At 71.9% G+C, this 96734-nt stretch carries 80 protein-coding genes (1 of these 80 cut by a window edge); 41 read left to right on the top strand and 39 right to left on the bottom strand.

What is annotated here, in order from left to right; genetic code table 11:
- The 6 genes from ACZ63E_RS35370 to ACZ63E_RS35395 form a co-directional block, all read right to left on the bottom strand.
- A protein-coding gene (locus tag ACZ63E_RS35370; protein ID WP_465340583.1) for a glycoside hydrolase family 2 TIM barrel-domain containing protein crosses the window boundary here: on the bottom strand, positions 1-536 show its start. 2302 nt of this gene lie to the left of the window's left edge; only the first 536 of its 2838 coding nucleotides appear in the window; its start codon is at positions 534-536; its stop codon lies off the left edge, out of view.
- Positions 537-545: 9 nt separating this feature from the next.
- On the bottom strand, positions 546-1370 hold the full coding sequence (locus ACZ63E_RS35375; RefSeq protein WP_465340584.1) for a carbohydrate ABC transporter permease: 825 nt from the start codon (positions 1368-1370) through the stop codon (positions 546-548).
- Positions 1367-2305: a carbohydrate ABC transporter permease gene (locus tag ACZ63E_RS35380; protein WP_465340585.1), complete on the bottom strand. Its 939-nt coding sequence runs from the start codon at positions 2303-2305 to the stop codon at positions 1367-1369. Before ACZ63E_RS35380 ends, ACZ63E_RS35375 begins: the two co-directional genes overlap by 4 nt.
- Entirely contained in the window at positions 2305-3582 is a 1278-nt protein-coding gene (locus tag ACZ63E_RS35385; protein WP_465340586.1) for an ABC transporter substrate-binding protein, read from the bottom strand. The genes ACZ63E_RS35380 and ACZ63E_RS35385 overlap by 1 nt, the downstream gene beginning before the upstream one ends.
- 92 nt (positions 3583-3674) lie before the next feature.
- Positions 3675-4679 carry a LacI family DNA-binding transcriptional regulator gene (locus ACZ63E_RS35390; RefSeq protein ID WP_465340587.1) on the bottom strand — a complete coding sequence of 335 codons (1005 nt, stop codon included), beginning with the start codon at positions 4677-4679 and terminating at the stop codon, positions 3675-3677.
- 202 nt (positions 4680-4881) lie between these two features.
- Complete coding sequence (locus ACZ63E_RS35395) at positions 4882-6273, bottom strand: amino acid permease (protein ID WP_465340589.1); 1392 nt, start codon at positions 6271-6273, stop codon at positions 4882-4884.
- A 160-nt stretch (positions 6274-6433) separates the two neighbouring features.
- Here ACZ63E_RS35395 and ACZ63E_RS35400 point away from each other — a divergent pair, with 160 nt between their 5' ends.
- The gene (locus ACZ63E_RS35400) at positions 6434-7339 is read left to right on the top strand and encodes a glutaminase (RefSeq protein ID WP_465340590.1); all 906 of its coding nucleotides are present in this window, start codon (positions 6434-6436) and stop codon (positions 7337-7339) included.
- 1 nt (position 7340) lies between these two features.
- Here ACZ63E_RS35400 and ACZ63E_RS35405 read toward each other — a convergent pair whose 3' ends face one another.
- Together ACZ63E_RS35405 and ACZ63E_RS35410 are read right to left on the bottom strand one after the other, a co-directional pair.
- Positions 7341-7958 (bottom strand): helix-turn-helix transcriptional regulator, encoded by a 618-nt coding sequence (locus ACZ63E_RS35405; RefSeq protein ID WP_465340591.1) that lies wholly within the window; start codon positions 7956-7958, stop codon positions 7341-7343.
- Complete coding sequence (locus tag ACZ63E_RS35410; protein ID WP_465340593.1) at positions 7955-9064, bottom strand: threonine synthase; 1110 nt, start codon at positions 9062-9064, stop codon at positions 7955-7957. Before ACZ63E_RS35410 ends, ACZ63E_RS35405 begins: the two co-directional genes overlap by 4 nt.
- An 806-nt stretch (positions 9065-9870) precedes the next feature.
- On the opposite strand from ACZ63E_RS35410, the gene ACZ63E_RS35415 reads away from it, so the two are divergent.
- From ACZ63E_RS35415 to ACZ63E_RS35445, 7 genes are read left to right on the top strand one after another with little or no spacing between them, the layout of a single operon-like run.
- A complete protein-coding gene (locus ACZ63E_RS35415; RefSeq protein ID WP_465340594.1) occupies positions 9871-16602 on the top strand; it encodes an SDR family NAD(P)-dependent oxidoreductase in 6732 nt (2243 codons plus the stop codon).
- A 31-nt stretch (positions 16603-16633) separates the two neighbouring features.
- Entirely contained in the window at positions 16634-20926 is a 4293-nt protein-coding gene (locus tag ACZ63E_RS35420) for a beta-ketoacyl synthase N-terminal-like domain-containing protein (RefSeq protein ID WP_465340672.1), read from the top strand.
- The gene (locus ACZ63E_RS35425) at positions 20923-21240 is read left to right on the top strand and encodes an acyl carrier protein (protein ID WP_465340595.1); all 318 of its coding nucleotides are present in this window, start codon (positions 20923-20925) and stop codon (positions 21238-21240) included. The genes ACZ63E_RS35420 and ACZ63E_RS35425 overlap by 4 nt, the downstream gene beginning before the upstream one ends.
- Entirely contained in the window at positions 21237-22043 is an 807-nt protein-coding gene (locus tag ACZ63E_RS35430) for an alpha/beta fold hydrolase (protein WP_465340596.1), read from the top strand. Before ACZ63E_RS35425 ends, ACZ63E_RS35430 begins: the two co-directional genes overlap by 4 nt.
- A complete protein-coding gene (locus ACZ63E_RS35435; RefSeq protein ID WP_465340597.1) occupies positions 22043-23218 on the top strand; it encodes a glycosyltransferase in 1176 nt (391 codons plus the stop codon). Before ACZ63E_RS35430 ends, ACZ63E_RS35435 begins: the two co-directional genes overlap by 1 nt.
- Positions 23219-23254: 36 nt before the next feature.
- Complete coding sequence (locus tag ACZ63E_RS35440; RefSeq protein WP_465340598.1) at positions 23255-23734, top strand: GNAT family N-acetyltransferase; 480 nt, start codon at positions 23255-23257, stop codon at positions 23732-23734.
- 21 nt (positions 23735-23755) lie between these two features.
- Complete coding sequence (locus ACZ63E_RS35445; RefSeq protein WP_465340599.1) at positions 23756-25801, top strand: DHA2 family efflux MFS transporter permease subunit; 2046 nt, start codon at positions 23756-23758, stop codon at positions 25799-25801.
- A gap of 99 nt (positions 25802-25900) precedes the next feature.
- On the opposite strand, the gene ACZ63E_RS35450 is transcribed toward ACZ63E_RS35445, so the two are convergent.
- Positions 25901-26737 carry a PHP domain-containing protein gene (locus tag ACZ63E_RS35450; RefSeq protein WP_465340601.1) on the bottom strand — a complete coding sequence of 279 codons (837 nt, stop codon included), beginning with the start codon at positions 26735-26737 and terminating at the stop codon, positions 25901-25903.
- A 40-nt stretch (positions 26738-26777) separates the two neighbouring features.
- On the opposite strand from ACZ63E_RS35450, the gene ligD reads away from it, so the two are divergent.
- Positions 26778-27728, top strand: coding sequence for a non-homologous end-joining DNA ligase (gene ligD / locus ACZ63E_RS35455; protein ID WP_465340602.1), 951 nt, complete (start codon positions 26778-26780; stop codon positions 27726-27728).
- A 169-nt stretch (positions 27729-27897) separates the two neighbouring features.
- Here ligD and ACZ63E_RS35460 read toward each other — a convergent pair whose 3' ends face one another.
- On the bottom strand, positions 27898-29094 hold the full coding sequence (locus ACZ63E_RS35460; RefSeq protein WP_465340603.1) for a thiolase family protein: 1197 nt from the start codon (positions 29092-29094) through the stop codon (positions 27898-27900).
- 132 nt (positions 29095-29226) lie between these two features.
- Between ACZ63E_RS35460 and ACZ63E_RS35465 the strand changes: the two genes are divergently transcribed.
- The 3 genes from ACZ63E_RS35465 (at position 29227) to ACZ63E_RS35475 (ending at position 34427) form a co-directional block, all read left to right on the top strand.
- Positions 29227-29667 carry a winged helix-turn-helix transcriptional regulator gene (locus ACZ63E_RS35465; RefSeq protein ID WP_465340604.1) on the top strand — a complete coding sequence of 147 codons (441 nt, stop codon included), beginning with the start codon at positions 29227-29229 and terminating at the stop codon, positions 29665-29667.
- 318 nt (positions 29668-29985) lie between these two features.
- Complete coding sequence (locus ACZ63E_RS35470; protein WP_465340605.1) at positions 29986-33579, top strand: CARDB domain-containing protein; 3594 nt, start codon at positions 29986-29988, stop codon at positions 33577-33579.
- Positions 33580-33665: 86 nt separating this feature from the next.
- Positions 33666-34427, top strand: a complete 762-nt coding sequence (locus ACZ63E_RS35475) for an SDR family oxidoreductase (RefSeq protein WP_465340606.1) — start codon at positions 33666-33668, stop codon at positions 34425-34427.
- On the opposite strand, the gene ACZ63E_RS35480 is transcribed toward ACZ63E_RS35475, so the two are convergent.
- The gene (locus tag ACZ63E_RS35480; RefSeq protein ID WP_465340607.1) at positions 34424-35857 is read right to left on the bottom strand and encodes a carotenoid oxygenase family protein; all 1434 of its coding nucleotides are present in this window, start codon (positions 35855-35857) and stop codon (positions 34424-34426) included. The genes ACZ63E_RS35475 and ACZ63E_RS35480 overlap by 4 nt on opposite strands.
- A gap of 404 nt (positions 35858-36261) precedes the next feature.
- On the opposite strand from ACZ63E_RS35480, the gene ACZ63E_RS35485 reads away from it, so the two are divergent.
- Genes ACZ63E_RS35485 through ACZ63E_RS35505 form a run of 5 tightly spaced genes read left to right on the top strand, consistent with a single transcriptional unit; the run spans position 36262 to position 41377 of the window.
- Entirely contained in the window at positions 36262-38604 is a 2343-nt protein-coding gene (locus ACZ63E_RS35485) for a glycosyl hydrolase family 95 catalytic domain-containing protein (protein ID WP_465340608.1), read from the top strand.
- A 59-nt stretch (positions 38605-38663) separates the two neighbouring features.
- Positions 38664-39032, top strand: a complete 369-nt coding sequence (locus ACZ63E_RS35490; RefSeq protein ID WP_465340609.1) for a DoxX family protein — start codon at positions 38664-38666, stop codon at positions 39030-39032.
- A 19-nt stretch (positions 39033-39051) separates the two neighbouring features.
- Positions 39052-39807 carry an alpha/beta fold hydrolase gene (locus ACZ63E_RS35495; protein WP_465340611.1) on the top strand — a complete coding sequence of 252 codons (756 nt, stop codon included), beginning with the start codon at positions 39052-39054 and terminating at the stop codon, positions 39805-39807.
- A 27-nt stretch (positions 39808-39834) separates the two neighbouring features.
- Positions 39835-40710 (top strand): LysR family transcriptional regulator, encoded by an 876-nt coding sequence (locus tag ACZ63E_RS35500; protein WP_465340612.1) that lies wholly within the window; start codon positions 39835-39837, stop codon positions 40708-40710.
- 4 nt (positions 40711-40714) lie between these two features.
- The gene (locus ACZ63E_RS35505) at positions 40715-41377 is read left to right on the top strand and encodes an HAD family hydrolase (RefSeq protein ID WP_465340613.1); all 663 of its coding nucleotides are present in this window, start codon (positions 40715-40717) and stop codon (positions 41375-41377) included.
- Positions 41378-41386: 9 nt separating this feature from the next.
- Here ACZ63E_RS35505 and ACZ63E_RS35510 read toward each other — a convergent pair whose 3' ends face one another.
- Positions 41387-41563 carry a hypothetical protein gene (locus tag ACZ63E_RS35510; RefSeq protein ID WP_465340614.1) on the bottom strand — a complete coding sequence of 59 codons (177 nt, stop codon included), beginning with the start codon at positions 41561-41563 and terminating at the stop codon, positions 41387-41389.
- A gap of 95 nt (positions 41564-41658) precedes the next feature.
- Positions 41659-42498: an NAD-dependent epimerase/dehydratase family protein gene (locus tag ACZ63E_RS35515; RefSeq protein WP_465340615.1), complete on the bottom strand. Its 840-nt coding sequence runs from the start codon at positions 42496-42498 to the stop codon at positions 41659-41661.
- 113 nt (positions 42499-42611) lie between these two features.
- Here ACZ63E_RS35515 and ACZ63E_RS35520 point away from each other — a divergent pair, with 113 nt between their 5' ends.
- On the top strand, positions 42612-43370 hold the full coding sequence (locus tag ACZ63E_RS35520) for an HpcH/HpaI aldolase/citrate lyase family protein (protein ID WP_465340616.1): 759 nt from the start codon (positions 42612-42614) through the stop codon (positions 43368-43370).
- A gap of 94 nt (positions 43371-43464) precedes the next feature.
- On the opposite strand, the gene ACZ63E_RS35525 is transcribed toward ACZ63E_RS35520, so the two are convergent.
- On the bottom strand, positions 43465-44445 hold the full coding sequence (locus tag ACZ63E_RS35525) for a hypothetical protein (protein WP_465340617.1): 981 nt from the start codon (positions 44443-44445) through the stop codon (positions 43465-43467).
- Positions 44446-44636: 191 nt separating this feature from the next.
- Between ACZ63E_RS35525 and ACZ63E_RS35530 the strand changes: the two genes are divergently transcribed.
- The gene (locus ACZ63E_RS35530) at positions 44637-45653 is read left to right on the top strand and encodes a LacI family DNA-binding transcriptional regulator (protein WP_465340619.1); all 1017 of its coding nucleotides are present in this window, start codon (positions 44637-44639) and stop codon (positions 45651-45653) included.
- Here the strand turns inward: ACZ63E_RS35530 and ACZ63E_RS35535 are convergent.
- From ACZ63E_RS35535 to ACZ63E_RS35575, 9 genes are read right to left on the bottom strand one after another with little or no spacing between them, the layout of a single operon-like run.
- A complete protein-coding gene (locus tag ACZ63E_RS35535; RefSeq protein WP_465340620.1) occupies positions 45650-46708 on the bottom strand; it encodes a serine hydrolase domain-containing protein in 1059 nt (352 codons plus the stop codon). The two genes, ACZ63E_RS35530 and ACZ63E_RS35535, sit on opposite strands and share 4 nt — an antisense overlap.
- A complete protein-coding gene (locus ACZ63E_RS35540; protein ID WP_465340621.1) occupies positions 46705-48267 on the bottom strand; it encodes an ATP-binding cassette domain-containing protein in 1563 nt (520 codons plus the stop codon). Before ACZ63E_RS35540 ends, ACZ63E_RS35535 begins: the two co-directional genes overlap by 4 nt.
- The gene (locus tag ACZ63E_RS35545) at positions 48264-49157 is read right to left on the bottom strand and encodes an ABC transporter permease (protein WP_465340623.1); all 894 of its coding nucleotides are present in this window, start codon (positions 49155-49157) and stop codon (positions 48264-48266) included. Before ACZ63E_RS35545 ends, ACZ63E_RS35540 begins: the two co-directional genes overlap by 4 nt.
- Positions 49154-50110, bottom strand: a complete 957-nt coding sequence (locus ACZ63E_RS35550) for an ABC transporter permease (RefSeq protein WP_465340624.1) — start codon at positions 50108-50110, stop codon at positions 49154-49156. The genes ACZ63E_RS35545 and ACZ63E_RS35550 overlap by 4 nt, the downstream gene beginning before the upstream one ends.
- A 1-nt stretch (position 50111) precedes the next feature.
- Positions 50112-51671 carry an ABC transporter substrate-binding protein gene (locus ACZ63E_RS35555; RefSeq protein WP_465340625.1) on the bottom strand — a complete coding sequence of 520 codons (1560 nt, stop codon included), beginning with the start codon at positions 51669-51671 and terminating at the stop codon, positions 50112-50114.
- Between the two features lie 34 nt (positions 51672-51705).
- Positions 51706-52128, bottom strand: coding sequence for a thioesterase family protein (locus ACZ63E_RS35560; RefSeq protein WP_465340626.1), 423 nt, complete (start codon positions 52126-52128; stop codon positions 51706-51708).
- Entirely contained in the window at positions 52121-53050 is a 930-nt protein-coding gene (locus ACZ63E_RS35565) for a 3-hydroxyacyl-CoA dehydrogenase NAD-binding domain-containing protein (protein WP_465340627.1), read from the bottom strand. The genes ACZ63E_RS35560 and ACZ63E_RS35565 overlap by 8 nt, the downstream gene beginning before the upstream one ends.
- The gene (locus ACZ63E_RS35570; protein WP_465340628.1) at positions 53043-53936 is read right to left on the bottom strand and encodes a beta-keto acid cleavage family enzyme; all 894 of its coding nucleotides are present in this window, start codon (positions 53934-53936) and stop codon (positions 53043-53045) included. The genes ACZ63E_RS35565 and ACZ63E_RS35570 overlap by 8 nt, the downstream gene beginning before the upstream one ends.
- Positions 53936-54799: a TetR/AcrR family transcriptional regulator gene (locus ACZ63E_RS35575; RefSeq protein ID WP_465340629.1), complete on the bottom strand. Its 864-nt coding sequence runs from the start codon at positions 54797-54799 to the stop codon at positions 53936-53938. The genes ACZ63E_RS35570 and ACZ63E_RS35575 overlap by 1 nt, the downstream gene beginning before the upstream one ends.
- Positions 54800-54893: 94 nt before the next feature.
- Here ACZ63E_RS35575 and ACZ63E_RS35580 point away from each other — a divergent pair, with 94 nt between their 5' ends.
- Entirely contained in the window at positions 54894-55367 is a 474-nt protein-coding gene (locus ACZ63E_RS35580; RefSeq protein ID WP_465340630.1) for a thioesterase family protein, read from the top strand.
- Positions 55364-56131, top strand: coding sequence for an enoyl-CoA hydratase-related protein (locus ACZ63E_RS35585; protein ID WP_465340631.1), 768 nt, complete (start codon positions 55364-55366; stop codon positions 56129-56131). The genes ACZ63E_RS35580 and ACZ63E_RS35585 overlap by 4 nt, the downstream gene beginning before the upstream one ends.
- Here ACZ63E_RS35585 and ACZ63E_RS35590 read toward each other — a convergent pair.
- Genes ACZ63E_RS35590 through ACZ63E_RS35600 form a run of 3 tightly spaced genes read right to left on the bottom strand, consistent with a single transcriptional unit; the run spans position 56128 to position 58993 of the window.
- On the bottom strand, positions 56128-56922 hold the full coding sequence (locus ACZ63E_RS35590) for a carbon-nitrogen hydrolase family protein (RefSeq protein ID WP_465340632.1): 795 nt from the start codon (positions 56920-56922) through the stop codon (positions 56128-56130). The two genes, ACZ63E_RS35585 and ACZ63E_RS35590, sit on opposite strands and share 4 nt — an antisense overlap.
- On the bottom strand, positions 56919-58241 hold the full coding sequence (locus ACZ63E_RS35595; RefSeq protein ID WP_465340633.1) for an MFS transporter: 1323 nt from the start codon (positions 58239-58241) through the stop codon (positions 56919-56921). The genes ACZ63E_RS35590 and ACZ63E_RS35595 overlap by 4 nt, the downstream gene beginning before the upstream one ends.
- Complete coding sequence (locus ACZ63E_RS35600; RefSeq protein ID WP_465340634.1) at positions 58238-58993, bottom strand: HpcH/HpaI aldolase family protein; 756 nt, start codon at positions 58991-58993, stop codon at positions 58238-58240. The genes ACZ63E_RS35595 and ACZ63E_RS35600 overlap by 4 nt, the downstream gene beginning before the upstream one ends.
- A gap of 113 nt (positions 58994-59106) precedes the next feature.
- Here ACZ63E_RS35600 and ACZ63E_RS35605 point away from each other — a divergent pair, with 113 nt between their 5' ends.
- Genes ACZ63E_RS35605 through ACZ63E_RS35630 form a run of 6 tightly spaced genes read left to right on the top strand, consistent with a single transcriptional unit; the run spans position 59107 to position 63919 of the window.
- Complete coding sequence (locus tag ACZ63E_RS35605; RefSeq protein WP_465340635.1) at positions 59107-59760, top strand: GntR family transcriptional regulator; 654 nt, start codon at positions 59107-59109, stop codon at positions 59758-59760.
- Between the two features lie 45 nt (positions 59761-59805).
- The gene (locus ACZ63E_RS35610) at positions 59806-61128 is read left to right on the top strand and encodes a M20/M25/M40 family metallo-hydrolase (RefSeq protein ID WP_465340636.1); all 1323 of its coding nucleotides are present in this window, start codon (positions 59806-59808) and stop codon (positions 61126-61128) included.
- Entirely contained in the window at positions 61128-62012 is an 885-nt protein-coding gene (locus tag ACZ63E_RS35615; RefSeq protein WP_465304812.1) for an alpha/beta fold hydrolase, read from the top strand. Before ACZ63E_RS35610 ends, ACZ63E_RS35615 begins: the two co-directional genes overlap by 1 nt.
- Positions 62013-62035: 23 nt before the next feature.
- Positions 62036-62551, top strand: coding sequence for a GNAT family N-acetyltransferase (locus tag ACZ63E_RS35620; protein WP_465340637.1), 516 nt, complete (start codon positions 62036-62038; stop codon positions 62549-62551).
- Between the two features lie 32 nt (positions 62552-62583).
- Complete coding sequence (locus tag ACZ63E_RS35625) at positions 62584-63171, top strand: ArsR/SmtB family transcription factor (protein ID WP_465340638.1); 588 nt, start codon at positions 62584-62586, stop codon at positions 63169-63171.
- A gap of 1 nt (position 63172) precedes the next feature.
- Positions 63173-63919 (top strand): SRPBCC family protein, encoded by a 747-nt coding sequence (locus tag ACZ63E_RS35630; protein ID WP_465340639.1) that lies wholly within the window; start codon positions 63173-63175, stop codon positions 63917-63919.
- Positions 63920-63923: 4 nt separating this feature from the next.
- On the opposite strand, the gene ACZ63E_RS35635 is transcribed toward ACZ63E_RS35630, so the two are convergent.
- From ACZ63E_RS35635 to ACZ63E_RS35645, 3 genes are all read right to left on the bottom strand, one after another.
- A complete protein-coding gene (locus ACZ63E_RS35635) occupies positions 63924-64148 on the bottom strand; it encodes a DUF5703 family protein (RefSeq protein WP_465340640.1) in 225 nt (74 codons plus the stop codon).
- Complete coding sequence (locus tag ACZ63E_RS35640) at positions 64145-65158, bottom strand: YncE family protein (protein ID WP_465340641.1); 1014 nt, start codon at positions 65156-65158, stop codon at positions 64145-64147. The genes ACZ63E_RS35635 and ACZ63E_RS35640 overlap by 4 nt, the downstream gene beginning before the upstream one ends.
- A 91-nt stretch (positions 65159-65249) precedes the next feature.
- Entirely contained in the window at positions 65250-66221 is a 972-nt protein-coding gene (locus tag ACZ63E_RS35645; protein WP_465340642.1) for an aldo/keto reductase, read from the bottom strand.
- 87 nt (positions 66222-66308) lie between these two features.
- Here ACZ63E_RS35645 and ACZ63E_RS35650 point away from each other — a divergent pair, with 87 nt between their 5' ends.
- The 5 genes from ACZ63E_RS35650 to ACZ63E_RS35670 all read left to right on the top strand — a co-directional run bounded on the left by ACZ63E_RS35650 (position 66309) and on the right by ACZ63E_RS35670 (position 71636).
- Positions 66309-67346, top strand: coding sequence for an LLM class F420-dependent oxidoreductase (locus ACZ63E_RS35650; RefSeq protein ID WP_465340643.1), 1038 nt, complete (start codon positions 66309-66311; stop codon positions 67344-67346).
- A gap of 1 nt (position 67347) precedes the next feature.
- A complete protein-coding gene (locus ACZ63E_RS35655) occupies positions 67348-68190 on the top strand; it encodes an undecaprenyl-diphosphate phosphatase (protein WP_465340644.1) in 843 nt (280 codons plus the stop codon).
- A gap of 58 nt (positions 68191-68248) precedes the next feature.
- Entirely contained in the window at positions 68249-68968 is a 720-nt protein-coding gene (locus ACZ63E_RS35660; protein ID WP_465340645.1) for a histidine phosphatase family protein, read from the top strand.
- Positions 68969-69066: 98 nt separating this feature from the next.
- Positions 69067-71121 (top strand): M3 family metallopeptidase, encoded by a 2055-nt coding sequence (locus ACZ63E_RS35665; RefSeq protein ID WP_465340646.1) that lies wholly within the window; start codon positions 69067-69069, stop codon positions 71119-71121.
- 179 nt (positions 71122-71300) lie between these two features.
- The gene (locus ACZ63E_RS35670; RefSeq protein ID WP_465340647.1) at positions 71301-71636 is read left to right on the top strand and encodes a DUF6294 family protein; all 336 of its coding nucleotides are present in this window, start codon (positions 71301-71303) and stop codon (positions 71634-71636) included.
- Positions 71637-71678: 42 nt separating this feature from the next.
- On the opposite strand, the gene ACZ63E_RS35675 is transcribed toward ACZ63E_RS35670, so the two are convergent.
- Positions 71679-72275: a ClpP family protease gene (locus tag ACZ63E_RS35675; RefSeq protein WP_465304836.1), complete on the bottom strand. Its 597-nt coding sequence runs from the start codon at positions 72273-72275 to the stop codon at positions 71679-71681.
- Between the two features lie 96 nt (positions 72276-72371).
- Between ACZ63E_RS35675 and ACZ63E_RS35680 the strand changes: the two genes are divergently transcribed.
- Complete coding sequence (locus ACZ63E_RS35680; protein ID WP_465340648.1) at positions 72372-73232, top strand: Vgb family protein; 861 nt, start codon at positions 72372-72374, stop codon at positions 73230-73232.
- 63 nt (positions 73233-73295) lie between these two features.
- Here the strand turns inward: ACZ63E_RS35680 and ACZ63E_RS35685 are convergent, their stop codons facing one another.
- Together ACZ63E_RS35685 and ACZ63E_RS35690 are read right to left on the bottom strand one after the other, a co-directional pair.
- Complete coding sequence (locus tag ACZ63E_RS35685) at positions 73296-74276, bottom strand: malate dehydrogenase (protein WP_465340649.1); 981 nt, start codon at positions 74274-74276, stop codon at positions 73296-73298.
- Between the two features lie 99 nt (positions 74277-74375).
- Positions 74376-74819 carry a MarR family winged helix-turn-helix transcriptional regulator gene (locus ACZ63E_RS35690; protein WP_465340650.1) on the bottom strand — a complete coding sequence of 148 codons (444 nt, stop codon included), beginning with the start codon at positions 74817-74819 and terminating at the stop codon, positions 74376-74378.
- Between the two features lie 96 nt (positions 74820-74915).
- Between ACZ63E_RS35690 and ACZ63E_RS35695 the strand changes: the two genes are divergently transcribed.
- The 4 genes from ACZ63E_RS35695 to ACZ63E_RS35710 all read left to right on the top strand — a co-directional run bounded on the left by ACZ63E_RS35695 (position 74916) and on the right by ACZ63E_RS35710 (position 77409).
- The gene (locus tag ACZ63E_RS35695) at positions 74916-75329 is read left to right on the top strand and encodes a nuclear transport factor 2 family protein (RefSeq protein WP_465340651.1); all 414 of its coding nucleotides are present in this window, start codon (positions 74916-74918) and stop codon (positions 75327-75329) included.
- The gene (locus ACZ63E_RS35700) at positions 75319-75684 is read left to right on the top strand and encodes a VOC family protein (protein WP_465340652.1); all 366 of its coding nucleotides are present in this window, start codon (positions 75319-75321) and stop codon (positions 75682-75684) included. Before ACZ63E_RS35695 ends, ACZ63E_RS35700 begins: the two co-directional genes overlap by 11 nt.
- A gap of 2 nt (positions 75685-75686) precedes the next feature.
- Positions 75687-76538 carry a TIGR03560 family F420-dependent LLM class oxidoreductase gene (locus ACZ63E_RS35705; protein WP_465340653.1) on the top strand — a complete coding sequence of 284 codons (852 nt, stop codon included), beginning with the start codon at positions 75687-75689 and terminating at the stop codon, positions 76536-76538.
- Between the two features lie 241 nt (positions 76539-76779).
- The gene (locus ACZ63E_RS35710) at positions 76780-77409 is read left to right on the top strand and encodes a DUF4360 domain-containing protein (RefSeq protein WP_465340654.1); all 630 of its coding nucleotides are present in this window, start codon (positions 76780-76782) and stop codon (positions 77407-77409) included.
- A gap of 54 nt (positions 77410-77463) precedes the next feature.
- On the opposite strand, the gene ACZ63E_RS35715 is transcribed toward ACZ63E_RS35710, so the two are convergent.
- The 4 genes from ACZ63E_RS35715 to ACZ63E_RS35730 all read right to left on the bottom strand — a co-directional run bounded on the left by ACZ63E_RS35715 (position 77464) and on the right by ACZ63E_RS35730 (position 88246).
- On the bottom strand, positions 77464-79560 hold the full coding sequence (locus tag ACZ63E_RS35715) for an FUSC family protein (protein ID WP_465340655.1): 2097 nt from the start codon (positions 79558-79560) through the stop codon (positions 77464-77466).
- Positions 79557-82688: a GH92 family glycosyl hydrolase gene (locus ACZ63E_RS35720; RefSeq protein ID WP_465340656.1), complete on the bottom strand. Its 3132-nt coding sequence runs from the start codon at positions 82686-82688 to the stop codon at positions 79557-79559. Before ACZ63E_RS35720 ends, ACZ63E_RS35715 begins: the two co-directional genes overlap by 4 nt.
- A 43-nt stretch (positions 82689-82731) precedes the next feature.
- On the bottom strand, positions 82732-83772 hold the full coding sequence (locus ACZ63E_RS35725) for a terpene synthase family protein (protein ID WP_465340657.1): 1041 nt from the start codon (positions 83770-83772) through the stop codon (positions 82732-82734).
- A gap of 166 nt (positions 83773-83938) precedes the next feature.
- Positions 83939-88246, bottom strand: coding sequence for a GH92 family glycosyl hydrolase (locus ACZ63E_RS35730; RefSeq protein WP_465340658.1), 4308 nt, complete (start codon positions 88244-88246; stop codon positions 83939-83941).
- Between the two features lie 145 nt (positions 88247-88391).
- Here ACZ63E_RS35730 and ACZ63E_RS35735 point away from each other — a divergent pair, with 145 nt between their 5' ends.
- Positions 88392-90017 carry a tannase/feruloyl esterase family alpha/beta hydrolase gene (locus ACZ63E_RS35735; protein WP_465340659.1) on the top strand — a complete coding sequence of 542 codons (1626 nt, stop codon included), beginning with the start codon at positions 88392-88394 and terminating at the stop codon, positions 90015-90017.
- A 41-nt stretch (positions 90018-90058) separates the two neighbouring features.
- Entirely contained in the window at positions 90059-90691 is a 633-nt protein-coding gene (locus tag ACZ63E_RS35740) for a class I SAM-dependent methyltransferase (RefSeq protein WP_465340660.1), read from the top strand.
- On the opposite strand, the gene ACZ63E_RS35745 is transcribed toward ACZ63E_RS35740, so the two are convergent.
- Positions 90681-91448, bottom strand: coding sequence for an AraC family transcriptional regulator (locus tag ACZ63E_RS35745; protein ID WP_465340661.1), 768 nt, complete (start codon positions 91446-91448; stop codon positions 90681-90683). The genes ACZ63E_RS35740 and ACZ63E_RS35745 overlap by 11 nt on opposite strands.
- Before the next feature lie 54 nt (positions 91449-91502).
- Here ACZ63E_RS35745 and ACZ63E_RS35750 point away from each other — a divergent pair, with 54 nt between their 5' ends.
- Positions 91503-92486 carry a zinc-binding dehydrogenase gene (locus ACZ63E_RS35750; RefSeq protein WP_465340662.1) on the top strand — a complete coding sequence of 328 codons (984 nt, stop codon included), beginning with the start codon at positions 91503-91505 and terminating at the stop codon, positions 92484-92486.
- Here ACZ63E_RS35750 and ACZ63E_RS35755 read toward each other — a convergent pair.
- Both ACZ63E_RS35755 and ACZ63E_RS35760 read right to left on the bottom strand, forming a co-directional pair.
- Entirely contained in the window at positions 92483-93778 is a 1296-nt protein-coding gene (locus ACZ63E_RS35755) for a M20/M25/M40 family metallo-hydrolase (protein ID WP_465340663.1), read from the bottom strand. The genes ACZ63E_RS35750 and ACZ63E_RS35755 overlap by 4 nt on opposite strands.
- Positions 93771-94598, bottom strand: coding sequence for a M55 family metallopeptidase (locus ACZ63E_RS35760; protein ID WP_465340664.1), 828 nt, complete (start codon positions 94596-94598; stop codon positions 93771-93773). Before ACZ63E_RS35760 ends, ACZ63E_RS35755 begins: the two co-directional genes overlap by 8 nt.
- A 170-nt stretch (positions 94599-94768) precedes the next feature.
- On the opposite strand from ACZ63E_RS35760, the gene ACZ63E_RS35765 reads away from it, so the two are divergent.
- Positions 94769-96601 carry an ABC transporter substrate-binding protein gene (locus ACZ63E_RS35765; protein WP_465340665.1) on the top strand — a complete coding sequence of 611 codons (1833 nt, stop codon included), beginning with the start codon at positions 94769-94771 and terminating at the stop codon, positions 96599-96601.
- Positions 96602-96734: the final 133 nt, after the last annotated feature.

Raw genomic sequence — 96734 nt, forward strand, 5'->3', positions numbered from 1 at the left:
GACAGCCACCACATGTCCTGGTCCTCGAGGTAGCTCCCGGCCGACCACTGGTGGACGCGCACCACCAGCACGTTCCCGGTCGGCCGCAGCAGGGCGCCCACCTCGAACTCCGACGGCAGCCGGCTGCCCTTCGTGACGCCGAGCTCGGCGCCGTTGAGCCAGATCCGGCCGCACGAGTCGATCCCGTCGAAGCGCAGCAGCGCGGACCCCGCGGGCCAGGAGGCGGGCAGGTCGAACCGCAGCCGGTGGTCCCCGGTCGGGTTCTCCGACGGCACGTGCGGCGGATCGACCGGGAACGGGTAGTGCACGTTCGTGTAGGCGGGCTTGCCGTGCCCGTGCAGCTGCCACAGCGACGGCACCGGCAGCTCGTCCCAAGTGGAGTCGTCCGCTTCGACCGGGTCGGGGGCGGCCGCGAGGCTGGGTGAAAGCCGGAACCGCCAAACGCCGTTCAGCACCAGCGAAGGGGCGTCGGAGGTGAAGGCCGCGCGCGGGGGCACCGAACCGTGGCCGGGGCCCGGGTCTTCGACGTACGACATGGAGTCCTTTCAGCCCTTGAGGGCGCCGGCGGCGATGTTGCGGACGAAGTGGCGGGCCCCGAAGGCGAACACGACCAGCAGCGGCACGATCGCCACCAGCGTGCCCGCCATGACGACGCTGTAGTCCTTGACGTACAGGCTGTTCAGCTGGGAGAGCGCGACCTGCAGCGTCACGTGGTTCGCGTCGATCAGCACGACCAGCGGCCACAGGTAGTCGTTCCAGGCGTTCACGAAGGTGAAGATGCCGAGGAACGCCAACGCCGGGCGGAGCACGGGCAGCGCGACCGTCAGGTACGTCCGGAAGAAGCCGCAGCCGTCGATCCGCGCCGCTTCCAGCAGCTCGTCCGGGATGGCGCTCTGCGCGTACTGCCGCATCCAGAAGATGCCGAACGCGTTGGCCGCGGCCGGGATGATCAGCGCCTTGAGGTCGCCGACCCAGCCGAGGTGCGCCATGACCGTGAACTGCGGGATCGCCGACAGCTGGGTCGGCACGACGAACGTCGCGAGCACCACGCCGAACAGCACCGAGCTGCCGGGGAAGCGGTACTTGGCGAAGGTGAACGCGGCCAGCGAGTCGAAGAACAGCACCAGCAGGGTCGTCACGACCGCGACGACCAGGGTGTTGAGCAGCGAGCCGAAGAAGTCGATCTTCGCGAAGACCTGCCCGATGTTGTGGAAGAACTCGCCGCCGAACGTCCACGTCGGCGGGGACGAGTAGATGTCGGCCGTGGTGTTGGACGCCATCACCACGAGCCAGTAGTAGGGGAACAGCGTGACGAGCGCGCCCACCGTCAGCGCGACGTAAGTGACGATCCGGCCGGTCCTGCCGCTCATCGGCCCGCCTTCAGGAAGCCGGGGCGCTGGACCAGCCGCCAGTTGAGGATCGCGAACAGCACCACGACGACGAAGATGCCCCACGCGATCGCCGCGCCGTAGCCGAAGTCGTTGTTCACGAAGGCGTTGTCGTAGAAGTACAGCACCATGGTCATGCCCGCCTCGTCCGGTCCGCCGCGGTTTCCCAGCAGGATCTGCGACTCGGTGAAGATCTGCAGCCCGCTGATCGCCGACATCACCACGGAGAACAGCAGCACCGGACGCAGCAGCGGCAGCGTGATGCGGAAGAACGTCCGCACCGGCCCGGCGCCGTCGACCCGCGCGGCCTCGTAGACGTCGGCGGGCAGCGCCTGCAGCCCGGCCAGGAAGATGATCGCGTTGTACCCCACCCACCGCCAGACGATCATGACCGAGATCGCGACGCGGATCGCCCACGGGTCGGTCAGCCACGCCACCGGGTCGACCCCGACCAGGCCCAGGAACCAGTTGAGGATCCCGAACTCGCTGCTGAAGATCGAGCCGAACACCAGCGACATCGCCACGATCGAGGTCACGTTCGGCAGGAAGTAGGCGATCCGGAACACGCCCTTGAACCGGATCGACGAGTGCAGCCCGACCGCGACGAGCAGGGCCAGCGCGGTCATCGGAATCGTCGACATCACCCAGATGACCAGCGTGTTCCCGATCGAGTCCCAGAACGTCGGGTCGCTGACCAGGAACTCGAAGTTGCCCAGGCCGACGAACTTCATCGGGCCGACGCCGTCCCACCGCTGCAGCGCGAGGTAGAGCGAGTACAGCACCGGGTAGAGGCCGAACACGGCGAAGAGCACGAAGAACGGCGCGATCGCCAGGTACTGCGGGAGGTGGCGCCAGCGCTTCGAACGCGGGGGAGTCGTGACGCGCGCCGGTGCGGCGGGACGCGTGAGCGTGGCCATCAGAGCACCCCCTGCCGGGTCAGCAGCCGCTCGACGCTGCGGCGGGCGTCGTCCCAGGCGCGGCCGGGGTCCTTGCCGGCGAGCTCGACGTTGGTGAGCTCGTCGGTGTAGGTGTCGCTGATCGAAATGTCCCACGGGCTGAAGTAGGCGGGCCGCACCTCGCGTGCGGCCTGGCCGAGTACGGCCATGGTCGCCTGGCCGCCGAAGAACGGCTCCGGCGCGAGCAGCCGCGGGTCGGCGAAGGCGTCGGGGCTGGTCGGGAAGAGGCCGGCCTCCAGGTAGGACCGCGGCTGGTTCTCCGGGGACAGCATCCAGCGGATGACCTCGAACGCCTGGTCCGGGCGCGGGCAGTACTTCGTGACGGCGAGGAAGGAGCCGCCCTGGTTGCCCGCGCCGCCGGGCGCGCGGCAGACCCGCCACTTCCCGGCCGTGCCCGGCGCCGACTTCTTGAGCTCGCCGACGATCCACGACGCGTTGACGAAGCTCAGCTCCTTGCCGGAGTTCCAGGCGGCGTGCCGTTCGACGGAGGTGCCGGGGTCCTGCGAGCCGGCGTACCCCGCGGTCAGCCCGAAGCGGAACGCGGTGAGCGCGCGGTCCCAGGCACGGCGGACCTGCGGCGCGTCACCGAGGTAGGTGTTGTCGCGCGTGAAGTACTTCTCCGGCTCCTGCGCCATCGAGTACGTGTAGACGGTCTTCGTGTCGGTGATCAGGTGCCGGCCGGGCAGCTTCTCCTGCAGGCGGCGGCCGAAGTCGAAGTACGCGTCCCACGTCGGCACGGCGGCGGCGACGTCGTCGGGCTCGCTCGGGAAACCGGCCTGGGTGAACAGGTCGTGCCGGTAGTAGAGGGCGGCCGGGCCGATGTCGATCGGGAAGCCGAGCTGGAAGCCGTCCGGGGCGGTGCCGGCCTGCCACTTCCACGGCAGGTACCGGTCCTTGACGGCGTCCGCGCCGAGGCCGCGCAGGTCGGCGAAGTGGGCGCTGTCGGCGAAGTACGTCGCGATGTCGTCGCCGAGCATCGTGATGTCGGGCAGGTACGCCTCGCCCGACAGGGCGGCCAGCAGCCGCTGCTTGAGCTGGCCGCTCACCTGGGACGGGTAGAGGTCGGCGAATCGCTTGCCCGCGTCGGCGACGACGGAGTCGGCCAGCCCGCCGCTGGTGTACCAGAGCGTGAGCTTGCCGGGGTTGGCGGTGGTCGGGCTCGTGCAGGCGGCGGCGGAGCCGAGCGCCGCCACGCCCAGTCCCGCCGCGGTCAGGAAGCTTCGTCGAGTCAGCGTCATCGAGGACCCTCCGGGCAGTGCCCGTGAACGCTCCCGTGAACGTTCACGGATTGCTCGGGAGTGTGCTGCGCGGTGGCACCGGTGTCAAGGGATCAGGCGGATTCGCGCAGGTGGAGCCCGGCGCGGACGATCAGCTCGGCGGGTGCGAGCGGCTCGGCCCCGGTCACGAGCCGGGCCGCCTGGTCGACGGCCAGCGCGCCGAGCGCGCGCGTGTCGATCGCGACGCTGGAGAGCTCGGGGTCGACGAGCGTGCCCAGCGCGAGGCCGTCGAACCCGATCACCGCGAGGTCGGCGGGCACCCGCAGGCCGTAGCGGCGGGCTTCGCGCAGCGCGCCGATGGCGATCACGTCGTTGAAGGCGAAGACGGCGGTGACGTCGGGGTGCGCGGCCAGCAGCGTGGCGAGGGCCGCGCCCCCGCCGTCGACGGTCTGCGCGGCGCGCGCGATCCACCCGGGCGCGACGGTGATGCCTTCCGCGGCGGCGGCCCGCAGGAACCAGGTCTGCCGGATGCTCGGTTCGGGACGGCCGTCGTGATCGAGCATCCCGATCCGCCGGTGCCCGCGGGAGACGAGGTGGGCGACGGCCTCGCGGATGCCCTCCTCGCCGTCGATCGTGATGCCGCTGAACCGCGGGGTGTGCGGCTCGCGGCCGATGAGCACGACGGGGACGCCGGGGGTGAACCGGTCGAGGTCCTCGTCGGACCGGCTGAAGTAGCCGACGACCGCGTCGACCTGGGCGCCGATCACGCGGAGCGTGGCGAGCTCCTGCTCGGCGTCGTCGGCGGTGTCGTAGACGACGACGTGCCAGCCGCGGGACCGGGCCGCCTCCAGCGCGCCGGAGGCGACCTCGGTGAAGAACGGGTTGAGCAGGTCGGGCACCACCAGCCCGATCGTGGTGGTGTCCGGCCGGACCAGGCCGCGGGCGAAGCGGCTCGGCCGGTATCCGAGCTCCCGGGCGGCGTCGAGCACCCGCTGTTTGGTCGAGCCGTCGATCTCGGCCTTGTCGTTCAGCGCCCGCGACACCGTCTGCCGCGAGACCCCGGCCGAGCGGGCGACGTCGTGGATCGTCACCCGCCGGGGTTCCGTGCTCGAAGACACCGCCCACCTCCTGTCCGGAGGTCGAGTATGCCCGTCCGCGGCCGGCCCGGCCGTGATCGAAGCGCCAACACACGTGATTGAAGCGTCAACTCGCGTGATTGGCGGGTCGACACGGCTTTCGCGCGCCGTGTCGACCCGCCAGACACGCGTGTCGACCCCCTGATCACGCGAGTCGACCCTTCCGTCTCGGGTGGCCGGGCCGCTACCCGAGCGGGGTGCGTTCGCGGCGCTTCGAGATCACCCGCCAGCCGACCGCGAGCACCACGGCCAGCACCGGGATCGAGTAGAACGCGATCTTTTCCGCGCCGTCGGAGAAGCCCATCAGGACCACCACCAGGGCCAGGAACCCGAGGGTCGCCCAGCCGGAGTACGGGGCCCACGGCATGCGGTACGACGGCCGCTCGAGCTCGCCGCGCAGGGCGGCCTGGCGCAGCCGCATCTGGCAGAAGATCAGCGTCGCCCAGGTCGTGATCACGCCGAGCGACGCGACCGCGATGGCGATGTCGAACGCCTCCTTCGGCACCAGGTAGTTCAGCACCACGCCGAGCAGGTAGGCGATCGAGGTGAACAGGATGCCGCCGTAGGGCACCTGACGGCTGCTCATCCGGCCCACGAACGACGGCGCCTCGCCCTTGTCGGCCAGCGAGCGCAGGATCCGGCCGGTCGAGTAGAGCCCGGAGTTGACACTCGAGAGCGCCGCGGTGAGCACCACCGCGTTCATCACGTCGCCGATGCCCGGGATCCCCAGGCGCGAGAACACCGTGACGAACGGGCTCTCGTCGCCGTTGTAGAACGGCCAGGGCAGCAGCATCGCCAGCAGCAGCACGGACCCGACGTAGAACACGCCGATCCGCCACACCACACCGTTGATCGCCTTCGGCAGCACCTTGCGGGCGTCCTTGGTCTCGCCGGCCGCGATGCCGACGACCTCGATCGCCGAGTAGGCGAAGATGACCGCCTGCAGCGTCATCAGCGCGATCCCGATGCCGGCCGGGAAGAATCCACTGTGGTCGGTCAGGTTGTGCACGCCGGCCGGTGTGCCACCGATGTTCGCGCTCGTGAACACCAGGCCGAGCGCGGTGACCAGGAAGACGACGATGGCCAGCACCTTGACCACCGAGAACCAGAACTCCAGCTCGCCGAACAGCTTCACCGAAAGCAGGTTCACGGCGATCAGCACCCCGAGGGCGACCAGCGCGGTGATCCACTGCGGCACGTCCGGCAGCCACTTGTGGACGTAGATCGCGACCGCGGTGATCTCCGCGATCCCGGTCATCGCCCAGTTCACCCAGTACATCCACCCGGAGGCGAAGCCGGCCCACGGCCCGATGAACTTCCGGGCGTAGGTGACGAAGCTGCCCGAGCTGGGCTCGTGCAGGACGAGCTCACCGAGCGCCCGCATCACGAAGTAGGCGGCCACCCCGCAGATCGCGTAGGAGAGGACCAGCGACGGGCCGACCTGGTGGAGCTTGCCGCCGGCGCCGAGGAAGAGCCCGACGCCGATCGCGCCGCCGATGGCGATCATCTGCACTTGGCGGTTGCCCAGCGCTTTCGAGTAGCTTTCACCTTTTTCGGTGAGCAGCGAGGAATCCATGGTTCACGGACGCTAGAGGTTGTGCGGCAAGTCACCAAGCGCGCTAAGGAAGACTTAAGGTGTGCGGGAGATCACTTGGGGAGTTCTCCCAGTATTTCCCGGTTTCGAGTTGACAAGGGCCGCCGCTCATCCGGGATGGACGGCCTTCTACGCTACGGCCGTGGACCTCGCGGCGCTGCTGGACCGGATCGCCGACGACGTCGCGCCCGAGATCGGCCGCGGCGCCGTCGCGGACTACATCCCCGCCCTGGCGCGGGTCGAGCCGCGGCGGTTCGGTATGGCCGTGGCCGAAGTGGACGGTGGCCTGCACGGCGTCGGCGACTGGGAGCATCCGTTCTCGGTGCAGAGCATGTCGAAGGTGTTCACCTTGGCGCTGGTGCTCGCCCGCGGTGACGGCGTGTGGACGCGGGTCGGCCGCGAGCCCTCCGGTGACCCGTTCAACTCGCTGGTGCAGCTGGAACACGAGGACGGCATCCCGCGCAACCCGTTCATCAACGCGGGCGCGCTGGTGGTCACCGACGAGCTGGCGCGCCAAGGTGACGCCGTCGAGGCGCTGCTCGCGTTCCTGCGCGAAGAGTCCGGCCGGCCGGACATCGGCGTCGACCCCGAGGTCGCCGAGTCGGAGGCCGGCCACGCCGACCGCAACCGCGCGCTCGCCTACTTCATGGCCTCCTACGGCAACATGCGCCACCCGGTGCCCAAGGTTCTCGACCAGTACGTCCGCCAGTGCTCGATCGCGATGAGCTGCGCGGACGTCGCCCGCTCGGCGCTGTTCCTGGCCCGCCACGGCATCCGCAACGACGGCACCCGGCTGCTCGGACTCAGCGCGGCGAAGCGGATCAACGCCGTGATGCTGACCTGCGGCACCTACGACGCGGCGGGCGAGTTCGCCTACCGGGTCGGCCTGCCCGGCAAGAGCGGCGTCGGCGGCGGCATCCTCGCGGTGGTGCCGGGCCGGTGCGCGGTCTGCGTCTGGAGCCCCGGCCTGGACGCGCGCGGCAACTCGGTCGCCGGAGTGTCCGCATTGGACCGGTTCACGACGTTGACCGGCTGGTCGGTCTTCTGAGTCAGCGCAGGTAGTTGTAGACGCTCGCCCGGGAGATCCCGAGCAGGTCGGTCAGGGCCGGGACGGCGTTCTTCAGCTCCAGGAACCCCCGCTCCTTCAACAACCGGACCAGGTCCTTCTTGCCCGACGCCGGCAGGCTGCGCGGGGTGTGGCCGCGCTCGGTCGCGTAGTCCTCGACCAGGGCGCGCAGCTCGTCGCCGGTGCGGGCCTGCAGGGACTCGGCCAGGGGGGCCGGCGCGTCGGTGCGGGTGAGACGGGTCAGCGCGTGCGCGGCCGAGCCCAGCAGGGAGACGTCGAGGTTGAGGCACAGCGCCGCGACGTACTCGCCGCCGGAGTTGCGGATGCCGATCGACGTGCTCTTCGCCGGCCGGCCGTCGGGGAAGCGGTTCGGGTAGTTCTGCAGCACGTCCGGGAACCCCGGGTCGGCGATCCGGGCCAGGCCGAGCTCGGTCGCCGGGTCGCCGACGGCGCGTCCGGACAGCCCGCCTTCGATCGCGCGCACGGCGTGGGCGGGGTCGCGCAGGTCGTGCAGCACGACCTCGCACAACCCGGGGAACATCCGGCCGACCGCCTGGGCGATCTTCTCCGCTTCCCGCAGCAGCAGCTCGTCCTCGGTCATCCGATCAGCTCCCGCAGCCGGTCGCGCGCCTTCAGCCCGGACCCGGTGAGCACGACGACGGTGGTCTCGCCGGGCCGGATCGCCCCGCGCTCCCGGAAGACGTCGATCGCCGCGGCGGCGGTCGCGCTGGTCGGCTCCGCGTAGAGACCGAGGGACGCGAGCCGGCGCGCGGCCGCGGCGATGGCGTCCTCGGGGATCGCCGCGGTGTCCCCCGCCGACCGCCGGATCGCGGCGACCACCTCGGGCAGCCGGACCGGGTGACGGATGGCGGTGCCTTCGGCGACGGTCGGGGCGAACGGCGGCGGCTGCCGGTCGTGGAAGGCGGCGTCGACCGGGGAGCAGTTCCGCGGCTGCGCGACGAGCAGGCGTGGCCGCCGGGTGATCGAGCCCGCGGCCAGCAGCTCGCCGAAGCCGAGGTCGCAGCCCAGGACGATGCTGCCCGCGCCGGCGACCGTGACGACGGCGTCCGGCGCGCGGAACCCGAGGTCCTCCCACAGCTCGTAGGCGAGGGTCTTGGTGCCCTGCAGGAAGAAGGGGTGCCAGTTGTGGCTGGCGTAGGTCGAGCGGGCCGACCGGCGGACGGCTTCGGCGGCGGTGTCGTCGCGCGTGCCGGGCACCAGCTCGACCGTCGCGCCGTACGCGCGGGTCTGGAGCACCTTCGCGGGTGACGTCCCTTCCGGTGCCAGCACGGTCGCCGCGATCCCGGCCGCGGCGCTGTAGGCGGCGACCGACGAGCCGCCGTTGCCGGAGCTGTCCTCCAGCAGCTCCCGCACACCGGCGCCGGCCAGCGCCGACACCATGACGCTCGACCCGCGGTCCTTGAAGCTGCCGGTCGGGCCGAACCACTCGAGCTTGAACCGGACCTCGGTGCCGCCCCAGACCTGGGGGACCAGCGGGGTGCAACCCTCGCCGAGCGAGACCGGGCGCAGGTCGCCGGGCAGCGCCGCGCGGTAGCGCCAGAGGGAGCGGACGCCGGTCTCGACGTCACCCGGGCCCAGGCCGGTCAGCGGGGCGACGGTCAGCGGCGCGCCGTCGTCACCGCGCCAGCGCAGCGGGTCGCCCGGGTAACGCGTCCCCGAACGCTCGTCGGTGTACCAGTACTCCACGACCACCTCCACGACTTGGACAACGTGTCCAAGTGTAGACGACGCGTCTAATGTTACCGACAGGTACGCGAAACAGTTTCAGCTTCCCGGCCGGAAAATTTGTCACATCCGGCGGAGATTTCGACGGCGAAGGACTCATCGCCGCGGCCGGAGATACCGGTGGTGCCCGGGTGAATACGCGCCGTCGTTCGCGCCGGTCCGGCGGGGGGTGTGCAGTTGGCAGGCAGGGGCGTCGCGGCGTGGTGGATCGTGTGAGCACGTGAAACCCGGCCGCGCGGGGAATCCACAGTGGACTCGCCGGGATGGCGGGCTCGGCCGGGCCGATTCCGGCACCCTGCTTTCGGCTGTGGGTAAAAGTGCCGCGCGAATCGTCTCCGCGCAATAGGGAAAACTGTTCCGGCGCGTGTCGGCAGAAGAACCGGATAACGTCGTCAATTTTACCTGCACGATACTTTCCGGCGGCCTCGGGGAAACAGCGGACCCGACGGACGGTGTGGTCCGGTGTGGCCAGCCGGACTGCGTCCACCGGGTGAGAAGGCTTGCCCCCATCTGGTGGTGTGTGCCAGGCGGATCGCAGGTACCGCACGGCCCGGCGGCCGCTTGACCAGTGTCCAAGAGTTGTCGCGGGGCTGCGCCATGCCGGGGTACATGACGTACACGTTAAATTCTTGCGTCTCTGCGCTGGTCCGTCGCGCATTTTCTGAACAACTCCGACGAAATCGTGGTGGGTTGTTGACGGAACCGGGTGAACCCGCTTAAGTACACCCCGTTACTCCGTCACCCTTTCGTGCATAGCGGGAGTTCCCATGCGTGTCTCGAAAGACGACTGCGCAGCGGTCGTCGCAGTGTCACCACTGCGGTGGCCGTCGGCGCGCGGGGTCGCGGCCGCCGTGCGCGGGGGCGGGCTCGGTGTGCTCGACCTGACCGGTCCGGCCGCCGCGGCCGCGGACGAGCTCGAGCTGCTGGGGGAGTGGGGAATCCCGGCCTTCGGCGTCCGGCTCACGCACCCGCCCGCGGACCTGCCCGACGCCGTGAGCACCGTGGTGCTGACCGAAGACTCGCCGTGCACGGCGCACGACTTTCCCGGCCGGCAGGTGCTCGCCGAAGTCTCCAGCCGTGCCGCGGCCACCCGGGCACTCGACGGCGGCGCGCACGGGCTGATCGCGCGCGGTCACGAATGCGGCGGCCGGACGGGTGAGCTGAGCACGTTCGTGTTGCTGCAAGCCCTGCTCGACACCGCGCCGGGCGTTCCCGTCTGGGCGGCGGGCGGCATCGGGCCCCACACCGCCGCGGCCGCGGTCGCCGGCGGGGCCGCCGGGGTCGTCGTCGACACCCAGCTCGCCCTGCTGCCGGAAGCCGAACTCCCATCGGCGCTCACCAGCGGGCTTTCCGGTCTCGACGGATCCGAAACGACCGTCGTCGACGGCGTCCGCGTCCTCGCTCGGCGAGGCAGTAAACCGGTCGAAGCCGGCCAGGACGTCTTCCTGGCCAACCGGTTCCGCGACCGCTGGGGCACGGTGACCGCGGCGGTCCGCGCCCTGGCCGACGCCATCGGCGACGCGCTGCGCGCCGAGACCCCGGTGCTCGGCCCGGGCAGCGCGGGCAGCCGCGCGCTCGGCACCGCGCTGCCGGTCGCGCAGGGGCCGATGACCCGGGTCAGCGACCAGCCCGCGTTCGCGGCCGCGGTCGCCGAGGGCGGCGCCCTGCCGTTCATCGCGCTGGCCCTGTCCGGGCCGGCCCAGACCCGCGACGTGCTGGAGAAGACTCGCGACGCCCTGGGTGGCGCGCCCTGGGGTGTCGGTGTCCTCGGTTTCGCCGCCGAAGACGTCAAGGCCGCGCAGCTCGAGGTGATCCGCGAGCTGCGGCCGTCCCACGCGATCATCGCCGGCGGCCGCCCGGCCCAGGCCGCGGCGCTCGAGGACGCGGGGATCTCGACCTTCCTCCACGTGCCCTCACCCGGACTGCTGAAGCAGTTCCTCCAAGCCGGGGCGCGCAAGTTCGTCTTCGAAGGTTCGGAATGCGGCGGTCACGTCGGCCCGCGCACGAGCTTCCCGTTGTGGGAGGCCCAGCTCGGAGTCCTGAGTGACTTCCTCGCGGTGACGCCGGGCGCGGCCGCGGACCTGCAGCTGCTGTTCGCGGGCGGCGTCCACGACGAGCGCTCGGCGGCGATGGTGGCCGCCCTTGCCGCCCCGGTCGCCGCGCGGGGCGCCGCCGTCGGGGTGCTGATGGGCACGGCGTACCTGTTCACCCGCGAGGCCGTCGACGCGGGCGCCGTGCTCCCGCGGTTCCAGCGCGAGCTGCTCGGCGCCGAGCACACCGACCTGCTCGAAACCGCGCCCGGGCACGCCACCCGGTGCGTGCGCAGCCCGTTCACCGAGGAGTACGCGGTGATCAAGGCGGACCTCGCCGAGCGGGGCGTGCCGAGCCGCGAAGCCTGGGAGCAGCTGGAAACCCTCAACGTCGGCCGGCTCCGCCTGGCCAGTAAGGGCATCGAGCGGGTCGGCGCCGAGCTGCACGACGTCGGCGAGGACCGGCAGTTCGCCGAAGGCATGTTCATGGCGGGCGAAGTCGCCGTGCTGCGCGACGCGGTCACGACGATCGCCGACCTGCACCACGCCGTCGGCGAAGGCGCGAACGCGTTCCTGCGCGCCCGGGCCGCCGAATTCGGCGTGACCACCCCGGAACCGCCCGCCCCCGCCCCGCTCGACGTCGCGATCGTCGGCATGGCCTGCATGTTCCCGCAGGCACCGGACCTGGCCACGTTCTGGGCGAACGTCCTGGCCGGCGCCGACGCCGTCACCGAGGTCCCGCCGGAGCGCTGGGACACCGAGCTGTACTACGACGCGGCCGGCCAGGGTGAGAAGACACCGTCGCGCTGGGGCGGGTTCCTCCCGGAGGTCGGCTTCGACCCGCTGAAGTACGGCATCCCGCCGTCCTCGCTGGCCAGCATCGAACCCGTGCAGCTGCTGGCGCTGGAAGCGGCGCACCGCGCGCTGGCCGACGCGGGGTACGCCGACCGCGCGTTCGACCGCGCCCGGACGTCGGTGGTGTTCGGCGCCGAGGCGGGCAGCGACCTGTCCAACGCGATGACCCTGCGCTCGGTGCTGCCGTCCTATGTGGGCGAACTGCCGTCCGAACTGGACGACCGGCTGCCGCGGATCACCGAGGACTCCTTCCCCGGCGTGCTCGCGAACGTCATCGCCGGGCGCATCGCCAACCGCCTCGACCTGGGCGGCGCGAACTACACGGTGGACGCCGCGTGCGCGTCGTCGCTGACCGCCGTCGACGTCGCCTGCAAGGAGCTGACCGCCGGCACCAGCGACCTCGTCCTCTGCGGCGGCGCGGACCTGCACAACGGCATCAACGACTACCTCCTGTTCGCCTCGGCGCACGCCCTTTCCCCGACCGGGCGCTCGGCGACGTTCGACAGCGCCGCGGACGGCATCGCCCTCGGCGAAGGGGTCGCGTGTGTCGCGCTGAAGCGCCTCGCCGACGCCGAACGGGACGGCGACCGCGTGTACGCGGTGATCAAGGGGGTCGGCGCGGCCTCCGACGGCCGCGCGCTCGGCCTCACCGCGCCGCGGCCGGAGGGCCAGCACACCGCGCTCAGTCGCGCCTACCGCAACGCGGGCATCTCGCCCGCGCGCGTCGGGCTGGTCGAGGCGCACGGCACCGGCACCGTGGTCGGCGACCGGACCGAGCTGGGCACCCTGACGAAGGTGTTCACCGAGGCCGGCGCCGCGCCCGGCGGGTGCACGATCGGGTCGGTGAAGTCCCAGATCGGGCACACCAAGTGTGCCGCGGGCCTCGCCGGGCTGATCAAGACGGCGCTGGCCTTGCACACCGCCGTCAAGCCGCCGACACTGCACCTCTCCGCGCCGAACGCGGCCTGGGACGCGTCGAGCAGCCCGTTCGTGTTCCAGACGGCGGCACAGCCGTGGGCCGCGCCGGCCGCGGAGCGGATCGCCGGGGTGAGCGCGTTCGGCTTCGGTGGCACCAACTTCCACGTGGTGCTCGCCGCTCACGGCAGTGTGCCCCCGGCGCAGACGGCCGACGAGTGGCCCGCCGAGCTGTTCCCCTTCGCGACCGACGCGGCGGCCCGGGACCTGCTGTCCCTGGTGGACGACGTGCCCGGCGGGAAGCAGCCGTGGCGGCTGCGGGACCTGGCGCTGAGCGCGTCACGGCGGGCCGACGCCGCCGGGAAGGTGCAGCTCGCCGTCGTCGCGTCCACTGTGGACGAGCTGGCCGGGCTGCTGCGGCAGGCCCTGGCCGGGCAGGACGTGTCCGGGGTGTACCGCGCCGGGGACGAAGAACCCGGTGAGGTCGCGGTGCTGTTCCCCGGCCAGGGCAGCCAGCGGCCCGGCATGTTCGCCGAGCTCTTCGTCGCCTTTCCCGAGCTGCAGCGGTACCTGCGCCTGGACCCGGTGACCGCCGACGTCGTCTTCGGCCCGGCGGTGTTCGGCGAGGCCGCGCGGCAGACTGCTGCCGAGCGCGTCACCGACACCCGCGTCGCCCAGCCCGCGCTCGGCCTCGCCGGGCTGGCCGCGTTCCGCCTGCTGACCCGCGCCGGCGTGCGGCCCACGATGGTCGGCGGGCACAGCTACGGCGAGCTGACGGCGCTGGCCGCGGCGGGCGCCTTCACCCCCGAAGCGTTGATGCTGGCCAGCCACGCGCGGGCCGGGGCGATCTTCGACGCGGTGCCCGCCGGGGACCCGGGGGCGATGGCGGCGGTCTCGGCGTCCGCCGCGGATGTGAGCGCGGTCCTCACCGCCACCACGGTTGTCCTCGCCAACCACAACTCACCCCGGCAGACGGTGATCTCCGGGCCCACCGCCGACGTCGAAGCGGCGATCGCGCAGCTCCGCGCGGCCGGGCTCGGCGCAAAACGGATTTCGGTCGCGTGTGCGTTCCACAGTCCGCTGGTCGCTCCGGCGGGCGCCGCTTTCGGGAAGACCCTGGAGGCGATCGGCGTCGTGCGGCCCGCCGTCCCGGTGTACGGCAACCGGTCCGCCGGGCCCTACCCGGCGGACCCGGACGAGATCCGCGGTGAGCTGGCCGCGCAGGTGGGCTCGCCGGTGCGGTTCGTCGAGCAGATCGAGGCGATGTACGCGGCCGGCGCGCGGGTGTTCGTCGAAGCCGGACCGGGCGCGGTGCTCGCCCGGCAGGTCGACGCGATTCTCGGGGACCGTCCGCATCGGACGGTCGGGTTCGAACAGCCGGGCCGCCGCGGTGTGCCGGGCTTCCTCGGCGCGCTCGCGCAGCTGGCCGTCGCCGGGGTGCGCGTCGAGACGGGATGGCTGTTCCGCGGCCGCGACGCGGTCGACGCAGGCACGGCCCCGCGGCCGAACCGTCCCGGCTGGACGGTCGACGGCCACCTCCTGCGCACGGCGGACGGCACGATCCCGGCGGGAGCGCTGCGCCCGGCCGAGCGACTGTCGGCGGTGCTGGCCACGACGTCGGCCGAGCCGGTTTCGTCGGAGGCGATGGTCGCCGACTTCCTCCGCACCAGCCGGGAGATGATCGCCGCGCAGCGGGACGTCTTGCTCGGGTTCTTCGGCAGTGATGTGCCGGTTCAGCTGCCCACGCCGGTGGCCGAGGTGCTTCCGGCGGTCGTCCCGGCGGCGCCGGTCGAGCGGCCGGTGCTGGAGACGATCGTCGCGGTGATCGGGGAGCGGACCGGCTACCCGGTGGACATGATCGAGCCCGACCTGGACCTCGAAGCCGACTTGAGTATCGACTCGATCAAGCGCGCCGAGATCGCCGGTGAGCTGGCCACGGTCCTGGGGCTGGCCGGGGGAGACGTCGAAGAGTTCGCCAAGGCCCGCACGGCGGCGGCGATCGCGGACCTGATCGGGGACCAGCGCCCGACAGAGGCCGTGGTTGTCCCTGACGCACCGAAACCCACGTCGGTGCTGGAGACGATCATCGAGGTGATCGGGGAGCGGACCGGCTATCCGGCGGACATGATCGAGCCCGACCTCGATCTGGAAGCCGACCTGAGCATCGACTCCATCAAGCGCGCCGAGATCGCGGGCGAGCTGACGGTTCGCCTGGGTGCCGGAGAGGTCGAGGAGCTGGCGAAGGCCCGGACGGCGGCCGGCATCGCCGAACTGCTGGACGCCGGACCCGCACAAACGCCCGTGAAGCAGTCCGGGCCGGAGCCGGTGATCATCGCACCCCGGCGGTACGTGATGACCGAGTTCGACCTCGCTCCGGCTGGAGAGCTGGACATCGCCGGCCGCCGTTTTCTCGTGCTCGGCGCCGGTCCGTTCGCCGACGCCGTCCACAGTGCACTGACCGCCCGCGGGGCCGAAGCCGAGATCGGCGACGACGTCCGGCCCGGCTTCGACGGCTACCTTCACGTTCCCGACGGTGACGCCGTCCTACCCGGCGCCTTCCCGCTTTACCAGGCCGTGCTGGCCTACGGCCCGAAGTGGCTGCTGACCGCCGGACCGGCTGAGGGCCTCCGCGGCTTCTACCGCAGCGTCGCCCGCGAATACCCGCACACGCTCGCGCGGGTCGTCGAAGGCGCGGACGCCGCCGCGTTCGTCGCCGAGCTGTCCACTGTGGACCGCGAACCCGTGGTGATCAGGGACGGCGTCAACCGGCGCGGGCTGAAACCCGGCGAGGAAGGGCTCGGCCTGCTGGGCAGCAGCGGCGCCGGACCAGCGGGTGACGGCGTGGCCGAAGCGGCCGCGATCGGCCTCGACCGCGACTCCGTCGTCCTGCTCGTCGGCGGCGCCAAGGGCATCACCGCCCGGTTCGCCGCGACGCTGGCCGCCGCCACCCGCTGCCGCGTCGAACTGCTCGGCCGGACCCCGGTGCCGCCGCCGGAAGACGAGTACCCGCAGGCGAAAGAGCCCAAGGAGCTGCGCTCGGCCCTGATCGCGAGCGGTCTGAAGAGCCCCGCCGAGATCGAACGGACCGTCCGCCGGATCACCTCCGAACGCGAGGTCCGCCAGACCCTGGACAAGCTGGAAAGCCTCGGCAGCCCGGCGCGCTACCAGTCCGTCGACATGCTCGACGCCGAAGCCGTGCACCGCGCGGTCAAGGAGATCCACGCCGAGCACGGCCGCCTCGACGGCATCGTCTACGCGGCCGGGGTCATCGAGGACAAGCTCGTCGCCGAGAAGACACCGGAGTCGTTCGCCCGGGTCTACGGCACGAAGGTCGACGGCGCCCGGACCCTGCTCGAAGCGACCGCCGACCTGCCGGAGGAGCCGAAGTTCGTGGTCCTGTTCGGCAGCATCGCCGCGACGCTCGGCAACCGCGGCCAGTCGGACTACGCCGCCGCCAACGACGCGCTCGAAACGCTCGGCCACCGCTGGCCCGCCGGGCGCGCGGTGACCGTCCACTGGGGACCGTGGGCGCCCACCGGCGACCACGACGGCATGGTGACACCCGAGCTGATGCGTGAGTACGCCCGCCGCGGCATCGCGCTGATCGACCCGGAGGAAGGCACCCTCGGCCTGCTGCGCGAGCTGGCGTGGGGCCGCCCCGAGACCGCCGCCGTCGTCCACACCGCGTCGGGCTGGTGAGCCGATGCCGGACCCCGTGGCGATCGTCGGGATGTCGGTGCTGCTGCCCGGCGCCCCGGACCTGGCGGCCTACTGGCGCAACCTCGTCGGCGGCGTCGACGCGATCACCGAGGTGCCGGCGGGCAAGTGGGACGGCGCGCACTACGCGCCGGACGCCGACCCGCGGGCCGACCGGCTCTACTGCCGCCGCGGCGGGTTCGTGGACGAACTGGCCGAAGTGGACGTCACCGGGTTCGGGATCATGCCGAACTCCGTGCCCGCCACCGAACCCGACCAGCTGATCGCGCTGCGCGTCGCCGCCCAGGCCGTCGCGGACGCGGGCGGTCCCGACCGGCTGCCCGCGGACCGTGCGAAGGTCGGGGTCGTGCTCGGCCGCGGCGGGTACCTGACCCCCGGGCTGGTGCGCCTCGACCAGCGCGTCCGCACCGCGAGCCAGCTCGTCCGCACGCTCGGCGAGCTGCTGCCCGACCTCGACCCGGCCCGGCTCGACGCGGTCCGCGAGGCCTTCACCGACCAGCTCGGGCCCGAGGCGCCGGAGTCGGCGATCGGGCTGGTGCCCAACCTGGCCGCGTCGCGGCTGGCCAACCGGCTCGACCTGCGCGGCCCGGCGTACACAGTGGACGCCGCCTGCGCGTCCTCGCTGATCGCCGTCGACCACGCCGTGCGGGAGCTGGCCACCGGTCGCTGCGACGTGGTGCTCGCGGGCGGGGTGCACCACTGCCACGACATCACGTTCTGGAGCGTGTTCACCCAGCTCGGCGCGCTCTCGCCGTCCGAGCGCATCCGGCCTTTCCACCGCGACGCCGACGGCGTGCTGATCGGGGAAGGCACCGGCGTGGTCGTCCTCAAGCGGCTGGCCGACGCCGAACGGGACGGCGACCGCGTCTACGCCGTGATCACCGGCACCGGCGTCGCCTCCGACGGCCGGACCGCGAGCCTGGCCAACCCGGACTCCGGCGGCCAGGTCCGCGCGGTGCGCCAGGCGTGGGCGTCGGCGAACCTCGACCCGGCCGCGCCGGACTCGCTGGGCCTGCTGGAGGCGCACGGCACGGCGACCCCGGCGGGCGACGCGGCCGAGCTCGCGACCCTGGCGGAGGTCTTCGGCACCGCCGGCACCGCCGTCCTCGGCTCGGTGAAGTCGATGATCGGCCACACGATGCCCGCGGCCGGGATCGCCGGGCTGGTCAAGGCGGCGCTGGCCGTGCACCACGGTGTCCTGCTGCCCACGTTGCACTGCGACGACCCGCACCCCGCGCTCGCGAAGACCCGGTTCTCCCCAGTGGACGAAGCCCAGCCGTGGGACGCGGCGGTGCGCCGCGCCGGGGTCAACGCGTTCGGCTTCGGCGGGATCAACGCCCACGTCGTGCTGGAGCAGGCGCCGGACCGCCCGGCCCCGGCCGTGGTCGTCCAGGAGCCGGAACGGGTGCTGCGGCTCGCCGCGCGCTCGGTCGAGGGCCTGCGTGACCTGCTCGACCGGCCCGCCCCGCGCACGACCGGCGACGGCCCGGTCCGCCTCGGGGTGGTCGACCCGACCGAGAAACGGCTCGCGCTCGCCCGCAAGGCCGTCGCCCGCGGCCGGGCCTGGCGCGGCCGCAACGACGTCTGGTTCGCCGACCGCCCGCTGCTCGGGCCGGGCGGCGGGAAGCTCGCCTTTGTGTTCCCCGGCCTGGAGTCCGAGCTGACGCTCAACTGCGGAGACATCGCGAGCCACTTCGGGCTTCCCTGGCAGCACGCCGACGTCGAGGTCGGGGACGTCGGCCGACAGGGCGCCGCGGTGTTCGAGCTGGGCCGGCTGCTGCACACCGCGCTCGGCCGGCTGGGTGTCGAACCGGACGCCGTCGCCGGGCACAGCCTGGGCGAGTGGACGGCGATGGCCGCCGCCGGCGTGTATGCCGGTGCGGAGGTCGACACGTTCCTCGCCGGGTTCGACCCCGACAGCCTCGTGGTCCCCGGTCTCGCCTTCGCCGCGGTCGGCGCCCCCGCGCCCCGGGTCCTCGAAGAGCTGGCCGGACGCGCGGATGTGGTGCTCTCGCACGACAACTCGCCCCACCAGGCCATGGTCTGCGGTCCGGCGGCGGCGGTCGAGGAGCTTGTCACGCGCTTCCGGGACGCGGGGATCGTCGCGCAGGTGCTGCCGTTCCGGTCCGGGTTCCACACCCCGATGCTGCGGCCGTACCTGGACCCGATCCGCGAGGCGGCCGCCCGCTTCACCCTGCACCCGTCGGTCCGGCCGCTCTGGTCGGCGACCACGGTGTCGGAGTACCCGGCCGCCGAGGCCGACGTCCGCGAGCTGTTCGTGCGGCACCTGCTGGAGCCGGTGCGGTTCCGGCCGCTGGTCCGGGCGTTGCACACCGCCGGGTTCCGGGCGTTCGTCCAGGTCGGCGCCGGGCAGCTCGGCTCCCTGGTCGGCGACACGCTCCACGGCGAGGACCACCTCGTCGTCGCGGCCCACTCGGCGCAGCGCCCCGGCCTCGCGCAGCTGCGTCGGGTCGCGACCGCGTTGTGGGCCGACGGCCTCGACATCGACTTCACCCGCCTGCCCGGGGAAGGCCGCGCGACCGCGCACAAGGCTGTCAAGCTCGACCTGGGCGGCCGGCTGATCTCCCTGGACGGCACCGTGCGCGCGCGGCTGGCCCTGCCGGCCGCCGGAAAGTCCACAGTGGACGACCTGGCCGGGCGAGGCCCGCTGGCCCGGGAGCTCGCCGCGCTGCTGAACGACACCGCCGAGCTGGCCTCGACGGTGCTCGCCGGCCGGCCCGGGCTTTCCCGTGAAAGCTCGGGCCGGAGCTTTCACGTGAAAGCTCCGGTCAGGCTCGACGCGACCCTCGACGTTTCGGTCGAGAGCATGCCGTACCTGCTCGACCACTGCTTCTTCAAGCAGCCGCCGCAGGCCGACCCGGGTGACCGCTGGCCGGTGGTGCCGGCCACCACCGTGATCGACCACCTCATGGGCTTCGCCGAACAGGCCGCGCCTGGCCGGCGCGCGGTCGCCGTGCACGACGTCCGGCTGACCCAGTGGATCACCGCGGTTCCCGCCGTCAGCGTGCCGGTACGGGTCGAGCCGCAGGGCGCCGACCGGGTGCTCGCCGCACTCGACGGCTACTCGCAGGCCGTCGTGGAGCTGGCCCCGGCGTATCCGGCCGACGCGCCCGCGCCGTGGCGGTTCCCGGCGTCGGCGGAGCAGGTCCCGGAGACGACCGCGGCCGAGCTGTACGCCGACCGCTGGATGTTCCACGGCCCGCGCTTCCGGGGGGTCACCGAGCTGACCGCCGTCGGCGAACACCATGTGCGCGCGGTCCTGACGACCCCCGCCGCGCCCGGCGCGTTGCTCGACAACGTCGGCCAGGTGCTCGGCTTCTGGATCATGTCCCGGCTGCCGGAGCGCACGACCGTCTTCCCGGTCGGCATGCGCGAGATCCGCTTCCACGGCCCGCACCCGGCGCCGGGGGAGCGGCTGGAATGCCTGGTCAAGATCACCGGCCTGACCGAGGAGTTCCTCGACGCCGACATGCAGCTCGTCCACCAGGGACAGGTCTGGGCCACCTTCACCGGCTGGCGCGACCGGCGCTTCGACAGCACCCGCGAGATCCGCCAGGCCGACCGGACCCCCGAGCGCTCGACGCTGTCGAAGCAGCAGCCGGGCGGCTGGGCGCTGGTGCACGAGGGCTGGCCGGACCTGGCCACCCGCGAGCTGATCATGCGCAACTACCTGGCCGGCGCCGAGCGCGACGCCTACACCGCGCGCCCGCCCCGGGGCCGCCGGCAGTGGCTGCTCGGCCGGATCGCGGCCAAGGACGCCGTCCGACAGTTCCTCTGGGCCCGCGGTGAGCCCGAGATGTTCCCGGCCGAGCTGCGCATCGGCAACGACGACGCGGGCCGTCCACACGCGACCGGCGCCTACGGCCGCGAGCTGCCCGAGCTGACGATTTCGGTGGCGCACAAGGCGGAAACCGGGGTGGCGATCGCCCGGTTCGGCCCGTGCGGCATCGACGTCGAAGAGGTCGTGCCGCGCACCGGGTCCACTGTGGACGCCGCGCTCGGCGCGGGGGAGCAGGAGCTGTTCGCGAGCCTGCCCGGGGACCCGGAACGCTGGTTCGCCCGGTTCTGGACCGCCAAGGAAGCCGTCGCGAAGCTGCTCGGCACCGGCCTGCGCGGTGAGCCCCGCGACTTCGAGGTCGTCGCGGCCACGGTGGACGAGCTCACCGTCCGCGCCGCCGGGCGCACCCACCGGGTCTGCTGTGCCGACCTCGAGAACCCGCCCGGCGCGCCGCCGCGCCAGTACGTCGTCGCCTGGACCGAAGAGCCGAAGGAGACCGGGGAATGAGCGTCGAGACCACCACCGGCCACGAAACGACCGCCGAGGCGTCCGTGCTGGCCCAGCTGAGCGGGATGCTGCGCGAGCTGCTCGAGGAGTACGGCCTCGACGACACGGAGATCACGATGGACACCACCTTCCACGACGACCTCGAGCTGGAGAGCGTCGACCTGGTGGCGCTGTCCGGGCAGCTGCGCGAGCACTACGGCGACCGGGTCAACTTCGCGACGTTCATCGCCGAACGCGACCTCGACGAGATCATCGCCCTGACCGTCGGCGAGCTCGTCCGGTACACCGTCGCCTCGCTGCGGGCGACGGCGTGAGCCGGATCCGCGCGGGCGAGCTGGACGTCCACGTCCAGCGGCTGACCCCGGACGTGCCGCTCGACGGCGACGCGCCGGTCGTCGTGTGTGTGCACGGCCTGCTCACCGACAGCCTGGCCAGCTACTACTTCACCCTCGGCCCGGCCTTCGCCGAGCGTGGGCTCGACGTGCTGATGTACGACCTGCGCGGGCACGGCCGCACGACGCGGCCGGAGTCCGGTTACCACCTCGAGCGGTTCGTCGACGACCTCGTCGCGGTCCTCGACGCCTGCGAGGTCACCCGGCCGGTGCACGTCGTCGGCAACTCGTTCGGCGCGTCGGTGGCCTTCGGGCTGGCCGCGGCCCGCCCCGACCGGGTCGCGAGCGTCGTCGTGATCGAAGGCGAGCCGCCGACGGCGGAGTGGACGGGCCACATGGCCGACGGCCTCGCCGACGCGAAGACCCGGCTGGCCATCGACGAGGTGATCGGCTGGATCGCGGACAACCACGGCGCGCACACCGCCCGGCTGTCGAAGGCGGCGAACCGGATCCTGCAGACCACGACGATCGCCGAGGACGTCCCGCGCAGCGCGACCATCGCCGCGGACCTCTCGGCGGTCCGCTGCCCGGTGTTCGCGATCTTCGGCGGTGACTCCGGCCTCGCCGCGCAGGTGCCGCACTTCGAGACGCACCTGGACCGCTGCCGCTGCGTCGTGCTGCCCGACCAGGGGCACTCGGTGCTGGTCGAACGGACCGCCGAGACGATCGAGCTGATCTTCGAGTGGGTCCGGGACACCTCGCGCGCGCCGGCCCGGGTGCGGTAGTGGCCCGGTTCCTATTCGTCGTCCCGCCGCTGGTCGGGCACGTGAACCCGGCCGTCGGCGTGGCGGGCGAGCTCACCGCGCGCGGGCACGAGGTCGCCTGGGCCGGGCACGACGAGCTGCTGTGGCAGCTGGCCGGTCCCGACGCGCTCGTCTTTTCCTGCGCTCTGCCCGGGGACGCGCCTTCGCGCCCGGCGGAGCTCAAGGGTCCGGCCGCGCTCCGGTTCCTCTGGGAGGACTTCCTCGTCCCCCTGGCCGACTCGATGGCGCCCGGCGTGGCCGCGGCGATCGACGCGTTCGCCCCGCACGTGGTGGTCGCCGACCAGCAGGCGCTGGCCGGCGGGCTGCTGGCCGAGGCGCGCGGCCTGCCGTGGGTCACCTCGGCGACGACGTCGGCCGAGCTGCTCGACCCGCTCGCCGGCATGCCGAAGGTCGCCGAATGGGTCGGCTCGCTGCTCGACGGGCTGCGGGCGCGCGTCGCGGGCGGCCGAGGTTCGGCCGACCCGCGGTTCTCGCCGCACGGCGTCCTGGCGTTCACCACCCGCGAGCTGCTCGGCGCGGCGCCGCCGCCCGGGGTCCGGCTGGTCGGGCCCGCGCTCGGCGCGCGTCCGTCCACAACGGACTTCCCGTGGGACTGGCTCGACCCGCTCCGGCCGGCCGTGCTGGTGTCCCTCGGCACGGCGAACACCTCGGCGGGGACGCGGTTCCTGACGGCGGCGACGGAGGCGTTCGCCGGGCTGCCCGCCCGCGCCGTGCTCGTCGACCCGGGCGAGGCGCTGGGGCCGGTGCCGCCGAACGTCCTGGTGCGCCCGCGCGTCCCGCAGCTGGCCCTGCTGCCGCGGGTGGACGCGGTGCTCTGCCACGCGGGGCACAACACGGTGTGCGAGACGCTGTGGCACGGCCTGCCGCTGGTGGTCGCCCCGATCCGCGACGACCAGCCGATCGTGGCGGCCCAGGTGGTCGCGGCGGGCGCGGGAGTGCGGTTGCGCTTCGGCCGCGCCGACGCCGCCAAGATCGCCGAAGCCGTGTCGGAAGTCCTGACCGAGCCTTCGTACCGGCGGGCCGCCGAAACGGTGGCCGCGTCGTTCCGCGCGGCGGGCGGAAGCGGGGCGGCCGCGGGCCATCTGGAGCAGCTCGCGCTGGAAAGCCTGGCGCACCTGAGCCCCGGAAAGTCGTGATTTACTTCGAAAAATCACGTGGTTACGGTCGAAGCCATGACTGTTTCCGTCTGCGTTCCCGAAGACGTCCCCGAACTCGTCAAGTCGGCCGCCGGGCTGTTCGCCGAAGACGCCGGGCGCCACGACCCGCGCATGGACCTCGGCTGGCCCGGCCGTGAGGGCGCCGCCTACTACGCGGAGCTGGTCGGCGATCCGGACTGCCTCTGCCTGCTGGCCGGCGACGGGCACCTGATCGGCAGGCTGCGGCCCCCGAACGCCCTGCGGCCGGGCGCGGTGACCGCGGTGCTGGAGAGCCTGCGCGTCGGCCCGGCGCACCGCCGGTCGGGGGTCGGCGCCGAGCTGGTCGCGGCGTTTTTCGCGTGGGCGCGGGAAAAGGGCGCGAACGAATCGATCGTGCAGGCCTACGCCGGCAATGAGGCGGCGCTGGCGTTCTACCGCGCGCAGGGGTTCGAGCCGTTCGAGCTGACCCTGCGTCACCGGAACGAGTGGCTATCCACAGTGGACCGTTCGCACTAGCCTCGGAGGCCGAGCCAGGAGGTGCGGATGACGGCCACCGCGGAGGTCGCCCACGAGCCGGGACCCGCGCAGCTGAGCCGGGGGCGGGTCAACGCCGTCTTCGGGGCCGTGCTGCTCGGCATGCTGCTGGCCGCGCTGGACCAGACCATCGTCGGGACCGCGCTGCCCACCATCGTCGGTGACCTCGGCGGGGCCGGGCACCTCTCGTGGGTGGTCACGTCCTACCTGCTCGCCGAGACGATCATGACCGTCGTCGTCGGCAAGCTCGGCGACCTGTTCGGCCGCAAGCTGATGTTCCAGATCTCGGTCGTCGTGTTCGGCGTCGGCTCCTTCTGCGCCGGGTTCGCCGACAGCATGGTCTGGCTGATCGTCTGGCGCGCGGTGCAGGGCCTGGGCGGCGGCGGGCTGATGGTCACCTCGACCGCGCTGATCGCCGACGTCGTCCCGCTGCGCGAGCGCGGCAAGTACCAGGGTGTGCTCGGCTCGGTGTTCGGCGTGGTGACCGTGGCCGGGCCGATGCTCGGCGGCTTCTTCGTCGACCACCTGTCGTGGCGCTGGGCGTTCTACGTCAACATCCCGCTGGTCATCGTGGTGCTGGTGGTGGCGTCCTCGGCGATGCCGAACGCGCGCGCCGCGGTCAAGCCGGTCATCGACTACCTCGGCATCCTGCTGATCGGCCTGGCCGCGACCGGGCTCACGCTGGTGACGAGCTGGGGCGGCACGCAGTACGCGTGGGGCTCGCCGACGATCATCGGGATGGCGATCGGCTCGGTCGTGCTGCTCGCGGCGTTCGTCTTCGTGGAGCTGAGAGCCGCGGAGCCGATGCTGCCGATGCGGCTGTTCCGGAATCCGGTGTTCACCGTCGGCGGGATCATGAGCTTCGTCGTCGGCTTCGCGATGCTCGGCGCGCTTTCCTACCTGCCGACGTACATGCAGTACGTCCAGGGCACCTCGGCGACGACGTCCGGGGTGCGGCTGCTGCCGATGGTGCTGGCGCTGCTGGTCGCGTCGATCGCCGCGGGCAATGCCGTGAGCAAGACCGGGCGGTACAAGATCTTCCCGCTGGTCGGCGCCGCGGGCATGACGATCGGGCTCTACCTGCTGTCCCGGCTGGACGCCGACACCGGGTTCTGGGAGGCCTCGGCCTACATGGCCGTGCTGGGCCTGGGCATCGGGCTCGGCATGCAGGTGCTGACCATCGCCGTGCAGAACACCGTCGACTACGCCGACCTCGGCGTCGCGACCTCGGGAGTGACGTTCCTGCGCTCGATCGGCAGCTCGTTCGGCGCGGCCATCTTCGGCACGGTGTACGCGAACCAGCTCGCGCCCAACCTGGCCAAGGCCGCCGCCGAACACCCGTTGCCGCCTGGGGTCGACCCGCGGGCGCTCCAGGTGCCGACGGCGCTGCACGCGTTGCCGGACTCGGTGTCCGCACCGGTCATCCAGGCCTACAGCGACTCCCTGCACGTGGTGTTCCTCGCCGCGGCGCCGGTCGGGCTGGTCGCGTTCGCGCTGGCGTTCTTTCTCAAGGAGGTTCCGCTGCGCGACACCGCCCGCGCGGCCGCGCCGGACCTTGGTGACGGCTTCGCGATGCCGGAGGCCCGCACGGACGACCGTGAGCTCGAACGCGCCGTCGCCACGCTGTTCTTCCGCGAGCGCCGCAAGGTGGCCCCGGCGATCGTCGAACGCGCCGGCGGCGACCTCGACGAAGGTGGCATCTGGTGCCTGCTGCAGGTCCACCTGCGGGAACGCCGCGGCGAACCGTCGACGCTGAAGGCGATCGGGGAGTACTTCAGCGTTCCCGCGCAGGTGCTGGAACCGGCGTTCAACCGCCTGGAGCTGACCGGGCACCTGCGCTACGCCGGCGGCCAGTGGGAGCTGACCGAGCCGGGCCGGGCCGAGTTCGCCAAGGTGGTGCGGGCCTGGCACGACTGGCTGGCCGAGCGCCTCGGCGACTGGGGCACGGCCGACCGCGCCGAGCTGGACGCGGCGATCGGCCGGGTGGCCAACCGGCTGCTGGACCAGAGCGCGGAGTCCCGCGCCCACGGCCGCCACGCCCTGGCCTGACCCCATCCGAGTGACACTTTGCGCGGCAAAGCGGAGCTTTCCCCGAGAAAGATGCGCCCGGGCGGCCCTGAGACGCATCTTTCTCGGCGAAAGTGACGCTCAGCGGCGCCAGAAGTCGTGCGGGGTGTGGCCGGGGCGGAAACCGGCGGACTCGACCAGGGCGGCCGCCGCCGCGAAGCCGTGGCCGACCAGGCCCGGCTCGTGGGCGTCGCTGCCGAAGCTGACCGCGTCGCCGCCGTCCTCGAACCACCACCGGACCACCTCGCCCGGCAGCGGCACCTTCGTGTTGACCTCCAGCGCGCGTCCGCTCGAAGCCAGCGCCCGCAGCACCGTGCGGAACTCCTCCTCGAAGTCCGCCACGACGAACGGCGGGCCCTCGGCCGGCCACGACCTCAGCGCGTAGTCGATGTGCGCGAGCACCGCGAAGCCGGCGGTCGACTCGACCAGCCCGAGCACCTCGGCCAGGTAGGCGCGCAGCAGTTCGCCGGGTGGCCGGTCGGTGATCAGCGTCAGCTCGTGGTGGTGCTCGCCGCCGGGCAGGGAGTGCACCGAGCCGAGAACGCGGTCGAAGCCGTGGGCGGCGAGCAGCGCGTCGGCGCGGGCGCGGTGCCAATGCGGCTCGCTCAGCTCCACTCCGGACAGGATCCGCAGGTCCGGGAACCGGTCCCGGCACTGCTCGACCCCCGCCAGGTACCCCTCGACGTCGAGGTCGGGCGGCTCCAGGACGCCGTCCGGGCGCAGCCGCACCCGGAAGTGGTCCGGCAGCAGCGGCCGGACCGGCTCCGGGACCAGCCACGGCGTGAGGTCCGCGTGCTCGGTGAACGCCACCGACGGCAGCCCCAGCTCGAGCGCCCGCTCGCACGAGCCGAGCATCGACCCGGTCACCGTGTCCCAGGACCATTCGGTGTGGACGTGGCCGTCCGGCGGGAGGCTCATGATCCCCACGGTAGCCGCGGTTTCGGGCTACTGTCGGTCCATGGCGCAGAAGTCGGCGGCGGTGGAGCTCGAGGTCGGGCCGCACACCGTCCGGATCTCCAACCCGGACCGGGTGTACTTCCCGGCCCGCGGCGAGACGAAGCTCGACCTGGTCAACTACTACCTCTCGGTCGGCGACGGCATCGTCAACGCGCTGCGCGAGCGGCCGTGCATGCTGCACCGCTTCCCCTCCGGCGTGGCGGGGGAGAAAGTCCACCAGAAGCGCGTCCCGAACGGCGCGCCGCCGTGGCTGGAAACCGTCCGGGTCACCTTCCCGCGGTACAACCGGCACGCCGACGAGCTGTGCGTCACCGAGCTGGCGCACGTCGCGTGGGCGGTGCAGATGTCCACTGTGGAGTTCCACCCGTGGAACTCTCGCCGCGCGGACACCGAGAAGCCCGACGAGTGGCGCATCGACCTCGACCCGATGCCCGACTGCGGCTACGACCGCGTCCGCCGGGTCGCGCACGTCGCGCACGAGATCCTCGACGAGCTCGGCGCGGTCGGCTGGCCCAAGACCTCGGGCGGGCGCGGGCTGCACATCTACGTCCGGATCGAACCCCACTGGGGCTTCAAGGAGGTCCGGCGTGCGGCCCTGGCCTTCGCGCACGAGGTCGAACGCCGTGCCCCGGACGACGTCACGACGACCTGGTGGCGCAAGGACCGCGACCCCCGGCTGCTTTTTGTCGACTACAACCAGAACGCGCGTGACCACACGATCGCGAGCGCCTACTCGGTGCGCGGGAACCCGGAAGGCACGGTGTCGACGCCGATCCGCTGGGAGGAGATCGACGACGCCGAGCCGGGCGATTTCACCATCGCGACCGTCCCGGCCCGCTTCGCCGAGCTGGGCGACCTCCACGCGGGCATCGACAAGGCCATCTTCTCGCTGGAACCCCTGCTGGAATGGGCCGACCGTGACGGCGTCGAAGAGCCGCCCGAGTCCGACTGACGTATTTTCCGCGGCCGGACTGCCTGCTGCTGTCCACTGTGCTCGGCAGTTCGGGGGTGGGGCTGCTCTGCCGTGTGCGCCGACCCCGCGCTCGGCTTCGACGAGGTTGCCCGGTCGCCGCCACGGATCCCGGGGGAGCCGTGGCGGCGCCGCGGGCCTACCTGGCGCGTCAGTCCAGGCGTTCGATGATCGTCGCGTTGGCGAGGCCGCCCGCCTCGCACATCGTCTGCAGGCCGTAGCGGCCGCCGGTCTGCTCCAGCACCGACAGCAGCGTGGTCGCCAGGCGCGCGCCGCTGCCGCCGAGCGGGTGGCCGATCGCGATCGCGCCGCCGTTGACGTTGACCTTCGCGAGGTCGGCGCCGATCTCGGCCTGCCAGGCGAGCACCACGCTGGCGAACGCCTCGTTGACCTCGAAGGCGTCGATGTCCCCGACCGAAAGCCCGGCGCGGGCGAGCACCTTGCGGGTCGCGGGGATGACACCGGTCAGCATGTACAGCGGGTCGTCGCCGACCACGGCGAAGCTGTGGATCCGGGCGCGCGGCCGCAGTCCGAGCGCCTTCGCCGTCTCTGAGCTGGTGATCATCAACGCCGCGGCGCCGTCGTTGATCGGGGACGAGTTCCCGGCCGTGACGTGCCAGCCGAGGTCGGGGAACCGCTGCGCCCAGACGTCGGCGCGGAACGCGGCCTTGAGCCCGGCGAGGATCTCCGGTGTGGTGCCCGGGCGGATCGTCTCGTCCGTGGTGACGTCGACGAGCGCGCCGTCGGGTCCGGGCGCCTTGAGCGGCGCGACCTCGCCGGCGAACTTCCCGTCCGCCCACGCCGTCGCGGCGCGCTGGTGGCTTTCGGCGGAGAACGCGTCGAGCTGCGCGCGGCTGAAGCCCCACTTGGCGGCGATCAGCTCGGCGCTGATGCCCTGCGGGACGAGCCCGTCCGGGTAACGCGCGGCGACCTGCGGGCCGAACGGGTCCCGCCCGGCCACCTGGCTGCCCATCGGCACCCGGCTCATCGACTCGACCCCGGAGGCGATCACGAAGTCGTAGGCGCCGGCGATGACGCCCTGGGCGGCGAAGTGGACCGCCTGCTGGCTGCTGCCGCATTGGCGGTCAACGGTCACCGCGGGCACCGACTCCGGCAGCCCGGCGGCGAGCGCGGCCCAGCGCGCGGTGTTCATGCTCTGCTCGCCGATCTGCCCGACCGCGCCGCTGATCACGTCGTCGATCCGGGCCGGGTCGACGCCGGTGCGTTCGACCAGCGAGCGCAGGGCGTGGGCGTGCAGGTCGACCGGGTGCACCCCGGCGAGCTTCCCGTTCGGCTTGCCCTTGCCGATGGGGGTCCGTACCGCGTCGACGATCACCGCGTCCGTCATGGCGTCTGCCTCCTCGCAGATCGGGGGATGCCTTCGGTATACGCCGGGTGAGTTGGATTCCACAACTCAGCTGTTCGGCACGTCACACGCGGTTGACGTGCTAGGTTGGATTTTCAACCTGTGGGAGGTGGCATGGCCCGGCGTGGTCGTGAGTGCTCGGTCGCCGAGGCTCTCGAAGTGGTCGGCGAGCGGTGGAGCCTGCTCGCCCTGCGCGAGATCATGCTGGGGGAGCGGCGGTTCAACCAGATCGCCGAGAACACCGGGGCCAGCCGCGACATCCTGGCCGCGCGGCTGCGCAAGCTCGTCGACGCCGGCGTGCTCGAGAAGGTCCGGTACGAAGACCACCCGCCGCGCTTCGAGTACTACCCGACCGAGGCCGGCCGCGCGCTGCAGCCGATCCTGCTCGGCCTGATGGCCTGGGGGGACAAGTACGTCCACCAGGGTGAGCCGCCCACGCTGTGGCGGCACGCGTGCGGCGAGGTGCTGGAGCCCGCCACGGTCTGCGCCCACTGCGGCGAGCCGGTCAACACTCCGGGCACCCACGCGATCCGGCTGGGCGCCGTCCACTCCTGACTCACCTCGGCAAAGGCCTCCTCGCATCCCCGCGAGGAGGCCTTTTCGACGTTTGGGCGTTGACTTGAGACCCCGGTCACTGTAAGTCTTGAACGAATCAGTGCAAGAACCTGACAACAGCGCGAGAAATTGCGGCAGTCGTCAGGAAGATCCCGCCCAGCTCCTCGACGAAGAGGTGCCCATGACGGCTGTCCCGTGCTGCCCGCGTGCGCCCCCGGACCACGTCCGGTGTGTGCCCGTTCCCTGGTTTCCGCCGTCCCCGCCCGGGACGAGCGCGCTCGACCCGCCTCCCCTCCTCCCCGGATCATGAGGAACCCCATGAGAACGAAGCGACTTCTGTCGCGCGCGGCCACCTACGCCGCCCTGTCCCTCCTCCTGGCCGCGCCCGCCGTGGCCGCGAGCGGCGCCCCGGCCGCCGCGCCCGCCGTGCCGGCCGTCCAGCCCGCCGCCCAAGCCGCCGTCGCGACCTACACCGCCAGCAGCCAGCTCGCCGGCTACCCCGTCTCGAACGTCGGTGACGGAAACCAGGCGACCTACTGGGAGAGCACCAACAACCAGTTCCCGCAGTGGGTCCAGGCCGACCTCGGCACGGCCACGAGCGTCGCCCAGCTCGTGCTGAAACTGCCGACCAGCTGGGAGGCCCGCACCGAGACCTTCAGCGTTCAAGGCAGCACCAACGGCACGAGCTTCAGCGACCTGAAGGCCTCGGCCGGTTACCGCTTCGACCCCGCCACCGGCAACACGGTCACCGTGGACGTCACCGGCAGCACCCGGTACGTCCGGCTGAACGTCACGGCCAACACCGGCTGGCCCGCCGCGCAGCTGTCGGAGTTCGAGGTGCACGGCCCGGCCGGCGGGGACACGCAGCCGCCATCCGCGCCCGGCAACCTCGCCTACACCCAGCCCGCGAGCGGCCAGATCCGGCTCACCTGGTCGGCCTCGACGGACAACACCGGTGTCGCCGGCTACGACGTCTACGCCAACAACCAGCTGCGCGGCAGTGTCGGCGGGACGGTCCTGACCTATACCGACAACCAGCCCGACAACGCGACCGTGTCGTACTACGTGCGGGCCAAGGACGCCGCCGGCAACCAGTCGGGGAACAGCGCCACGGTGACCCGCAACGGCACCCAGGCCGGGACGAACCTGGCGCTGGGCAAGCCGATCACGGCGTCCTCGACGGAGTTCACCTTCGTCGCGGTCAACGCCAACGACAACTCCGTGACCACCTACTGGGAGGGCGGCGGCGGGACCTACCCGAACCTGCTGACCGTCGCGCTCGGCTCGAACGCCGACCTCAACCAGGTGGTCGTCAAGCTGAACCCGGACGCCTCCTGGGGCCCGCGGACGCAGACGATCGCCGTCGAAGGCCGTGACCAGGCTTCGAGCGCGTTCACCACGCTGTCGGCCGCGCAGACCTACAGCTTCAGCCCGTCGTCCGGCAACACCGTGACGATCCCGCTGAGCGGCCGCGCCGCCGACGTCCGGCTGCGTGTCACCGCCAACTCCGGCGCCGGCGGCGGGCAGGCGGCGGAGTTCCAGGTCTTCGGGGTGCCCGCGCCGAACCCCGACCTCACGGTCTCCGGGGTCTCCTGGACACCGCAGAACCCGGTGGAGACCGACTCGATCACCGCGTCGGCCACGATCCGCAACGCCGGGACCGCGGCTTCGGGCGCGACCAACGTCAACCTGTACCTGGGCACGACCAAGGTCGGCACGGCGAACGTCGGGGCGCTGGCCGCCGGCGCGTCGACGACGGTGTCGGCGAACATCGGCACCCAGAACGCCGGCAGCTACCAGCTGACGGCGAAGGTCGACGAGGCCAACACCGTCATCGAGCAGAACGAGGACAACAACTCCTTCACCGGTTCGACGGCACTCGTCGTCAGCCCGGTGCAGAGCTCCGACCTCGTCGCCGCGACCGGCTGGTCGCCGAACAACCCGTCCGCGGGCAACACCGTCACGTTCACCACGACCCTGCGCAACCAGGGCACCGTGGCGAGCGCGGGCGGTGCCCACGCGATCACGGTGACGATCACCGACCAGAACGGCACGGTGGTCAAGACGCTCAGCGGCAGCTACAGCGGCGCCATCGCCGCCGGAGCCACCGCGTCGCCGGTGACCGTCGGCACGTGGACCGCGGGCAACGGCAAGTACACCGTCAAGACGGTGGTCGCGAACGACGCCAACGAGCTGCCGGTCAAGCAGGCCAACAACACCAGCACGCAGGCGCTGTTCGTCGGCCGGGGCGCGAACATGCCCTACGACATGTACGAGGCCGAAGACGGCGTCGTCGCGGGCGGCGCGTCCGTGGTCGGCCCGAACCGCACGATCGGCGACCTCGCGGGCGAGGCGTCGGGCCGTAAGGCCGTGACGCTGAACTCGACCGGCTCGTCGGTGGAGTTCACCACGCGGGCGTCGACGAACACCCTGGTCACCCGGTTCTCCATCCCGGACTCCGCGGGTGGCGGCGGCATCAACTCGACGCTGAACGTCTACGTCGACGGCACGTTCCTCAAGGCCATCGACCTGACCTCGCACTACGCGTGGCTCTACGGCGCCGAAACCGGCCCGGGCAACTCGCCGGGCACCGGGCCGCGGCACATCTACGACGAGGCGTCGATGCTGCTGGGCACGACCGTGCCCGCCGGGCACAAGATCAAGCTGCAGAAGGACGCGGCCAACAGCACGAACTACGCGATCGACTTCGTGAACTTCGAGCAGGCCACCGCGGTCGCGAACCCCGACCCGGCGCACTTCGCGGTGCCCACCGGGTTCACGCAGCAGGACGTGCAGGCGGCGCTGGACAAGGCCCGGCAGGACACGACGCTCACCGGCGTCTACCTGCCGGCCGGGAACTACTCGCTGCAGAGCAAGCTGAACGTCTACGGCAAGGCCGTCACGGTCACCGGCGCCGGGCCGTGGTTCACGAAGTTCTCCGCGCCGTCCGGCCAGGAGAACAGCGACATCGGCATCGACATCCAGTCGACCGCCAACGGGTCGACGGTCAGCGGGTTCGCCGTGTTCGGGAACTACACCTCCCGGATCGACGGCCCCGGCAAGGTGTTCAATCTGAGCAACGTCTCGAACCTGACGATCGACAACATCTGGGTCGAGCACCAGGTCGTCATGGTCTGGGGCACCAACGTGGACAACACCACGATCAAGAACTCCCGGATCCGCGACACCTTCGCCGACGGTGTCAACCTCACGAACGGGAGCACCGGCAACCACGTCACCAACAACGAAGCCCGGTCCACCGGCGACGACAGCTTCGCGCTGTTCGCCGCCACGGACATCAACCAGGGCAACCAGTACGACAACGTGTTCGAGAACCTGACCGCGCTCACCCCGTGGCGCGCGGCCGGGCTGGCGGTCTACGGCGGGTACAACAACACCTTCCGCAACCTCTACATCGCGGACACGCTGACGTACTCGGCGATCACGATCAGCTCGCTCGACTTCGGCTACCCGTTCCTCGGGTTCGGGCCGCAGCCGACGACGGTCCAGAACGCCTCGCTCGTCCGGGACGGTGGCCACTTCTGGGGCCAGCAGACGTTCCCGGCGATCTGGATGTTCTCCGCGTCCAAGGAGTTCCGCGGGATCCGGGTGTCCGATGTGGACATCCAGAGCCCGACCTACGCCGGCATCATGTTCCAGACGAACTACGTCGGCGGGCAACCGCAGAACAGCGTCCAGGACACGGTGCTGACGAACGTGTCGATCACCGGGGCGCACCGCAGCGGTGACGCCTTCGACGCGAAGTCGGGGATCGGGATCTGGGCCAACGAGCTGCCGGAACCGGGTCAGGGCCCGGCCGTCGGGTCGGCGACCTTCACCGGGCTCACGCTGAGCGACAACGCCGAGGACATCCGCAACCGCACGACCACGTTCACCATCAACCGCAACTGATGCGAAAAGACCGTCGAGGCCACCTTACGGGCGTCCGTCGCCCGTAAGGTGGCCTCGACGGCGTTCGACGGGTGGAGGTGGGTCTGGTGCGGATCCTGGTCACCGGTGGCACCGGGCAGCTCGGCCGGGTGGTCACCGAGCGGCTGCGCGCGGCGGGTGAAGAGGTCCGCGTCCTCAGCCGGCGGCCCGGGCCGGACGTCGTGCCCGGCGACCTGCGGACCGGCCGCGGCGTCGACAGCGCGCTGGCCGGCGTCGACACGGTCGTCCACTGCGCCACCGACTTCCGGCACGAGACGGCGCTCGCGCGGACGCTGGTGGAGGCCGCGCGCTGGACCGGCGGGCCGCACCTGGTCTACGTCTCGATCGTCGGGGTCGACCGCGTCCCGCTGGGTTACTACCGGAGCAAGCTCGAGACCGAGGAGCTGATCGCCGCGTCCGGCCTGCCGTACACGATCCAGCGGGCGACGCAGTTCCACGCGCTGGTCCGGACGCTGTTCGCGGGCGCGTCCCGGCTGCCGGTGCTGCCCGTGCCGCGGGTGCGGTTCCAGCCGGTGGACGTCCGCGACGTCGCGCCGCGCCTGGCGGACCTGGCCACCGCCGATCCGGCGGGCCGCGTCGACGACTTCGGCGGCCCCGAGATCCTCGCGGCGGCCGAGCTGGCCCAGGCGGTCGCCGAGGCGAGCGGACGGCGCCGGAAGATCATCTCGGTGAAGGTGCCGGGGGAGACGTTCCGGGCGTACGCCGACGGCGGGCACCTCGCGCCGCACCACCTGGACGGCTCGATCACCTTCGCGCAGTACCTCGCCGAGCAGGCCGACGCCGGGGTGCTGGGGTACCGGAAGCGCTAGCTCGGCACCCAGTTGCCGTGAAAGCCGACCGGCACCCGGTCCGGCAGGGGGATCGCGGCGACTGTCTCCGGGGTGGCGGCGTCCAGCAGCGTGAGCTCACTGCGCTCGGTCGCCGCGTCGTGCACGAAGCCGGCCAGGACACCGTCGTCCTCGGCGGCGTCTTCGGAGCGTGGCACGAAGACGAACTCGGCCGGCGAGCGTCCGGCGCCGAAGGACCGCACCTGTGTCGAGCCGGTCCAGAAGTCGTGTTTGTACAGCGCTTCCGCCGGGTTCGCGCCGGTCGTCACCGCCGGCGCGTAGCCGTAGCGGAGGGGGCGGCCGACCACCCGCTCGTCGACGCGCGGGAACTCCTGGCCCCGGTCGTCGAGGCGTTCTTCGACGACCTTGCCGGTGGTGAGGTCGACCGTCCACCGGTCCAGCGTCGGCACACCTTCGTCGGGGCCGCGCAGCTGCCGGTCGAACATCTTCGGGTGCCGGACGACGTCGAGCACCACGCTGTCGCCGTCGTCGTAGGCGTTGAGCGGGTGGAAGACGTAACAGGGTTCGACGTCGAACCACCGGACGTCGGTGGTGCCACCCTCGCGGGGCATCACGCCGATCCGCGCCGGATACTTCGGGTTCCAGTGGTAGGGGAGGCCGCCGTTGGCGGTGATCTTCGAGGCCAGCCGGGCGGTGATCGGGTCGGGGATCCGCACCCGGCCGATGACCGCGGAGAGCACGAGCCGGGTGGTGGCGCGCAGGATCGGTGACGGGATCGAGGCGGTGGCCATCCCGGCGTCGAAGGTCACGGGCAGGTCGTAGAAGACGACGTGCCGTTCGGTCAGGGAGAAGTCGTGCATCATCGGCGCGCCGGTGACCTCGACGGGCACCTCGCGCCGGACCCGCCCGGCGGTGTCGACCACGGTGTAGGTGACCTTGTTCCCGCCGGTCAGCGAGTAGGAGACGGCGTGCAGCTCGCCGGTGCGCGGGTCGCGCTTCGGGTGGGCGGTGTAGCCCCCGCTCAGGGTGCCGTCGAAGTCGCAGCGGCCGACGGTGTCCAGCTCGTCGGTCAGCTCCCAGAGGGTGGCGCCGGCCTCCATCAGGGCGAGGGTCTTGCCGGCGTGGCCGATGACGTTGGTGTTCGCGCTGAGGCCGTGCGGGGTGGTGCGCGGCCGGCCGCCGTCGAGGATCGCGTCGATCGAGGGGTTGCGGACCCAGCGGTTGCGGTACCACTCGGCCTTGCCGTCGCGCAGGCGGACGCCGTGGACCATGCCGTCGCCCATGAACCAGTGGTAGGCGGCGGGGTCCACTTCGGACAGCGGGTTGGGCCCGTTGCGCAGGTAGCGGCCGTCGAGGAAGGCCGGGATCGTCCCGGTCACCTCGAGGCCGGTGAGCGTGTGCTCCTGGCTGATCGGGGCGAAGTTCCCGTCGAGGAAGGGGTTGGTCGGCACCGGTGGTGGCCTTTCGTCGCGACTGCGAGCCTCTGGCCATCGCCCGGCCGGGATGTGACCAGTGGTTTCAGCACCTCGCCGACGAGAGTAGACGGGACCGCGCCGGGGTCAACTCCGCGTTCCATCGCGGGGCCGTCGGAAAGGGCGACGCGGCGGAACGCGGCAGCCTTGGCGATCGGCTCGGCGAACGCCCACGTCGCGCGGCTCGTGGTCGCGACCGGGAAAGTTCCAGCGGACTCACCACCGGCAGGTTTCGCGTCGGGAGGTCCTGCGGCCTCGGCGGGGGCGTCGTATATCTCGTGTTATCGGATTAATTACGAAGAATCTTGACCTCGGGTTCGGATAGGTCATATGTTTGGCGGGCTGCACGCCGGTCCCCGCCTTCAACGTCGAACGGATCCGACATGTCTGACCTTCCCCTCCCGCCGTCCCGCCGGTCGTTCCTCAAGCTCGGGGGCGCGGTGGGCGCCGGGATCGCCCTCGGGGGCGTTCGTCCCTTTGTTGCCAGCGCAGACGTCGTGCGCCCGGCTGTCGAGGACCTGGTTCCCGATAGCCGCGCGACCACGCTGTGGTACCCCTCGCCCGCGGCCGAAGACAAGATCATCGAGCAGGGCCTGCCGATCGGCAATGGTCGGATCGGTGCCCTCGTCGGCGGTGACCCGGCCGCCGACTTCCTGTACCTCGCCGACGCCTCGCTCTGGACCGGCGGCGCCAACAACGTCCTCGAAGACGACGGCCAGTTCCCCTACGAGCGCGAGAAGTTCGGCACCCTGGGCCTGCTGGCCAAGGTGCGGATCGCCGTGCCCGCGCACACCGGCGTCACGGACTACCGCCGCACGCTCGACCTGAGCAACGGCCTGCTCGCGGTGTCCTACACCCACCAGGGCACGCGCTACCGCCGCGAGATCTACACCAGCCACCCCGACGACGTGGTGGTCGTCCGGCTGAGCGGTGGTCCGATGACCGGCACCGTCGCGCTGGAGCCGACTCGCGGGGAGACCCTGACCGGCGCGGCCTTCGCGGCCACCTTCGCCAACGGGCTGAAGTACGCCGCCGCAGCCGGGGCGTCCGGCCGCGGGGGAAAGGTGTCGCCGCAGGGGAACACCGTCGCGTTCAACGGCTGCCGCGAGGTGCTCATCGTCGTCACCGGCGGGACCAGCTACGTGCCGGACGCGGCCCGGAAGTTCCTCGACGCGGCCGCCGACCCGCTGCGTGTCGCGAAGGGGAAGGTGGCCCAGGCGCTGGCCGCGGGCGGTGACGGCCTGCGCGCCACGCACGTCGCGGACTACCGGCGGCTGTACGACCGGATGTCGGTCGACCTGGGGCAGTCGCCGCCGGCCAAGCGCGCGCTCGACTCGTGGTCGCGGCTGGTCGCCCGGCACGACGACCCGGCCACGCCGGACCCGGAGCTGGAGGCGAGCTACCTGCAGTTCGGGCGGTACCTGACGATCACCGGCTCGCGCGACGGCCTGCCGATGGGCCTGCAGGGCCTGTGGCAGAACAACAACACGCCCGACTGGATGAGCGACTACCACACCGACATCAACCTCCAGATGAACTACTGGCTGGCGGACCGGGCGGCGCTGCCCGGGAGCTTCACTGCCCTCGCCGACTACTGCCTCGCGCAGCTTCCCGTGTGGACGGACAGCACGAAACGCCTGTTCAACGACCCGAGGAACCGCTTCCGCAACACCAGCGGGAAGATCGGCGGCTGGGCGATCGCGTTCTCGACCAACATCTACGGCGGCTCCGGCTGGTGGTGGCACCCCGGCGGCAACGCCTGGCTGTGCAACTCGCTCTGGGACCACTACGCGTTCACCCAGGACAAGCGGTACCTCGCCCGGATCTACCCGTTGCTCAAGGGCGCGTGCGAGTTCTGGGAGTCGCGGCTGGTCACGACGACCGTCGACGGCGTCGAGGTGCTCGTCGACGACCACGACTGGTCACCCGAGCACGGCCCGCAGGACACCCGCGGCAACACCTACTCCCAGGAGATCGTCTGGGACCTGTTCGAGCACTACCGCGACGCGGTCGCGGTGCTGGGCCGGGACCGCGCGTACGGCGACCGGATCGCCGGGCTGCAGAAGAAGCTGTACCTGCCGAAGGTGAGCCCGTCGACCGGCTGGCTCGAGGAGTGGATGTCGCCGGACAACCTCGGCGAGACCACGCACCGGCACCTGTCGCCGCTGATCGGCTTCTTCCCCGGCGACCGGATCGCGGCCGACACCTCGCCGCCCGAGCTGCTGAGTGGCGTGCGCGAGCTGCTGATCGCCCGCGGGATGGACAGCTTCGGCTGGGCGTGCGCGTGGCGGTCGGCCTGCTGGGCGCGGCTGAAGGACGCCGACCGCGCGTACCAGCTGCTGCTGACGGTGATGCGGCCGTCGGTGGCCAACGGGAACGGCACCGCGCCGAACTTCTTCGACATGTACAGCCAGGGCAGCTACACGATCTTCCAGATCGACGCGAACCTCGGCGCGCCCGCGGCGATGGTGGAGATGCTGGTCTACTCGCGCCCGGGCGTGCTGGAGCTGCTGCCGGCGCTGCCCTCGGCGTGGGCGCGCTCGGGCCGGGTGACCGGGATCGGCGCGCGCGGCGGGTTCGAGGTCGACCTGTCCTGGCGCGCCGGCAAGGTCACCCGCGCGGTGGTCCGGAGCGTCGGCGGGACCCGGACCGAGGTGCGCGCCGGCGCCTGGAAGCGGACGATCTCGCTGCGGCCGGGCGGGTCGATCACGATCACGCCAAGTTGAGGTCCTGCCTCCGGAAGTGATGTAGTGTTCAACTACCCCTTCCGAAGTCTGGAGTCCTCGTGAACATCGCCCTGTGGGTCGCCGCGGGTTTCCAAGCCGCGCTGTACGTCTTCGCCGGCGGCATGAAGTTCTTGACGCCGCGGGAGAAGCTGCTGGAGAACCCCAACATGGGGTGGACGGCGGACTTCTCCGGGCCGGTGGTGAAGGCGATCGGCGGCATCGAGGTCCTCGCGGCGATCGGCCTGGTCCTGCCGTGGGCGCTCGACATCGCGCCGGTGCTGACACCGCTGGCGGCGACCGGGCTGGCGATCGTCCAGATCGGTGCGATCATCGTCCACGGACGCCGCAAGGAGACCAAGGCGCTGCCGATGAACGTCGTGCTGCTGGTGCTGGCGGTGTTCGTCGCCGTGGGCCGGTTCGCCGGCTGAGCTTCCCCTCGGAGGATCGATGACACTTCCGGCCTTCACCGACCACGGCGGGTCCGGCCCGGTGGTCGTGCTGCTGCACAGCTTCCTCATGGACGGCCGGATGTTCGCCCCGCAGCTGGCGGCGTTCGACGGCTTCCGCTGCGTCACCGTCGACGAGCGCGGCCACGGCGGCACCCCCGCGACCGGCCCGTTCGACTACTGGGACGTCGCCCGGGACGTCCTGGCGGTGCTCGACGAGCTGGACGTCCCGCGCGCGGCCGTCGTCGGGACGAGCCAGGGCGGGTTCGTCGCGCTGCGGATCGCGCTGCTGGCGCCTTCGCGGGTGTCGTCGATCGCGGTGCTCGGCACGTCGGCCGCGGCGGAGGATCCCGCGGTCGCGACCGGGTACCGGGCGGTGCTCGACGCGTGGGTCAGCGGGAGCGCGCCGCCGCCGGTGCTCGACGGCGTCGCCCAGATCTGCTTCGGCCCCTTCCCGGCGGAGGAGTGGAAGAAGCGCTGGGCGACGGTGGCGCCGGACCAGCTCACGCTGACCATGAACGCCCTCGTCGACCGTGACAGCGTGCTCGCGCGGGTGGGCGAGATCTCCTGCCCGGCCCTGGTCCTGCACGGCTCGGCCGACCTTGCCTACCCGGTCGAGCGGGCCGAGGAGCTGGCGGGCGCGCTGCCCGCGGCCGAGCCCCTGGTCGTCGTCGAGGACGGCGCCCACTTCCTGAGCTTCACCCACGCCGATGCGGTGAACCCGCCGCTCACGCGGTTCCTCACCGCGCACGCGTAATACCCTGGGGGTCTCAGGGAGGTCGGAGTGGACGTCGATCTGCGCAAGCTTCGGTACTTCGTCGCGGTCGCCGAAGAGCTGCACTTCGGGCGGGCCGCCGCGCGGCTGCACATCGCGCAGCCGGTGCTGTCGCGGCAGATCCGGGCGCTGGAAGGCGAACTGCACGCCCAGTTGTTCCGGCGGGACAAGCGGTCCACCGCGCTGACCGACGCCGGCCGTCAGCTGCTGGACGACGCGCGTCCGCTGCTGGCCTCGGCCGAAGCCCTGCGGCGCCGGGTGGCGACGGCCGCGCGCGGAACGACGTTCACCGTGGCGTTCATGCCGGGCATCACCGTCACCGACGCCGTCCGGGAGCTGACGGCGCGGCATCCCGACCTCTCGGTTTCGCTGCTGCGCACGACCTGGGAGGACCAGACCGAGGTGCTGCACGACGGCCGCGCCGACGTCAGTGTGGTCCGGCTGCCGGTGGACCGGCGCGGGTCGAGCGTCCGGCCGCTGTTCGAGGAGCCGCGCGTGGCGGTGCTGCGGACCGACCACCGGCTGGCCGGGAAGGAGTCGGTGCTCGTGGGCGACCTCGCCGGCGAGCACCTGCTCAACCACCCGGACGCGGTCCCGGAGTGGCGGGACGTCGCGGTCGAGCTGCGCGAGGGGACGGGCGCGGCGGCGCCGTCGTTCCGGAGTGTGGAGGAGAAGCTCGAGCACGTGGCGGCGGGGCAGGGGATCGCCGTCATCCCGCTGTCCACTTCGGAGTACTACACCCGGCCCGACGTCGCGCACGTGCCGGTCGAGGACCTGCCGCCGAACGAGGTGTGCCTGGCGTGGCTCGCGAGCCGGCGCTCGCGGATCGTGGCCGAGTTCGCGGAGATCATCGGTTGCGCGGGCGAGGACCGGCGATCAGAGTGACGGCATGACTCGCTGGGTGACGTTCGACTGCTTCGGCACGCTGGTGGACTGGCGCCACGGCATCTCGACCGGGCTCGAGCTGCTGTTCCCCGGCCGGGGCGCGGAGCTGCTCGAGGTCTACAACGGGATCGAGCCGCGGGTGCAGGCCGAGACGCCGGTGCGGCGCTACCGCGAGGTGCTGGCGGAGTCCCTGCGGCGGACCGCCGCCGCGGCCGGGCTCGACCTGGTGCCCGACGACGCGTCGGTGCTCGCGACCGGACTGCCGTACTGGCCGGTCTTCCCGGACACCCGCCCGGCGCTGGCCGCGCTGCGGGCGGCGGGCTGGCGGCTCGCGCTGCTGACCAACTGCGACCGCGACCTCATCGGCGAAACCCAGCGCCGGCTCGCGGTCCCGATCGACGCGATCGTGACCGCCGAAGACGTCGGCGGGTACAAGCCGGGGCACGCCCACTTCAAGCGGTTCGCCTCGTCGTTCGACGCGTCGCGGGAGAACTGGGTGCACGTCGCGCAGAGCCACTTCCACGATATGGTCCCGGCGGCGGCGCTCGGCATCCGGCGGGTGTGGGTCAACCGCCACGCCGACCCGCACGACCCGGCCATCGCCGACGCGGTGCTGCCCGGTCTGGACAACCTGGTGGCGACGGTCGAGCGAGTCCACGCGGCTTGACGCCCCGGGTCAAGCACTCGCCACCGGGCGTTGGTGCCGCAGCCCGGTCCGATGCCCGGTGAACAATCCCGCCCACAGCGTCGCCCACGGGCGCGATGCCGGACGCGGCCGGCGTGCCGCCGGGGCCGGCCCGGCGCGGTACTCCATCTCCACCAACACCCAGTCGTGGATCCAGTCGCCTCGCATGGCACTCCTTCTTTCTTCCGCTGAGGAGTCCCACGGTCGTCCTGAGGGCACCGGGCCGGCATCGGGCGAACACGCACTCCGCGCGCCGCCGTCCCTTACCCGCGCAGCTCCCTCAGTGCGTCGACGTGCCGGGGTTCCCAGCCGAGCTCGCGGCGCGCGCGGGCCGGCGTCAGCTGCTGGTCCAGCGCGAACGCCTCCGCGATCGGGCCCATCCGTTCGACGGCCTCGGCGAGCGAGAGCCGCAGGACGTCGCCGGTAAGGGCTTCGACGACGTCGGCGAGCGGGACGTTCTGGCCGCTCACCCCCGCGTAGACCGACTTCGCCGGCGCCTGCAGCGCCAGCACGTACAGCTCGGCGACGTCCTCGGCGTGGACCATGGCCCAGTGGTTCGAGCCGTCGCCGATGAGCGGCACCGAACCGGTCTGGCGGCCGGGCGCGGCGAAGAACGTCTCGATGAGCCCGCCGCCCAGGCCGTAGACGATGCCGGGCATCACCAGCACCGGGTTGCCGCCGTGGGTCAGGACGCGCTCCTCGTTGGCCGCCCGCCACGCCGTGATGGCCGGCGGGTTCTGCGGCGCGTCCTCGGCCACGACACCTTTGGTGTCGCCGTAGACCCAGACGCCGCCGGTGTGCACGTACGGGCCGCGGTCGCCGATGCCCTCCTGCAGGGCGTCCGCGGCGGCGCGGTCGACCGCCGCGGTGTCGTCGCCGTAGTGCTGGCCGAGGTGGACGACACCGTCGGCCGCGGCGGCCGACTCGCGCAGGACGGCGGTGTCGGTGAGCCCGCCCGGCACCGGCCGGGCGCCCAGCTCGGCGAGCGTGCGCGCGGAGGCGTCACTGCGGGCGAGCGCACTCACCTCGTGCCCGTCCCGCACGAGCGCCCGGACGGTGGGGCGGCCGACGTAACCGGAGCCGCCGGTGAGGAAGACCTTCATCGTGGACCTTTCGTGGTCGTGGTGGTTCCCTTCCGACTCTCGGCCGCCGGAAGGCCCGCGTCCAAGACCCTTTCCGCTCGCTGTGATACCCCTAGAGCATTACGCTGGAACGGGTGACCGCGACGACCTACCTGTTCGTGCCCGGCGACCGGCCCGACCGTTTTGCCAAGGCCGCGGCCAGCGGCGCCGATGTCGTGCTCCTGGACCTCGAGGACGCCGTCGCCCCGGCCGACAAGGATTCCGCGCGCACCGCGGTCGACGCCTGGCTGGCCGACGGTGGCGCGGCGATGGTCCGGATCAACGCGCCGGGCACGCCCTGGTTCGAGGCCGACGCCGCGCTGGTGGCCGCGCGCGGGGTGCCCGTGATGGTCCCGAAGGCCGAGGCGGCCGGGGTGCTGGCCGGGTTCCGCGAAGTGATCGCTCTTGTCGAGACCGCGCGAGGTGTCGAAAGCGCCGGTGAGCTCGCCGCCGTCCCGTCGGTGACGCGGCTGGCGTTCGGCAGTGTCGACCTGGCCGCGGAGCTCGGTGTCGCGCCGGAGGATCCCGAGCCGTTCGCGTACGCGCGCTCGCGGCTGGTGATGGCGTCCGCGGCGGCCGGGCTGGCGCCCCCGCTGGACGGCGTCACGACCGACCTGCACAACGACGAACGCCTGGCGGCCGACGTCCGGTATGCGCGCCGGATGGGTTTCGGCGGGAAGTTGTGCGTACACCCGCGGCAGGTGGAGCTGGTGCGAGCGGGGTTCGCGCCGACCGACGCCGAGCTCGAATGGGCCCGCCGTGTTGTGGCGGCCGGTGCCTCGGTGTCCACTGTGGATGGAAAGATGGTGGACAAGCCGGTGCTTGCCCGGGCTCGCCGCCTTCTGGGGGAGTGACGCGTGCAGGTGGCGCTGCTGTCAGTGGCACAGCAGCGCACACGCGGCCTCGCGAGCACAAGATCGCCCTGCACCACTCGGCCCGCTGACGCCCTCAGACCGCGCGGGCGATGGCGATGTTCCCGGCCAGCCGCTCCCCGGCCTCGTAGATCATGTACTCGCGCCCCTGGTACGTGCCGAAGCTCGGCGCCGCCGAACGGCCGTTGTCCGGGGCGCCCGTCAAGGGAGCGTGGAACGTCCCGAGGTGGGTGCGCTTCGAGAAGTCGTTGCCGACCTCGGTGATCATCAGCTTGCCGCCGTGGGCGAGGTCGGTGTTGTAGACGACGTACGTGCTGTTGTTGCGGTACAGCAGGTGCGGGCCGCCGATGTCGTTCGCGCCGACGTCGGTGTGGCGCACGAGCGGCGTCTGCGAGAACGTCCAGTTCAGCGCGTCCGGTGACCAGCCCCAGCCGATGTCGCGGTGGTTGGTGGTGTTGTTGAGCATGAACACCATGACGTAGCGGGCGTTCTTCGCCGGCAGGTCCTGGCGGAACACCCGCGCGTAGGACGTCTCGGTGGTGCCCGCGGGCTGCAGCCGCGTCGAGAGCACCTCCTTCTCGTAGCCGAAGTGGATGCCGTCGGCCGAACTGGCGAGCCGGGTGACGGTGTTCTCGCCGTGGAAGTACAGGTAGATCCGCTTGACGTCGTCGTTCCACAGCGCGTGCGGCGACGACACGTGGCTGACCGAGTACTCACCCGGCCAGGAGTTCTTGATGATCGGGTTGCCCGCGTACTCGGTGAACTCCTGGTCGAGGGAGTCCGCGTAGGCCAGGCAGATCCCGCCCGGGGCGTCGTGCGGCGCGTAGTAGAGGTAGTACGCGCCGAGCGCGTTCGGGATGCGGCCCGCGGTGCCGCGGACGCAGGGGAAGATCAGCTCACCGGTCGGGTTGTAGCGCAGCTTGCTCTTCACGAGCGCCAGCCGCTGGTACCGGTAGTCCGGGAAGCCGGCGGGGGCCGCGGCGGCCGTCACGGGCAGGAGCGCGCTCGCGCCGAGGGCGGCGGTGCCGGCCAGCAGGCCGCGGCGGGTGAGGGTCATGGCGGCTCCTTCGTCGGTGAAGTGTGCGGCGACGGTGCCACGGTCCCGGAGGCGAGGTCAATGGAGTAATACGTATTAGTACGGTCGGGACAGGTTTGCTGGAGTTTCGGGCAAAACGGTTGACGACCCCGGGGAGGCCTTGCACGCTGAATCGGATCAGCTGACCCCGGCGACCCCGAGCGAGGTACCCGATGGGCAGGCCCCGGCAGGCCGACATCGCGCGCGTCGCCGGCGTTTCGCAGGCGACGGTCTCGGTGGTGCTGGGCGGGAACCGCACCGGGGTCCGGCTGTCGGAGCGGACGCGGCTGCGGGTGCTGGAAGCCGCCGAACGGCTGGGGTACGTGCCCGACCCGGTGGCGAAACGGCTGGCGTCGTCGCGCAACAACCTCCTCGGCGTCTACACCTTCACCCCGGCGTTCCCGGTGGACGTCGCGGACTCCTACTACCCGATCCTGGCCGGCGTCGAGGCCGAGGCGGCCGCACTCGGCAAGGACCTGATCATGTTCACCGGCTCGAGCGCGGTGCCCGACCGGATCCGCCGCACCCGCCTGGCGGACGGCTGCCTGTTCCTCGGCCGGCACGTGCCGGTGGACGCGATCGGCGACCTGCTCGCGAGCGGGTTCCCGATCGTCTACATCGGACGCCGCACCGAGCTCGGCGGCCGGATCCCGCACGTGGGCGCGGACTACGTGTCCGCCTCGGCCGAGGTGCTCACCCGCCTGGCGCGCGCGGGCCACCGGCGGGTCCGCTACCTGCGCGAGCCGGACGACGCGCCGTCGTCGGGGGACCGGGAACGCGGGGTGCGGGCGGCGGCCGCCGGCACCGGGCTGAACCTGCCGGGCCTGGTGGTCCGCACCGACGGCGCCGACCTCGGCGCGGCGGCAGTCCGCCGCTGGCTCGACGACGGCGTGACGGCCCTGGTGGTGGAGGAGACCGACACGGGCGCGGTGTTCCACGCGACCCAGCGGGCCCTGCGCGAGGCGGGGGTCCGGGTGCCCGCCGACGTCTCGCTGGCGGTTCTGGGACGGCCGCCGGCCGGGACGCCCGGCCCGGAGATCAGCGGGTTCGAGGTGCCGCGGCGGGCGCTGGGCCGCGCGGCGGTCCGGCTGCTCGCGTCCCTGGTCGAGCCGGGCACGGCCGAGCCGCCGCCGCACCGGTTGCTGACCTGCCCGCCGGTGCCGGGGGAGACGATCGCGACGGTCGCCTAGCGGCCGACGCAGTCCGCCAAGGTCGTCAGCAGCCACTTTCCCCGGTCGTCGACGTCCTCGGACTGCAGCTCGCCAGTGGTGAACGAGAACCCGAGCCCCTCGGCCGGCCACGCGCCGTGGCGGCCGCCGCCCGCGCCGGAATGGCCGAACGCCTCGGGCACCGGGCCGTACGTGCCCAGCGGGTCCGCCAGCTCGTATCCGAGGCCGAAGCGGACCGGGCGGTCGTTGAGCGCGTCCTGCCCCGACGACCACGTGCGAGTCGCGGCGGAGAGGACCGGCTCGGGCACCAGGCCCGCGCAGATCCGGTCGTAGAGGCGGGCCATCCCCGCCGCGGTGCCGGTCGCGCCGCCCGCCGCGAGTTCGGCGCGGCGGTACTCGACGGAGTTGATCGTGTCCGGCTCCAGGAGCCCGCGGTACATCCGCGTCACGACCTTGCGGCGTTCCGGGTCGTGCAGGAACGTGCTGATCCGGTAGTCCGGCGAGCGGGTCAGCCGCGCGACGCGGTGGTCTTCGGCCGCGGGCGTGCCGAGGTGGACGTCGAAGCCGGCCAGCAGCGAGCGCACGACCGCGCCCGCGTTCTGCCCCGTCACCCGGCGGACCAGCTCGGAGCAGAGGTACCCGTACGTCGCCGCGTGGTAGGCGACCCGCGACCCGGGTGTCCACAACGGACGCTGCGCGGCGAGCGCCACGGCGTTCGCGTGGTTGTCCAGAAAGGACACGTCCGCCTCGACGTACGGCAGCCCCACCGTGTGCGAGAGGACGTGGGACACCCGCGCGTCGCCGGCCGAGAACTCCGGCCAGTACGCCGTGACCCGCTCCGCCGGGTCGAGCAGCCCGCGTGCCGTCAGCAGCGCCATCACGGTGGCCACCACACCCTTGGTGCCGGAGAACAGCACGACCAGGGTGTCCCGCGTCCGGCCCGGCCCGCCCCACAGCTCGACGAGGACTTCGCCGCGGCGGACGACGCTGAACGCCGCGCCGCCGGCCGTCCGGTCCAGGACGGCGGCGAACGCGTCCCGCACCGGCTCGAACCCCGGCGCGACCGTGCCCTTCACAGGCGCGGCGTCGCGGCCAGCAGTTCCCGCGTGTAAGCGTGGGACGGCGCGTCGAGCACCGTCCGCACCGGACCTTCCTCGACGATGGACCCGCCCTGCAGCACGGCGATCCGGTCCGCGACCTCGCCGGCCAGTGCGATGTTGTGGGTGACGAACAGCATCGCCATCCCGAGCTCCCGGCGCAGCTCGCCGAGCAGCTCGACGATCGTGGCCTGCACCGAGACGTCCAAAGCGGACGTCACCTCGTCGCAGACCAGCACGTCCGGGGTGGTCACCAGCGCCCGGGCGATCGCCGCGCGTTGCCGCTCACCGCCGCTGAGCTGGTCCGGCAGCCGGTCGGCAAGCGCCCGGCCGAGCCGGACCCGGTCGAGCATCTCCGCGACCCGCTCCCGGCGTTGCGCGCGGGACAGCGACGTCAGCCGGGTCAGCGGCACTTCGATGGACTGCGCGACGGTCTTGCGCGGGTTGAGCGAGGAGAACGGGCTCTGGAACACGTACTGGATCCGCCGGCGCTGGTCGTCCGACCGTTGCCGGGTCGAGACGGCCAGCCCGGTGCCGGCCAGCGAGACCGTCCCGGTGTAGGTGCCGGTGAGGCCCGCGATGCACTGCGACAGCGTCGTCTTGCCGGAGCCGGACTCGCCGAGCAGCAGCACGCACTCGCCGCGCGCGACCGAGACGTCGACCCCGCGCAGCACGACGTTCTGTCCATACGCGACGGACACGCCCTTCGCCGCGAGCACCGGCTCGGCGGCGGGCGGGGGCGGCGAGGTCGCGTCCGGGTCCGGCACGGCGTCCAGCAGCCGCCGGGTGTAGGCGTGGGACGGGCTCCGCAGCACCGACGAAGCCGGGCCGCACTCGACGAGGCTCCCGTGGTACATCACCGCGACCCGGTCGGCGATCTCGGCGACCACCGCGAGGTCGTGCGTGATGTAGAGCGCGGCGACCCCGTGTCCGGCGGTCAGCGCCCGGACCGTCTTCAGCACCAGGGCCTGGGTGACGACGTCGAGGCCGGTCGTCGGCTCGTCGAGCACGACGACGGCCGGGCGGCACGCGAACGCCATCGCGATGCCGACCCGTTGCTGCTGCCCGCCGGAGAGCTGGTGCGGGTAGCGCCGCCGGTACGCCGGGTCCGCCGGCAGCCCGACCTCCGCCAGGACCTCGCCGACGCGGTCGTCGACCGAGCCCGGGTAGCCGTGGGTCTCCAGCACCTCGGCGATCTGCAGCCCGATCCGCAGCGCCGGGTTGAGCGAGAGCGCGGGGTCCTGCGGGATATAGGCGACGGTGCTGCCGCGCAGCCGCCGCCGGGCGGCGCCGTCCAGGGAAAGGACGTCGACCGGGTCGCCGCCGTGCGGGCACACGGTGATCCGGCCGCCGGACACGGCGAGCCCGCGCCGGAAGTGGCCGAGCGCGGCCAGCCCGGCGGTGGTCTTGCCGGACCCGGACTCCCCGACGAGCGCGAGCACTTCGCCGGGGGCGACGGCGAAGGAGACGTCGTCCAGCACGGCCGTTCCGGCCACAGTGGACACGGCGAGCCCGGTGACTTCCAGTGCGGCGGTCATGCGCGCGCCTCCCGCTTCCGGCCGGCGGCGGCCGAGGCCAGCGCGTCGGCCACCAGGTTGGTCCCCACGGTCAGCGCGGCGATCGCCAGCACCGGCAGCAGCACGCCCCAGGGCTGGACGACCAGCGCGATCCGGTTCTCGTTGATCATCAGGCCCCAGTCGGCCGACGGCGGCTGGATGCCCAGGCCGAGGAACGACAGCGACGCGATGTAGCCGATCGAGTAGGTCAGCCGCAGCCCGATCTCCACCATCAGCGGGCCGGTGATGTTCGGCAGGATCTCCCGCAGCAGGATCCGCGACCGCGGCACGGCGTACATCTCCGCGGCACGGATGTAGTCGTGGCCGCGGACGGCGACAGTGGCCTGCCGGGCGACCCGCGCGGTGCGGGGCGCGTGCGTCAGGCCGATGACGAGCACCAGCAGCCAGCCTTCCGGGCCGATCACCGCGATCGCCAGCAGCGCGATCACCAGCTGCGGGAACGACAGCAGGACGTCGTTGCCGCGCATGAGCAGGCTGTCGAGCCGCCCGCCGCCGTACCCGGCGATCATGCCGAGCAGGGCGCCCAGCACGATGCCGAGCGCGGTCGCGAGCACCGCGTAGAGCAGCAGCGTCGTGCCGCCGCCGAGGAAGCGGGTCAGCACGTCACGGCCGAGGCCGTCGGTGCCGGCGAGCCCGTCGGGCTTGAACGGCTTCCCGGCGAAGTCCGTGGTCGTGTGCCCGGTGAGCACCGGCCCGAGCCAGGGCCCGAGCAGCGCGATCAGCACCACCACCAGGGTGAGCCCCGCGCCGATCTTGGCCTTGGGGAAGGCCCAGGCGGTGCGGAAGAGCCCGGCCGGGCGCACCGGCGGGACGGCCGGGCCGACGGCGGCGGGGAGTTCGACGGCGGTCATCGGCCTGCCTCCGTGCGCAGTTTCGGGTTGGCGAGGATGCCGACGACGTCGGCCAGCAGGTTCACCACGATGTAGACCGCGGCGATGAGCAGGGTGACCGCCTGCACGACGGCGACGTCCCGCTTGCCGACGGCGTCGATCAGCGCCTGGCCGATGCCGGGGTAGCGGAAGAGGAACTCGACGACCACCACACCGCCGGCGAGCCACGCCAGCTGCAGCGCGACGACCTGCGCGACCGGCCCGATCGCGTGCGGCAGCGCGTGCCGCACCAGGACGGTCCGCTCGCGGACACCCTTGAGCCGGGCCATCTCGACGTACCCGCTGTCCAGGACCTCGTTCATCGTCGCCCGCATCATCCGGGTGATGTAGGGCGTCACGACCAGCACGAGCGTGAGCACCGGCAGGACGAGCTGGGCGGGCTGGTCCCACACCGCCTCGCCGGGCGCGGTGATCGTCACCGACGGGAAGACCTTGAAGACCGTCGTGGACAGCAGCACGACCAGCGCGACCCCGATGACGAACTCGGGCAGCGCGGCGATCACCAGGCTGACCCCGGAGATCACCTGGTCGGCGGCGCGGTCGCGGCGGATCGCGCTCCACGTGCCCAGCGCCAGCCCGAGCGGCGTGGCCAGCACCGCGGCGACGACCAGCAGCACGAGCGACGCCGAGATCCGCTCGCCCAGCAGCGCCGTGACCGGGCCCTGGGTGGAGGTCGACGTGCCGAGGTCACCGGTGAACAGCCCGCCGAGCCAGTCGAGGTAACGCTGCCACACCGGCAGGTCGAGGTGCAGCTGGTGCTGCAGCGCGACAACGCGTTCAGGTGTGGCCTGCTGGCCGAGGATGGCCCGCGCGGGGTCGCCGGGCAGCAGCAACGTCGCGACGAAGACCAGCAGGGACACCACCCAGAGCACGAGGACGCTGACGAGCAGCCGGCGCAGGATCAGCCGTGTCATCTCACGCCTCCTTGCTGGTGCCGAGCCAGGCAGCGCGGAACTGGTACCCGCTCAGCGAGATCCCGGTGCGGTCGGGGACCAGCCCGGCGACGTACTTCTGGTGCGCGTCGACCTGGTTGACGAAGCCCCAGACGATCAGCCCGCCGCGTTCGTACTCGATCTTCTGCGCCTTCCGGAGCAGGGCGGCGCGGGCGGCGGGGTCCACTGTGGACCCGGCCTGGGTGACGAGGCTGATGAACTCCGGGTCCTGCCAGTGGGACTCGTTGTACGGCGACTTCGGCAGTGAGCCGTTCGCGACCTGCGGGAGGTAGTTGCGGGTGTACCAGAAGTCCTGCGCGAAGTCCCACGACAGGTAGTTCTCGCCGTAGAACGTCGTGGTGTCGAGCTTGCGGATCCTGACGTTGACGCCCGCGGCCTTCGCCTGCTGCTGGAACACCTGCGCCGCCTCGACCGCGCCCGCCTGGATGGGCGCGGTGACCAGCTCGACGTCCAAAGTGGAGTGCCCGGCTTCGGCGAGGAGCTTCTTCGCCTGCGCGATGTCCTGCTTGCGCTGGGGGAGCTCCTTGGCGTAGGCGGGGTCGAACGGCGCGTAGAGGTCGTTGCCGAGCCTGCCCTGTCCACTGAGGACCTGGTTGATCATCTGCTCCCGGTCCACGACCAGCCGCAAGGCCTGGCGCACCCGGACGTCGTCGAACGGCGGCCGGTCGACGCGCATGGTGAACGGCAGCCAGGTGCCGGTCTCCGAGGTGAGCACCGCGATCCGCGGGTCGCTGCCCAGGACGTCGACCAGCGCCACCGGCACCTGATCGATGGCGTCGACCTGGGACGACAGGAGCGCGTTGATGCGGGCGTCGTCGTCGGCGAAGTTGATCAGGGTCAGCTCGTCGAGGTAGGGCTGCCCGGGCCGCCAGTAGTGCTCGTTGCGGGTGAACGTGCTCTGCAGCCCGGCGGTGAACGAGCCCGCCTTGAACGGGCCGGTCCCGATCGGGCGCTTCAGGTCGAAGTCCGCCGGGACGATGCCGAGGGAGTACTGGCCGAGCAGGTCGTCGAAGCCGGCGTTCGGGGTGTTCAGCCGGAACTCGACGGCCCGGTCGCCGCTCGGGACGACCTCGGCCAGCATGGTGAGCCCGGCGGCCCCGCTCTTGGGGTCCTTCGGGTCGGTGATCCGCTTGAAGGTGGCGACGACGTCGGCCGGCGTCACCGGGCGGCCGTCGTGGAAGCGGACGCCGTCGCGCAGCACCGCCGTCCACGTCCGGGCGTCCGGTGACGCCGTCAGCGACTGCGCGACCAGGAGCTCCAGCCGGTAGTCGTGGTCGCGGTTCAGCAGCGGCTCGTACAGGTTGATCACCCGCGCGATGTCCGGGTTGGTCGCCGGGGTGTGCGGGTCCAGGGTGTCGGACGCGCCACCGCCGGTGACGCCGACGCGCAGCCGGCCGCCGGCTCGGGGCGGCCCGGTCGGCACCGGCGCGGCGTACGTCGCGCCGCAGCCGGCGGCCAGCAGCGCCACGCCGGTGACGGCGAGGAAGCTTCGTCGGGTGAGAGGCCTACATCGCTCTTCCATGGTGGGGACTTCCGGTGGGAGCGGGTGGTTCGGGTCAGGTGATGGCGCGCCCCGCGTACTCCGGGACCGGGCCCACGTGGTGCTGCAGCCGCTCCGCGACGTCGGCGGGGAGCGGCGACGCTCTCGAGTCGGTGACGTGGATCGCGAGGATCTCCTCGGTGGCGACGAGGTCACCCGCGACCCGCATCTCGTGGCAGAGGCGGACCTTCTTCGCGCCGAGGCCGACCACCCTGGTGGTCACGTCCAGCTCGGCGTCCGGCCCGACTTCGCGCAGGTAGCGGACGTGGGCCTCCACCGTGTACAGCGAGGACCCGCTGCGCTCGGGGCCGAGGCCGACGACGTCCATCAGGTGCGTGGTCGCGTCGCCGAAGACGAGGACGTAGTACGGCTCGGAGAGGTGGCCGTTGTAGTCGATCCACTCCGGACGGACCTTGTCGCGATAGGACAGTTCAGCCATCACGGGCCTCCTCGACGGCGCGCTGGACGGCGATGATCGCGCGGTCGCGTTCGGCGATCAGGTCCGCGATCGTGCGCCGGCCGGCCTCCTCCTCGCAGCCGTCGACCACGGCGTCCCGCAGCTCCCGCGTCAGCTCCGGCGCTTCGAGGCGGGTCCACGGCGCCTTGAGCGACGGGCCGAAGTGGTCGAGCATGTGCGCCATCCCGCCTTCCCCGCCCGCGAGGTGGAAGGTGAGCATCGGCCCCTGGACCGGCCAGCGCAGGCCCGGTCCGGCGGTGATGGCGGTGTCGATCTGCTCGACGGTGGCCTCGCCGTGCTCGACCATGTGCAGGGCCTCGCGCCACAGCGCCTCCTGCAGCCGGTTCGCGATGAACCCCGGGACCTCGCGGTCCATGGTGATCACCGTCTTGCCGACGCGCCGGTAGAACCCGGCGGCATGCTCGACGGCCCAGGCGTCGGTCCGCTCGCCGCCGACGACCTCGACCAGCGGGATCAGGTACGGCGGGTTGAACGGGTGCCCGACGACCAGACGGCCCGGGGTCACGGCGTCGGCCTGCATCTCGGTCATGCCGTACCCGGACGTCGAGGACGCGACGACGATCCCGGCCGGGGTGACGGCGTCGATCTCGGCGAGCAGCTTCCGCTTGAGCGGGAGGTCCTCGGGCGCGCTCTCCTGGACGAACACCGCGTCCGCGACGGCTTCGGCGAGGGTGGCCGTGACCACGAGGTTGTCCCGGCTCGCGCCCTCGGCGAGGCCGAGCGAGGTGAGCGCGGGCCAGGCGGCGTCGACCAGCCGCCGCAGCTTCGCCTCGGCGTCCGGCGCCGGGTCCCAGGCGCGGACGTGGAAGCCCTGGGCGAGGAAGTGCGCGACCCAGCCGCCGCCGATCACGCCGGCGCCGACACACGCGACCGTCTCAGGCATGGACACGCTCCTTCAGGCCGAGGATCTCGCGGGCGCGGGAAGCGCTTACCACGGTGGCGCCGAGGTCCTGGACGATCCCGACGGCGCGCTCGACGAGCTGGCCGTTGGTCGCCTTGACGCCCTTGGCCAGGTAGAGGTTGTCCTCCAGCCCGACCCGGACGTGCCCGCCGAGCAGCACCGACTGCGCGACCCACGGCATCTGGTCCCGGCCGATGGCGAAGGACGCCCACTGCGCCTTCTCCGGAAGCAGGTTGACCATGGCCTGCAGCAGCCCGGGGTCGACCGGCGCGCCGTAGGGGATGCCCATGCAGAGCTGGAAGAGCGGGGGAGCGTCGATCAGGCCTTCTTCGACCATTTTGGACGCGAACCAGAGGTGCCCGGTGTCGAAGATCTCCAGCTCGGGTTTGACACCCAGCTCCTGGATCCGCTTGGCCCCGGCACGCAGCATGTCCGGAGTGGACACGTAGAGCTGGCTGCCCTCACCGAAGTTGAGGGACCCGCAGTCGAGGGTGCAGATGTCCGGCAGCAGCTCTTCGACGTGCGGCAGCCGGTCCAGCGCGTTGACGAGGTCGGTGCCGTCGACCGGCTTGAGCGGGTCTTCCCGGTCGATGACGAGGTCACCGCCCATGCCGGCGGTCAGGTTGACGACAACGTCCACACCGGACTCTTTCACCAGCCGCACGACTTCGCGGTACAGCGAGACGTCCCGCGACGGCGAACCGGTCTCGGGGTCCCGGACGTGGATGTGCACAACGGCGGCCCCGGCGTTCACGGCCTCGACGGCGCTCGCGGCGATCTGCGCGGGCGTGACGGGCACGTGCGGGCTGCGGCCGACGGTGTCTCCGGCCCCGGTGAGGGCGCAGGTGACGATGACCTCGTGGTTCATCAGGCTCCTTGGACGATCGAGCTTTCGATGAAGTCGTGCAGGTGTTCTCGCATGGTTTCGGCGGTGCTGCCGGGGCGGCCGGTCAGCACCTGGATGCCGAGGCCGTCGATCAGCGCCGTGAGCCGCGTGGTCGCGAGGTCCGGGTCGGTCACCGCGAACACTCCCTGCTCGCAGCCGGAGCGGATGGTCATCGCGATCGTGCGTTCCCAGCGGCTGATCGAGTCGTGGTAGAGGGACCGGAACGACGGGTCGAGCGAGACCTCGTTCCACACCTGCAGCCACACCGACCACTCGGCGCGCAGGACGCCGTCGGTCGGCAGCTGCAGCTCGACCAGGCGGTGCAGCCGCTCGTGCGCGTCGGAGATCGAATGCAGCTCCGCGACCTGGCGGTCGAAGGCGAGCTTCACGTTGCGGCGCAACGCTTCGTTGAGGACCTCGGTCTTGCTCGGGAAGTGGTAGTGGATGGTGGCGGTGCTCGTGCCGCACGCCTGCGCGATGTCGGCGATGCGGACCTTGTGGTAACCGCGTTCGGCGATCAGCGTCCAGGCCGTCTCCAGGATGCGGCGGCGTGGTTCGGACTGGGCGAGGTGGTCGGGGTCGTCGCTCGCGAGGCGGGTCGCCGGCGCGGGCACCGCGGTGACGGTGATCGCGTCGTCGCTGCCGTTGAGCAGCCAGTTGACCGTGACGCCGCAGTGCTCGGCGACGCGGACCAGTTCGTGCGGCGAGAACCGGCGGGTGCCGTTCAGCGCCTTGGACAGCTTCGTCTCGTCGAGCCCGATCGCGGCGGCGAACTCCCGCTGGGCCCCCGGCACGGCCTTGACCAGGCCGCGGACCCGGTCCCGCACCTCGGCGGATTCGTCCATGCCCCGAGACGGTAACCCCGAGTTGCGAGAATCGCAATCCTTGACTGATGAGTCAGTCGAAGCGCAATATCACTGGTCCCGGAGGTGATCGCCGATGATCGACGCACCGCTCTGCCTGTTCCGGACCCGTGTGCCGCCGGAGTGGGTCGACTACAACGGCCACATGAGCGAGTCCCGCTACCTCGAAGCGGTCGGGGACAACTCCGACGCCTTCTTCCGGCTGATCGGCGTCGACGACGCCTACCGCGCGGCGGGCCGCTCGCTGTACACGGTCGAGACGCACCTCCGTCACCTCGGGGAGGCCGCCGAGGGTGACCGGCTGCGCTGCACGCTGCAGCTGCTCGACCACGACACCAAGCGCATCCACTTCTTCCACCGGATCCTGGTCGAGGCGGACGACCGGCTGCTGGCGACCGCCGAACAGCTGCTGGTGCACGTCGACATCGCCGCCGCGCGGTCGACGCCCCTTCCCGTTGCGGTCGGTGAAAAGCTCGCCGACATCGCTCGCGCGCACGAGCCGCTGGGGCCACCCGACGGCGTCGGCCGGTCGATCGGGATCCGGCGATGAGCGTCCGCACCGAGGCCGCCGACGGCGTCCTGCTGGTCACGCTCGACCGGCCGAAGGCGAACGCGATCGACGTCCCGACGAGCCGCGCGCTGTACGAAGCGTTCACACGGCTGCGAGACGACGACACGCTGCGCGTGGGGATCGTGACCGGCGCGGGGGAGCGGTTCTTCTCGGCGGGCTGGGACCTGAAGGCGGAAGAGGCCGTCGACGCCGATCACGGCGACGGCGGCTTCGCCGGGCTGACGGAGTTCTTCGACCTCGGCAAACCGGTGATCGCGGCCGCCAACGGCCTCGCGCTCGGCGGCGGGTTCGAGCTCGCCCTGGCGGCCGACCTGGTCGTCGCGGCGGAGCACGCCGAGTTCGCGCTGCCCGAGTGCCGCCTGGGCCTGGTGCCCGACTCCGGCGGTGTGCTGCGCCTGCCCCGGCGGCTGCCCGAGGTGCTCGCGAACGAACTGCTGTTCACCGGTGACCGGCTGACCGCGGCCGAAGCCGCGCGCTGGGGCCTGGTCAACCGCGTGGTCCCGGGTGACGCGGTCGTCGACGTCGCCCGCGAGCTGGCGGCCCGGATCGCGGAGTCCGCGCCGCTGGCTGTCGCGGCGGTCAAGGAGATCGGCCACGCGACCGCCGGACTGTCCATTCCGGACGCCTTCGCGCGCATGCGGTCGGGGTTGCCCGCGTACCAGCGGGTGCTGCGTTCGGACGACGCCCGGGAAGGCCCGCGGGCCTTCGCCGAACGCCGTCGTCCACAGTGGACCGGGCGCTAGCGCGGCACCACCGCGAACCGCCGCAGCTCCAGGGCCGGGTTCTTCGCCCGCACCTCGGTGACCCGGTCCGGAGAGACTTCGCCGACGGCGACACCGGTCTGCTCGCCGAGCGAGGTGACCACCACGCCCATCGGGTCGATGAGCAGGCTCGTGCCCGACCCGGTCGGCGCGGCCTGGCCCGCGGCGGCGACGTAGAGCGTGTTCTCGATCGCGCGCGCCCGCACGAGCGTGCTCCAGTGGTACTCCTTGAGCGGCCCGGGCACCCACTCCGCGGGCAGCAGCACGACCTGCGCTCCCGCGTCGGCCAGCCGGCGCGTGACCTCGGGGAACCGCAGGTCGTAACAGGTCTGGAGACCGAAGCGGACGCCGTCGACCTCGAACGTCTCCGGCTCGGTGATCTCGCCTGCCCGCACGACGTCGGACTCGCGGAAGCCGAAAGCGTCGTACAAGTGGATCTTGCGGTACAGGGCGGCGACGGCGCCGTCCGGCCCGGCGGCGACGAGGGTGTTGGAGATCCGGTCCCCGTCGAGGCGTTCGTTCATCCCGGCCACGATCGCGACGTCGCGGTCCTTCGCCAGGGCGCGCAGGCCCGTGACGAACTCGCCGTCGAGGTCTTCGGCGGACTCGACGAACCGGCGGTCCATCGCGGGGACCGTGAACATCGTGTACTCGGGCAGCAGCACCAGCCGGGCGCCGCGGTCCACGGCGTCGCCGACGAGGCTCGTCACGGTCGCGAGGTTGGCGGCCTTGTCGTCTCCGGGCGCGAACTGCGCCAGGGCCACGTTTGTCATCGGACGTCCTTCCCGGTAACGGCGGGCATGCGGTCCAGCTTGCCCAGCACCACGGTGTAACAGAAGATCCCGGCGAGCAGCACCACACCGGTGACGAGGAACGCGCCGGCGAACGAGCCGGTCAGGTCGACCACGGCGCCGGTGACGATCGGCGCGGCGATGCCGATCATGTTGGCGACGAAGTTGACCAGCCCGCCGAGCGTGCCCGAACAGCCTTCCGGCGCGATGACGGCGACGATGCTGGACCCGGCCGGCACCGACACGGCGAGCCCGGCGGCCCCGATCGACAGGAACACCAGCGCCGTCGCGACCGAGCCGGCGTAGGCGGCGCCGGCGACCGACAGCGAGACGAGCATGCTGACGACGAGCACGATCCGCCGGGCCTTCGTCTCGTCGCCGCTGCGGGCGATCAGCCGGTCGAGCACGATGCCGCCGACGAGGAACTGCGCGAGCACCGCGACCAGCCACGGGATCATCGTGTAGAACCCGCCGGACAGCAGCTTCACGCCGAACTGCTTCTCGAGGTAACCGGGGAGCCAGGTCAGCAGCACGTAGTAGGCGTAGGTGTAGGACGCGTACCCGAGCGCGAGCCCCCAGGTCTTGCGGCGGCGCAGCAGGTGTCCCAGTCCGGTGAGCGAGCTCGGCGTCGGCGCGTCTTCGTCGTCCGCGCCGCCTTCGCGCAGGTACGCGAACTCCTCGGGTGAGAGCCGGCCGCGGGCCAGGGCCTGCTTCGGTGTCAGGTACAGCAGCCACCAGACGAGCAGGTAGCCGAGGCTGAGAACGCCGGTGAAGAGGAACGCCGCGTGCCAGCTGAACGCCGTCACGAGGAACGCCATCACCGGGATCCCGAGGACGTTGGAGACCTTGGCGCAGCCGTCGAAGATCGCGGTGGCGCGGCCCCGCTCCGAGCGCGGGAACCACTGCCCGATCGCCTTCCAGCCCGCCGGGATCGTCGGCGCCTCGCCGAACCCGAGGATCAGCCGTGACGCCAGCAGCAGCCCGAGCCCGCCCGACGCGGCGGTCAGGAACGACGCGACGGCCCACAGCAGCGCGGCCGTGCGGTTGACCCAGCGGACGCCGATGCGGTCGATGATCGCGCCGATCGGCAGCTGCAGCACCGCGTAGGTCCAGAGGAACGCCGAAGCGACCACGCCGAGCTGGGCCGCGCTGAGGTGGAACTCGCGCATCATCTCGGGCCCGGCGATGGAGAGGTTGACGCGGTCGACGTAGTTGACGAACGACCCGACGCCGAGCACCCCGGCGATGGTCCAGCGGGTGCGGCCCGCGGTGCGGGTCCGGGTTCGCTCGGCCGTCGTCATCGCGCCTGCTTCGCGAGCGTCGTGGTCTCCTCGAACGCCGCGGTGAGCCCGGCGGCGAGCGCGCCGTGCTGCATGGTCAGCGCGAGCTGGCCGGCGCCGTTCGCGAGGGCGAACTCCTTCTCCTCGTGGCTCCACGCGGGCAGCACCCACGGCTTCCCGGCGGCGCGGGCGGCGTCGGCGATGCGCTTCAGGTCGGCGAAGTCGCCGGGCTCGCGCGTGTAGGCGCCTCGCTCGCGGCGCAGCGACAGGTCGGACGGGCCGACGAACACGCCGTCGACGGTGTCCAGCGCCAGGATCTCGGTGATGTCCTCGATCGCGCCGGCGTCCTCGATCATCGGCAGGCAGCGGGTGCCGCGGTCCTGCGCGGTGACCCACTCGTCGGAAAAGCCGCGATAGCCCGTGGTGCGCCCGCCGGCGAAGCTGCGGTCGCCCAGCGGCGGGAACTTCGCGAAGGCCGTGACGGCCTTGGCGTGGGCCGCGTTCTCGACGTGCGGGATGACGACTGCGTCGGCCCCGAAGTCCAGGGCCTGCTGGATCGGGCCGCGCTCGGGGCCGAGCACCTTGGCGAGGACGTCGAGCCCGAGCGCGCGCAGGAAGGGGATGAACCGCTCGAGGTCGGCCAGGTCGAACGCGCCGTGCTCGATGTCGAGGACGGCGGCGCCGTAGCCGATGCCGCGGGCGATTTCGGCGGCCGCGAACGACGGGTCGGAGAGCCAGACGGCGTAGCGCCGGTCGGCGGGGACTGGGGACATCGGGGAACCTCCTGCGCACGGACGACGGTAGCTCCGGTTGTTGTGTGCACCGTGTAGACACGATGGATATCTGTCGGTCCAGACGCTAAGCTGACCTCGACGAGGGGAGCAGCATGACCACGAGCGTGCCGGCCGGCCCGGCCCGGGACCGCGTCTACGCCTGGCTGCGCGACGGGATCATCGCCGGTGAGCTCGAAGGCGGCCGGTTCCTGGACGAGCACTGGGTCTCCGGCGAGACCGGAGTCTCCCGGACCCCGGTCCGCGAGGCGTTCCACCGCTTGGAGGCCGAGCGGTTCATCAGCCTCCTGCCGCGCAAGGGCGCCCAGGTCCGCACGGTGACCGCGCGCGAGCTCGAGGAGGTCTACCAGAGCCGGCGGCTGATCGAAGGACACGCGATCTCGGCGGTCTGCGCCGCCCGCGCCGGGGCGCCCGCGGAGATGGCGGGCCTGATCGAGGAGATGGACGACGCCGGGAAGGCCCGTGACTGGTTCGCCGTGTCCGGCCTGGACCGCGCGTTCCACCGCGCGATCGTCAACGCGGCGGGCAACAGCGTGCTGACCGAGTTGTACGACACACTCCGCTCGCGCCAGCAGCGGGTCGCCGTGCGGGCGCTGGAGGCCCGGCCGGAACGGCTGCCGGTGATCGACGCCGAGCACCGCGCGCTGGTCGCCGCCCTCGACGCGCACGACGCCGAAGGGGCGCTGCGGATCCTCAACCAGCACCTGCGCCCGGTGTCCGAAGTGGTCTCGGCCCTCAAGCGCGGCTGATCCCGCAGCCAGCGGCGCCGGTCCCGCGGGTGATAGGAATGGCCGGTGACCGAACCGAACCTGATCGAAGCCGCCGCGGCCGAGGCCGTCACGCTGACCAGCGAGCTCATCCGCATCGACACGACCAACACCGGCGACCCCGACACCCTGGTCGGCGAGCGGGCGGCGGCCGAGTACGTCGCGGAGAAGCTGACCGACGCCGGCTACGAGATCACCTACGTCGAGTCGGGCGGCAAGAACCGGCACAACGTCATCGTCCGGCTCGAGGGCGCCGACCGGTCCCGCGGCGGCCTGCTGATCCACGGCCACCTCGACGCCGTCCCCGCCGACCCGTCCGAGTGGTCGGTGCACCCGTTCTCCGGCGCGGTCCAGGACGACTACGTCTGGGGCCGCGGCGCCGTCGACATGAAGGACATGTGCGGGATGGCGCTCGCGCTGGCCCGCCACTACAAGATGAACAACGTCGTCCCGCCGCGCGACCTGGTGTTCGCGTTCCTGGCCGACGAAGAGGCGGGCGGGAAGTACGGCGCGCAGTGGCTGGTGGAGAACCGGCCGGAGCTGTTCGAGGGGGTCACCGAGGCGATCAGCGAGGTCGGCGGGTTCTCGATCACGCTCAAGGACGACGTCCGCGCGTACCTGATCGAGACGGCGGAGAAGGGAATCCGCTGGATGAAGCTGCGCGTGCGCGGCACCGCCGGGCACGGGTCGATGATCCACCGCGACAACGCCGTGACGAAGCTCGCCGAGGCCGTCGCGAAGCTCGGCAACCACCGGTTCCCGCTGGTGCTGACCGACTCCGTGAAGGAGTTCCTCGCCGGCGTCACCGAGATCACCGGCTGGGACTTCCCCGAGGACGACCTCGAGGGCTCGGTCGCCAAGCTGGGCAACATCTCCCGGATGATCGGCGCGACCCTGCGCGACACCGCCAACCCGACGATGCTCACCGCCGGGTACAAGTCGAACGTCATCCCGTCGGTCGCCGAGGCCGCGGTGGACTGCCGGATCCTGCCGGGGCGGCTCGAGGCGTTCGACCGCGAGCTCGACGAGCTGCTCGGCCCGGACATCGAGAAGGAGTGGATGGAGCTCCCGCCGGTCGAGACGACGTTCGACGGCGCGCTCGTCGACGCCATGACCGCCGCCGTGCTGGCCGAAGACCCGGGCGCGAAGACGTTGCCGTACATGCTTTCCGGCGGCACCGACGCGAAGTCCTTTCAGGACCTCGGGATCCGCAACTTCGGCTTCGCGCCGCTGAAGCTGCCCGCGGACCTCGACTTCTCGGCGCTCTTCCACGGCGTCGACGAGCGGGTCCCGGTCGAGGCGCTGAAGTTCGGCACGCGGGTGCTGGACCGGTTCCTGCGCACGTCCTGATGACGCAGTTCGCGCTCGCCGACGGCACGCCCCTGCAGGTCATCCGCAGGGGCGACCCGGCCGCGCCGGTGACCGTGGTGTTCGTCCACGGCTATGCGCTGGACCAGCGCAGCTGGGGCCGGATCGCGCCGCTGGTGCCGGACGCCGCCGACGGGCCGGTGGCCGTGCTGACCTACGACCAGCGCGGCCACGGCGGGTCCGGGCGGGCGCGCCGCGGCACCGCGACCATGGCGCGGCTCGGGGACGACCTCGCCGAGCTGCTGGCCGGCGAGGTCCCGGCCGGGCGGGTGGTGCTGGTGGGCCACGACATGGGCGGGCTCGCGATCATGTCGCTGTCCCAGCGGCACCCGGAGCTGTTCGCCGCGCGTGTGTCGGGCCTGGTGCTGCTCGCGACGTCGTCGGGGACCCTGGCGACGGAGGTGTCGGCGGCCTGGCCGAACGCGCTGGGCAAGCTGGCCCGCGACCTCGAGGCGGTGCTCGGGTCGAAGCTCTTCGGCGTGGTCCGCGAGCACACGAGCCGCGCGGTCAGCGCGGGCCTGCGGTGGTGGCTCTTCGGCGACGACCCGGACCCGGACCTGGTCGAGCTGACGGTCAAGATGATCCGCGGCAACTGGCCGCACACGGTGTCATTGTTCCGCCCGGCACTGGACGCGTACGCGCGCGAGGCGGCGTTGTCGCAGGTCAGTGGCCTGCCGGTGACGGCGATCGTGGGGGAGCGCGACCGGATCGTCCGCGCGTCCGACGTCGAGCAGTGGGTCGGCGGCCTCGACGCGGGGACGGCGGTCGTGCTGCCGGGGGTCGGGCACGTCGTGCCGTTGGAAGCGGCCGCGCAGGTGCTGCCGCGGGTGGTCGCGATGGTCAACGCCGCTCATCGGCAGGAGTGAGCTCGGTCCAGGGGAGGGGCGCGATGGGTTTCCGTACCGGACCGGTCGTCCGGGTGGCGGCGGCCGCCGATGTGGCGGCGATCTGCCGGTTCGGTGAGACGCACGTCCGGCCGCACTACACCCCGCTGATCGGCGCGGCCGCCGCCGGCGAGCAGGTCCGCGTCTGGTGGAACGAGACGCACGTCGGCGCGGCCGTGGCCCAGGGTCTGGTGGTCGTCGCCGACGACGGCGGGCACCTCGTCGGGGTGGGCCAGCGCGGCCGGGGCGCGGCCGGTCCGGTGGTCTACAAGCTCTACGTCCATCCCGCCCGGCGCGGCGACGGGCTGGGGCCACGGCTGCTCGAAGCCCTCACCGCACAGCTGCCGGCGGGGGACGGGCGGCTGTGGATCGAGCACTTCGCCGCCAACGAGCGCGCGGGAGAGTTCTACGAGCGTGAGGGTTTCGCCGTGGACCGGGTCGAACCGAGCCCGACGGGCGATCCCGCGCGAGACGTCGTCTGGCGGTCGCGGCCACTTCACCGACAAGACGAGAGTTCTTGACAACTTCTCTGTTCGGAGGCGATGCTGGACCCATGTTTTCCGTGGCGGTGATCGAAGACGCGGCGGCGGCCGAGGTGTCGCTCGACCCGATCCGGGCCCGGCTGCTCGCCGAACTGGCGCAGCCGGCCTCGGCGACCATGCTGGCGGCGCGGGTCGAGCTGCCGCGACAGAAGGTCAACTACCACCTGCGCGCGCTGGAGAAGCACGGCCTGGTGGAGCTGGTCGAGGAGCGGCGCAAGGGCAACGTCACCGAGCGGATGATGCGCGCGACGGCGTCGTCGTACGTCATCTCGCCGGCCGCGCTGGCCGCGGTGCAGCCGGATCCGGCCCAGTCGCCGGACCGGCTCTCCGCTCGATGGCTGCTGGCCGTCGCCGGGCGGCTGGTGCGTGACGTCGGCCTGCTCCTCACCGGAGCGGCGAAGGCCCAGCAGCGTGTCGCGACCTTCGCGCTCGACGGTGAGGTCCGGTTCGCCTCGGCTGCCGACCGGGCGGCGTTCGCCGAGGAGCTCGCCACCGCCGTCACGACCCTGGTCGGCAAGTACCACGACGAGACGGCCGAGAAGGGCCGCCCGCACCGGGTGGTCGTCGCCGTGCACCCGAGCGTCCCGGAGGAGTCCTGAGATGGGGCGCGAGTTCGAGCTGACCGAAGCCGCCGAGGTCGACGCCTCGCCGGAAGAGCTGTGGGACGCCATCGCGACGGGCCCGGGCATCGACTCGTGGTTCATGGGCCGCAACGAGGTCGAGGGCGGCACCGGCGGTGTGGTCCGCGGCGCGTTCGGCGGGTACCAGCCGGAGTACCGGATCCGGGAGTGGGACCCGCTCGAGAAGCTCGTCTACGGCAGCGACCCCGCGCCGGACGGGCGGAAGGTCGGCTACGAGTTCCTCATCGAGGGCCGCGACGGCGGGAGCTCGGTGATCCGCTGCGTCACCAGCGGCTTCCTGCCCGGCGACGACTGGGAGGACGAGTTCGAGGCGATGACCGGGGGCGGCGCGATGTTCTTCCGCACGCTGGTCGAGTACGTCACGCACTTCGCCGGCCGCACGGCGGTGCCGCTGACCGTGTTCGGCCCGCCGGTGGGGGACTGGGACGACGCCTGGACCCGGCTCGGCGCCGCGCTCGGTCTTCCCGCGCGGCCCGCCGAAGGCGACCGCGTGCGGCTCTCGCTCGACGGCCGGGCGCCGCAGGAGGGCGTGGTCTACGCGGTGAACGAGCAGAACGCGGGGGTGCGCACCGCGGACGCGATGTACCGCTTCCTGCGCGGGTTCCACGGCCCGATGATCGCTTCGCACCACGTCTTCGCCCCGGGCGCGGACGCGGTGACCGAGGAGAAGGCCTGGAGCGCCTGGCTGGACCGCGTGTTCGGCTGACGGCCTAGGTCGGCAGGCCGCCGGGAAGGCTTTCGGAGGTCTTCTTGCGGCGCAACCAGACCCGGCGCGTGCCGTCGGCGTACAACCGCACGTTCCGCAGCTCCCAGCCCGCGAACTCCGCGTGGATGGAGAGCTGGATCATCGCCGCGCGCCGCGACACACCCGGGGGGAGGTGCAGGCGGCGGTACTCCCAATCCCCTTCGACCACCGCCTCGCTGACCGTCGTCATGGCTGGATCACCTGGGTCCCTTCTCCGGCGGCCGAGCCAATGACCACCCGGCCGCTGGTTTCGTCCACCCCGACCGAGTCCGGCTGGCGCACGGTGGGAAACCGGTACTTCTCCACGGGCTCGCCCCCGCGGACGTCGAACCCGACCACCTCGTTGCGCTCGGTGAGCGTCACCCAGGCCAGGCTCCGCTTCGCGTCGTAGGCGATCCCGTACGCGCCGCCCGGCACCGGGTAGCGCTGCCGCATGATCAGCGGCGACGCCGAGAACGCGATCAGCGCGCCGTCGCGCACGTCGGTCACCAGCACCCGCCCGTAGGAGTCGGCCACGGCGTTGGCCGCGCCGTCCCCCGCGCGCAGACCCTCGTTGACCTTCCCGGCGGCGACGTCGACCGAGAACACCGCCGTCCGCAGCCGGTCCAGCACCACGACCCCGCGGCCGGTGTCGACCACGTCGTCGGCGCTGTAGAGCTGCCCGCCGATCGACCGCGCCGGACCCGCCGCCGGCAGCACCTGGATGTCCTTCGCCGGACCCATCGCGACCAGCCGGTCGGCGCCGTAGACGATGCTCGACGCCGGCTGCCCGCCCGTCTTCGTCTCGGTCAGCTTCCGGTCCGGCAGGCTCAGCTGCTGCACCACGCCCCGCGCCGGTTCCGCGATCTCGACCCGCCCCGGCGTCACGCTCAGCCGCTCGGCTTTGCTGTATAACGGCATATTCACCGGGGCGGACGCGAGCGCGTTGAGGTCGTACAGCTGCAGCGACGGCGGCTGGGAAAGCGCAACGACGAGGGTCGAAGTCTTCGGGTCGACGGCGACGGCCGAGACCGCGCCACCCGGCAGGACCTGACCGGCCGGCTTCACGGTGACCGCGGGGGAGACCGCCGGGCGCGCGGCCGTCGGGTTCGCGACGATCTGGAGCTCGTCGCCGTCCGGCTTGGCCGACGAGCAGCCCGAGAGCACCAGGACACCGGCGAGCGGGATCACGACCCACGACACGGCGGCGAACCGACGCACGTTGCTGCCTCCAGGTGTCCCTCGACGGGCGGTCTTCACCAGCATCCTCCACGATGGTCTTGCCGTCACGTGCATGTCACCCAACAGACACCTAATGCGGCCAGCGCTCCGGGTAACCGACGCCGATCGCGCTGACGTCGTCGAGCGCGGAGCGGATGGCGGGCGGGAGGGTGATGTCCTCCGCCGTCAGCGAACCGGTGAGCTGACCGGTGTCGCGGGCGCCGACGATCGGGGCGACCACGCCCGGCCGGTCGCGGACCCAGGCCAGCGCGACGGCGAGCGGGGACGTGCCGAGCCCGTCGGCCGCGGTGGCGACGGCCTGCACGATCCGGGCGGCCCGGTCGGTGCGGTGGTGCTCGACGTACCCGGCGAGCATCCCGGCCGACGCACCGCGGGAGTCGGCCGGGGTGCCGGTGCGGTACTTGCCGGTCAGCACCCCGCGGCCGAGCGGCGCCCACGGCAGCAGGCCGACCCCGTGGTGTTCGGCGGCGGGCACGACCTCACGGTCGACGCCGCGTTCCAGCAGGGAGTACTCCATCTGCGTGGAGACGATCGGGGCGACGGCCGCGGTGGTCGCGGCGGCGGTCGCCAGCTGCCAGCCCGAGTAGTTGGAGACGCCGACGTAGCGGACCTTGCCGCTGGTCACGGCGTACTCGAGGGCGGCGAGTGTCTCGGCGAGGGGGACGCAGCCGTCCCAGGCGTGCAGCTGCCAGAGGTCGATGTGGTCGGTGCCGAGCCGCTTGAGCGAGCCGTCGAGGGCGGTGAGCAGCGCGCCGCGGGAGGCGCCGCCGCCGAAGGGGCCGTCGGTGCGCCGGGCGACGGCCTTGGTCGCGACGATGACGTCGTCGCGCGGCACGAGGTCGCCCAGGAGCGAGCCGAGCACCCGCTCGCTCTCGCCTTCGCAGTAGATGTCGGCGGTGTCCACCAGGGTGCCGCCGGCGTCGACGAAGGCGACCAGCTGGCTGGCCGCTTCTTCCGCGTCGGTGTCGTCACCCCAGGACAGGGTGCCGAGCGCCATCCTCGAGACCCGCAGTCCCGAGCGGCCGAGCAGTCGCTTTTCCACGACCGCCGAGCCTAGTGGGCGGCACTGCCAGTTCCTGACCAAGGTGAGTCGTGTCGTGGTCGAGGGCCCCCGTTAGGGTTCGGCCCCGTGCGACTCGGACTCAATCTCGGCTACTGGGGAGCGGGGAACGACCCCGCGAACCTGGCCCTGGCGAAACAGGCGGACGACCTCGGGTACGCGGTCGTGTGGGCCGCGGAGGCCTACGGCTCGGACGCGGTGACGGTGCTCACGTGGATCGCGGCGCAGACGACGCGGATCGACGTCGGCGCCGCGGTGCTGCAGATCCCGGCCCGGACCCCGGCGATGACCGCCATGACGGCGGCGACCCTCGACACGCTGTCGGGCGGCCGGTTCCGGCTGGGCCTCGGGGTGTCGGGCCCGCAGGTGTCGGAGGGCTGGCACGGCGTGCGCTTCACCTCGCCGCTGGGCCGCACCCGGGAGTACACCGAGATCGTGCGCAAGGCGCTGCGGCGCGAGCGGCTGGCCCACGAGGGTGCGCACTTCACGCTGCCGCTGCCGGACGGACCGGGCAAGGCGCTGCGGCTGACCGTCCGCCCGGCCCGCAAGCACATCCCGCTCTACCTGGCCGCGATCGGCCCGAAGAACCTGGAGCTGACCGGCGAGCTCGCCGACGGCTGGCTGCCGGTGTTCTTCTCGCCGGCGCACGCGGGGGAGCAGCTCGCCCACCTGCGGGCCGGCGCCGAACGCGCCGGGCGGTCACTGGAGGGCTTCGACGTCGTCCCGACGGTGCCGCTGGTCCCCGGTGACGACTGGCGGGCCTGCGCGGACGCCGTCCGCGGGTACGCGGCGCTCTACCTCGGCGGCATGGGCAGCCGGGAGAAGAACTTCTACAACCAGCTGGCCTGCCGCATGGGCTTCGCAGCCGAGGCGGCCGAAGTGCAGGAAAAGTACCTGGCCGGCGACCGGGCGGGGGCGATGGCGGCGGTGCCGCTGGAGTTCCTCGACGCGACGTCGCTGCTGGGTCCCGAGGAACGGATCGCGGAGAAGATGACCCAATTCGCCGAGGCCGGCGTGACGACCCTGTCGGTGTCGCCGTTCACCCCGGACCCGGCCGCCGCGCTGCGCACGGCCGCCGACGCGATCGAGAAGGCGGGGGTGGCCTGACGTGGGCTGGTTCGAAGCACTGGTCCTGGGCTTGGTCCAGGGCCTCACGGAGTTCCTGCCGATCTCCTCGAGCGCGCACCTGCGGATCGTCGCGGCGCTCGTCGGCTGGGACGACCCGGGCGCGGCGTTCACCGCGGTCACCCAGATCGGCACCGAGCTCGCGGTGATCATCTACTTCGGCAAGAAGATCGGGCGGATCCTGCAGGCCTGGTTCTTCTCGCTGTACAAGCCGGACTGGCGCCGCGACCCGGACGCCCGGCTGGGCTGGCTGATCATCATCGGCTCGCTGCCGATCGTGGTGCTCGGCCTGCTGCTGCAGGACCAGATCGACAGCGCGTTCCGCGACCTGCGGATCACCGCGAGCGTGCTCATCGTGTTCGGCCTGATCCTGCTGGTCGCCGACCGGATCGGGAAGCAGGAGCGGACGCTGGACCACCTGACGGTGCCGCACGGCCTCGGGTTCGGCTTCGCCCAGGCGCTCGCGCTGATCCCGGGTGTCTCCCGCTCGGGCGGCACGACCAGCGCGGGCCTGCTGCTGGGCTACACCCGCGCCGAGGCCGCCGAGTACTCGTTCCTGCTGGCGCTGCCGGCGGTGTTCGGGTCGGGGGTGTACAAGCTCAAGGACATCGGCTCGGGCGGCGTGCCGGCGCAGTGGGGCCCGACGATCCTCGCCACGCTCGTCGCCTTCGGGGTCGGGTACGCCGTGATCGCCTGGCTGATGTCCTACATCAAGAAGCGCAGCTTCGTGCCGTTCGTGGTGTACCGGCTCGTGCTCGGCGTGCTGCTGTTCGTGCTCATCTTCACCGGCGTCCTGGACCCGAACGCGGGTCCGGTCGGCCACTGACCACCCGGGGGCGCCGGTCACCCGTGCGGATGATCGGCGCCCCCGTAGTGTGGTGGCCGTGAGTACGGTCATTCTGCTGAGGCACGGCAAGTCGACGGCCAACGGCTCCGGGGTCCTGGCCGGGCGGTCCCCGAAGGTCAACCTCGACGACACCGGCCGCGCCCAGGCCGAGAAGCTGGTCGAGCGGCTCGAAGGCGTCCCGCTGGCGGGGCTCGTCGTGTCGCCGATGCTGCGGTGCAAGCAGACGGTCGGCCCGCTGGCCGCCGCGCGCGGGCTCGAGAAGGTCGTCGAACCGGGGCTGTCCGAAGTGGACTACGGCGACTGGACCGGCAAGGAGCTCAAGCACCTCGCGAAGGAGCCGCTCTGGCGGGTCGTGCAGGCGCACGCCTCGGCCGCGGTGTTCCCGGGCGGGGAGGGGCTCGCCCAGATGCAGGCGCGCTCGGTGGCCGCCGTCCGCGCCCACGACCGGCGGATCGCCGCCGAGCACGGCGACCACGCCGTCTGGCTGCTGTGCAGCCACGGCGACGTCATCAAGTCCATCCTCGCCGACGCGCTCGGCCAGCACCTCGACGCCTTCCAGCGGATCGTCGTCGACCCGTCGTCGATCTCGGTCGTGCGCTACACCGAGACGCGGCCGTTCGTGCTCCGCGTCAACGACCACAGCGCCGACCTGAGCGGCATCGTGCCGCCGGAACCGAAGCCGGCGAAACGGGGTAAAAAGGCCACCAAGGACGCCGGGACCAGCGACGCCGTCGTCGGCGGTACCACCGGCCGGTGAGCTTGGCCACCTCCGGAAAGCGCTGACATCGGCACCGGGGTGACCCGTAGGGTGGTGGGACCGAGTGAGTGTTTCTCCCCGACCAGGAGCCTGCCCCGATGATTTCGCCGGACAACCCGTTCGCCGCACCCAGCGAACTGCCCTACGCCCTGCCGCCCTTCGACCGGATCGCGGACGAGCACTACCGGCCCGCGTTCGAAGCGGGGCTGGCCGAGCACGCGGCGGAGATCGAGGCGATCGCGGCGCAGGACGCCGAGCCGACGTTCGACAACACCATCGTGGCGCTGGAACGCTCCGGCGAGCTGCTCGGCCGGGTGGCGAGCGTGTTCTACAACCTGTCCGGCTCCAACAGCACCGACGAGATCCAGGCGATCCAGGCGGAGTTCGCGCCGAAGCTGGCGGCCCACCACGACGCGATCCACCTGGACCCCCGGCTGTTCGCCCGCATCGACACCCTGCACGCTCGGCGCGCCGAGCTCGGCCTGGACGAGGAGTCGCTGCGGCTGCTGGAGCGCCAGCACACCGACTTCAGCCGTGCGGGCGCCGGGCTCGGCGAGGCCGAGCAGGCCCGCCTGCGCGCGCTCAACGAGCAGCTTTCGACGTTGCAGACCCGGTTCCAGCAGAACCTGCTCAAGGACACCAACACCCTGGCCGTCGTGATCGCCGACCGCGCGGAGCTGGCCGGCTTCGGTGACGGCGCGATCGCCACCGCGGCCGAGGCGGCGGCCGCCCGCGGCGAAGCCGGCAAGTACGTGCTCAGCCTGACCCTGCCGACGAGCCAGGCGTCCCCGCTGGAAACCCTGCGCGACCGCGACGTCCGCGCGCGGATCCACACCGCGTCGATGGCGCGGGGCAACGGCGGCAACGAGTTCGACAACAACACCGTCGTCGCGGAGATCGTGCGGCTGCGCGCCGAACGCGCCGCGCTGCTCGGCTACCCGAACCACGCGGCGTACGTCATCGCGGACGAGACGGCCAAGACCGCGGAAGCCGCCGCCGGGCTCCTGGAGCGGCTGGCGCCCGCGGCGGTCGCGAACGCGCGGACCGAAGCCGCGGAACTGCAGCAGCTGCTCGAAGCCGACGTGCCGGGCGCGTCCCTGCGGCCCTCGGACTGGCCCTACTACGCCGCCCAGGTCCGGCGTGAACGCTTCGACGTCGACACCGAGGCCCTGCGCCCCTACTTCGAGGCCGACCGCGTCTACCTCGACGGCGTCTTCTTCGCCGCCACCAAGCTGTACGGGCTCACCTTCACCGAACGGCACGACCTGCCGAAGTACCACCCGGAGGTCCGGACCTTCGAGGTCTTCGACACCGACGGCACCCCGCTCGGGCTGTACCTGCTGGACCTCTACACCCGCGACGCCAAGCGCGGCGGCGCCTGGATGAACACCTTCGTCGACCAGTCCGAGCTGCTCGGCCGCAAGACGGTCGTGGTGAACGTCCTCAACGTCGGCAAGCCGCCGGCGGGGGAGCCGACCCTGCTGACCTTCGACGAGGTCGTGACCGCGTTCCACGAGTTCGGCCACGCCCTGCACGCCCTCGTCTCGGCCGTCCGCTACCCGACGTTCTCCGGCACCAACGTGCCCCGCGACTTCGTCGAATACCCGTCCCAGGTCAACGAGATGTGGATGCTGTGGCCGGAGGTGCTGGCCAACTACGCCAAGCACCACGAGACCGGCGAGGCGCTGCCCGCCGAGCAGGTCGAGAAGCTCCTCGCCGCCCAGCAGTACGGCGAAGGCTTCTCCACCACCGAATACCTGGCGGCGTCGCTGCTCGACCAGGCCTGGCACCGCCTCGGCGTCGACGACCGCGTCGAGGACGTGCAGCGGTTCGAGACCGACGCGCTGGTGAAGGCCGGCGTCGCGGTGGAAGCCATCCCGCCGCGCTACCGCACCACCTACTTCGCGCATATTTTCAGCGGCGGCTACAGCGCCGGGTACTACTCCTACATCTGGAGCGAGGTCCTCGACGCCGACACCGTCCAGTGGTTCCGGGAGAGCGGGGGACTGACCCGCGAGAACGGCGACCACTTCCGCCGCACTCTCCTCGGCCGCGGCGGATCCCTCGACCCGATGGACGCCTTCCGTGCCTTCCGCGGCCGCGACCCCGAGATCGAACCCCTCCTCAAGCGCCGAGGACTCAACGGAGTCTGAGCATTCTTCAACTGTATAACGCCCTATACCCTGGGGCTGGTTTCGAAAAAACCGGCTCCAGGACCGTTGATACAAGAACAGCAACGAAAAGCGGGGCCGCTCGGGCAGTATCGCCTTCCCCTGCAGTCGCACGTCCGCGACCTTCGCCGGGCCCGCCGGAGAGCTAGCTTTTGGCCGGCATGGATTCGGCTGAAGCGACCTGTACGGGCGCGGGTTCCTGCTGGTTCACGTGGGGTCGCATCACGGCGGGCGACTGCACGATGGACCAGGCGAAGTGGACCCTGAACCGCAACGGCAGCGCGACGTTCGAGGCGGTGATCGTCAGCAGCGACAGCAACGACGCGTGGCTGATGTGGCCGGTCGCGGTGGACAGCTCCGGTTTTGTGCTCGGCCCGATCGTGCACGGTGGTGACCCGAAGTTCGTGCGGGGCACCGTGAAGAACACGTGGACGTGGTGGTTCGACGCCGGGTTCTTCGACCGGATCAACAGCATGCGGCTGACGAGCCACTGCTGACGGGACCGGGGTGGGCGGCTCTTCGGGGCCGCCCACCCCGGGTTAGGCGGTGATGGCCTGTTCGCCGGTGACGATGTGGTCGACGAACCCGTAGGCGAGGGCTTCGTCGGCGTCGAACCAGCGGTCGCGGTCGGCGTCGGTGGTGATCCGTTCGACGCTCTGGCCGGTCTGGCGGGCGGTGATCTCGGCGATGCGGCGTTTCATCTTGCCGAACACCTCGGCCTGGATGGCGATGTCGGTGGCGGCGCCGCTGATGCCGGCGGAGGGCTGGTGCATGACGATGCGGGTGTTGGGGAGCAGGTAGCGCTTTCCGGGGGTGCCGGAGGAGAGCAGGAACTGGCCCATGGAGGCGACGAAGCCGAGGCCCCAGGTGGAGACGTCGGGTTTGACGAGCTGCATGGTGTCGTAGATGGCCATGCCCGCGGTAACCGAGCCGCCGGGTGAGTTGAGGTAGAAGGTGATGTCCTTCGCGGGGTCGTCGGCGGCCAGCAGGAGGAGCTGGGCGATGATCCGGTTGGCGGTCTCGTCGGTGACTTCGGAGCCGAGGAAGATGATGCGGTCGCGCAGGAGCTGTTCGTAGACCGAGTCGTTGAGGGTCTGGCCGGGTGCCTGCATGTCGGGTACGGCGAGAAGGGTCATGGGGCCGACCGTAGGGTGCTGGGGGTGTGGTGGTGATCGTCGTTCGCTGTGGGCGTGCGAGTTTCGCTTCGGGCGATCGCCGGGAAGGGGATGTGAATGCCGTCGGTCGAAGAGTTTCCGGTGCCGGGTACGGGTCCGTACGGGGTCGTGGCCGGGCCGGACGGGGCGTTGTGGTTCACGCTGGTCCACAGCGGACAGATCGGCCGGTTCGCGGCCGGGGAGGTGTCGGTGTACCAGCTGGCGCCGGAGACGACGGGGCCGACGGTGATCACGGCGGGTCCGGATGGTGCGTTGTGGTTCACGGAGTACCAGGGGAGCCGGATCGGGCGGATCACGACCGGTGGTGGGGTTTCGGCGTTCGAGGTGCCGACGCCGTACGGGATCACGGCGGGTCCCGATGGGGCGTTGTGGTTCACCGAGATCAACGCCGACCGGGTCGGCCGGATCACGGTGGACGGAGAGGTGACGGAGTTTCCGCTGCCGGTGTCGGGTGCGTTTCCGTCGATGATCACGACGGGTTCCGATGGGGCGTTGTGGTGCACGCTGAACCAGGCGAACGCGATCGGGCGGGTCACGACGGACGGCGAGGTTTCGGTGTATCCGGTGCCGACGGAGGCGGCGGCGCCGGTGGGGATCACGGCGGGGCCGGACGGGGCGTTGTGGTTCGTGGAGATCGGTGCCGGTCAGGTGGGCCGGATCGACGTCGATGGTGCCGTGACCGAGTTCCCGTTGCCGGACCGCGCTTCGCGGCCGCACGCGATCGTCGCGGGTGGGGACGGCGCGTTGTGGGTGACGTTGTGGGGTGCGAACCGGGTCGCGCGGGTGACGGTGGAGGGCGAGGTCACGGAGCTGGAGCTGCCGACGCCGGGGGCGGAGCCGCACGGGATCGCCGTGGGGCCGGACGGTGCGGTGTGGACGGCGCTGGAGGTCGGGAAGCTCGCGCGGATCCGGTACTGACATTGACGTGAAAAGGGGCCGCCGTCCTGAGTGGACGGCGGGCCCCTTTTTTCCCATCACGGCTCAGATGAGGCCGAGCTTCTGCACGGTGTCGCGTTCCTCGACGAGCTCGGCGACCGAGGCGTCGATGCGGGCGCGGGAGAAGTCGTCGATCTCGAGGCCCTGGACGATCTCGTACTTGCCGTTCTTGGCGGTGACGGGGAAGGACGAGATGATGCCTTCGGCGACGCCGTAGGAGCCGTCGGAGACGATGCCGGCGGAGGTCCAGTCGCCCTCGGGGGTGCCGTTGACCCAGGTGTAGACGTGGTCGATGGCGGCGGAGGCGGCCGAGGCGGCGGAGGAGAGGCCGCGGGCTTCGATGATGGCCGCGCCGCGCTTGGCGACGGTGGGGATGAAGTCGCTCTCGAGCCAGGCCTGGTCGACCTCGACGCTCTTGCCGCCGACTTCGGCGTGCTGGACCGAGGGGTACTGGGTGGCGGAGTGGTTGCCCCAGATGGCGAGCTTCTTGAGCTCGGTGACGGGGACGCCGAGCTTCTTGGAGAGCTGGGCGAGCGCGCGGTTGTGGTCGAGGCGGGTCATCGCGGTGAAGCGGTCGGCGGGCACGTCGGGGGCGTGCGAGCGGGCGATGAGGGCGTTGGTGTTGGCGGGGTTGCCGACGACGAGGACCTTGATGTCGTCGGCGGCGCCGGCGTTGATGGCCTCGCCCTGGGGCTTGAAGATGCCGCCGTTGGCTTCGAGGAGGTCGCCGCGCTCCATGCCCTTGCTGCGGGGGCGGGCGCCGACGAGGAGGGCGATGTTGGTGCCTTCGAAGGCCTGCTTGGGGTCGTCGAAGATGTCGGTGCCGGCCAGGAGCGGGAACGCGCCGTCGTCGAGCTCCATGGCGGTGCCCTCGGCCGCCTTGACCGCCTGCGGGATCTCCAGGAGCCGCAGCTTCACCGGGACGTCCTGGCCGAGGAGCTGACCGGACGCGATGCGGAAGAGCAGCGCGTAGCCGATCTGGCCGGCGGCGCCGGTGACGGTCACGTTGACAGGGGCTTGGGTCATTACGGTTCTCCAGCTTGAGACGACTTTGGCTAGTGCGTGTGAGCCTATCTCTCCTCGTGGTGGCCGGTCGGGTGCGTCCAGTCACTCTCGCTGGATCGATCAGGGTCCGGCCGGGTCGTCGGTGACGTTGGCGGCGAGTCGGTGGAGGAGGTCGGCGAGCTGGGCGGTTTCGGCGTCGGAGAGGCCTTTTCGCATGCGCTGGTCGTGGGCGATGGCGGCGGTGGCGAGGCGGTGGAAGAGGTGTTCGCCGGTTTCGGTGAGTTCGACGAGGTGGACGCGGCGGTTGGCGGGGTCGCGGCGGCGGGTGACGAGGCCGGTGGTTTCCATGCCGTTGAGGTGGTGGGTGAGGGTGGCGCCCTGGATGCCGACGGCGTCGGCGAGTTCGCGTTGGTTGGCGACGGGGCGGGTTTTGAGGGAGATGAGGATCTGCCAGATGGGCTGGGAGCCGCCGGCGGCGGCGAGGGCGTGGTCGAAGGCGCGGCCGGCGGTTTTGGCGGTGCGGGCGAGGACTACGCCGATGGGGGCGGTGGTGGGTGGTGGCACGGGGTGAACCGTACCGCAGAAGCAGAGTGATCTAAGCGTTTGACATCTAACGATTAGAGATCTAACGTTGTGCTCATCGAACGGAAGGGGAGCACGATGAGCACCGAAGAGCAGGTCCGCGAGTTCGGCCAGGTCTGGGCCACGGCCGAGGAGCGCGGCGACACCGCCGTGCTGGCCGGCCTGGTCGCCGACGGGTTCCGCCTGGTCGGGCCGCTGGGGTTCGTCCTGGACCGCGACCAGTGGCTGGCGCGCTACGGCGGCGGTGACCTGGTCACGGAGAAGCTGTCCTGGACCGACGTCGAGGTTCACGACTTCGGCGGCACGGCGGTCGCGATCGGCGTGCACGAGCAGGTCGCGAAGCACCAGGGGAACCCGGTGAACGGCCGGTTCCGCGCGACGCACGTGCTGGTCCGCGCCGACGGAGCGTGGCGGCTGGCCGGGATCCACCTGAGCCCGATCGGCGGTCCGCCGCCGTTCGCGCCGGCGCCGGGGCCGCACGATGAGCGTTGAACTGAATCACACCATCGTGTGTGTCGCCGACCGGGAGAAGTCGGCGGCGTTTCTGGCCGGGATCCTCGGCCTGGAGCCGGGCCCGGTCGACGGGCCGTTCGTGCCGGTCCGGCTCGCGAACGGCGTGACGCTGGACTACTTGCGCGTGGAGGCGGTCACCGGCCAGCACTACGCGTTCCTGGTCGGCGAGGACGACTTCGACGCGGCGATGGCGCGCATCGAAGCGGGTGGCGTCACGTACTGGGCGGACCCGTTCCACGAGCGGGCCGGCGAGGTCAGCAGCTTGAACGGCGGCCGCGGGGTCTACTTCGAGGATCCCGACGGCCACAACATGGAACTGCTCACGAGGGGGTAGTGGTGAAGCTGAGCATCGGGGTCACGGACTTCTCGTGGCCGGACAAGCTGACCGGCGAGCTCGCGGGGGTCGCCGAGGCGGCCGAGGACGCCGGGCTGGACACCCTCTGGGTCGCCGACCACCTGCTGCAGGCCGACCCGCACAGCACCCCGGACTCGGCGATGCTCGAGGCGTACACGACCCTGGGGTTCCTCGCCGCGCGGACCAGCCGGATCGCGCTGGGCACGATGGTGTCGGCGGTGACGTTCCGGCCGCCGGCGCTGCTGGTCAAGGCCGTCACGACGCTGGACGTCCTCTCCGGTGGGCGGGCGCGGTTCGGGATCGGCACCGGGCACCACGACGGGGAGGCGCGGGCGATGGGCCTGCCGTTCCCGCCGGTGGGTGAGCGGTTCGAGCGGATGGAGGAGACCATCCGGCTGGCGGTGCGGATGTGGGCGGGGGACACCTCGCCGTTCGAGGGCGCGCACTACCGGCTCGACCGTCCGATCGGGATCCCGCTGCCGGTGCGGCGGCCGCGGGTGCTGATCGGCGGCGCCGGGGAGCGGAAGACGCTGCGGCTCGTGGCCCGCTACGCGGACGCGTGCAACGTGTTCGACATCCCGGACGGCGGCAAGACGGTGCGCCACAAGCTGTCGGTGCTGCGGCGCCACTGCGACGAGGTGGGGCGGCCGTACGGGGAGATCGAGAAGACGATCAGCACGCGGTTGTCGCCGGGTGAGTCGGCGGAGTCGTTCGCGCGGCGGTGCGCGGAGTTCGCGGGCTGGGGGATCGAGCACGCGGTCGTGATCACGGCGGGTCCGTGGCCGGTGGCCGGGATCCGGACGCTGGGGCGGGCCGCGGCCTTACTGGACTGACCGGACGACGCGGGGGTGATCGTCGCGGCGGCCGGGCGGTCCGGCGGCACGAAATCGTTTTCCGGACGATTTATCCGTGCCCCGGTGAATGGGAAGAACGGAATTTGTCGGAATGTGAGCAATGCCGCGTGGTGGGACGACTACGGCGCGTTGCTCCGTTCAGCGGGGTTTGCTTCCATGATCCTTTCGCTACCATGGTCGCGCCCCCGTCCCCAATTCGCAGGTATTGGGAAGGATTCCGATGCTTTCTGCGGTCGTTGCTGCCGTCTTGGCGCTGTCCTCTGTGGTCACCCCCCATTCGTGGAACACTCCTCCGCCGCCCGACAAAATCGTCATCGACGTCGTGAACGCCAATGGCACCGGCTGCCCGGCCGGGACGTCGGCCGTGGCGGTTTCGCAGGACAACACGGCGTTCACCGTGACCTACAGCGCCTACACGGCACTGGTCGGGGTGGGCGCCGGTCCGCTGGACGCCAGGAAGAACTGCCAGATCGGCCTGCGGGTGCACGTCCCGCAGGGGTTCACCTACGGAATCGCGCAGGCCGACTACCGCGGATTCGCCCACCTGGAACGAGGCGCGACCGGCCTGGAAAGGGCCAACTACTATTTCCAGGGGAATTCGCCGACGGCGTACATCCAGCATCCGCTGGCGGGTGCGTTCGAGGACGACTGGCATTTCACGGATTCGACCGAGGTCGGCGCGATCGTGTTCAAGCCGTGTGGCGAGGAACGCAATCTGAACATCAACACGGAATTGCGGGCCGCGGCCGGGTCGTCGGATCCGAAGAAGACGACGAGCTACGTCACGATGGACTCGACCGACGGCAGCATCACGACGACGTACCACTTCGCGTGGTTGTCCTGTCCGTGACCGGGAAACGGTGAACCCGGGGCGGCGCGGCTCGGCAGCGCGCCGCCCCGGCGGTCATGGCTTGACCGCGGCCCGGGGGTCGGTCGCCTGGAGGCCGAAGACCCGGCCGAGGGAGACGAGGGCCTCGTCGAGGTGGCTGAGGCTGGAGAGGACGGCACGGGTTTCGGCCTGCTCGACGCGGTCGGAGACCGGGGTGCCGTCGTCGCGTACGAGCGTGCCGGGTGTGGGGCCACCCGGCGCTTCGAGCGTTTTGCGGACGACGTCGATGTTGGCCAGCAGCCGGCCGGTGAACTGGCGCAGGCGGTCGGCGTCGGCGCCGGCGAGCTGCCCGGGCTGGGCGCGGGCGGCGACGTGGCGGGCCCGGAAGGCGATGGTCTCCAGGGTGGTGAGCACGTGCCAGCCGTAGTCGCGGCGGGCGCTGCGCAGGTTGACCGGGTGGGTGAGCGGCTCGATGGTGGTCCGGACCTGTTCGACGGCCCGGTCGAGGTCGCGGGAGAGCTCGATGATGTTGACGTTCTCCTCGCCGGCGAGCAGGCCGCTGGTGTGCTCGAGGAACTCCGCCAGCTCGTCGAGGACCTCGGTGATGTCGTCGAGCATGACCGCGCGGGTGCGGACCGGGACGATGACGACCGCGGCGAGGATGCCCGCGGCGGCGCCGACCGCGGTTTCGGCGACGCGGATCCACAGCACTTCGAGGCTGAACGTGCCGAGCAGGCTGTAGAGCAGGCCGAGCATGCTGGTGACGAAGAACGCCATCACCACCTGGGAGATCCGCGCGCTGTAGACCATCCCGAACACGCAGACCAGGATCAGCGCGAGCGTGGCGGGGGTGCTGCCGCCGACGAGGAGGGCGAGCAGGACCCCGCCGACGATGCCGATCAGCGTGCCGCCGAGGCGGCGGACGCCCTTGACGAAGGTGGCGCCGGCGCTGGAGGCGCCGATGAACACCACGAACACCGTGAGCACCGCCCAGTACCAGCGCTGGTGGGAGACGAGCTCACCGCCGAGCACCGCGAGCCCGCCGCCGACGACGGCCTGGATGGCGCTGCGGGTCTGGTTGTCGTAGGCGAACTTCGCGGCCGGCTCGTCGTCCTCGGTGTCCTCTGTGTTCTCGATCGAGTCCGGAGTGGACTCCGGCGCCGCGGCGCGCTGGGCGCGGTCGTCGGCCAGGGCGAGCTCGGCCAGCGCCTTGCGGACGCCGTCACCGGGCGCGGCGTGTTCGTCGATGCGGCTGCCTTCGACGAGCATGCGGCTGTACTCGCCGGTCTGGCTGATCAGCGGCAGCTCACGCGGGTCGCGTTCCATCAGGGCGCGGAACCGCGCGAGCCGGGCGATGAGGTCGTCGCGGACGTCCGCGGTCAGCTCGTCGGAGCAGGTGCGCTGGACGGTGATCACCAGCCACTGCACGGCGAGCTCGACCTCGATGGCACGCCGGCGCAGAACGTCGGCGGCCCGCGCGTCGACGACGTCGGGGGCGGCGTCTTCGATGAGCAGGACACATTCGTGGAGACGGCTGGTCGCCGAGCGCAGCTGCTTGCGGGTGCGCTCGCCACCCCCGACGGCCAGGTGCGCCTCGGTGGCGCGGACGACGGCGGCGAGGCGGGCGCGGAAGGCCCGGCGCACCCGCAGGAACTCGGCCTCGGCGTTGTGCCGCAGCAGGACGAACCGGACGACGGCGTTGGCCAGCACCCCGACCCCGAGCGCCATCAGCAGCTGCGGGACCTGCCCGAGGTGGGCCTGCAGGAACATCGGGAAGAAGAACAGGAAGAAGCCGATCGAGCCGAGCGCGGTGCCGCGGGGGCCGAAGCGCTGGGCGTAGACGGCGACGAAGATCAGCAGGACGAACACGACGCTGTCCATCGGCGGCAGGGCCGAGCCGAGGCTGGCGACGGTGATCGACGCCGCGCCGGTGAGGAACGCCAGGCCGAGGGTGACGGCCTGGCCGCCGGGGGTGGCGTCGTTGACGGTGAACGCCGTCATCATCGCGGCGATGGCGCCGACGAGCATGACGGTGAGCGGCACGTGCGCGGGCAGCAGCGCGCCGACGGCGAGGACGATGCCGAGGACGGCGGAGCCGGCCAGCCGCAGCCGGACCAGGCCGGGGTCGGCCGCCGCGAGCCGGTCGAGGGCGGCGGTGCGGAAGCGGTTCATCGGGCGAGCAGCTCCCACTGGGCGAGGGTGGCGCGGCGGCCGCGGCTCGCGGTGACCCGCAGCCGGTAGTGGCGGTGCGCGGCCGGGGCGGCGAGCACGAACGGGCGGGTCTGGCGGCGCCAGCGGAACAGCTCGTCGTGGCGTTCGTCCAGGGTGGTCCACTCGGTGCCGTCGTCGGAGCCTTCGAGGAGCCACGCGCGGGGGTCGCCGCCGCGGTCGCCGGAGGTGAGCGTGTACATCGTGACTTCGCGGGGGTCGCCGTCGACGGTGAACTCGATCGCCGGGGTGGCGACGCGGAAGGTGACCTGGGTGCGGGTGGTGTCGTCGAAAAGCGCCTCGACGTTCTTGGCGTCCTCGCTGGTGGCGGTGCCGGTGAGGTCCGAGACCGGGTCGGGCTGTTCGGCGGGCGGCGGCGGAGCGCCCCACTCGCCCGGCTCGGTGCCGAGGTCGAAGACCAGCTCGGCGCCGCCGGCCAGCGTGGCGTGGGCGATGCTGGTGGCGTCGTGCGGCCGGCCGTCGACGGTGAGGCCGCGGACGTAGACGGTCTCGTCGGTGTTGCCGGGTGCGTGGACGATCAGCTTCTTGCCCTCGCCCAGGTGCACGGTCGCCTTCTCGAACAGCGGCGAGCCGATCGCGTAGCGGGGGCTGCCGACGGCCAGCGGGTAGAAACCCAGCGCGCTGAAGACGTACCACGCGGACATCTCGCCGTTGTCCTCGTCGCCGGGGTAGCCCTGGCCGATCTCGCTGCCGAGGTAGAGACGCCGCAGCACCTCACGCACGACCCGCTGGGCCTTCGCGGGCGCGCCGGCCAGGTTGTAGATGTACGGGATGTGGTGCGAGGGCTGGTTGGAGTGGCCGTACTGGCCCATGCGCACGTCGCGGGCTTCGGTCATCTCGTGGATCAGACCGCCGTACGCACCCGGCCGCTGACCGGTCTCCGGGGTCGCGAAGAACTCGTCGAGCTTCGCTTCGAGGCCCTCGTTGCCGCCGTGGAGCGCGGCGAGACCCGGGCCGTCGTGGGGTGCGGTGAAGGCGGTGTTCCAGGCGTTGGTCTCGACGAAGTCGCCGCCCCACGCGGCCGGGTCGTACCCCTCGGGGGCGAACTTGCGGCTGCCGTCGCGCTTGCGGCCCTGGAAGAAGCCGATCTTCGGGTCGAAATGGTGGACGTAGTGCTTCGCCCGCTCCCGGAAGTAGGCGGCATAGTCGGCGTACCTCCGCGCCCGCGGACCGTCGCTTTCCCGGGACAGCGCCTCGGACAAGTTGGCGAGACCGAAGTCGTTGACACAGCCTTCCAGCGCCCAGGAGAGTCCTTCGTGGACGGACGTCGGCGTGTACCCGAGGAAGAGCGACTCCGCCAGCCCCTTGCGGCCGACCGACCGGTGCGGCGGGGTCACGGTGGCGTTCTTCAGCCCGGCGTCGTAGGCGGCCTCGACGTCGAAGTCGCGGACGCCCTTGAGGTAGGCGTCGGCGAACGCGACGTCGGAGCTGGTGCCGGTCATCAGGTCCGCATACCCCGGTGACGACCACCGCGAGATCCAGCCGCCTTCGCGGTACTGCTGGACGAACCCGTCGATCATCCGGCCGCAGCGCGCCGGGTCCAGCAGCGCGTACGCGGGCCAGGTGGTCCGGTAGGTGTCCCAGAAGCCGTTGTTGACGTACATCTCGCCGTCGACGACCTTCGCCCCGGTGCGCCGCCGCGTGCTCGGCCACCGCCGCCGCACGACCGGGCTGGCGTGCCGGATCCCCTTCGGCGTGTTCTCGTGCGCGACGTTCGGGTAGAGGAACAGCCGGTAGAGGTTGGAGTAGAGCGTGGTCAGCTGGTCTTCGGTCGCGCCTTCCACCTCGACGCGGCCCAGCTGCTCCTGCCACAGCTCCCGCGCCTGGGCCCTTACCTGCTCGAACGTCGTCCCCTCGGGGATCTCCAGCTCCAGGTTCCGCTTCGCCTGCGCCAGGCTGATCAGCGACGTCGCGATCCGCAGCGTGACGTCCGGGCCGTCGAACTCGAAGTACCCCGCGGTGCGCCGCCACGGCCGGCGGATCTTCCTCCCACGGGTGGCCGGGGCGTCGGTCCTGGCGTAGACGAACATCCGGCGCGCGCCCGCCGACAGCCGGCTGCGGACCCAGGTGTGGCCGGTGACCACCCCGGTGTCGGCGTTGAGCCGCAGGCCGCCGCGGTTGCCGGCGTTGTCGAACAGCAGCCAGCCGTGCTTGTCCGGGAAGGTGCACCGCAGGATCGCCGCGTGCGACGTCGGCGCGAGGTCGGCGGTCACCCCGTTGGCGAACCGGACGCCGTAGTGGTGCGGCGAGTCCGTCTCGTCGTCGTGGGAGAACGCCAGCGCGCGCTTGCGGCGGTCCAGCTCCACCGGGCCGACCCCGGGCAGGACGTGGAAGGTGTGCCGGTCGCCCATCCACGGGCTCGGCTGGTGGCTCAGCGCCAGCGCCTGCAGCGCCGGGCGGTTCTCCACGTTGTTGTGGCGGTGGTAGGAGTAGATCCAGTTGGTGACCCGGGCGTCGGTGACCGGGGTCCAGAAGTTGAACCCGTGCGGCACCGCCGTGGCCGGGAAGTTGTTGCCCCGGGAGTAGTCGCTGCTGGAGTGCGAGCCGCGGGTGGTGCGGACGAAGTCGGCGGGCTCGCGCGGCGGCTCGGCGCGCTCCCCGATCCGGACGTCGTCGACCCAGCCGGTGATCTCGCCCCCCGGCGACGCGGTGCGCAGCACGACCCGGCTGATCCGGCGCCCGGCGAACACCCCCAGCGGGCGGCGCACCAGGTTCCACTGGTCCACCCACAGCGTCTTCGCCTCGCCCTGCTCTTCCGGGGTGAACCCGGCCGTGGCGCCGTCGGCGAACTCGACGTCGAGGCTCACCCAGGTGGCGTGGTAGGCCGGGATCTCCCCGTCGGCCTGCGGGAAGACCACATAGGACAGCTCGGTGCGGCCGGTGACGGGCACGTCCAGCTCGAACAGGACACCGCGCGGCCGCGCGTCGTAGCGCAGGGCCTTCGCCCCGGTGAAGCCGACGCCGGTCTTGGCCGTGGGGGAGCGGCCGGGGCCGCTGTCGACCCGCAGGGCCGGGTCCGCCGGCTGCGGGTCACCGGTTTCGAAGGAGGAGAAGAACACGGCGTCGGGCATGCGCTCACCGTATCCGCCGAACGGCGTAGCCCGCGGGATGACGTCAGGACGTCCAGGGCAGCGCGTCGCCGGCGCCGAGCCCGGCCGGGTCCGCCGGCAGGCGGACACCCTTGCGCAGCCACGACTCCTCGCGGTAGCGGCCGGTCTCGCGGTGCCACTGGTAGTCCCCGGCCAGCCAGTCCCGCAGGCCCTGCACGTGCCGCGCCACCGCGGCGGCCGTGGCCGGATCGGCCCGGCGCGCGGCGAGCAGCTCCGGCACCTCGATGCTGCCCAGCCGCTCGAACAGCTCGAGCCGGGCTTCCAGCAGCTCCCGGGTCCGCCGCATCGCGTCCGGCAGGCCGGTGCCGAGGAAGGCCGCGGTGACCACCACGCCGTTGGAGACGTCCTGCTCGTACTCGGTTTCGCGCCGGTAGGACACCAGGTCGTTGTGCAGGTCGACGACGTCGGCGAACGCCTCACCGAGCCGCCGCACCGGTGAGGTCTCCCGGAGGTCGACGGGGATCTCGATGCCGAGGACCAGCTCGTTGAGCTGCGCCGCCCACAGCGCCCCGCCCGCCCGGCGGCGCATGGCCAGGTAGTCGACCGGCTCGGGCACCCGCCCGGTCACCAGGTTCGCGACCTCCCACAACGCGTCGTCGAACAGGTTCGGCACCTGCGCCGCCAGCCGCTCGCACCAGGACGCTTCGGCCCGGGTGCGCCGCCACAGGTCCGCCAGGCCCCGCTCTGCCGGGTTGTCCGGCGCCCGCGCACCGGGCAGGCGCATCTCCCCGAGCCGGGTGAGGAACCGCCGCGCGCCCGGCAGGTCACGGGGCCGTTTGAAACGCTCCATGACGAGGTCGCCGAGATACCAGCTCCAGGTGTGCCAGCACGCGCACAGGTCCAGCCGCGCACCCCGGGCGTCCGGGTGCACCCGCGCGGTGAACAGCCCGAGGTCGAAGTCGGCGAGGTCCTGGGCGTCCCAGACCTCCGCCCACGGGTCGCCCGAGCCGAGCAGGCCGACCTCGCGGGCCCACGCCGCGGAGTGGGCCCGGGCGGCGTCGACGTCGGGACTGCACCGGGCGGGGTAGGGCGGCAGGAGCTGCATGGTCCCCGATCCTGGCGCGGGCGCCGCTGCCCCGGCATCCACCGCAGGCGTGACACGGCTACCCGAACGCGTGACGGCCGCCTACTGCCGGTGGGTGCTCGCCCCACGAACGCGGGAAGGCCCTCCCCGCCGCGGCGGGGAGGGCCTTCACCAGGGACCTACCGGACTAGATCTTCGCGCACTGCCCGGCGGCGGGGCCGCGGACGGTGTTCGGGAGGTCGTAGTCGGTCGGGGCGGGCGAGTTGGCCACGCACGCCAGCGGGCCGCCGACGCTGCTCGAGGTGAGCACCGCCCCGTGGTTGCCGGTCAGCGCGACCGGGCCGGCGACGTCGGTCAGCTCGATCGACGTCGTGCCGGTCGTGCCGGTGATCGCCACCGGGCCGCCCACCTTCGTGCGGTTGAGCACCACCTGGGCGGCGCCGGTCGCGGCGAGCGGGCCCTTGATCTGGCCGCCGCGCACGATCAGGCTCGCGCCCTTGCCCACGGTGACCGGGCCGGACACCGTCGCGTCCTGCAGGCACACCGTGCCGCTCGAGACGGTGAGCGGGCCGGAGGACGCGCCCGTGATCGTCTTCGTGCAGGTCGCGTCCGGCTGGCCCAGCAGCTCGAACTCGGCCAGCTGCGCCGGGGCGCCGGTGCTGGTCGCGGTCACTTCGAGCTTGTAGTAGGCGAAGTGCGCCGGGTTGGCCACCTTGAACGCGCGGGTCTGCTGCCGCCAGCTGAACGTCTGGTTCGTCTGCTGGTCGGCCACCGCCCACGTCTTGCCGTCGTAGGAGCCCTTCAGCGTCCAGCTCTTCGGGTCGCCCGCACCGGTCTGGGACGTCAGCGTGTAGTGGCTGACGGCCTCGTCGGTCGAGTTCAGCTGGTACTGCACGGCCCCGGTGACGGCGGCCTGGGTGCGCGAGGTGTTGTCGAGCAACGCACCCGCGTTCGAACCGTCCGAAGTGGACAGCGTGCCCTTGCCGGCGCCGGTCTCGTCGTGCAGCGGCGTCGGGACGGCGTCACCGGTGGTGATCGACGTCGGGGCGTCGTTCGGGCCGGTGCCCCACTTCGACGGGTTCGGGCCCATGTCGAAGTCGATCGTCCCGCCCTTGGCGATGACGTCCTGCGGCAGCGACGTGGAGGAGTACGCCTTGCCGTTGACCTTCACACCCTGGACGTAGACGTTCTTCGCGCTGTTCTTCGGCGCGTTGATCACCAGGTTCTTGCCACCGGCCAGGTGGATCGTCGCCTTCTTGAACAGCGGCGACCCGATCGCGTAGTTCGGGCTGCCCATCTGCAGCGGGTAGAAGCCCAGCGCGCTGAAGATGTACCACGCGGACATCTCGCCGTTGTCCTCGTCGCCCGCGTAACCCTGGCCGATCTCGGCGCCGTTGTAGAGCCGCGAGAGGGCCTCACGGACCTTCGCCTGCGTCTTCGCCGGCTGACCCGCGTAGTCGTACATGTAGAGCAGGTGGTGCGCCGGCTGGTTGGAGTGGCCGTACTGGCCCATCCGCACGTCCCGCGCCTCCCGCATCTCGTGGATCACGCCCCCGTAGGAACCCGGGTAGTTGGCGGTCTCCTGGTCGGCGAAGAACTGGTCCAGCTTGGTCGCCAGGCCCGCCTGGCCGCCGTAGAGGTTGGCCAGGCCCTTGCCGTCCTGCGGCACGGTGAACGCCATGCCCCAGCCGTCGGTCTCGGTGTAGTCCCCGCCCCACGACCGCGGGTCGTACTGGTCCTTGGTCTTGGTGAACTTGTCGTTCGCGTCCTTGCCCTGGAAGAACCCGGTGCTCGGGTCGAACAGGTTCACGTACTGCTGCGCGCGGCTGGTGAAGTACGTGTAGTTCTCCTGGTACTCCGCCTTGCGCGGGTCGTTCGGGGCCGCCTCGTCGGCCAGCTTCTTCGACAGGTTGGCGATGCCGAAGTCGTTGACGTAGCCCTCGATCGCCCACGAGAAGCCCTCGCTGGCGGTGTTGGGCGTGTAACCGAGGAAGATGCCCTGGTCCAGGCCCTTCCGGCCGACCGCCGAGTTCGGCGGGGTGACCGTGGCGTTCTTCACCGCCGCGTCGTAAGCCGACTTCACGTCGAAGTTGCGAACGCCCTTGAGGTAGGCGTCGGCGAACGCGACGTCGGAGCTCGTGCCGGTCATCAGGTCCGCGTAGCCGGGGGAGGACCAGCGCGCGATCCAGCCTCCGTCGCGGTACTGCTGCACGAACCCGTCGACCATCTTCCCGGCCATGTCCGGCGTGAGCAGCGAGTACGCCGGCCACGTCGTGCGGTAGGTGTCCCAGAAGCCGTTGTTGACGTACATCTGGCCGTCGACCACCTTCGACCCGGTCTGGGTCACGGTGTCGGCGCCGGTCTTCGGCGACACGGGGCTCGCGTACTTGTACGCGGGCTTGTCGGCGGTGCCGGTGTTCTCGAACTGCGAGTTCGGGTAGAGGAACAGCCGGTACAGGTTCGAGTAGAGCGTCGTGAGCTGGTCCTTCGACGCGCCCTCGACCTCGATCACCTTCAGCTGGTCGTCCCACGCCTTCTGTGCGGCGTCGCGCACGGTGTCGAACGTCGCGGCCGGCGCGATCTCCATCGCCAGGTTCTTCTTCGCCTGGTCGACGCTGATCAGCGACGTCGCGATCTTCATGTTCACCGTCTTGTCGGCGCCCGCGTCGAACCGCAGGTACCCGGTGACGTTGTCGCGGCCCTGACCGGTCAGCTTGCCCCCGGCGGTGACGGGCTTGTCGAACGTCGCGTAGACGAACATCCGGCCCGCACCGGCGTACACGTTGGTCTCGGTGTAGCCCGAGAGCGTGCCGGTGGCGGTGTCGAGCGTGAGCCCGGCCGAGTTGTTGACGCTGTCGAAGATCAGGCTCGAGTCCGCGCCCGGGAACGAGAACTTCATCATCGCCGCGTGGTCGGTCGGCGCGATCTCGGTCTTGATCCCGTTCTGGAACTGCACGCCGTAGTAGTGCGCCCGCGCGACCTCGTCGCTGTGCTTGAAGGCCAGCGCCCGCGCGTCGCGGTTGGCGTCGGGCACCCCGGCGGCCGCGGACGGCATCACCTGGAACGCCTGCCGGTCACCCATCCACGGGCTCGGCTCGTGGCTCACGCTGAACGCCTGCAGCTGCGGGAGGTTCTGCGCGTTGTTCTGGGTGCTGTAGTTGTAGAGCCAGCTGCCCGAGCCGGCGTCGGTGACCGGGGTCCAGAAGTTGAACCCGTGCGGCACCGCCGTGGCCGGGAAGTTGTTGCCCCGGGAGAAGGTGCTGTTGGCCATCGTGCCCCGCGTGGTGACCACGTTGTCGCTCGGGCGGGTGCTCGCCGGCGGCGTCGGGGTCGCCGACACCTTCACGTCGTCCAGCCAGCCCTGCAACGAGCCCGGGCCGTTCGGGTTGTCGTACCCGACCAGGATCCGGTCGATGGTCTTGCCGCCTGCGACCTGCCCGATCGCCGAGCGCACCAGGTTCCACTGGTTGGCGTAGAGCACCTTCGAGGCGCCCTGGCCCTCCGGGGTCAGCGGGAAGCCGTACTGGTCGGTCGCGCCGAGGTTGCGCAGGTACGTGCCGTCGGTGAAGGCCAGGTCGATCGCGACGTTCGTGCTCGGGTACTTCAGGTCGCCGGTGATGAACTGCGGCTGCACCTTGTACGACAGCTCGGTCGAGGCCACGACCGGCACGTTCACGTCGAAGATCTTGTTGTACGACCAGCCGTGCGCGGCGGTCTGCGTGCCGGAGTAGCGGAACGCCTTGAGCCCGGTGTAGCCGACGCGGTTCTTGCTCGTGTACCCGCTGGTCGGGCCGGAGTCGGTGAAGCTGCGCATGTTCGGCAGCGGCGGCGGCGCCGGGTCGTCGTTGGCCAGCAGCAGCTCCGAGAGCTGCAGGATCGGGCCGCCGTTGTTGGCCGTCACGTTCAGCCGGAAGTACTTGTACGCCGCGGTCGGCGCGGCCAGCTTGTAGTCCTTCTGCTGGAACCGGGCGCTGAACGCCTGCCCGGACTGCTTGTCCAGGTCGGTCCACGCGAGGGCGTCGTTCGAGCCCTGCAGCGTCCAGTCCTTGGGGTCGCGGTTGTCGAAGTCGTTGGCCGAGGACAGCGCGTAGTGCGTGATCGAGGTGGCCTCCGACAGCGAGATCTGCGCCCACGCCGTCGGGTCCCAGGACAGCCACTTCGTGTCCGTGGTGCCGTCGACGAGGTTCGACACGACCTCGCCGCCGTCGGTGTTCTCGCTGCTTGCGCTCGTTTCGGTGACCTTGCCGCGGATGTCACCGGGGATCGCGGTGCCGTTCGCGCCGTTCACCCCGGCCGCGCGCGGCTTGCCCGCGGCGTCGGTGTCGACCGTGTCGGTCCAGGTCGGCTGCGTGTCCCCGGGTTCGAACGAGGACGAAAAATCGGCGGGCAAGGCGTCTTCGGCGGCGGACGAGGCCGCGGGGAGGGCGACCAGGCCGGCGGCGACCACGGCGGCGGTCACCAAGAGAGCAACCGGCGGTCTGGCGCTTCGGGGCATCGTTGCTCCAAGCTCTGGAGGGTGAACTGGGGACCGACGGACGGGGGACCGACGGCGCCCAGGAAGCGAAACGCGCGGGTGACATCGATGTCAAGACCGGCCGCCAAACCTGGCCAGAACTGGACAACGGAGGTGAAGGCCCCCGATGAGAACCGTCCGGCTCCTCGTCGCCGTGGTTGTCCTCGGCCTCGCCGCCGGGTCCGCGCCCGCGGCCGTCACCGCCGCGACACCCGCCGCCGTTCGCCCGGTCACCACCTGCGCCGGCCTCGTGCGCGGCTACCCCCTGCCCGGCGCCGCCACGCACGTCACCTCGGCCGTCGTCACCGGCGCCGGCCCCGAGTACTGCGACGTCCAGGGGTACGTCGACCCCGCCGTCCGCTTCGACCTGCGCCTGCCCACCAAGTCCTACACCGGCCGCTACCTGCAGTACGGCTGCAGCAGCTTCTGCGGACTGGTCGCCCCGCCCGCCTTCGCCGACTGCGGCCTGCCCCACGGCGGGGACGTCGCGGTCGCGGCCACCGACGACGGCCACACCGGCCGCACCCCCGGCGTCACCGACGACGGCAGCTGGGGCGCGACCGACCAGGCCGCCCGAGACGACTTCGACTTCCGTGCCCCGCACGTCGTCTCCCGCGCCGCCAAGGCCGTCATCCAGGCGTTCTACGGCGCCCCGCCGGTCAAGTCCTACTTCACCGGCTGCTCCGACGGCGGCCGCGAGGGCCTGCTGCTGGCCCAGCGGTACCCGGCCGACTTCGACGGCATCACCGCCGGCGCGCCCTGGACCCCGCGGCTGGAGTTCCAGGCCTGGCTCGCCCGCGCCAACACCGCCGCCGACGGCCACCCGATCCTCACCGCCGCGAAGCTGCCCGCCCTGCACCACGCCGTCCTCGCCGCCTGCGACGGTCTCGACGGGCTCACCGACGGCCAGCTCGACGACCCCCGCGCCTGCCGCTTCGACCCGGCGACGCTGACCTGCCCGCCCGGCGCCGACACCCCCGCGTGCCTCACCCCGGCCCAGGTCGCCGCCACCCGCCGGCTCTACTCGCCGCCCACCGACACCGACGGCACCCTCCTCTACCCGGGCGGCGAGCAACCCGGGTCCGAGCTGGCCTGGGCGCGGTGGATCATCGGCGAACCCGACACCGGCGGAGTCCCCGTCGCGCGCAGCCTCGCCGACAACTACCTGCGCTACCTCGGCTACCCGATCGGCGCGCCGGCGTCCACCGTCGACAGCTTCGCCTTCACCCGCAGCGAGTTCGACCGGCTCACCCCGGCCGCCGTCCGCTCCAACGCGCTGAGCCTCGACCTCTCGGCGTTCCGGCAGCGCGGCGGCAAGCTCCTGCTCTGGCACGGCTGGGCCGACCAGGCGATCCCGCCGACCGGCACCGTCGACTACTACCAGCGGCTCACCGCCCGCTCCGGCGGCGCGGCCGCCACCCAGCAGTGGGCCCGGCTGTTCATGGTCCCCGCGCTCTACCACTGCGGCGGCGGCACCACGCTCACCGCGTTCGACCCGCTGCGCGAGCTGGTCGCCTGGGTGGAACACGGCACCGCGCCCCAGGTGGTGACCGCGACCGGCCGCGACGCCGCGGGAAACGTCACCCGGACCCGGCCGGTGTACCCGTACCCGCAGCGCGCGGTCTACAACGGTACTGGCAGCGTCGACGACGCCGCGAGCTTCCACCCCGCGCCGCCGGCCACCCCGGCCCACGACGTCTTCGACTGGGCGGGCGACGGGCTCTACGACACCCCGGGCCCCGTCGCGCGGTAAACCGGTCTCGCGCGGCCGCCGTCGTCGCTAAGGTCGGGATCATGCCGACGCCGGAGCCCGCCGACCGTGTCCTCGCCCGCGCCTCGCTTGCCGAAGGCAACCCGACCAGGTGGTTCGAGCAGCTCTACACCGCCGCCGCCCGCGGCGAAACCGACGTCCCGTGGACCCGCGGCAAGCCGAACGCCGCCCTCGCCGACTGGCTGCGTCCCGGCGAAGGCCGCCGCGCGCTGGTCGTCGGCAGCGCCCTCGGCGACGACGCCGAGCTGCTGTCCTCGGCGGGCTGGGCCGTGACGGCGTTCGACGTCGCCCCGACCGCGGTCGAGGCCACCAGGGCGCGCTTCCCGGAGTCCACAGTGGACTACGTGGTGGCGGACCTGCTGACGCCGCCGGGGGAGTGGCGGCAGACCTTCGACCTGGTCGTGGAGATCATCAACATCCAGGCGATGCCCCGCGACTTCCGCGCGGCCGCGATCACCTCGCTGGCCGGGTTCCTCGCCCCGGGCGGCACGATGCTGGTCTCCGAGGTGGCCGAGGAGAACATCGAACCCGCGCCGGGCCCGCCGTGGCCGTTCAGTCGCGCCGAGATCGAGTCCGTCGCCCAGGACGGCGTCCGGCTGCTCAGCCTGGAGACCATCCACGACGGACTCCGCTACTGGGCGACCTTCACCCGCTGACCCCGGCCCGGTGCCGGCCGGGCGTCGTGCCCACGACCGCGGTGAACGCCGTGATGAAGTGGCTCGGGTTCGCCCACCCGCAGGCGTGGGCGACATGAGTCGTGTCGTGGCCGTCGGCGAGCAGCACCAGCGCGTGGCCGACGCGCAGCTGCGTGCGCCACTCGTAGAAGGTCATGCCCAGCTCGTCGTGGAAGAGCCGGCTGAGCGTGCGGGCGCTGGCTCCGGCCGTCCGCCCCAGCTCGGCCAGCGCCGTGGTGTCGCCGGGGTTCTCGTAGAGCACCCTCGCGACGGCGCGCAGCCGGTCGTCGCGAGGGTCGGGCAGGTGCAGCGGCTGCTCACGGGCCTCCTGCAGCTGGTCGACCAAGACACGGCGAAGCCGGGCGCTCGCGGCTCGGCCGGGCTCGTCCGGACCGGTGAGGGTGAGCACGATCTCGCGCGCGAGGGCCGACGCGGTGAACACGGCCGGGTGATCCGGCACCAGCCGCGCGAGTGACGCGGGCAGGAACACGATCCGCATGTCGGTGTGGCCGTGCGCGCGGTGGTGGTGGGTGAACCCGGCCGGGGTCCAGGCGACCCGGTTGGCGGGCACGATCGACGTGCCGCGCCCGGTGTGCACCGACAGGACCCCGCGAGCCGCGTAGACCAGGTGCCCGCGCGAGTGGGAGTGCGCCGGGATCGTCTCGCCCGACGGCCACAGGTGCGCCCCGCCCGAGGGCCACAGCCGGGACTCCTGAGCAGCTTGGCGACCAATGGGCACAAGGTGGCATTCTACCGGTGGCCCGCCACCGGCCGGTCCGGCGATGGTGGACGCATGAGCGAAACGATGCGAGCGGCGGTCTGTGTCCGGGCGGGTGGCCCGGAGGTGCTGGAGATCCGGGAGCTGCCGGTGCCGGCGGTCCGCCCGGGCTGGAGCCTGGTGCGGATCGCGGGCGCGGGCCTGAACCGGTCGGAGCTGCGGACCCGCCAGGGGCACTCCCCGTCGGTGAAGTTCCCGCGGGTGCTCGGGATCGAATGTGTGGGTGTCGTGGCGGCCTCGACCGAGCCCCGGCTCCCGGAAGGCACCACCGTCGCGGCGGTGATGGGGGAGATGGGCCGGGCCTTCGACGGCGGATACGCCGAATACGCGCTGCTGCCGAACCCGCTGCTGATGTCGATCACCACCACCCTGCCCTGGGACACCGCGGCCGCCCTGCCCGAGACCTACCTGACCGCCCAAGGCGCCCTCGACGCACTGGGTGTCCACTCGGGACAGCGGCTGCTGGTCCGCGGCGGGACGTCCTCGGTCGGCATGGCCGCCGCGTCGATCGCGGCCGGTCACGGCGTCGAGACGGCCGCCACCACCCGGCGGCCCGGCAAAGCCGCCGCGCTGACCGCCGCCGGCGCCGGTCACGTGCTCGTCGAAGACGGGCAGCCACTCGCGGAAAAGGTGCACCGGCTCTGGCCCGGCGGCCCGGACCACGTGCTCGACCTGGTCGGCGCGGACACCGCCGTCGATTCGCTGCGCCTGGTCCGCCGTGGCGGCACGGTGTGCGTGGCGGGCTCGCTCAGCGGCTGGGTTGTCCCGGACTTCGAACCGATCGCGAAGATCCCGTCGGGCACCAAGCTCACGGCCTTCCACAGCGACGACCTCAAAGGCAGCGCGGGCGAAGCCGTGCTGCAGCGCGTCTTCCACGAAGTCGAGGCAGGCGTGTACCGGCCCAACCTCGACCGCGTCTTCGCCCTCGACGACATCGCCGAAGCCCACCACCACATGGAAACCGACCAGGCCGCCGGCAAGGTGGTCGTGGTGCCCTAACAGCTTTCGAGGAACCGGGACAGCACGCGGGTGCCGAAGTGCAGGCCCGCCACCGGCACCCGCTCGTCCACCCCGTGCGCCATCGCCCGGTACGGGAAGCCCTTCGGCAGCCACAGCGGCGCGAACCCGTAGTTGTCGATCCCCAGCTGGGCGAACGCCTTCGCGTCCGTGCCACCACCCAGGCAGTACGGCACCACCACGGCTTCGGGATCCTCCGCCCGCAGCGCGGCGGCCATCGAGTCGAACCACGGCGAGTCCACCGGCGCCTGCACCGGCGGCTGGTGCGCGACGAACTCCCGCGTCACGTCCTCACCGAGCAACCCGTCCAGCGTCGCGAACAGCTCCTCTTCGGTGCCCGGCAGCACCCGGACGTCCACCTGCGCGGTCGCCGTCGACGGGATCACGTTCACCTTGTACCCCGCGTCGAGCATCGTCGGGGTGGTGCTGGTGCGGACCGTCGGCACCACGAGCGAGCCCGCCGGGCCCAGCGCGGCGACCGTGCCGTCCACATCGGACAGATCGACCGGCACACCCAGCGCTGCGCCGGTCCGCTCCAGGAACGCCTGCACCGCCGGCGTCAGCGAGACCGGCCAGCGGTGCGCGGCGATCCGGTGCAGCGCGCCCACGAGCCGGGTGACGGCGTTCTCGTTGTTGGGCCGCGAACCGTGACCGGCGCGGCCCCGCGCGGTCAGCCGCAGGTGCGCCGTCCCGCGCTCGGCCGTCCCGACCGGGTACAGGTGCACGTCCCGCCCGTCCGCCGCCGGCACGTGGTAGGTGTAGCCGCCCGACTCGCTGATCGCCGCCGCGCAGTCTTCGAACAGCTCCGGGTGCTCGGCGACCAGCCAGTGCGCGCCCCACTCGCCGCGGTCCTCCTCGTCGGCGACGAACGCCAGCACGAGGTCACGCCGGGGCCGCACCCCGCCGGCGAGGGCGGCCAGCACCATCGCGACGAAGTCCTTCATGTCGGTCGCGCCGCGGCCCCACAGGCAGCCGTCGTGGACCTCGCCGGCGAACGGCGGCACCGACCAGTCCGCGGCGTCCGCCGGGACGACGTCGAGGTGCCCCTGCACCAGCAGCGCCGGCAGCGAAGGATCGGCGCCGGGCACCCGGGCGATCACGCTGGCCCGGCCGGGCGCGGCTTCGAAGATCTCCGACGCGATGCCGAGCGAGTCCAGGAACGCCGCCACGTACTCCGCGGCCGGGCGTTCGGGCTCGGCGTCGTTCCCGCCGCGGTTGGTGGTGTCGAACCGGATCAGGTCCGCGCACAGCCCGACGACGTCGACGTCAGCCATAGATGCCCTGCACCGCCCCCGCCGCGATCGCCGTGACGACCTTGAACGCCTTCATCGCCTCGGTCATGTCCACCGCGTCGAACCCGACCCGGCGGGTGCCGATCTGCTCCACCGTCGGGATCACCGCCGTGGCCTGCGCGAGGTGGCTGGCGTCGAACTCCACCTCGATCCGGTGCGGCCCGACCTGCCGTTCTTCCCGCCCGGCGCGGGTCATCGCGTCGGCCGCCGCGCCGGTCAGCAGGTCCGCCGTGCGCGCGGGTGGCAGGCAGATCGCCGCGTACCGGCTCACGCACTCCTTCACCTGGACCAGCTCCGCTTCCGGTGCGTAGTCGCGGGCGTCGTCACACGTTTTGTCGTCACCCGAAACGAGCAGGACGGGGACGCCGTACTCCGCGGCCATCGCCGCGTTCAGCCGGCCTTCGCTCGCCGGGACGTCGTCCAGCCACACCCCGGTGATCTGGTTCTCCAGGTACGTGTGGGAAAGGACGCCGTCGAACCCGGCGCCCGCGTGGTAGCCGAGGAACACCACACCGTCCACACCGGAGTCGATCCCCTGCATCATCGACAACGGCTTGTGCCGCCCGGTCAGCATCCGCGCCCGCGGGTCGAGCTCCTCCAGCAGCAGGTTCCGCTGCGAGGAATGCGCTTCGTTGACCAGCACGTCACCGGCCCCGGCCTCGAACAGCCCGGCCAGCACGGCGTTGACGTCGCCGGTGAACAGCCGCCGGAAGCGGTCCCACTGCGGCGAACCGGGCACGACGTCGTCGGTCCACGTGACGCCGGTGGCGCCCTCCATGTCCGCCGAGATCAGGATGCGCATGCCCGGCACTCTAGCCACGCCGCCCGGGCCCCGGCCGGGACGGCGGCGATCACGGTGCGTCACCGGTCTCGATCGATAACGATCGGACACCTGCCGAGGTGGCGACATATTGCGCGGTTGTCCGGGTATGTGGTTACTTCTCGTCCTTGGGGAGGCTCACAGCGAGAACGATGGGGTGGTTTTTGGTGCATTTCCAACGCAGAATCGGGCGGTTCGGCCGCGTGGGCGCGGTCGTCGCGGCCGCGACGCTGGCGGCGATCCCGCTCGCCGTCCCCGCCCAGGCCCAGCAGGGCAAGGTGCTGCGGGTCGCGCTGACCACCGGCATCGACCACCTGAACCCGTTCACCGCCGTGCTCGCCGCCTCCACCCAGGTCGGCCGCTTCGTCTACGAGTTCCTCACCATCCCGGACGCGGCGAAGGCCGAGGCCTCGCCCGCCCTCGCCGAGTCCTGGACGCCGTCACCCGACAAGCTGACGTGGACGTTCAAGATCCGCAGCGGCGTCAAGTGGAGCGACGGGCAGCCGGTGACCGCCAAGGACGCGGCGTTCACCTTCAACCGCATGCTCACCGACGAGAACGCCCGCACCGCCAACGGCAACTACGTGGGCAACTTCGAGACGGTCACCGCGCCCGACGACACCACCCTCGTCATCAAGACCAAGACCGTGCAGGTCAACATGAACCTGCTCGACGTGCCGATCGTGCCCCAGCACGTCTGGGAAGGGCTCACCGACCTCAAGGCCCCCGGCACCGACGACCTCAAGGTCGTGGGCGTCTCCGACGGCCCCTACCAGGTCACCGAGTACAAGCAGAACGAGTACGTCAAGCTCAAGGCCAACAAGGACTACTGGCGCGGCGCGCCGAAGGTCGACGAGCTGCAGCTGCTGCAGTTCAAGGACACCGAGGCCGCGGTCAACGCGCTCAAGCAGGGCGAAGTCGACGTCATCAACCGGCTCAACCCCAACCAGTACGCCGCGCTGCAGGGCCAGGACGGCATCACCACCAACGCCGCCCCCGGCCGCCGCTACGACGAGCTCTCGATCAACTTCGGCGTCACCGACAGCTCCAACAACCCCATCGGTGACGGCAACCCGGTCCTCAAGGACCTCAACGTCCGCAAGGCGATCACCCAGGCCGTCGACACCCAGGCGCTGGTGGACAAGGTGCTCAAGGGCCTCGGCCAGGTCGGCGGCGGGGTCGTCCCGCCCATCTACAGCGCCTACCACTGGGACCCGAGCGACACCGAGAAGGTCAAGTTCGACCTCGCCGCCGCGAACGCCACGCTCGAGCAGGCCGGTTACAAGAAGGGCCCCGACGGCGTCCGCACCGCCCCCGGCGGCGCGAAGCTGGAGCTGCGCCTGACCGGGCACTCCAACCGCAGCTACGACCAGGGTGTCGCCCAGTACGTCACCGGCTGGCTCAAGGACGTCGGCATCACCGTCAAGCAGGACCTCGTCTCCGACGACGAGCTGTCCGACCGCACCCAGACCGGCAAGTACGACCTGGCCATCGGCGGCTACGGCACCAGCCCCGACCCGGACTACGCCCTGTCGCTGCACACCTGCGCCGCGCGGCCCAGCGCCGACGGCAAGGGCGGCAGCACCGACACCTTCTTCTGCGACGCCCAGTACGACGACCTCTACCACAAGCAGCTCACCGAAACCGACAACACGAAGCGCGCGGACTACGTCAAGCAGGCCCAAGCCCGGCTCTACAGCCAGTACCCGACGATCGTGCTGGACTACCAGAACACGCTCGAGGCCTACCGCTCCGACAAGTTCTCCGCCTTCACCACCCAGCCCCAGCCCAAGGGCGCGATCCTCGAGCAGTCCGGCTACTGGGGCGTCTACGGCGCCACCCCCGCCGACACCGAAGCGGCCGCGGACTCCGGGTCCGGCAGCACCGTGCTGTGGATCGTCATCGGCGCGGTCGTGGTGGTGGTCCTCGTCGCCGGCGGCGTGGTGCTCAGCCGCCGCGGCAAGACGGCGGAAGATCGCGAGTAGCAGCACATGACCATGCCCGACCAGGCCGCGGTGCTCGTCGACGACCCGTCCGGGATGGCCGGGGCGAAGTTCAGCGCCAGGGAGAACTCGTGGCCCGGCCGCGCCTGCTCGGTCAGCGCGCGTGTCGCCAGGC

The sequence above is a fragment of the Amycolatopsis sp. NPDC104819 genome (assembly GCF_055583145.1).

Bases quoted from the DNA above. Each gene is read 5' to 3' on its own strand.
- ACZ63E_RS35525 (WP_465340617.1), bottom strand. From the start codon at position 44,445: ATGACCCTCACCCGCCGCGGCCTGCTGGCCGGCACCGCCGCCCTCGGC.
- ACZ63E_RS35560 (WP_465340626.1), bottom strand. From the start codon at position 52,128: ATGGCTGAACTGTCCTATCGCGACAAGGTCCGTCCGGAGTGGATCGAC.
- ACZ63E_RS35440 (WP_465340598.1), top strand. From the start codon at position 23,255: ATGACTGTTTCCGTCTGCGTTCCCGAAGACGTCCCCGAACTCGTCAAG.
- ACZ63E_RS35380 (WP_465340585.1), bottom strand. From the start codon at position 2,305: ATGGCCACGCTCACGCGTCCCGCCGCACCGGCGCGCGTCACGACTCCC.
- ACZ63E_RS35375 (WP_465340584.1), bottom strand. From the start codon at position 1,370: ATGAGCGGCAGGACCGGCCGGATCGTCACTTACGTCGCGCTGACGGTG.
- ACZ63E_RS35505 (WP_465340613.1), top strand. From the start codon at position 40,715: ATGACTCGCTGGGTGACGTTCGACTGCTTCGGCACGCTGGTGGACTGG.
- ACZ63E_RS35755 (WP_465340663.1), bottom strand. From the start codon at position 93,778: ATGGCTGACGTCGACGTCGTCGGGCTGTGCGCGGACCTGATCCGGTTC.
- ACZ63E_RS35700 (WP_465340652.1), top strand. From the start codon at position 75,319: ATGAGCGTTGAACTGAATCACACCATCGTGTGTGTCGCCGACCGGGAG.
- ACZ63E_RS35750 (WP_465340662.1), top strand. From the start codon at position 91,503: ATGAGCGAAACGATGCGAGCGGCGGTCTGTGTCCGGGCGGGTGGCCCG.
- ACZ63E_RS35570 (WP_465340628.1), bottom strand. From the start codon at position 53,936: ATGAACCACGAGGTCATCGTCACCTGCGCCCTCACCGGGGCCGGAGAC.
- ACZ63E_RS35725 (WP_465340657.1), bottom strand. From the start codon at position 83,772: ATGCAGCTCCTGCCGCCCTACCCCGCCCGGTGCAGTCCCGACGTCGAC.
- ACZ63E_RS35575 (WP_465340629.1), bottom strand. From the start codon at position 54,799: ATGGACGAATCCGCCGAGGTGCGGGACCGGGTCCGCGGCCTGGTCAAG.
- ACZ63E_RS35460 (WP_465340603.1), bottom strand. From the start codon at position 29,094: ATGACGGACGCGGTGATCGTCGACGCGGTACGGACCCCCATCGGCAAG.
- ACZ63E_RS35545 (WP_465340623.1), bottom strand. From the start codon at position 49,157: ATGACCGCCGTCGAACTCCCCGCCGCCGTCGGCCCGGCCGTCCCGCCG.
- ACZ63E_RS35565 (WP_465340627.1), bottom strand. From the start codon at position 53,050: ATGCCTGAGACGGTCGCGTGTGTCGGCGCCGGCGTGATCGGCGGCGGC.
- ACZ63E_RS35580 (WP_465340630.1), top strand. From the start codon at position 54,894: ATGATCGACGCACCGCTCTGCCTGTTCCGGACCCGTGTGCCGCCGGAG.
- ACZ63E_RS35540 (WP_465340621.1), bottom strand. From the start codon at position 48,267: ATGACCGCCGCACTGGAAGTCACCGGGCTCGCCGTGTCCACTGTGGCC.
- ACZ63E_RS35615 (WP_465304812.1), top strand. From the start codon at position 61,128: ATGACGCAGTTCGCGCTCGCCGACGGCACGCCCCTGCAGGTCATCCGC.
- ACZ63E_RS35670 (WP_465340647.1), top strand. From the start codon at position 71,301: ATGGATTCGGCTGAAGCGACCTGTACGGGCGCGGGTTCCTGCTGGTTC.
- ACZ63E_RS35585 (WP_465340631.1), top strand. From the start codon at position 55,364: ATGAGCGTCCGCACCGAGGCCGCCGACGGCGTCCTGCTGGTCACGCTC.
- ACZ63E_RS35630 (WP_465340639.1), top strand. From the start codon at position 63,173: ATGGGGCGCGAGTTCGAGCTGACCGAAGCCGCCGAGGTCGACGCCTCG.
- ACZ63E_RS35730 (WP_465340658.1), bottom strand. From the start codon at position 88,246: ATGCCCCGAAGCGCCAGACCGCCGGTTGCTCTCTTGGTGACCGCCGCC.
- ACZ63E_RS35675 (WP_465304836.1), bottom strand. From the start codon at position 72,275: ATGACCCTTCTCGCCGTACCCGACATGCAGGCACCCGGCCAGACCCTC.
- ACZ63E_RS35515 (WP_465340615.1), bottom strand. From the start codon at position 42,498: ATGAAGGTCTTCCTCACCGGCGGCTCCGGTTACGTCGGCCGCCCCACC.
- ACZ63E_RS35555 (WP_465340625.1), bottom strand. From the start codon at position 51,671: ATGGAAGAGCGATGTAGGCCTCTCACCCGACGAAGCTTCCTCGCCGTC.
- ACZ63E_RS35605 (WP_465340635.1), top strand. From the start codon at position 59,107: ATGACCACGAGCGTGCCGGCCGGCCCGGCCCGGGACCGCGTCTACGCC.
- ACZ63E_RS35760 (WP_465340664.1), bottom strand. From the start codon at position 94,598: ATGCGCATCCTGATCTCGGCGGACATGGAGGGCGCCACCGGCGTCACG.
- ACZ63E_RS35385 (WP_465340586.1), bottom strand. From the start codon at position 3,582: ATGACGCTGACTCGACGAAGCTTCCTGACCGCGGCGGGACTGGGCGTG.
- ACZ63E_RS35485 (WP_465340608.1), top strand. From the start codon at position 36,262: ATGTCTGACCTTCCCCTCCCGCCGTCCCGCCGGTCGTTCCTCAAGCTC.
- ACZ63E_RS35450 (WP_465340601.1), bottom strand. From the start codon at position 26,737: ATGAGCCTCCCGCCGGACGGCCACGTCCACACCGAATGGTCCTGGGAC.
- ACZ63E_RS35685 (WP_465340649.1), bottom strand. From the start codon at position 74,276: ATGACCCAAGCCCCTGTCAACGTGACCGTCACCGGCGCCGCCGGCCAG.
- ACZ63E_RS35620 (WP_465340637.1), top strand. From the start codon at position 62,036: ATGGGTTTCCGTACCGGACCGGTCGTCCGGGTGGCGGCGGCCGCCGAT.
- ACZ63E_RS35740 (WP_465340660.1), top strand. From the start codon at position 90,059: ATGCCGACGCCGGAGCCCGCCGACCGTGTCCTCGCCCGCGCCTCGCTT.
- ACZ63E_RS35590 (WP_465340632.1), bottom strand. From the start codon at position 56,922: ATGACAAACGTGGCCCTGGCGCAGTTCGCGCCCGGAGACGACAAGGCC.
- ACZ63E_RS35720 (WP_465340656.1), bottom strand. From the start codon at position 82,688: ATGCCCGACGCCGTGTTCTTCTCCTCCTTCGAAACCGGTGACCCGCAG.
- ACZ63E_RS35470 (WP_465340605.1), top strand. From the start codon at position 29,986: ATGAGAACGAAGCGACTTCTGTCGCGCGCGGCCACCTACGCCGCCCTG.
- ACZ63E_RS35425 (WP_465340595.1), top strand. From the start codon at position 20,923: ATGAGCGTCGAGACCACCACCGGCCACGAAACGACCGCCGAGGCGTCC.
- ACZ63E_RS35635 (WP_465340640.1), bottom strand. From the start codon at position 64,148: ATGACGACGGTCAGCGAGGCGGTGGTCGAAGGGGATTGGGAGTACCGC.
- ACZ63E_RS35395 (WP_465340589.1), bottom strand. From the start codon at position 6,273: ATGGATTCCTCGCTGCTCACCGAAAAAGGTGAAAGCTACTCGAAAGCG.
- ACZ63E_RS35530 (WP_465340619.1), top strand. From the start codon at position 44,637: ATGGGCAGGCCCCGGCAGGCCGACATCGCGCGCGTCGCCGGCGTTTCG.
- ligD (WP_465340602.1), top strand. From the start codon at position 26,778: ATGGCGCAGAAGTCGGCGGCGGTGGAGCTCGAGGTCGGGCCGCACACC.
- ACZ63E_RS35495 (WP_465340611.1), top strand. From the start codon at position 39,052: ATGACACTTCCGGCCTTCACCGACCACGGCGGGTCCGGCCCGGTGGTC.
- ACZ63E_RS35465 (WP_465340604.1), top strand. From the start codon at position 29,227: ATGGCCCGGCGTGGTCGTGAGTGCTCGGTCGCCGAGGCTCTCGAAGTG.
- ACZ63E_RS35625 (WP_465340638.1), top strand. From the start codon at position 62,584: ATGTTTTCCGTGGCGGTGATCGAAGACGCGGCGGCGGCCGAGGTGTCG.
- ACZ63E_RS35550 (WP_465340624.1), bottom strand. From the start codon at position 50,110: ATGACACGGCTGATCCTGCGCCGGCTGCTCGTCAGCGTCCTCGTGCTC.
- ACZ63E_RS35665 (WP_465340646.1), top strand. From the start codon at position 69,067: ATGATTTCGCCGGACAACCCGTTCGCCGCACCCAGCGAACTGCCCTAC.
- ACZ63E_RS35710 (WP_465340654.1), top strand. From the start codon at position 76,780: ATGCTTTCTGCGGTCGTTGCTGCCGTCTTGGCGCTGTCCTCTGTGGTC.
- ACZ63E_RS35415 (WP_465340594.1), top strand. From the start codon at position 9,871: ATGCGTGTCTCGAAAGACGACTGCGCAGCGGTCGTCGCAGTGTCACCA.
- ACZ63E_RS35715 (WP_465340655.1), bottom strand. From the start codon at position 79,560: ATGAACCGCTTCCGCACCGCCGCCCTCGACCGGCTCGCGGCGGCCGAC.
- ACZ63E_RS35510 (WP_465340614.1), bottom strand. From the start codon at position 41,563: ATGCGAGGCGACTGGATCCACGACTGGGTGTTGGTGGAGATGGAGTAC.
- ACZ63E_RS35680 (WP_465340648.1), top strand. From the start codon at position 72,372: ATGCCGTCGGTCGAAGAGTTTCCGGTGCCGGGTACGGGTCCGTACGGG.
- ACZ63E_RS35735 (WP_465340659.1), top strand. From the start codon at position 88,392: ATGAGAACCGTCCGGCTCCTCGTCGCCGTGGTTGTCCTCGGCCTCGCC.
- ACZ63E_RS35600 (WP_465340634.1), bottom strand. From the start codon at position 58,993: ATGTCCCCAGTCCCCGCCGACCGGCGCTACGCCGTCTGGCTCTCCGAC.
- ACZ63E_RS35595 (WP_465340633.1), bottom strand. From the start codon at position 58,241: ATGACGACGGCCGAGCGAACCCGGACCCGCACCGCGGGCCGCACCCGC.
- ACZ63E_RS35765 (WP_465340665.1), top strand. From the start codon at position 94,769: ATGGGGTGGTTTTTGGTGCATTTCCAACGCAGAATCGGGCGGTTCGGC.
- ACZ63E_RS35420 (WP_465340672.1), top strand. From the start codon at position 16,634: ATGTCGGTGCTGCTGCCCGGCGCCCCGGACCTGGCGGCCTACTGGCGC.
- ACZ63E_RS35695 (WP_465340651.1), top strand. From the start codon at position 74,916: ATGAGCACCGAAGAGCAGGTCCGCGAGTTCGGCCAGGTCTGGGCCACG.
- ACZ63E_RS35405 (WP_465340591.1), bottom strand. From the start codon at position 7,958: ATGACCGAGGACGAGCTGCTGCTGCGGGAAGCGGAGAAGATCGCCCAG.